Source organism: Enterobacter sp. MGH85, assembly GCF_001037655.1.
In the GTDB taxonomy this organism is placed as follows: domain Bacteria; phylum Pseudomonadota; class Gammaproteobacteria; order Enterobacterales; family Enterobacteriaceae; genus Enterobacter; species Enterobacter intestinihominis.
Genome location: NZ_KQ089925.1, coordinates 3,258,267 through 3,364,351 on the forward strand (window position 1 = coordinate 3,258,267; position 106,085 = coordinate 3,364,351).

At 55.0% G+C, this 106,085-nt stretch carries 99 protein-coding genes (1 of these 99 only partly in view); 38 read left to right on the forward strand and 61 right to left on the reverse strand.

The annotated features are described in order from the left end of the window. Together treY and glgX are read left to right on the forward strand one after the other, a co-directional pair. A protein-coding gene (gene treY, locus SK51_RS15325) for a malto-oligosyltrehalose synthase (RefSeq protein WP_023306224.1) crosses the window boundary here: on the forward strand, positions 1-567 show its end. It extends 1,902 nt beyond the left edge of the window; only the last 567 of its 2,469 coding nucleotides appear in the window; its start codon lies beyond the left edge, outside the window; the stop codon is at positions 565-567. A 15-nt stretch (positions 568-582) separates the two neighbouring features. Beyond that, entirely contained in the window at positions 583-2,658 is a 2,076-nt protein-coding gene (gene glgX, locus SK51_RS15330; protein ID WP_023306223.1) for a glycogen debranching protein GlgX, read from the forward strand. Here the strand turns inward: glgX and SK51_RS15335 are convergent. Further along, positions 2,655-3,203, reverse strand: coding sequence for a winged helix DNA-binding protein (locus tag SK51_RS15335; protein ID WP_048206791.1), 549 nt, complete (start codon positions 3,201-3,203; stop codon positions 2,655-2,657). The genes glgX and SK51_RS15335 overlap by 4 nt on opposite strands. 224 nt (positions 3,204-3,427) lie before the next feature. Here SK51_RS15335 and SK51_RS15340 point away from each other — a divergent pair, with 224 nt between their 5' ends. Genes SK51_RS15340 through SK51_RS15350 form a run of 3 tightly spaced genes read left to right on the forward strand, consistent with a single transcriptional unit; the run spans position 3,428 to position 6,138 of the window. After that, complete coding sequence (locus SK51_RS15340; RefSeq protein ID WP_023306222.1) at positions 3,428-4,150, forward strand: DUF969 domain-containing protein; 723 nt, start codon at positions 3,428-3,430, stop codon at positions 4,148-4,150. Further along, entirely contained in the window at positions 4,147-5,133 is a 987-nt protein-coding gene (locus SK51_RS15345) for a DUF979 domain-containing protein (RefSeq protein WP_023306221.1), read from the forward strand. The genes SK51_RS15340 and SK51_RS15345 overlap by 4 nt, the downstream gene beginning before the upstream one ends. A gap of 9 nt (positions 5,134-5,142) precedes the next feature. Beyond that, entirely contained in the window at positions 5,143-6,138 is a 996-nt protein-coding gene (locus SK51_RS15350) for a DUF2891 domain-containing protein (protein WP_023306220.1), read from the forward strand. Positions 6,139-6,141: 3 nt separating this feature from the next. On the opposite strand, the gene SK51_RS15355 is transcribed toward SK51_RS15350, so the two are convergent. The 4 genes from SK51_RS15355 to SK51_RS15370 are packed head-to-tail and all read right to left on the reverse strand — an operon-like array spanning position 6,142 to position 11,119. Continuing rightward, positions 6,142-7,215, reverse strand: a complete 1,074-nt coding sequence (locus SK51_RS15355) for a fimbrial protein (RefSeq protein WP_023306219.1) — start codon at positions 7,213-7,215, stop codon at positions 6,142-6,144. 15 nt (positions 7,216-7,230) lie between these two features. Next, on the reverse strand, positions 7,231-9,735 hold the full coding sequence (locus tag SK51_RS15360) for a fimbria/pilus outer membrane usher protein (RefSeq protein WP_226876789.1): 2,505 nt from the start codon (positions 9,733-9,735) through the stop codon (positions 7,231-7,233). A gap of 44 nt (positions 9,736-9,779) precedes the next feature. Beyond that, a complete protein-coding gene (locus tag SK51_RS15365) occupies positions 9,780-10,448 on the reverse strand; it encodes a fimbrial biogenesis chaperone (RefSeq protein ID WP_032676230.1) in 669 nt (222 codons plus the stop codon). Between the two features lie 59 nt (positions 10,449-10,507). After that, positions 10,508-11,119: a fimbrial protein gene (locus SK51_RS15370; RefSeq protein ID WP_022648150.1), complete on the reverse strand. Its 612-nt coding sequence runs from the start codon at positions 11,117-11,119 to the stop codon at positions 10,508-10,510. A 367-nt stretch (positions 11,120-11,486) separates the two neighbouring features. Here SK51_RS15370 and SK51_RS15375 point away from each other — a divergent pair, with 367 nt between their 5' ends. From SK51_RS15375 to SK51_RS15400, 6 genes are all read left to right on the forward strand, one after another. Further along, entirely contained in the window at positions 11,487-12,014 is a 528-nt protein-coding gene (locus tag SK51_RS15375; RefSeq protein WP_022648149.1) for a fimbrial protein, read from the forward strand. Positions 12,015-12,058: 44 nt separating this feature from the next. After that, complete coding sequence (locus SK51_RS15380; RefSeq protein ID WP_022648148.1) at positions 12,059-12,742, forward strand: fimbria/pilus periplasmic chaperone; 684 nt, start codon at positions 12,059-12,061, stop codon at positions 12,740-12,742. A gap of 38 nt (positions 12,743-12,780) precedes the next feature. After that, positions 12,781-15,363, forward strand: a complete 2,583-nt coding sequence (locus SK51_RS15385) for a fimbria/pilus outer membrane usher protein (RefSeq protein ID WP_023306216.1) — start codon at positions 12,781-12,783, stop codon at positions 15,361-15,363. Next, positions 15,363-15,941 (forward strand): fimbrial protein, encoded by a 579-nt coding sequence (locus SK51_RS15390; RefSeq protein WP_022648146.1) that lies wholly within the window; start codon positions 15,363-15,365, stop codon positions 15,939-15,941. Before SK51_RS15385 ends, SK51_RS15390 begins: the two co-directional genes overlap by 1 nt. A 23-nt stretch (positions 15,942-15,964) precedes the next feature. Then, positions 15,965-17,101: a type 1 fimbrial protein gene (locus SK51_RS15395; RefSeq protein ID WP_048206792.1), complete on the forward strand. Its 1,137-nt coding sequence runs from the start codon at positions 15,965-15,967 to the stop codon at positions 17,099-17,101. A 120-nt stretch (positions 17,102-17,221) separates the two neighbouring features. Then, positions 17,222-17,779: an OmpH family outer membrane protein gene (locus SK51_RS15400; RefSeq protein WP_023300131.1), complete on the forward strand. Its 558-nt coding sequence runs from the start codon at positions 17,222-17,224 to the stop codon at positions 17,777-17,779. Here the strand turns inward: SK51_RS15400 and SK51_RS15405 are convergent. Continuing rightward, the gene (locus SK51_RS15405; protein WP_032676233.1) at positions 17,758-19,146 is read right to left on the reverse strand and encodes an MFS transporter; all 1,389 of its coding nucleotides are present in this window, start codon (positions 19,144-19,146) and stop codon (positions 17,758-17,760) included. The two genes, SK51_RS15400 and SK51_RS15405, sit on opposite strands and share 22 nt — an antisense overlap. A 129-nt stretch (positions 19,147-19,275) precedes the next feature. Here SK51_RS15405 and SK51_RS15410 point away from each other — a divergent pair, with 129 nt between their 5' ends. The 3 genes from SK51_RS15410 to SK51_RS15420 all read left to right on the forward strand — a co-directional run bounded on the left by SK51_RS15410 (position 19,276) and on the right by SK51_RS15420 (position 21,008). Further along, a complete protein-coding gene (locus SK51_RS15410; RefSeq protein WP_032676234.1) occupies positions 19,276-20,205 on the forward strand; it encodes a LysR family transcriptional regulator in 930 nt (309 codons plus the stop codon). Positions 20,206-20,268: 63 nt separating this feature from the next. Beyond that, positions 20,269-20,535: a type II toxin-antitoxin system TacA family antitoxin gene (locus SK51_RS15415; protein ID WP_003857131.1), complete on the forward strand. Its 267-nt coding sequence runs from the start codon at positions 20,269-20,271 to the stop codon at positions 20,533-20,535. Next, a complete protein-coding gene (locus SK51_RS15420; protein ID WP_032624244.1) occupies positions 20,523-21,008 on the forward strand; it encodes a GNAT family N-acetyltransferase in 486 nt (161 codons plus the stop codon). The genes SK51_RS15415 and SK51_RS15420 overlap by 13 nt, the downstream gene beginning before the upstream one ends. Positions 21,009-21,033: 25 nt before the next feature. Here SK51_RS15420 and SK51_RS15425 read toward each other — a convergent pair whose 3' ends face one another. After that, complete coding sequence (locus SK51_RS15425) at positions 21,034-21,603, reverse strand: hypothetical protein (protein WP_023306211.1); 570 nt, start codon at positions 21,601-21,603, stop codon at positions 21,034-21,036. A gap of 132 nt (positions 21,604-21,735) precedes the next feature. On the opposite strand from SK51_RS15425, the gene SK51_RS15430 reads away from it, so the two are divergent. Further along, positions 21,736-22,065 carry a hypothetical protein gene (locus tag SK51_RS15430; protein ID WP_023306210.1) on the forward strand — a complete coding sequence of 110 codons (330 nt, stop codon included), beginning with the start codon at positions 21,736-21,738 and terminating at the stop codon, positions 22,063-22,065. Here the strand turns inward: SK51_RS15430 and SK51_RS15435 are convergent. From SK51_RS15435 to SK51_RS15445, 3 genes are all read right to left on the reverse strand, one after another. Then, positions 22,040-22,303, reverse strand: a complete 264-nt coding sequence (locus SK51_RS15435; RefSeq protein ID WP_022648138.1) for a DUF4225 domain-containing protein — start codon at positions 22,301-22,303, stop codon at positions 22,040-22,042. The two genes, SK51_RS15430 and SK51_RS15435, sit on opposite strands and share 26 nt — an antisense overlap. A 317-nt stretch (positions 22,304-22,620) precedes the next feature. Further along, positions 22,621-23,913 carry a glycoside hydrolase family 28 protein gene (locus SK51_RS15440; RefSeq protein ID WP_023306209.1) on the reverse strand — a complete coding sequence of 431 codons (1,293 nt, stop codon included), beginning with the start codon at positions 23,911-23,913 and terminating at the stop codon, positions 22,621-22,623. Between the two features lie 104 nt (positions 23,914-24,017). Next, positions 24,018-24,776: a DeoR/GlpR family DNA-binding transcription regulator gene (locus SK51_RS15445; RefSeq protein WP_023306208.1), complete on the reverse strand. Its 759-nt coding sequence runs from the start codon at positions 24,774-24,776 to the stop codon at positions 24,018-24,020. A gap of 86 nt (positions 24,777-24,862) precedes the next feature. On the opposite strand from SK51_RS15445, the gene SK51_RS15450 reads away from it, so the two are divergent. Then, the gene (locus tag SK51_RS15450; protein WP_048206793.1) at positions 24,863-25,447 is read left to right on the forward strand and encodes an NUDIX hydrolase; all 585 of its coding nucleotides are present in this window, start codon (positions 24,863-24,865) and stop codon (positions 25,445-25,447) included. 84 nt (positions 25,448-25,531) lie between these two features. Then, positions 25,532-26,290 (forward strand): trans-aconitate 2-methyltransferase, encoded by a 759-nt coding sequence (gene tam, locus SK51_RS15455; protein ID WP_023306206.1) that lies wholly within the window; start codon positions 25,532-25,534, stop codon positions 26,288-26,290. Positions 26,291-26,296: 6 nt separating this feature from the next. Here the strand turns inward: tam and SK51_RS15460 are convergent, their stop codons facing one another. The 9 genes from SK51_RS15460 to SK51_RS25305 form a co-directional block, all read right to left on the reverse strand. Next, entirely contained in the window at positions 26,297-27,487 is a 1,191-nt protein-coding gene (locus SK51_RS15460) for a cytochrome c biogenesis protein/redoxin (protein ID WP_023306205.1), read from the reverse strand. Positions 27,488-27,622: 135 nt separating this feature from the next. After that, the gene (locus tag SK51_RS15465; RefSeq protein WP_023306204.1) at positions 27,623-28,918 is read right to left on the reverse strand and encodes an ATP-binding protein; all 1,296 of its coding nucleotides are present in this window, start codon (positions 28,916-28,918) and stop codon (positions 27,623-27,625) included. Further along, positions 28,915-29,655 (reverse strand): response regulator, encoded by a 741-nt coding sequence (locus SK51_RS15470; protein WP_023300109.1) that lies wholly within the window; start codon positions 29,653-29,655, stop codon positions 28,915-28,917. The genes SK51_RS15465 and SK51_RS15470 overlap by 4 nt, the downstream gene beginning before the upstream one ends. Before the next feature lie 44 nt (positions 29,656-29,699). Next, the gene (locus SK51_RS15475; RefSeq protein WP_023306202.1) at positions 29,700-30,695 is read right to left on the reverse strand and encodes an alpha/beta hydrolase; all 996 of its coding nucleotides are present in this window, start codon (positions 30,693-30,695) and stop codon (positions 29,700-29,702) included. Positions 30,696-30,829: 134 nt separating this feature from the next. Next, positions 30,830-31,057, reverse strand: coding sequence for a GNAT family N-acetyltransferase (locus SK51_RS15480; RefSeq protein ID WP_256145899.1), 228 nt, complete (start codon positions 31,055-31,057; stop codon positions 30,830-30,832). An 11-nt stretch (positions 31,058-31,068) separates the two neighbouring features. After that, positions 31,069-33,276 carry a peptidase domain-containing ABC transporter gene (locus tag SK51_RS15485; protein WP_048206794.1) on the reverse strand — a complete coding sequence of 736 codons (2,208 nt, stop codon included), beginning with the start codon at positions 33,274-33,276 and terminating at the stop codon, positions 31,069-31,071. Continuing rightward, entirely contained in the window at positions 33,276-34,529 is a 1,254-nt protein-coding gene (locus SK51_RS15490) for an HlyD family secretion protein (RefSeq protein WP_032671190.1), read from the reverse strand. The genes SK51_RS15485 and SK51_RS15490 overlap by 1 nt, the downstream gene beginning before the upstream one ends. Before the next feature lie 14 nt (positions 34,530-34,543). Further along, positions 34,544-35,188, reverse strand: a complete 645-nt coding sequence (locus SK51_RS24345; protein ID WP_023300106.1) for a CPBP family intramembrane glutamic endopeptidase — start codon at positions 35,186-35,188, stop codon at positions 34,544-34,546. Between the two features lie 497 nt (positions 35,189-35,685). Next, positions 35,686-36,018 carry a hypothetical protein gene (locus SK51_RS25305; protein ID WP_023300105.1) on the reverse strand — a complete coding sequence of 111 codons (333 nt, stop codon included), beginning with the start codon at positions 36,016-36,018 and terminating at the stop codon, positions 35,686-35,688. A gap of 444 nt (positions 36,019-36,462) precedes the next feature. On the opposite strand from SK51_RS25305, the gene SK51_RS15495 reads away from it, so the two are divergent. Beyond that, positions 36,463-37,011 (forward strand): GNAT family N-acetyltransferase, encoded by a 549-nt coding sequence (locus SK51_RS15495; protein WP_023300104.1) that lies wholly within the window; start codon positions 36,463-36,465, stop codon positions 37,009-37,011. On the opposite strand, the gene SK51_RS15500 is transcribed toward SK51_RS15495, so the two are convergent. The 8 genes from SK51_RS15500 to sad all read right to left on the reverse strand — a co-directional run bounded on the left by SK51_RS15500 (position 36,999) and on the right by sad (position 45,767). Next, positions 36,999-37,913 carry a bestrophin family protein gene (locus SK51_RS15500; RefSeq protein ID WP_003857155.1) on the reverse strand — a complete coding sequence of 305 codons (915 nt, stop codon included), beginning with the start codon at positions 37,911-37,913 and terminating at the stop codon, positions 36,999-37,001. The two genes, SK51_RS15495 and SK51_RS15500, sit on opposite strands and share 13 nt — an antisense overlap. A gap of 201 nt (positions 37,914-38,114) precedes the next feature. Continuing rightward, on the reverse strand, positions 38,115-39,566 hold the full coding sequence (locus SK51_RS15505) for a tagaturonate reductase (RefSeq protein WP_048206795.1): 1,452 nt from the start codon (positions 39,564-39,566) through the stop codon (positions 38,115-38,117). Between the two features lie 116 nt (positions 39,567-39,682). Beyond that, positions 39,683-40,210, reverse strand: a complete 528-nt coding sequence (locus SK51_RS15510; protein ID WP_023306197.1) for a GNAT family N-acetyltransferase — start codon at positions 40,208-40,210, stop codon at positions 39,683-39,685. Positions 40,211-40,292: 82 nt separating this feature from the next. Beyond that, on the reverse strand, positions 40,293-41,258 hold the full coding sequence (locus SK51_RS15515) for a sensor domain-containing diguanylate cyclase (protein ID WP_032676235.1): 966 nt from the start codon (positions 41,256-41,258) through the stop codon (positions 40,293-40,295). A gap of 58 nt (positions 41,259-41,316) precedes the next feature. Further along, positions 41,317-41,679 carry a DUF4186 domain-containing protein gene (locus tag SK51_RS15520; RefSeq protein WP_022648114.1) on the reverse strand — a complete coding sequence of 121 codons (363 nt, stop codon included), beginning with the start codon at positions 41,677-41,679 and terminating at the stop codon, positions 41,317-41,319. Then, positions 41,679-42,605 (reverse strand): glutaminase B, encoded by a 927-nt coding sequence (gene glsB, locus SK51_RS15525; RefSeq protein ID WP_003857165.1) that lies wholly within the window; start codon positions 42,603-42,605, stop codon positions 41,679-41,681. Before glsB ends, SK51_RS15520 begins: the two co-directional genes overlap by 1 nt. 62 nt (positions 42,606-42,667) lie before the next feature. Next, on the reverse strand, positions 42,668-44,257 hold the full coding sequence (locus SK51_RS15530) for a methyl-accepting chemotaxis protein (RefSeq protein ID WP_023300101.1): 1,590 nt from the start codon (positions 44,255-44,257) through the stop codon (positions 42,668-42,670). A gap of 127 nt (positions 44,258-44,384) precedes the next feature. Then, positions 44,385-45,767, reverse strand: coding sequence for a succinate-semialdehyde dehydrogenase (gene sad / locus SK51_RS15535; RefSeq protein ID WP_023306194.1), 1,383 nt, complete (start codon positions 45,765-45,767; stop codon positions 44,385-44,387). A gap of 99 nt (positions 45,768-45,866) precedes the next feature. Between sad and ptrR the strand changes: the two genes are divergently transcribed. Beyond that, positions 45,867-46,745, forward strand: coding sequence for a putrescine utilization regulator PtrR (gene ptrR, locus SK51_RS15540; RefSeq protein ID WP_022648110.1), 879 nt, complete (start codon positions 45,867-45,869; stop codon positions 46,743-46,745). Here ptrR and SK51_RS15545 read toward each other — a convergent pair. The 3 genes from SK51_RS15545 to SK51_RS15555 form a co-directional block, all read right to left on the reverse strand. Beyond that, positions 46,699-47,181, reverse strand: coding sequence for a GNAT family N-acetyltransferase (locus SK51_RS15545; RefSeq protein WP_032671186.1), 483 nt, complete (start codon positions 47,179-47,181; stop codon positions 46,699-46,701). The genes ptrR and SK51_RS15545 overlap by 47 nt on opposite strands. 62 nt (positions 47,182-47,243) lie before the next feature. Then, the gene (locus SK51_RS15550; protein ID WP_048206796.1) at positions 47,244-48,056 is read right to left on the reverse strand and encodes a PhzF family phenazine biosynthesis protein; all 813 of its coding nucleotides are present in this window, start codon (positions 48,054-48,056) and stop codon (positions 47,244-47,246) included. A gap of 22 nt (positions 48,057-48,078) precedes the next feature. Continuing rightward, positions 48,079-48,867: a PhzF family phenazine biosynthesis protein gene (locus SK51_RS15555; protein ID WP_023306191.1), complete on the reverse strand. Its 789-nt coding sequence runs from the start codon at positions 48,865-48,867 to the stop codon at positions 48,079-48,081. A 176-nt stretch (positions 48,868-49,043) separates the two neighbouring features. Between SK51_RS15555 and SK51_RS15560 the strand changes: the two genes are divergently transcribed. After that, positions 49,044-50,240, forward strand: coding sequence for a sugar transporter (locus SK51_RS15560; RefSeq protein WP_023306190.1), 1,197 nt, complete (start codon positions 49,044-49,046; stop codon positions 50,238-50,240). A gap of 93 nt (positions 50,241-50,333) precedes the next feature. Here the strand turns inward: SK51_RS15560 and SK51_RS15565 are convergent, their stop codons facing one another. Beyond that, on the reverse strand, positions 50,334-50,999 hold the full coding sequence (locus SK51_RS15565) for a MarC family NAAT transporter (RefSeq protein WP_022648105.1): 666 nt from the start codon (positions 50,997-50,999) through the stop codon (positions 50,334-50,336). A 256-nt stretch (positions 51,000-51,255) separates the two neighbouring features. Between SK51_RS15565 and marR the strand changes: the two genes are divergently transcribed. Genes marR through marB form a run of 3 tightly spaced genes read left to right on the forward strand, consistent with a single transcriptional unit; the run spans position 51,256 to position 52,339 of the window. Next, on the forward strand, positions 51,256-51,690 hold the full coding sequence (marR, locus tag SK51_RS15570) for a multiple antibiotic resistance transcriptional regulator MarR (protein WP_020884159.1): 435 nt from the start codon (positions 51,256-51,258) through the stop codon (positions 51,688-51,690). Between the two features lie 20 nt (positions 51,691-51,710). Next, positions 51,711-52,091 carry an MDR efflux pump AcrAB transcriptional activator MarA gene (gene marA, locus SK51_RS15575; RefSeq protein WP_001303241.1) on the forward strand — a complete coding sequence of 127 codons (381 nt, stop codon included), beginning with the start codon at positions 51,711-51,713 and terminating at the stop codon, positions 52,089-52,091. Between the two features lie 32 nt (positions 52,092-52,123). Then, positions 52,124-52,339 (forward strand): multiple antibiotic resistance protein MarB, encoded by a 216-nt coding sequence (gene marB / locus SK51_RS15580; RefSeq protein WP_023300098.1) that lies wholly within the window; start codon positions 52,124-52,126, stop codon positions 52,337-52,339. Positions 52,340-52,377: 38 nt separating this feature from the next. On the opposite strand, the gene eamA is transcribed toward marB, so the two are convergent. Beyond that, entirely contained in the window at positions 52,378-53,277 is a 900-nt protein-coding gene (eamA, locus tag SK51_RS15585) for an O-acetylserine/cysteine exporter (protein WP_023306189.1), read from the reverse strand. A 194-nt stretch (positions 53,278-53,471) separates the two neighbouring features. Here eamA and ydeE point away from each other — a divergent pair, with 194 nt between their 5' ends. Next, complete coding sequence (ydeE, locus tag SK51_RS15590; protein ID WP_023306188.1) at positions 53,472-54,689, forward strand: efflux MFS transporter YdeE; 1,218 nt, start codon at positions 53,472-53,474, stop codon at positions 54,687-54,689. 46 nt (positions 54,690-54,735) lie between these two features. Here the strand turns inward: ydeE and zinT are convergent, their stop codons facing one another. The 8 genes from zinT to SK51_RS15630 form a co-directional block, all read right to left on the reverse strand. Further along, positions 54,736-55,374: a metal-binding protein ZinT gene (gene zinT / locus SK51_RS15595; RefSeq protein WP_023306187.1), complete on the reverse strand. Its 639-nt coding sequence runs from the start codon at positions 55,372-55,374 to the stop codon at positions 54,736-54,738. 52 nt (positions 55,375-55,426) lie between these two features. Next, the gene (urtE, locus tag SK51_RS15600) at positions 55,427-56,125 is read right to left on the reverse strand and encodes an urea ABC transporter ATP-binding subunit UrtE (protein WP_023300094.1); all 699 of its coding nucleotides are present in this window, start codon (positions 56,123-56,125) and stop codon (positions 55,427-55,429) included. A gap of 9 nt (positions 56,126-56,134) precedes the next feature. Then, the gene (urtD, locus tag SK51_RS15605; RefSeq protein ID WP_023300093.1) at positions 56,135-56,932 is read right to left on the reverse strand and encodes an urea ABC transporter ATP-binding protein UrtD; all 798 of its coding nucleotides are present in this window, start codon (positions 56,930-56,932) and stop codon (positions 56,135-56,137) included. Continuing rightward, entirely contained in the window at positions 56,932-58,005 is a 1,074-nt protein-coding gene (gene urtC / locus SK51_RS15610; RefSeq protein ID WP_023306186.1) for an urea ABC transporter permease subunit UrtC, read from the reverse strand. The genes urtD and urtC overlap by 1 nt, the downstream gene beginning before the upstream one ends. Further along, the gene (urtB, locus tag SK51_RS15615) at positions 58,005-59,579 is read right to left on the reverse strand and encodes an urea ABC transporter permease subunit UrtB (RefSeq protein WP_023306185.1); all 1,575 of its coding nucleotides are present in this window, start codon (positions 59,577-59,579) and stop codon (positions 58,005-58,007) included. The genes urtC and urtB overlap by 1 nt, the downstream gene beginning before the upstream one ends. Positions 59,580-59,601: 22 nt before the next feature. Then, entirely contained in the window at positions 59,602-60,873 is a 1,272-nt protein-coding gene (gene urtA, locus SK51_RS15620) for an urea ABC transporter substrate-binding protein (protein ID WP_023306184.1), read from the reverse strand. Between the two features lie 199 nt (positions 60,874-61,072). Then, positions 61,073-62,176, reverse strand: coding sequence for a cobalamin-independent methionine synthase II family protein (locus tag SK51_RS15625; RefSeq protein WP_023306183.1), 1,104 nt, complete (start codon positions 62,174-62,176; stop codon positions 61,073-61,075). A gap of 156 nt (positions 62,177-62,332) precedes the next feature. Beyond that, entirely contained in the window at positions 62,333-62,743 is a 411-nt protein-coding gene (locus SK51_RS15630) for a rhodanese-like domain-containing protein (RefSeq protein WP_023306182.1), read from the reverse strand. A gap of 73 nt (positions 62,744-62,816) precedes the next feature. Between SK51_RS15630 and ftrA the strand changes: the two genes are divergently transcribed. Next, entirely contained in the window at positions 62,817-63,815 is a 999-nt protein-coding gene (ftrA, locus tag SK51_RS15635; RefSeq protein ID WP_032676236.1) for a transcriptional regulator FtrA, read from the forward strand. Between the two features lie 148 nt (positions 63,816-63,963). Here ftrA and SK51_RS15640 read toward each other — a convergent pair whose 3' ends face one another. Beyond that, positions 63,964-64,326 carry a hypothetical protein gene (locus SK51_RS15640; protein WP_015570547.1) on the reverse strand — a complete coding sequence of 121 codons (363 nt, stop codon included), beginning with the start codon at positions 64,324-64,326 and terminating at the stop codon, positions 63,964-63,966. 242 nt (positions 64,327-64,568) lie between these two features. Between SK51_RS15640 and SK51_RS15645 the strand changes: the two genes are divergently transcribed. Next, positions 64,569-64,802, forward strand: a complete 234-nt coding sequence (locus SK51_RS15645; protein ID WP_023306180.1) for a DUF2554 family protein — start codon at positions 64,569-64,571, stop codon at positions 64,800-64,802. Here the strand turns inward: SK51_RS15645 and SK51_RS15650 are convergent. Then, positions 64,799-66,763 carry a peptidase U32 family protein gene (locus SK51_RS15650; RefSeq protein WP_022648091.1) on the reverse strand — a complete coding sequence of 655 codons (1,965 nt, stop codon included), beginning with the start codon at positions 66,761-66,763 and terminating at the stop codon, positions 64,799-64,801. The genes SK51_RS15645 and SK51_RS15650 overlap by 4 nt on opposite strands. 80 nt (positions 66,764-66,843) lie before the next feature. After that, the gene (locus SK51_RS15655) at positions 66,844-67,371 is read right to left on the reverse strand and encodes a helix-turn-helix domain-containing protein (RefSeq protein WP_048206797.1); all 528 of its coding nucleotides are present in this window, start codon (positions 67,369-67,371) and stop codon (positions 66,844-66,846) included. Between the two features lie 92 nt (positions 67,372-67,463). Between SK51_RS15655 and SK51_RS15660 the strand changes: the two genes are divergently transcribed. Continuing rightward, positions 67,464-68,630 (forward strand): benzoate/H(+) symporter BenE family transporter, encoded by a 1,167-nt coding sequence (locus tag SK51_RS15660; RefSeq protein ID WP_023300083.1) that lies wholly within the window; start codon positions 67,464-67,466, stop codon positions 68,628-68,630. Here SK51_RS15660 and SK51_RS15665 read toward each other — a convergent pair. Continuing rightward, complete coding sequence (locus tag SK51_RS15665; RefSeq protein WP_022648088.1) at positions 68,610-69,482, reverse strand: helix-turn-helix domain-containing protein; 873 nt, start codon at positions 69,480-69,482, stop codon at positions 68,610-68,612. The genes SK51_RS15660 and SK51_RS15665 overlap by 21 nt on opposite strands. 174 nt (positions 69,483-69,656) lie before the next feature. Between SK51_RS15665 and SK51_RS15670 the strand changes: the two genes are divergently transcribed. Further along, complete coding sequence (locus tag SK51_RS15670) at positions 69,657-70,553, forward strand: DMT family transporter (protein ID WP_023306178.1); 897 nt, start codon at positions 69,657-69,659, stop codon at positions 70,551-70,553. A gap of 34 nt (positions 70,554-70,587) precedes the next feature. On the opposite strand, the gene SK51_RS15675 is transcribed toward SK51_RS15670, so the two are convergent. Then, the gene (locus SK51_RS15675; protein WP_022648086.1) at positions 70,588-71,262 is read right to left on the reverse strand and encodes a DUF3313 domain-containing protein; all 675 of its coding nucleotides are present in this window, start codon (positions 71,260-71,262) and stop codon (positions 70,588-70,590) included. Between the two features lie 135 nt (positions 71,263-71,397). After that, entirely contained in the window at positions 71,398-72,993 is a 1,596-nt protein-coding gene (locus tag SK51_RS15680; RefSeq protein WP_023306177.1) for an ABC transporter substrate-binding protein, read from the reverse strand. A gap of 111 nt (positions 72,994-73,104) precedes the next feature. On the opposite strand from SK51_RS15680, the gene pepT reads away from it, so the two are divergent. Continuing rightward, entirely contained in the window at positions 73,105-74,334 is a 1,230-nt protein-coding gene (pepT, locus tag SK51_RS15685) for a peptidase T (RefSeq protein ID WP_023306176.1), read from the forward strand. Here pepT and tehB read toward each other — a convergent pair. Both tehB and tehA read right to left on the reverse strand, forming a co-directional pair. Further along, positions 74,331-74,924 carry a tellurite resistance methyltransferase TehB gene (gene tehB, locus SK51_RS15690; protein WP_023306175.1) on the reverse strand — a complete coding sequence of 198 codons (594 nt, stop codon included), beginning with the start codon at positions 74,922-74,924 and terminating at the stop codon, positions 74,331-74,333. The two genes, pepT and tehB, sit on opposite strands and share 4 nt — an antisense overlap. Continuing rightward, complete coding sequence (gene tehA, locus SK51_RS15695) at positions 74,924-75,919, reverse strand: dicarboxylate transporter/tellurite-resistance protein TehA (RefSeq protein WP_023306174.1); 996 nt, start codon at positions 75,917-75,919, stop codon at positions 74,924-74,926. The genes tehB and tehA overlap by 1 nt, the downstream gene beginning before the upstream one ends. Positions 75,920-76,040: 121 nt before the next feature. On the opposite strand from tehA, the gene ydcK reads away from it, so the two are divergent. Continuing rightward, entirely contained in the window at positions 76,041-77,021 is a 981-nt protein-coding gene (gene ydcK / locus SK51_RS15700; protein ID WP_023306173.1) for a YdcK family protein, read from the forward strand. Here the strand turns inward: ydcK and rimL are convergent. From rimL to SK51_RS15720, 4 genes are all read right to left on the reverse strand, one after another. After that, on the reverse strand, positions 77,016-77,555 hold the full coding sequence (gene rimL / locus SK51_RS15705) for a 50S ribosomal protein L7/L12-serine acetyltransferase (protein ID WP_022648080.1): 540 nt from the start codon (positions 77,553-77,555) through the stop codon (positions 77,016-77,018). The genes ydcK and rimL overlap by 6 nt on opposite strands. A 104-nt stretch (positions 77,556-77,659) precedes the next feature. Beyond that, positions 77,660-79,315: a glucan biosynthesis protein D gene (locus SK51_RS15710; protein ID WP_032671181.1), complete on the reverse strand. Its 1,656-nt coding sequence runs from the start codon at positions 79,313-79,315 to the stop codon at positions 77,660-77,662. Between the two features lie 230 nt (positions 79,316-79,545). After that, positions 79,546-80,319, reverse strand: a complete 774-nt coding sequence (locus tag SK51_RS15715) for an ABC transporter substrate-binding protein (RefSeq protein WP_023300074.1) — start codon at positions 80,317-80,319, stop codon at positions 79,546-79,548. 10 nt (positions 80,320-80,329) lie between these two features. Next, positions 80,330-81,499 carry a pyridoxal phosphate-dependent aminotransferase gene (locus SK51_RS15720; RefSeq protein ID WP_048206798.1) on the reverse strand — a complete coding sequence of 390 codons (1,170 nt, stop codon included), beginning with the start codon at positions 81,497-81,499 and terminating at the stop codon, positions 80,330-80,332. A 113-nt stretch (positions 81,500-81,612) separates the two neighbouring features. Between SK51_RS15720 and SK51_RS15725 the strand changes: the two genes are divergently transcribed. Then, positions 81,613-82,455 (forward strand): LysR family transcriptional regulator, encoded by an 843-nt coding sequence (locus SK51_RS15725; protein ID WP_023306170.1) that lies wholly within the window; start codon positions 81,613-81,615, stop codon positions 82,453-82,455. On the opposite strand, the gene SK51_RS15730 is transcribed toward SK51_RS15725, so the two are convergent. Then, the gene (locus SK51_RS15730; RefSeq protein ID WP_023306169.1) at positions 82,442-83,947 is read right to left on the reverse strand and encodes a carboxylesterase/lipase family protein; all 1,506 of its coding nucleotides are present in this window, start codon (positions 83,945-83,947) and stop codon (positions 82,442-82,444) included. The two genes, SK51_RS15725 and SK51_RS15730, sit on opposite strands and share 14 nt — an antisense overlap. A gap of 42 nt (positions 83,948-83,989) precedes the next feature. After that, positions 83,990-85,333, reverse strand: a complete 1,344-nt coding sequence (gene hglS / locus SK51_RS15735; protein WP_023306168.1) for a 2-oxoadipate dioxygenase/decarboxylase HglS — start codon at positions 85,331-85,333, stop codon at positions 83,990-83,992. A gap of 227 nt (positions 85,334-85,560) precedes the next feature. Between hglS and SK51_RS15740 the strand changes: the two genes are divergently transcribed. Further along, the gene (locus SK51_RS15740; protein WP_022648073.1) at positions 85,561-86,484 is read left to right on the forward strand and encodes a LysR substrate-binding domain-containing protein; all 924 of its coding nucleotides are present in this window, start codon (positions 85,561-85,563) and stop codon (positions 86,482-86,484) included. Positions 86,485-86,525: 41 nt separating this feature from the next. On the opposite strand, the gene SK51_RS15745 is transcribed toward SK51_RS15740, so the two are convergent. The 3 genes from SK51_RS15745 to SK51_RS15755 form a co-directional block, all read right to left on the reverse strand. Continuing rightward, positions 86,526-88,217, reverse strand: a complete 1,692-nt coding sequence (locus SK51_RS15745) for a methyl-accepting chemotaxis protein (protein ID WP_023306167.1) — start codon at positions 88,215-88,217, stop codon at positions 86,526-86,528. Between the two features lie 159 nt (positions 88,218-88,376). Continuing rightward, entirely contained in the window at positions 88,377-89,495 is a 1,119-nt protein-coding gene (locus SK51_RS15750; protein ID WP_023306166.1) for an S-(hydroxymethyl)glutathione dehydrogenase/class III alcohol dehydrogenase, read from the reverse strand. Positions 89,496-89,527: 32 nt separating this feature from the next. Further along, positions 89,528-89,803: a metal/formaldehyde-sensitive transcriptional repressor gene (locus SK51_RS15755; protein WP_003857256.1), complete on the reverse strand. Its 276-nt coding sequence runs from the start codon at positions 89,801-89,803 to the stop codon at positions 89,528-89,530. A 243-nt stretch (positions 89,804-90,046) separates the two neighbouring features. On the opposite strand from SK51_RS15755, the gene SK51_RS15760 reads away from it, so the two are divergent. The 5 genes from SK51_RS15760 (at position 90,047) to SK51_RS15780 (ending at position 92,256) form a co-directional block, all read left to right on the forward strand. After that, a complete protein-coding gene (locus SK51_RS15760; RefSeq protein WP_023306165.1) occupies positions 90,047-90,652 on the forward strand; it encodes a hypothetical protein in 606 nt (201 codons plus the stop codon). Positions 90,653-90,838: 186 nt separating this feature from the next. Next, positions 90,839-91,111, forward strand: a complete 273-nt coding sequence (locus tag SK51_RS15765) for an ElaB/YgaM/YqjD family protein (RefSeq protein ID WP_003857263.1) — start codon at positions 90,839-90,841, stop codon at positions 91,109-91,111. A gap of 191 nt (positions 91,112-91,302) precedes the next feature. Further along, complete coding sequence (gene ycgZ / locus SK51_RS15770) at positions 91,303-91,542, forward strand: regulatory protein YcgZ (RefSeq protein ID WP_003857265.1); 240 nt, start codon at positions 91,303-91,305, stop codon at positions 91,540-91,542. A gap of 112 nt (positions 91,543-91,654) precedes the next feature. Continuing rightward, positions 91,655-91,954: a hypothetical protein gene (locus SK51_RS15775; protein ID WP_023306164.1), complete on the forward strand. Its 300-nt coding sequence runs from the start codon at positions 91,655-91,657 to the stop codon at positions 91,952-91,954. 23 nt (positions 91,955-91,977) lie between these two features. Continuing rightward, positions 91,978-92,256: a biofilm development regulator YmgB/AriR family protein gene (locus SK51_RS15780; RefSeq protein WP_075208094.1), complete on the forward strand. Its 279-nt coding sequence runs from the start codon at positions 91,978-91,980 to the stop codon at positions 92,254-92,256. 85 nt (positions 92,257-92,341) lie between these two features. On the opposite strand, the gene SK51_RS15785 is transcribed toward SK51_RS15780, so the two are convergent. Beyond that, positions 92,342-93,799 carry an EAL domain-containing protein gene (locus SK51_RS15785; RefSeq protein WP_047359877.1) on the reverse strand — a complete coding sequence of 486 codons (1,458 nt, stop codon included), beginning with the start codon at positions 93,797-93,799 and terminating at the stop codon, positions 92,342-92,344. A gap of 286 nt (positions 93,800-94,085) precedes the next feature. On the opposite strand from SK51_RS15785, the gene SK51_RS15790 reads away from it, so the two are divergent. Next, entirely contained in the window at positions 94,086-94,970 is an 885-nt protein-coding gene (locus SK51_RS15790; protein ID WP_023300064.1) for a hypothetical protein, read from the forward strand. Between the two features lie 33 nt (positions 94,971-95,003). On the opposite strand, the gene SK51_RS15795 is transcribed toward SK51_RS15790, so the two are convergent. The 3 genes from SK51_RS15795 to SK51_RS15805 all read right to left on the reverse strand — a co-directional run. Further along, on the reverse strand, positions 95,004-96,179 hold the full coding sequence (locus SK51_RS15795) for an HlyD family type I secretion periplasmic adaptor subunit (RefSeq protein WP_023306161.1): 1,176 nt from the start codon (positions 96,177-96,179) through the stop codon (positions 95,004-95,006). Beyond that, the gene (locus SK51_RS15800) at positions 96,176-98,341 is read right to left on the reverse strand and encodes a type I secretion system permease/ATPase (RefSeq protein ID WP_032676240.1); all 2,166 of its coding nucleotides are present in this window, start codon (positions 98,339-98,341) and stop codon (positions 96,176-96,178) included. Before SK51_RS15800 ends, SK51_RS15795 begins: the two co-directional genes overlap by 4 nt. Before the next feature lie 176 nt (positions 98,342-98,517). Then, a partial coding sequence (locus tag SK51_RS15805) for a beta strand repeat-containing protein (protein ID WP_048206799.1) occupies positions 98,518-106,085 on the reverse strand: 7,568 nt, incomplete at its 5' end.

The window sequence follows — 106,085 nt, forward strand, 5'->3', positions numbered from 1 at the left end:
CCGTTTATTCGGGCTGGGTTAATGAACAGCCTGAGCCAGACGGTGATCAAACTGACTGCGCCTGGCGTACCGGACATCTACCAGGGCAGCGAGGGGCTTAACTTCAGCCTCGTCGACCCGGATAACCGCCGCGAACCGGATTTCGCCGCACTGTCGGAAAACCTCAGCGTAGCGGATGGCACCGTTTTTAACGATGCGCAACGCTGGCGAGACGGCAGCGTGAAGCAGTACGTCACCGCCACGCTGTTACGGCTTCGGCCACATTACCCCGCGCTTTTCCGCTACGGCGACTGGCTGCCGCTGAAGGTAACCGGCGAGCGGGAGGAGAATCTGATCGTTTATGCCCGCATCAAAGATGACGAGGCGCTGATCGTCGCCGTGCCGCGCCTGGTGTTTGACGTCACCGATAATGCGATGCTGTGGGCCAATACTACCGTGGCCATACCCCAGGCGCTGGCCGGGAAGCACTACCGGGATCTGTTTACCGGTGAGCGTCGCCTTCTGCCAGAGACGCTGGATTTAACGTCTGAAAAGGGATGTTTGTTGGTTCTGCTTACCTGCGAATAATTGAGGAGAACAAAAATGCCAAAGGATACAACGTTTGAAATTCGGGCCGGTCATGGCCAACAGTTGGGCGCAAATTATGACGGAAAAGGGGTGAACTTCGCCCTGTTTTCCGCCCACGCGGAGCGGGTGGAGCTGTGTCTGTTTGATCCTTCGGGAAAAACAGAAATCGCCCGTCTGGAACTGCCGGAATATACCCATGAGGTCTGGCACGGCTATGTGCCGGACCTGAAACCGGGGGCGCTGTATGGCTACCGCGTTTACGGCCCCTACGATCCTGAGAAGGGTCACCGCTTCAACCCCAATAAGCTGCTTATTGACCCCTATGCCCGTGAACTGGTAGGTGAAATTGAGTGGAACGATGCCCACTTCGGCTATGAGCTGGGACACGACGAGCTGGATCTCAGTTTTGACACGCGAGACAGCGCGCCGTTTACGCCCAAATGTAAGGTCATCGACCCCAATGCCGTTGACTGGCAGGACTCACGCCCGCCCGATATCCCGTGGCCGCATACCGTGGTCTATGAAAGCCACGTAAAAGGCTTTACCCAGCTTAACCCGGCTATTCCGCCTGAACTGCGCGGTACGTTTGAGGGGATGGGGCATAAAGCCTCGGTGGAGTACATCAAAAGCCTCGGCATTACCTCGGTCGAGCTGCTACCGGTTCACTGGTTCCCTGACGATCAGCACCTGCTCGATCGCGGCCTGAAAAACTTCTGGGGCTATAACTCGCTCGGTTTCTTTGCGCCAGCGTCCCGCTATTACGGCCCGGCGGGGATCCAGGGTTTCCGCGACATGGTGCGTGCTTATCATGACGCGGGCATCGAGGTGATCCTCGACGTGGTCTATAACCACACGGCGGAGGGCAACGAGCTGGGACCAACCCTGTCGTTTAAGGGGATTGATAACTTCTGCTATTACCGCACCATGCCGGATCAGCACCGGTATTACATCAACGACACCGGCACCGGGAACACCGTTAACACCTCGCACCCGCGCGTGTTGCAGATGGTCATGGACTCCCTGCGTTACTGGGCGGAATCGATGCAGATTGACGGTTTCCGCTTTGACCTCGGAACCATTCTCGGACGCGAGCCGGAGGGATTCGACCCGCGCGGCGGCTTCTTTGATGCCGTGACCCAGGATCCGGTGCTGTCGAAGCTGAAGCTTATCGGTGAACCGTGGGATATCGGCCCAGGGGGGTATCAGGTGGGGGGCTTCCCGCCAGGCTGGGGCGAGTGGAACGACAAATACCGCGACACGGTACGTGAATACTGGAAGGGAGATAACGTTTCTAACGATTTTGCCGCCCGTCTGTTAGGGTCCGGTGATTTGTACGATCAGCGAGGACGTCGTCCGTGGGCCAGCGTCAATTTTATCACCGCGCATGACGGCTTTACGCTGAACGACCTGGTGTCCTACAACGAGAAGCATAACGCCGATAACGGGGAAGATAATAACGACGGACATAACGATAACCGATCGTATAACTACGGTGAAGAAGGGCCGACGGAGAACCCCGATATCATCGCCACCCGCGAGCGGCAAAAGCGCAACTTCCTCACCACGCTCTTCTTCTCCCACGGCACGCCGATGCTGCTGGCAGGTGATGAGTTTGGCCGGACGCAAAAGGGCAATAATAACGGCTATTGCCAGGACAGCGAGATCTCCTGGATAAACTGGGAAGGACTCTCTGAAAACGACGAGAAGCTGCGCGACTTTACCCGTCGGTTGATTGCTCTGCGCGCTGAGCAGCCGCTGCTGCGCCGTGCAAACTGGCGCGACGGGCTTGAGATCCGCTGGTTTAACGCCGGTGGCGGACCGCAGCAGTCTGAGCAGTGGGACGAGGGTTCCACCCTTGGTCTTGCCATCAGCCGTCCGGATCTTGAGCAGGAAGAGGGCATCTGGCACGACGTGCTGATGCTGTTTAACCCGTTTGAAGGCACGGTGCCATTCCAGATCCCGCAGTTTGGCGAAGGGGGCTGGGTGCTGGAGCTTTCGACGGCGGATGATGCCCCCACAGGGGAAATCATCACGGAATCCGTCGATTATGAACTGGCCGGGCGGAGCATAACGCTTTTCCGCCGTCCTTAAAGCGAGGCCGCCGCGCGTGCGGCGGTATCATACAGGGAGGAGATCGCGCGGAGTAATTGCGCGGTCTCGCCAATCGACGCGCCCGGAATGCCGCTTTCCGCATGAATGTTGTTCAGGCAGGCTTCCCGTACCTCCCGGTACTTCATGCACAGCGCTTTGCCTTCCTCCGTCGTCGAGAAAAAGAGTTCTTTCCCCGCTTTTTCACTGGTGACGTAACCCGCCTTTACCAGCTTTTTCAGCGCATACGTCACCACGTGGGTATCTTCCACGTTCAGCACAAAGCAGATGTCGGCCAGCTTTTTCTTGCGGTTGCGGTGGTTTACGTGGTGCAGAAGCGAGACGTCGAAAGCGCCCATATCCGGTTCACCTGCTGCGGTCATGCAGCGCACCATCCATTTGTTAAACGCATTGCTGGTCATGATCAGCGCATATTCCAGCTCCGACAGTTCGGCACATCGCTCTGAGACGAGATGGCGGGAGGAGACGATACGCCCGTCCGCAATATCGTCGTGGTTTAACGCTGTTTTCGTTTTCTTTGTCGTCATACCGATCCTTTCTCCAGAATGTAAACCCGTCGATAAAATAAGAACATTTTATTGATAAATTGTTTACATGTTTTTGACGTTCAGATATAGCTTTTTAGTGCAGGTTCTGTGGAGCCTCACGCAACACACAACATCGCGCGCCGTAATGCACCGGCTTCGCTCTGCTGCGAAGTATAAAAAATAGCCGTCGGCGCGCAACGCTCACTTTGGATAGGGTAACGTTTATGGACAGTTCTACACTGTTGCCACTTATCGGGATTCCGGTGGTGGTTATTGGTTTTGCACTGCGTTTCAACCCGCTGCTGGTTGTCGTGGTGGCGGGGCTGGCAACGGGCCTGCTGGTTGGCATGGATTTCGGTATGCTGCTGGAAACCTTTGGCGAAAAGTTCGTGAATAGCCGATCGCTCGCCACTTTCATTCTGATCCTGCCGGTGATTGGCCTGCTGGAGTATTACGGGCTGAAAGAGCGCGCTCAGGCCTGGGTCGCGAAGATCGCCAGCGCTACCTCGGCGCGTATCCTGATGCTCTACTTTGTTGCCCGCGAAGGGACGGCTGCGCTGGGCCTGATGTCGCTTGGCGGCCACGCACAAACGGTGCGTCCTCTGCTGGCGCCGATGGCCGAAGGGGCGGCCCTGAATGAATACGGCGAACTGCCGCAGACTATCCGCGACAAAATCAAAGCCCATGCCGCCGCCTGTGACAATATCGCGGTTTTCTTTGGGGAAGATATCTTTATCGCCTTTGGCGCGGTACTGCTGATTGATGCGTTCCTGAAAGAGAACGGGATCGAGGGGATCGAACCGCTGCATATCGGCCTGTGGGCCATTCCGACCGCTATTGCGGCACTGGTCATCCATATGACGCGTCTGCTGCGCCTCGACGCCAGCATTCGTCGCGACGTGATGGCCTGGAGAGCAGAGCAGGGTACGCAGGAGATCGCACCATGATGACCCTTATCACCATTAACCGCGTGTACTACCTGATCGGCTTTGTCGTGATGCTGCTGGTTGTGATGACCCTTCGCGATCGCGCTAACCCGAAACGCTATACCACCGCGCTGTTCTGGTATCTGTTTGGCGGGATCTTCCTGTTTGGCGATCTGATGGTGCAGGAGCTGGGTAAGTCGCTGGCGTATCGCATTATTGGCGGCGCCGTTATCGTGATTGCGCTACTGGCCGGTTTCGGGCTGGTCGGGAAGGGGCATTATAAAATGTCCACCGAGGAGGAGCGGGTTACCTCATCACACCGGCTGAAAAACTGGCTATTCTTGCCCGCGCTGATGATCCCGGTGGTGACGGTCATCGGGACGCTGTTTCTGAAAGGCGTGTCGATTGGCGGTGTCTATCTGCTCGACCAGAAGCAGCTTACGCTGGCGGCGCTGTGCGTGGCCTGTGTGGCAGCTATCCTCACCGGCTGGTGGCTGACAAAAGGTACGCCGCTGCATGCGGTTCGTCAGTCGCGTCGGCTGGTCGATACCATTGGCTGGGCGGTGATCCTGCCGCAGATGCTCGCCATGCTCGGCGGGGTGTTTGTGGTGGCTAATACCGGCGAATCGGTACAAAAGGTGGTCAGCCTGTTTGTGAACCCGGACAGCCGCTTCATGCTGGTGGTCATTTATTGCGTGGGGATGGCGCTGTTTACCATGATTATGGGCAACGCCTTCGCTGCCTTCCCGGTGTTAAGCGCCGGTATCGCTCTGCCATTCCTGATTAACGTCCATCACGGTAACCCGGCACCATTGCTGGCTATCGGCATGTACGCAGGCTATTGCGGCACGCTGATGACACCGATGGCCGCCAACTTCAACATCGTGCCCGCCGCGCTGCTGGAGCTAAAAGACAAATATCAGGTTATCAAGATCCAGATCCCGACCGCGTTAACCTTGCTGGTGGTGAACGTGTTCTTAATGTATTTCCTCGTGTTTCGCTAAGGAGCTGCAATGGAATTAACGCAACATCAGGCTGACGCCTTCGCCAGAATGCCGTTGACCTATTTACGTCAGGAATACCCGAACCACATTATGCATCTGCTCAACGATGACGGCGACGTTCTGCCGCCTCGCGAGCTGCACCCGATCTTTTACGGCTGTTTTGACTGGCACTCTGCGGTGCACGGCTACTGGCTGCTGCTGCGCTGCCTGCGTCTCTGGCCCGAACTGCCGTGTCGGGAAGAGATCATCACTCTCTTCGAAGAACACCTGACCGACGAGAAGGTGGCGAAGGAGTTGGCCTATTTTACCGCGCCGTTCCGCGCGTCGTTTGAGCGACCTTATGGCTACGGCTGGCTGCTGGCGCTGGCCCAGGAGCTGAAACAATCGTCACTGCCGCAGGCGGAGCGCTGGTACCAGACGCTGCAACCGTTAACGCGGGATATTCGCCAGCGGCTGGTGGATTACCTCAGCAAGCTTACCTATCCGATCCGCGTCGGGACGCACTACAACACGGCGTTTGCGCTCGCTCTGGGGCTGGATTATGCCCGGGCGGTGAACGATGACACGCTTGAGCGCGCCATCCTGGACGCGGCAACGCGGTTTTACCTCGCGGACACGCATTATCCTGCGCATTATGAGCCGGGTGGCGACGAGTATATCTCCGGAGCGCTGACCGAGGCCCTGCTGATGAGTAAGGTGGTGGAGGATTTCCCGGCCTGGTTCGATGCGTTTCTGCCTGAAGTGGGCGCCATTTCTGCGCTCATGAACCCGGCTGAGGTGAGCGATCGCACCGACCCGAAAATCGCGCATCTGGACGGTCTCAACCTCAGCCGTGCCTGGTGTATGAAGCACATTGCCCGCGCCCTACCGGAAAATCATCTCGCCCGGAAGCCATTACGCGATGCCGTTGCGCGCCATCTCTCGGCAAGCGTGGAGCATGTTGTCGGCAGTCACTACAGCGGCGGGCACTGGCTGGCGAGTTTTGCGCTGCTGGCACTGGAGTAGCGCTTAGTTGTATATCAGACTAAATGTCGCTAGGCTGTCTGCCAGCCCCGCGGTGGCCTGGGTTTCGGTGCGCACATATTGTGCGTCGTAATCCAGGGAAAACGCGGTCTGCCGGGCAGCGTTGGCAAAAGGTTCGACACCGGTGCTGTTGAGAGGAACGGTTGTACCTCTGGCGGCACCGTAGTTATCGCCATACAGAATGCGGATCCCCACGCCGGTAGCGGCGCTCTCCTGTTGACTTAGCGCCAGCACATCGTGATTCTGCGCGTCTTTTTCAGTCGGACCAAAGAACCCGATCTTCACCGCTGCCGTTTGGGATGCGTCACAGACCAGAGGGATGATGAAGCGGTGTTTATCCCCATCCATTCCTTTGTTGAGATCGCTTACGCTACTTTGTCCCATATTGACGGTGATGTTGTTATCCGAGATATAACAGCTCGATTTATGCACTTTCAGGTCGGCGGCAGCGACTTCCACCGTCACGCCAGCTTCAGATATCACCGCGCCGTTAGTATCCTCCAGAATCAGCGTTCCTGCGCGAATTTGCCCGCTGTTCGGCTGTTCATAGACAATCTCCTGCGCGGTTTTATAAAACACGACGAAGAACTGGGTCGCCATTTGCGAGGGATCGTTTGTGCTGCAAATCGCAACGCTGTCATCCCCCGAGGCGATGTAATGCACGGGTTCAGCTGCACAGTGCGTGGTTTCGCGAATGCCCACCGCAAACCCGACGCCGGGAATATCTGGCACGTCATAAACGGAGGCCGGGGCGCCCGTACCGTTCGGCGCCACGCCGCTGACGGGCGCTACGGTTAAGGCGTTATTGGCCACAAAGCGCATCGTTACCGGGCCGGTTCCCTCAGGACAGTTATAAAACGAGCGGTTTTCCTGGCCCAGGATAGCGCCTGAAAGCATCGACCCCGGAGGGATCGAGGGGTTATCAGTGATCGAGTAGTTTTGAAAGTTAATGACCGCATCGCCCATGGTCGGCGGGCAGGTCTGAGACGCCCTTGCCGTAGCGTGAATCAGCAAAAAAGCGAGCATCAGGAGATTGATTAAACGGTTGATATTGTTCACAGATATCTCAGTAAGTTATTGGCACTGAAGCTTCAGAAGCGTGACCGGAGTGCGGCCAGCGGTATCCGGAAGGCGTAATGGGGCGCTACAGCGCATATCCTGGCCTTTCTGCCGCCAGCTGGCATGCAAGGTCCCGCGTAGCGGCACGCCGCTGAGATAGACCTGTCCTGCTTCGCCAATGATGCCGACGCTTGATTTCGCAGACGTCCCGTTCGAGACATACGCGCTGGCGCCAAATGGAAGCGGGCGCCCGTGTGCCGTAAGGGTGATGAGCGTTCTGATGCCCACGTGGGTATGGTAATTCGCCAGGACGACCGCGCCGCTGGTCGGCACAATCGTTCTGCTGTTCTGGTCCAGATCGACATTTTCTGCCAGCGTTTCGGTATCCAGCGAAATGGTGTTTTTGTGATACGCCGATAAGGTTGGCATCACGGCATAACCTCGGGAGTCGGTGTGAACATTGGTCGCCCCTTCAACCTGAACGTCCGACGCCTCGTCAGCGCGGATCAGCGCCAGGGTATCCCCAAGGCTTTGGCTCAACGTCACCCCATACTGTGTTGCCACAATGCCGCCTGCCGCGCCGTAGTTCACGCGGTTGCTATAGCGATCGTGGCTGTACCCGAGACTGGCGCTGCCATAACCGCCGTGATAAGCCAGCGCAAGGTTGCTGTTCGCGGTTTTGGCCTGGTTGTCGAAGCCCTGCTGGAGGTTATAGTTCAGGCGATCGTGGGCCAGCGCCGTACCATACAGCGAAACCTGCCGGGTAGTATGGCCATCAAGGTTATTGTTGAGGCTGTAGCTGGTTGTTGCGCCGGGTAGCCAGCGGCTGAGTGGGACGCTGATGCTAAGGTTTATCGCCCGTTCGTTGTCGCTATCATCAGCGCTTGAGCGGGTGAGATAATACCCAACACTCAACGACACCCCTTTGTAGTTAGCGTAATAGCCAAGATGGACGGTTTGATCGACCGCCGAGGCGTTCCAGTAATCCTGACGGTAAAAGGATGCGCTGATATTGCCCAGCGCACCGAGATCCTGCGTCAAACTGAACTGTGTGCGGTTACGCCGGTTATGCATGTGCTGGTCTGGATCGCTGTCATCATTTGCTTCACTGAAACTGTAAAAGTCATGCGTCGTGTAATGGCTGGTCGAAAGGGTGAGCGACGTGTTCGTTTCAGCGAGATTTTTTTGGTACTGAGCGCGTATTTGCTGCCCGAGGGCCAGCCTGTCATCACTGAGGTGTGCTTTCGCCGCAACGGTGTCCACACCCAGTGCCCCAAACCGGCCAAAATCTTTACCTAATCCCAGCGCGAGAGCCTGATAGTGGCCGGAAAGCTCCGCTCCGCCGTACAGCGTCAGGCTTGAAGACAATCCGTAAAAGGCGGAGGCCTGAACAAACGGCGGGGTGTCGCCCTCGGCGTCAGGGCTGTTATACCGTCCGGCGCTGGCGCTGAATTTCAGTCGTTTCTCCCGTAGCATAAAGGCCACCGAGGAGTAGGGTTGGGTGAACGTGCGTTCGCTGCCATCACTTTCATGGACCGTGATCTCAAGATCGCCGCTTTGCGAAGTGGGGAAGAGATCGCTAATGACAAATGCGCCAGGCGCAACATAGGTTTCATAGATGGTGTAACCGTGCTGGCGAACGCTGACGCGGGCATTGCTGTGAGCGACCCCGCGGATCGTGGGCGCGAAACCGCGCTGGCTGTCCGGCAGCATATTCTCATCCGAGGCAAGCTGAAGCCCCGTAAACTGAAAACTGTCAAAAACCTCGCCAGACGTGTAGGCATTCCCTATTGTTAACGCGCTCTTCAGCGGCGTAATGGCCCGCTGGAGGGATGTTCCCTGAGACTGCCAGTGATGGGTATTACCATATTCAAACGTGGCGTAATTGCGTAAACGCCACGCCCCCAGGTTGATACCGGATCGCAGGCTCAGATAGCTGCTGTTGTCATGAATATTGTCGATGTTGGTTGTCGAGCCCGTAAGATTGTAATCGACAAAAGCAGCGGGGATGCCGTCGTCCCACTGTTCGGGAGGAATATAATCGGCACTTTTTTGCAACATGGCTGCCTGCGGAATGCTGAAAACCAGCCGATGATGGGTGAAGTCAAAATGCGTCGACGCATCGGGAATATATTTGCCGATGTCCGTAAATGTCTCCTCGTCATGCAGCGCATCGAACGAAGAGAAGGCCGCGATGTTTACCCCAAGTCTCTTGAGGTACGCCTGGTTGAGGACTGGTGAGAGCGTTCCCCCGGTATCAACGAATGCAATTTCGCGCTCATCCCGCTGCGTCTGGTTAACAACAACCGCGACACGATAACGTCCCGGCTGCTGACCGCCTTGTCGGGAAAAATAGCTTAAGTCGCTAGCCTGCTGCTGATCTGCTGTGATCTCCAGCGCCTGAGGATCGAAGTACTCATCGGCCTGTGCCCGGCGCACATGAATGCCAGACGTGACCGCACCCGCAAGCATCGCGAGCGTATAAATGCGGGGTAAATTGCGTGGGCCGAGAGAATGCATGTGCGGTCGTTGGCTACATTCGCCAAAGGCGTGTTGTCACAGCGTCAGGATTGCGTGGCGACTCTCGTCAGCCCGCCGTAATCGTTGATTGCCTGCCAGTGAATGGTCCCCGAGCAGGGAATGTGCCATTGACGATCGGAGAAGGGGTCAATCATTCCCGGCATTTCAACGTCGGTGTTCCCAACGCTGACCTTGTAAAACGATACAAACCAGGGCGAGGGGTTGTGTGCGCTAAGCGTATTATTACGACAGGTAAATTTTAATTTTTTGTAGGCAAGTTCGGCATTGCCTTTCAACCCTGCGGGACGGAAAAATAACTTGAATTTTGACTTCACGTTAATCTGCAATTTGTTGCTGTTTGCTTTTTTGCTCGGGGCAATATTTTTGATGTTAAGCCAAAAAACAGATTCCCGGTCGGTGGGTAATGGCGTTCCAAGATAATTGATGCGCAGCGAGTTTTTCTGTTCCGCATCTAAACGAAATAACGTAGGCGTCACGATAAAGGGCGGAGCGGTTTTATTCTTACTGTCAATATTTTCAATCCACGACTGAATAAGATAAGGGGTTTCTTTTTCCATATTGGTAATGGAAAATGCCACTTCTCTTTGCCGCTCAAGGTAAACAACACGCGTACCGCCCATCACAACCCCCGCGTGTGCTGACAGACTCATGCCGAGCGAATAAAAGAACAGGGCCGCGGTGAGTTTCTTCATTTTCAGATCCCCGTAGAGGAAAAAGATAAGCAGAGAAAGCTCTGCTTATCATCAGTCGATCAGTTATAAACCATCAGGAAATTGGCATCTGCGTCGGCTTCTCCGGTGCTGACGACATCGGTGGTGGCATTATAATTGGCGTAGAAATTGAGTGTTTTTGAATCTTCCCCTTCGGCAAGGTCGATACTCTGAGAAATATCACCAATTTTAATCTGCGTGTTACGGTCGCTTTCATAGAGTTTAACGGCAACGCCAGTCGCAGTATTACCATCGCTGTCCACGGAGGAATTTAAACCCAGCAGGGTATTATCATTCGCATCTTTGTTACCATCAAACAACACGGCAACGGTTTTAACGGAATCCGGGCAACCTTCAACTGAGATCTGGAAAGGCGTGCGCGTGGTCTCTTTTTGGGTGGCAAAGTAGCTTGCAGCCCAGGTGCCTAATTCAACGGTTTGCCCTGCTGAGTCGGTGGTGATATTACAGGATGCATCGGTAATCTTACCGGTAAAATGGACTACGCCGCCCGTGCCCTGAGTCCCCGCATCGTTCTCTGGGTTGGTATTAATATTATTGTCGCTGTCACCAGAAGGAAGGCCCGCCAGCGCACTGCCACTTGCCATCATCAGGCCACAAAGGGTTAATGCGATCATGTTTTTTTTGTTGATCATGCCTATTGTTCTCATTCGCTCAAATATGTCAGTCTGGATATGCTGCTAGCCACACTGCCGGTGGCGTTATTGCTCAGAAAAAACAGCGCGAATGCTAACAAAATGCCAATCCAGGCCATAACAAAAGGTTGTCTAAAATTAAATTACTTTATTTTACGAAACTCCGTAACTTTCTTGTAACCTTACTTCGGGTTTGCTGATGTCGTTTATTGATGTTGCGAATCTAATTCCTGCCTGAGGGTTTATATTTGCCTTGTCACAAACGGTGCATTATTCATTGTGAGCTCAGTGGAGCTACTTTGTTATTGTCTCGTCCTGGCAGGAATAAAAATGAAGATATTTATTATTTCTATTGGGATATCAACGAATGAAACTGACTAAAATTGGTGCGACGCTTATTCTGACTTTCTGTGGCGCGAGCGCGGCGACGGCTTCTAACACTATCACATTTAATGGAACGGTGCTCGATCAGGGTTGTGATATTGCCGTTGATGGCGGCACGGCAAATGCGACCGTTGATCTGGGCTCAACGGCGGCAACCGACCTCGCTACAAAAGGCGACCTTGGCGCGCCAAAACAGTTTGTGTTCGACCTGAATAACTGCCCAACCAGCACGACTGCAAATATTGTCTTCTCAGGCCCTGTTGATGCTGTTGCAGCCGATCCATCCTATTTTGCAAACACTGCTACGCTGGGTGCGGCAACCAACGTGGCCGTTCAGCTCAAGCAGGGCGGCTCAAATGGTACCATCGTCAAAAATAATGCAGATAACGATCCTATTACTTTCACCGATGGCACAGCGAGTCAAACCTATACCGCGCAGATGATTGCCACCGGGCAGGCCGTTGCCGGCGATGTTAACGCTGTTATTACCTACAACGTCCGTTATAACTGATTCCGCAGGAGGGGAAACCCTCCTTTTTAGTTTGTGAGTGCATTATGAAACCCATCGCCGCTGTTATTTTTTGCGTGGCCAGCGCCGCCAGCCTGAACGCGTCCGCCAGTATTGTTACCGGGAGTACGCGGGTTATTTTTGACGGCTCCCGCCAGGCCGCCTCTTTGTCCGTTGAAAACTCTGACAAGGTTACTAACCTGGTACAGTCGTGGATTAGCCCGGCTAAAGGCAGCCCGTTAAAAAAAGAAAATATGATTATTACGCCACCGCTATTCCGTCTGGAAGCCGGGAAAAAAGCGTCAATTCGTATTGTGCGTTCAGGTTTACCTGTTCCGGAAGATCGTGAATCGCTGTTATGGCTGAACGTGAAAGGGATCCCCGCTACCGACGGTAGTGAAGGTAAAAATACGATGCAAATTGCCATCAACTCAAAGATTAAGCTGATCTACCGTCCGGCAGCATTACAGGGGCAGACGCCAGAATCCAGTGCGGAAAAGCTTAAGTGGAACCTGACCGCGAAGGGTTTACAGGTCAATAACCCGACACCTTTTTATATGAACTTCTCACGAATTGAAATTAATCACCAGGCGTTAAGCGGACAGTATTTTGTCGCGCCATTCTCCACGTTGAGTATTTCTGAAGGTGTTATGTCACCTCACGGCAAAGTAACCTGGTCGCTTATTAATGATTATGGCGTGAAAGGCCCGGACAAAGTCACCTCATATTAATCGACACCGTAAGTCTCCCGCACGGATACAGGGTTACAATGGAAAAAGTGAAACAAACCTACGTCCTTTCTTTAGGGCTCGGGCTCAGTGTTGTCTTTAGTTCTTTCAGCGCACGTGCGCAGGAACATTTCAACCCTCATCTTTTGGAAACAGACAGCGCAGAAGTGCCAGCAATGGATCTCAGTCTGTTTGCCAAAGATGAGGTGCCGCCCGGGGACTATAACGTCGACATTTTTATCAACGGCAATCTGGTAGACAGTAAAACCCTCTCTTTTCGACGGTTGAAAAGTGCCCCTACGTCAGACCGCACAGGGGCATGCTTAAACGTCACTCAGCTGAAAGCCTGGAACGTTCGTGTCGATAACTATTTTGGCGAACAGGAAAAAGCCAGCGAATGTGTGGATCTGTTTACCATCCCCGGCGCGGACGAAAAAATCGATCTGGCGCAGCAGCGTTTCGACCTGATCCTGCCGCAGGTTGCTTTATTTAACACCGCAAGGGGTTATGTTTCACCGGAGCGCTGGGATGAAGGGATCACGGCGGGTTTACTTAATTACAGCGTCTCAGGTCAACAGGATCTGCATCAACGCAACGGCACCGACAGCAGTAATCAGTTTCTTAGCCTGCAACCGGGGCTGAACGTAGGCGCCTGGCGCTTTCGCAACTATTCCACCTATACCCATTCCGAATCCGAAAATGACTGGGATTCCGTGTATACCTACGCCTCACGGGATATTAAATCTCTTAAAAGCCAGCTGGTACTGGGACAAGGAACCACGCGCGGCGGCATTTTTGATAGCGTAGGTTTCACCGGGGTGCAGATGTACTCGGATAACGATATGAAGCCGGACAGCATGCAAGGCTTCGCCCCTGTAATACGCGGTATAGCCCGCAGCAATGCCGAAGTGACGGTATACCAGAACGGTCACAGCATTTATAAGGCTACCGTGCCGCCGGGGCCGTTTGAATTCAGCGATATGTATCCGACCGGCAGCTCCGGCGATCTGCAGGTGGTGATCAAAGAGTCCGACGGTACGCAAAGTAGCTTTATTGTGCCTTACGCCACGCTGCCGGTATTGCAACGTGAAGGTCAGGTGCAGTATGGCCTGGTGGCGGGCAAAACCCATCAGGACGGGTCGGGTTCACGTGCAGAGGATTTTAACTTTATTCAGGGATCAGCGGCCTGGGGCGTCGGAAAAGGGATCACGCTTTACGGCGGCTATATTCAGGCGGAAGACAATTATTCCAACTTGATTGCCGGAACCGGTTTTAATATGGGCAGCGCCGGAGCGCTCTCATTTGATATTTCCCAGTCGTGGGCGGATATCCCGCAGCCGGACAACATGCGACAACAGGAACACCATAGCGGCCAGTCGTATCGCGTGCGCTACAGTAAGACGCTTCAGCAGACCAACACCGATATTGCCGTCGCCGGTTATAAATTTTCAACCCGGGGTTATCTTTCGTTTCAGGACTTCCTCAATGACTGGGATCCGGGCAATAGCACTATTGATAATGGCCGCGAGCGAAACCGTTTTGATGTGACAATCTCACAGACGTTGCCTTTCGGCACCCTGTCACTGAGCATGTACGACGCCTCTTACTGGAACAGTGAACATGCGGACTCCATGAACCTGGGCTTCAGCAGCACGCTTGGACCGGTGTCGTACTCGCTGAACTATGCCCACTCTAAAAACGTCAATGGCGGTTACAATAACGATTCCGATAACTACGACGACGATAACGTCTTCTCGCTTAACCTGAGCGTACCGTTCAGCGCCTTCAGCCACAGTGAAGCGGCCCGGTCTGTTTCGGCTAACTATTCGATGAACAGTAGTAAAAACGGCGATACCACGCACAACATCGGAATTTCCGGTACCGCGATGCAGGAAAACCAGCTGAACTGGCAGGTTTCAGAAGGCTATAACGCCGATTCTGAAGCTACTAACGGCAATGTCACTGTGGGTTATCAAAGTACTTATGCCGATATGTCCGCAGGCTATAGCTACGACGATTACAGCCGACGAGTGAATTACAGCCTGCGCGGGGGCATGGTGCTGCATCGCGACGGTATCACCCTGGCGCGTCAGCTTAACGATAGCGTAGCGCTGGTTGAAACGCCGGGGGTTTCCGGTATGCCGATCAACGGGCAGACGAACGTTCATACCGATTATTTCGGTAACGCCATTGTGCCGTACGTTCGTCCGTATCACAGCAATTCGATCTCACTCAACACAGTGGATGCCAGCGATACTTCCGCGGCCATTGATAACATCGCCAAAACCGTGGTGCCGACCAAAGGGGCGGTAGTACGCGTGAAGTACAACACCTGGATTGGACAAAAGGCGATGATGACGCTGACCTACAACGGTAAACCGGTGCCGTTTGGCGCAGTAGTAACACAAACCAGCGGCGAGTCGGATGACACGCGCAGCAGTATTGTTGGCGACGGCGGGGAAGTGTATCTCGTCGGGCTCGCCGGGAAAGGGCGGTTAATTGTTAAGTGGGGGGAGACGGCGAACAAGCAGTGCGCCGTTGATTACACACTTGCCGGCGCTAAAACAGAGGCCGATATTTTATTCATCAACGGGGTTTGCCATCCCGTATCGGGAGCAAATTAATGTCACGCTTCATTATTCTCCGTTCCGGCCTTAAATCGCTCATCGGCCCGGGAATGGTATTCATGCTGAGCGTGTCGCCGGCAATGGCGTACACCGATCGCAATGATATTGAGTTCCATGTCACCGGAAACATTATTGATGGCTCATGTAACGTCACCAAACCGGAGGCAGTCGACCTCGGGAAATATTACTGGAAAGACTTTGCCGTAGCGGGGGGGAACACAGGAAATGTGCCAGTGACCATCGCGTTTGACAGCTGCACCGCAGGGTTAAGCCAGGCAACGGTTACCTTTACAGGCGCACCTTACGCTGAAGATCCGGCTTATGCCTCTGTCATTTACGCCAATCAGGTGGCGGCAGATGCAGGCGGCGCGACCGATGTCGGCCTTCAGTTGTTTATCCGTGACCACGAACATCCCATCAGCGGTGTCGCGCTGGCCAACGGCGTGAGCTACCCGGTTGCGCTCGAAAACCAAACCGGCGCGATGACTTTTACTGCCCGAATGTATACCCCACATGGGACCCCAACACCGGGTGCATTCAGCAGTGCGATTACATTGAATGTTGTTTATAACTGAGCTTAAGTGAGCAGACTAATTTCATGTCAAAATATTTATATTATCTGGTGTTATTGCTGGGGACAGTCCCACTATTAAGTCATGCAGCCTGTAACCGGGATAACGGCGATGATGTTACCGTCACGACGATCCCATTACCCTCGAAACTGTTGGTCAGTGCGAAAAATTATACCTTTGGCGAAGTGTTATACGATTCTGGATATATCAGCGGGACGGATGGGGATGTCACGATTAAAAACTGTAGCAGGGATTATTACGTAGGATTTCATTATAACCCGACTCATTTAGCGTCGGCGTCGCCGGTGGGAGATAATATCTACCCGACCACGATACCGGGTATCGGCATTAAGACCTACACGCTTAACCAGGCCGGTCCGTATGATTATGAACGTGCGGTTGATAACTCATGGCAGTCCGGCGATGGCGAGAGCAGCCATACGCTGGCGGGCTCGGCCTATCGTGTGCAGTTGATTGCGACGGGGGGTACAATCCCGAGCGGTAATCTGGCCCTCGAGAGCGGCAAACTGGCGACGGTGGAATTTCGTGAAGGGCAAAGCAGTTCGGATAACGGTGATAATGCGTCAGAAGTCTATTTGTCAAATACGCAGATAGAAGTCTATGCGATGGGATGCTCAGCATCCGTTTCTTCCCTGCTGTTTAATATGGGCGATGTGGATACCTCTGCGTTTGATAATTTTAAGATGGTGGAAGGACCCGAACAGGATGTTGGTCTGAGCTGTCAGCCAGGCACCAACGTGACCATGACCATCAACGGGCCGCTTGCCGAGGGCGACAATGATAATGGCTCAGTGATTGCCTTAGACCAGTCTGAATCGGGTACGACGGCGACCGGTGTGGGGGTCGTGATATCAGCCTATCAACCGGCGCTACGCAGTTTTACCTACTGGGCCATTGGTCAGGAGGTGCAAGCTTTTAATTCCAGTCGTGTAAAAGCCGCATCACAAGGCAGTGGGCTGGCTGCCGATGGTACCGCGATTGCTGATATCGGCTCCGCAACAACCTATAGCGATCCGGCAAATGCAGGCGGGGCCGGAGAGTCTGAAACCTTACGTTTCAAAGCGTGGTATTACAAAACCAGTGACGTTGTCACGCCAGGGCAAGCAAATGCCACCGGGACAATCACCCTTAAATATAATTGATACCTTTGATCATGACAGGGGGTAGCGCTGCGGTTTATTTTTGTACACCTCTGCGCTACCGTTATGTGTTTCTGTCGTGTACATTTCCTCTGCGACCCTATTTATTCGGTGGAACTGACAATGATTACTAAACGGTCTGAGCCACGCTTTTCATTCATTCTGTTAATTTTTGTGTGTCTTGTAGGATTATATTCTTTTAACGGTCACCTTAAGCCTCACGCCGGACAAAAAGGGGTTGCATGTATTTCTTACAAGCGGATCCTGCGTGAATCACCGTTACTGGCACAGGAAAAAAAGCAGAACGAAATACTTCTCGCATTAGCTAAAAAATCCGCGCTTGAAGTTGAGAAAAAATATTACGCTCTGCCAGAACCCTTGCGCCGTGAAATGAAAGCGATCGATGATATGAGTAAAAACACGCAACTGCGGGCAGAGCAGGGTCGCCTGCGGCATATAAGCCAGCGAGTCATATCTGATACCGTTGAAAAATACAGAATAGATCATCACTATTCGGTCGTTTTCAATAAAGATAGCGCCTCTACAGTGGATTATGGTCACGACATCAGTAATGAAATTATTAATGAATTACAGCATGTAAAAGTGGTGTACGGGCCGCGCCCTAATTTTGAAGATGCGACCCGGGAGCTTTTGCTCGCTCAACCTGTTTCCGCAGGATGAGTGATTTTACCCAGCCGGCTCGCGCTGACGATGACCGCTACCGCAGAAGCCGCCGCAGCGATCCACAGTGCAGCATGAATAGCTCTCTCATTTGTCGCCAGCAGTACGCCCACAGCGGCGGCCCCCAGACACTGCCCGAACGTGCGCATAATGGATAACACACCGGATGCATAGCTCGCATAGTCACGACTAACGTTTGAGAGCATTTCCCGGTTATTGGGACTCTGAAAGCAGCCAAATCCCATCCCGCAAACCAGGTTTCGCAGGCAGATATCCCACATCGAAGGGCTGGCGGGTAACGTTGCCAGCAGAATCAAACCGACGACAAAAATCATCAGCCCCAGAGTTGAAATCACCGGGGAGGAAATCGTGTCCGCCCACCGGCCTGCATGCGGCGCAATCAGCACGATCCCGAGCGGCCACGGCGTAAATAGCAGGGCAGAAATCACCGGACTGTAGCCGTATTCGCTCTGAAACAGGAAGGGTAGCGCAATAAAGGTGATACCCTGGCTGACAAAAGCAATCATCGACGTTAGGGCCGCGAGGGTAAAACGTTCATTTTTGAATATGGCTGGCGGCAGTAAGGGGTTATCCGTGCGGCGGATCTGCCAGATAAAAGCCATGCCGCTCAGCGCAGCGAGAACCGTCCAGCAAAGACTACCTGTGTGATAAGTAGCATCATGGAGGCTGTTCGCCGCCACGATCGTCGAACCCAATAGCAGCGCCGACAATATGGCGCCCAGGGAGTCAAAGGGCGCTTGCTTTCGAACCGCATCCCGCGGCAGCGCTTTGACCGCCAGCAGCAAGGCGAGGGTGCCGGGAAGAACGTTTATCGCAAAAAGCCATTGCCAGCTCAGGGTGTGAAGGATCGTACCGCCCAATACCGGGCCGATAGCGGAGCTGGAGGCGATGAGCAGGGCGTGCAAACCCAGAATGCGGCCAAGCAATCGTCCGGGAAATACGGACCGCAGTATCGCGGGAGCAATACTCAGCGTCGCTGCGCCGCCGATCCCCTGAAGCACGCGCATACCGATAAGCACTTCGGGCGTTTTCGCCAGCGCGCAACCCAGCGATGTCAGGGTAAAGGTCGTCAGGCCTGCCAGAAATACTGGGCGATAACCCAGGCGGGCCGCAAGCGCCGCGAATATCGCCAGCGTCATTGCAGCCGCCAGCAGATACCCGTTGGCGAACCAGACGGCATAACTGGCTGGCACCTGCATCTCCTGAGCCATGGAGGGCAGGGCAATGTTGATCATGGTGCCATCAAACACGCCCATTAACGTGGTGGTCATTATCGCGGCCATCACCCGTGCGCGCGTCGGGCCAGGCAGTCCATCGTCGCCGGGTTGGCTGGAAAAAAGCATCATCTTGTTGTCCTTAGAGAAGAGTGTGTGGATGACAAAACTATAAAGATGGCTTTTGCAGGGCGGAAGGCGCACCATTTACACTTTATCGTTGCATGAAACGCCTTATCTGAATCTACAGGGAGGAAGGAGATGTCCGAACCCGATTTTAATTTGCTGATAGCACTCGACATATTGCTGAGCGAAGCGAGCGTGGCAGGCGCGGCACGTCGTCTGAACCTCAGCACCTCGGCAATGAGCCGGACATTAAGCAGGTTACGCGACGTCACTGGCGATCCGATTCTGGTGCGCGCCGGACGTAACATGGTACTGACCCCGTGGGCCGAAGCGACCCGGGACCGTGCCAGGCGTGCAGTGCACGAGGCCAGGGCAGTATTACAGCCCTCAACTGATACGTTCAGCGCGCGAAGTCTGGCGCGACTTTTTACCATCAGGGCAAACGATGGTTTTGTGGTGGCGTTTGGGCCTGCGCTTATAGCGGCTGTGGCCGACGCCGCGCCGGACGTCTGTATACGCTTTGCGCCTAAGCCGGAAAAAACGTCGCGCTATCTTCGGGAAGGGCTGGTTGATCTGGAGATTGGCGTCCAGAGTAATATGGGGCCTGAAATACGGCTTCAACTACTGTTTGAGGATCGGTTTGTGGGCGTCGTGCGTAAGGGGCATCCGCTGGCTAAGCAGGCAGAAATAGGGGTGAAGGATTATGTCGCCTGGGGCCATGTGGTAGCGTCACCCGAGGGTGCACTGCACGGATCCGTTGACGATGCGCTGGCCGAACTCGGAACAAAACGTAAAATCGCGAGCGTCGTACCGGGATTTCCGACGGCGCTGTCCGTGGCGGTGGCATCGGATCTTATCGCCATGATACCCGCGCTCTATTTACTCAATCAGCAGGTAACGGACCAGGTACACGTTTTCGAGCTGCCGTTCAAAAGCCGTCAAATTACGGTATCACAGATGTGGCACCCAAGAATGGAACGCGATCCCGCGCACCGCTGGCTGAGAGAGCAAATTCTTGCGATATGCAGAGTGAAGAGGTCAGACATGATTAAGGGGTTTGTATAGCGATTGCTATACGCGCCGCTTATGCTATGCTTGTAAAGCAATTGCTATACAAGAGGTATACCCATGAAATCAGATGTTCAACTCAATCTTAGAGCCAAAGAATCCCAGCGGGCGCTTATCGATGCCGCCGCAGAGATCCTACATAAATCACGTACTGACTTCATTCTGGAGATGGCCTGTCAGGCAGCCGAAAATGTGATCCTCGATCGGCGTGTATTCAATTTTAACGATGAACAGTATGCAGAGTTCATTGATATGCTTGATGCCCCGGTCGCCGACGATCCTGCCATAGAAAAACTGCTGGCAAGGAAACCTCAGTGGGACGTGTAACCGCCCCAGAGCCCTTATCCAGCGTCCATCAACTGGCGGAGTTCGTCAGTGGAGAGGCCGTACTTGACGAATGGTTAAAACAAAGAGGTCTGAAAAACCAGGCGCTTGGCGCAGCCCGAACGTTTGTCGTTTGTAAAACGGGCACAAAGCAGGTCGCGGGATTTTACTCTCTGGCTACCGGCAGCGTTAACCATACGGAAGCGACAGGTAATTTGCGGCGTAACATGCCGGATCCCATTCCCGTGATTATTCTTGCCCGTCTGGCTGTCGATGTCTCAATACGCGGAAATGGGTTGGGAGCCGATTTACTCCAGGATGCGGTTTTACGCTGTTATCGGGTAGCAGAGAATATTGGGGTGCGGGCGATCATGGTTCATGCACTCACTGAAAAAGCCAAAGCGTTTTATATCCACCATGGTTTTAAAGCATCGCAGACTCAGGAACGGACACTGTTTCTCAGGCTTCCTCAGTAGCGGCGGGATTTTATGGAATGAATGTTCAGCCCGTCTGGCTGATAAGCTTGCGCCAGACTCTGTTATGCAAAGTAAATAGCAGCATCCTATAGAAAGCGGTAGAGAGGATACAGCTGCCGCTAAGCCCAAGCATGACAATAGTTACCAGCGCCGCGGTCAGGCTGACGCCCGGAGAAGAAGTACCGCTCAGCGCAGCCAGCAGATAGGCTGCCGTTAATACCAGGCTTAACACCGCCAGCGTAAGATGTAACCGCACGGCGCGCATGCTACCTTTGCCAATCATAAACATCGTCACTCCGTTGATGCCGGCAAAGAGTAGGGCGATCAGCACAACCCACACGAAAACGCGCTGTGCTGGCTGGCCGAGCGCGGTGAGTACGCCATACCCCAGCCACAGTTGCGGAATGGCGAAACTGACAATCACCCCGAGCTTACTAACCGCTGCCGGAATACCCATGGTATGAAGCCCCACGGGCTTAACCATATCATCAGCCAACTGCGTCTTCAGCTGCTGCAACTGTTTCGGGGCGGCATTTTTTATGCTGGCGGACACCTCATTACAATATTGCAGGCGACGGGTTAAAACTTTAAACATTTGAATACTCAGCGTTTATTTTCTATATCCAAACTGGCCCCCAGTACAACAATTCGGAAAGTTTAAAACAAAAGCAGCAAGGAACCGATCTTATAAATAGTGTATTATTTTTTCAGGTTAAAGGAGACGTGAATGACAGTGAAAAACCAGGAACTCATAGCGGCAGGATTCACCAGTAAGGATATCGAGCGAATCAAACGTCACCAGGCGACGGGGGAATCGCAGGAAAAGGTTCTGAAGGATCTGGCCGGTTATTTCCTGTCGGTAGCCTGGATCACCGGCGGGATGGCCATCATCACCTTGTTCACCGCGATCTTTGGCAGCGCCAGCCATGTTATCTCCTGTGTGGTTGCCGTCGTCTTTTTGCTAATTGTTCTGCTTCTGGTGATGCCGGTCAGACTTGGCTATAAATCATGGAAGCTGATGAGAACACAGATCAGCGACTCCGGTCATCACGGGTAAGGAGTTCCAGTACCACCTTCGCGCTCACCCCCCATCCCATAACCTTCATCGTCAGTTTGCCCGGAGACATGGTTTCCACCTTGCGGTAATAGTCTCCGGGAAGATAACGGAAAAGACGCCAGGCATCAGCTTTACCAGTCATACCAAACACCCCATAAACGCTGGCTGCAAGCGTGGTTGCGTTAAAGATCCCCAGGCCAACATCGCGACTGAACCCCATAAATTCCGCTATGGACATAGCGCCGTCCGCTATTAGAAACGCAGCGAACACAGAATGTTTTCTTGAATCCCCAGATGTTTCTTGCTCAGTTCATTCATTCCATAAATTGTGGCGAACATAACCGGTAGGGTAGTCACATCATCAACTATGAGATGATTTCTCTGATTCATCGGTAAGCTCCTGAAAGAGAGGAACTCATGAACTAAAGAATAAACTCACCGTATTTAACATAATATACATTATGCGCACTTAGATTGAATACGAGTAAATCCAGCCAGTTCAGACCCATCCTTGTTCTGCTCATTCCGCGCATCATGTCCCTCTGTTCTGTGCCATCAACGTTCATAACTGTCGTTACGGTCTAGCGTGATCTCCACGGCAGTCACCTGTACATCCTTAAAGCGCAGCTCATCCACACCAGAAATTTTCCCGAACTCTGACGCGTCAATCAAAATCCCCTCCAGCGTTAACCCGACCACAGGACGCTCCGGATATCCCTCGATGAAAAATGCCCGCGAAAAGCATTTGCTGTCTGATCGACGCGCCGTCATATTTTTAATCGTCAGTCCGCTGACCGCAGTAAGACCGGCTTCGCCCTCAACACCTTCAGCCAGTTTGCGCCAGTGTTCTGGTTTATCAGATAAATTGCTCTGGTCGCCATAGCTATACTGCGGAAACCAGTTCAACTGGATCAGCACCGGAAAACGCACGTCCGTAAGCCGTAGATTTTGTACGGTGATATCACGGATAAATCCGCCCCGGTTGCGAGCAGATTTAATGCGAAACCCGACGCCCGTTCCGTTAAACGCGTTATCTTCTATCAGGACGCGTTCAATGCCACCTGAAGTTTCACTCCCCAGTGTGATCCCGGATCCCTTATTCAGCGTACATCCTCGAATCACTATATCCCGCGCGGCACGAGCTTTTTGCGCCGCTTCGCGTCCTCGTCCTGATTTGATGCAGATATTGTCGTCATTGCAGGACACTATGCAGCGTTCAATCCGCACCTGCTCGCAGGAGTCGACGTCAATCCCGTCGGTGCTCGGCCCCGCAGAATTGCTGATTTGCACGCCCTCAACCGCGATATGGCGCGAATAACAGAGGTGCATGTTCCAGAATCCGGACTCCCGACTGGTAAAATCACGCAGCAGAATGCTCTGGCTTTCAAAGACCAGGATATTGCGCGGGCGCTGACAGTCATAATCAACAACCCAGCGCAATCCTCTTGCGCTGTAATCGCCAACCATGCCGCTGCGCTCGTCATCGCCCCAGTAGCGTTGCCACCAAATTGCACCCTGCCCGTCTATCGTGCCTGTACCGGTAATGCTGACGTTTTCACAATCGATGATATTAATAATGCCTGCCGGCCAGCGCATATCAATGCCGGCCACCCGGGTATTTATCAGGGGATAATCAGCCAGATCCTGGCTTCCAACGAGCTGTGCGCCAGCGTCCAGGCGAAGTGAAACACCGCTTTTCAGAAACAACGCTCCGGTTAGAAAACGGCCTTGCGGAATAACGATGACATCGTTCTGTTGAGCACTATTTATGGCCTGCTGAATGGCGGATGTTGCCAGGCGTTGCGCGGTTGGGTCCGCGCCATACGCCAGAATGGAGATCGCTTTCATGGCTTTTCCTTAAACAGATGAAAGCCTTAGTCTAGGAATCTGCGTGATGAATAACCTTTGTCTGTTTGACAGCCACGCAGTCAGGCTGGCAAAAAAGCGGATATTTACTGGCTGGCGATCACTGCAACGCCCTTTTCTTTCATAGCGTTGACCCAGCGTTCATCCGTTGTGTTTTCAACAACGAGCGTATTCACCTGCGACAAATCGCCAATCACAAACGCCGAGGCCGTGTTGATCTTTTCCGGTGAGGCCAATACCACCGTTTCCGCCGCTCTGCCGGAAAATGCACGTTTGATGCATGCTTCTTCATAATCTCCGGTGGTCAGCCCGGCCTCAGGATGCACGCCGGTGACACCCATGAAAAACAGATCCGCATGAATATTGTTGATGCCTTCAATAGCGGCCGCGCCGACCGTGACGATGGAGTGTTTATACAAACGACCGCCAATCAGGATCACCTCTATGCACGGATGGTTGACCAGCCCCAATGCAATACCCGGGCTGTGCGTCACCACGGTTACCCGCAAATCTGGCGGCAAGAAGGTAATAAGTTCTGAGGTGGTCGTCCCGCCATCAATGATCACCACCTGCCCCGGTGAAATGAGCTGCGCGCCCCGACGTGCCACGCGTTTTTTTGCATCCATTTTAACGGACTGACGCTCGGCAAAAGGCGCAATCGCTGAAGATGCCGGAAGCGCGCCGCCGTGGACACGCTGCAAACGCCCTTCTGCCGCCAGTTCACGTAGATCCCGGCGGATAGTGTCCTCAGACACCGAGAAAAAGAGGCTGAGCGCAGTTGACTGGACCTGGCCTTCCGCCTCCAGCTTTTCCAGAATCAACTGTTTACGCTGACTTGTGAGCATGAATTATTCCTGATGTTGCACGATAATTATTGTAATTACACGAAAATGCTGTTTATGATGCATACTCTACGAGAGGAGAGCCAAACGTGCAATCAAAACGTGCAGATATACGCATCATCAACAGCGAAACGTTGTCCGACAACTGGTATAACCTGAAAAAATACACTTTTGACCTCCAGCGCAGCGATGGTGACTGGCAGCGGCAAGAGCGTGAAGTGTATGACCGCGGGAATGGCGCGACGATCCTGCTCTATAATCGCGCCAGCAAAACAGTCATTCTTACACGTCAGTTTCGTTTCCCTGTGTTTATCAATGGTCACGAAGAGGATCTCATTGAGGCGGCTGCCGGGTTGCTCGATAACCTTGACCCGGAAAGCCGGATTAAGGCCGAAGCGGAAGAGGAAACCGGGTATAAGGTGACGCGCATAGAGAAAATTTTTGAGGCCTATATGAGCCCGGGCTCCGTTACCGAAAAACTCTACTTCTATCTGGCGGAATATCACCCGCAGGTTCGGACCAGCGCGGGCGGCGGCGTTAAAGCAGAGGGGGAAGATATCGACGTGCTGGAAATGACGCTGGACGACGCGCTTCGTGGCATCGAGAATGGCCAGATCGTCGACGGTAAAACCATCATGCTGCTTTATCACGTGGCCCTGAAAGGCATTTTATAATCTCACGTTTATCCGGATACCTGCCCCTGCGCAGGTATTTGCCTGTGCTATTCTTGCTGAACACCTCAACATGGAGATGCGAAAATGGCCGACTGGGATCCTTCTCTATATCTTCAATACAGCGCAGAACGCACACGTCCCGCCGCTGAGTTACTGGCCCGGGTGCCGCTTGCTGATATAATCTCTGCCGTGGATTTGGGCTGCGGGCCAGGCAACAGCACCGCGCTGCTGAAACAACGCTGGCCTTCAGCGCAGATAGCCGGTGTGGATAACTCCCCGGCGATGCTGGAGGAAGCCCGACAGGCCCTGCCAGACTGCCACTTTGTTGAATCGGATATCCGTCACTACAAACCTGACCAGCCTCTCAGCCTGATCTACGCCAATGCTTCCCTGCAATGGATCCCGGACCATTACCACCTTCTGCCGCATCTGGTTTCACTGCTCCAGTTAAACGGCGTGCTGGCGTTACAAATGCCTGACAACTGGCTTGAGCCGACGCACGCCCTGATGCGTGAAGTTGCCTGGGAACAGGGCTACCCCGATCGTGGCCGCGAGCAGCTGCCGGGTATTCATGCCTACTATGATATTCTGACGGACGCGAGATGCGACGTGGATATCTGGCGCACCACCTACTTTCATCAGATGAGCTCTCATCAGGCGATTATTGACTGGGTCAGCGCGACGGGGTTACGGCCGTGGCTACAGGATCTCAACGAGAGCGAGCAGCAAAACTTTCTGAAACGCTACCTCGAGCTGCTGGAAGAGCAGTATCCGCTCCAGGAGAACGGGCAGATACTGCTGGCTTTTCCGCGCCTGTTTATGGTTGCTCAGCGGGTTCCGTAAGCCGAATCAGGAACGCGCTTCCTTGAGCAAATGCTGAATTACAGCCTCCTGCTTGTCGTAGTTGCCTTCGCCAAACGAGGTGTAACGCAGTTGCCCTTTCGCATCGAAATAGTAATGTGCTGGCCAGTACTGATTACCGAACGCGCTCCAGATTTTGTAGTTATTATCCGTCACTACGCGGTACGGCAACTGCCATTCGTTGACCGCGTTTTTCACCGATGATAACGGCTTTTCCCAGGGGTATTCAGGGGTGTGGACGCCAATCACCACCAGACCTTGTGACTCATATTTCTTCGCCCAGTCTCGAACATGCGGAAGGGTATGCTGGCAGTTGATACAGTCCCAGGTCCAGAAATCGATAAGCACAACTTTCCCCCGCAAGGCCTTAGAGGTGACAGGGTCACCGTTTACCCAGCCCGTACCGCCGCTTAATGTCGGTAGCTGGCTGCTCGGCATTGCGTCAGCGATCGGTCGCAGTTTCACCTGCGTGGAGGTTGGTTGCGCAAGGCTCAAGAGAGCGTTTTCCAGCTGGTCGGTAATACCGCTGGCGCCTTTCAGGACCGACGTCATTCCTGAGGCGTTGAAAGCCACGGCGGCTATCATCATCACCCCTGCGCCCTGACGCAGACGCTCCATCAATGCGGATTTGGCTCTCAGAGGGGTTATCAGCTTACGGCCCCCCGCGACAAGCAGCCCCAGCATCAACGCGCACCCACTGCCGTAAGCGGCTAACAGCGCTCCGGTTGCGATGGCCGAGTGGCCAGTAATGTTAATGCCGAAGATCGCCCCGAGAATCGGTCCTGCACAGGGGGACCACAGAAGTCCAACGGCCAGCCCTGCCAGAAAAGCCGAAGACATGCCGTGTCGCTGAACGCTGTGGGTGTTAAGAACGTTCCCCGCGCTGACCGCCGGGCTGGCAATGCGCTGAGCGAACTGCGGGAAGATCAGGGCCAGGGCGGCAATGCTCAGTACCAGCAGCGCAATCCAGCGACCGATAACGGTGGCGTCAGCGATCCAGTCACTGGCAACCGTTACTACCATCGCCACAAACGTGAACATCACTATCATTCCCGCCAGAAGCGCCAGAATGTGTTTGCGCTGCCCCTGAAAGCCGGCGAACAGCAGAGGAATAACGGGAAGCGTGCACGGACTAAGCAGGCTAATCATGCCGCCTAAAAAAGCGATTATCAGAAACATAACGACCTCACGATACAGTTGCTGCGAAGGTGCAGTGAGGTCATTTCACCCTGCGAATGTGTTCAGGCCGTGTGCAAAAAACTGAATTTTGTCTGCCTTCGTATCCGCACGGCGCGCAGATACACAGGCGTACAATTAAACGCGCGGAAGAGTCACGCTTACGGCCAGCCCGCCCTCTGCCCGGTTTGCAAGATGCAATTTCCCGTCAAGCTGGGCGGTGAGCTGCGCGGCAATGGCGAGGCCTAACCCGGTGCCGCCCGTTTCGCGGTTGCGCGACGTTTCAACCCGGTAGAACGGCTGTAACACCGCCCCCAGTTCTGCCTCCGGGATGCCGGGGCCGTTATCCATAATGCGGATCGCTACCTGCCTTTCATCTTCATCAATCTCTATTACCGCGCTATGGCCAAACTTGAGCGCATTATCCAGCAGATTGGTCATTACCCGGCGCAATGCCTGGGGGCGGGTGACGATCGGCAGACGTGTACTGCGTGCATGAAACTGCACGTTTTTACCAATGTCCTGATAATCACTGGCGATGCTGTTAACCCACGCGTTCAGCTCCAGCTTAAGCGTGGTCTCTTTCAGTGATTCTGATGACCGGGCATAGGCAATACCTTCTCGTACCAGGCGCGACATATTATCCAGGTCGCTCAACAACTTATCGTGGAGTTCGGGCTGATCCGCCATTTCGACCCGTAGCTTCATACGCGTGATGGGCGTCTGAAGATCGTGAGAAATGGACGCCAGAATCTGCGCGCGTTCACGCAGATAAGTTTGTATCCGCGACTGCATCTCATTAAAAGCCTGCGCCGCCTGTCGCACCTCAACCGGACCTTTTTCAGTCATAGGAGAATGGGCCGCAGGATCGAGGGAATCAACCGCGCGCGTGAATTGCAGGAAAGGCCGGACAACCTGGCGCACGGCAATCCAGGAGCAGAGCGCGACAAGTAACAACTGAAGAACCAGCACCACGGGTAACCAGCTGGCGACTGGCGGCATGCGCGGGATCAGATCGATAGTGAGCGGTGCGCCGTCGCGGAGCGTCAGATGGGCCTGAATGTGGGAAACAGGCCCCGGCACTGCCGTAAACTGGAGCGGATATTGAACTGAAAGCGTCTCTTTCAGGGTGCGAATCGCATCCTGCGAGCGCTTGTCCGTTGGCGCAGCGCCTGCCTCGCCGGGACCAAGGATATAACGATAATTACCGCGACCGAGCCGTTCCAGCCACTCTGGCCGCTCTTTGGCCGGAAGCCGGTCGAGAATGGCCACGCTGGTCGCCACGTCATTCTCAAGATTGCCCAGCATAACCGTGCGCGCGCTGTGCATTCGCTCAACCATGACCAGCGTCAGGCTGAGCGCGTTAGCCAGCAAGAGTCCAAGCAGCACAATGATCAGCAGCCGGGCCAGTAAGGTGCGGGGCCACAGCGTCATTCATTGGCCTCGACGATGGTCACCGGCATAGTAAAAACGTAGCCTTCGCTGCGAACGGTTTTAATGTAGGCTGGCGAGCGGGCATCTTCATTCAGGCGCTGTCGCACGCGGCTCACCAGGAGATCAATCGAACGCTCAAACAGCTCGGCATCACGTCCCTGCGTCAGGTTCAGCAGTTGATCGCGGGTCAGCACCCGTTGAGGATGATCGAGAAATACACGCAGAAGGCGATATTCCGCCCCGCTGAGCGCCACAACCATCCCCTCGTTATCAATCAGATGACGCGCCACGGTATCCAGCTGCCATTCACCGAACACCACCAGGCGCCCTGCCTCGGTCACCTGAAGATTAGGCGGCATAGTACGAAAACGGCGCAGGATAGTTTTGATACGCGCCAGCAGTTCGCGGGCCACAAACGGTTTTACCACATAATCGTCGGCGCCCATCTCCAGTCCCAGGATCCGGTCCATGTCCTCGTTGCGCGCGGTGAGCATCAGGATCGGCAGATCCTTATGCCTGCTGCTGCGCAGCTGTCGACATACCGTCAGGCCATCATCACCGGGCATCATCACGTCCAGCACCACCAGGTCGATATGCTGTTTGTCGAGCACTACGCGCATCTCTTTCCCGTTCGCCGCGCCAGATGCGTGGTAGCCGGATTTCACGAGGTAATCGACAATCAGTTCACGAATATCCCTGTCGTCATCGACGACAAGGATGTGATCAATATGCTCCACCGCAGGCTCCTGATTAAGAGGTAACGGATTGAAAATAGCACATATCAGAGCTTATCCGCGTCGACAACGGCTTTAACAAAGTTCTGCGGATCTTCCTGCGGCGGGTTGTGGCCAACTGTTGCGCCGAAAGTACGGTGCTCATATTTTCCGGTAAATTTCCCGGCATAGGCCGCAGGTGCAGGGTGTGGCGCCCCGTTATTACCGCCTTCGATGGTGATGGTCGGCACCGTAATGTTCGGCAGCGTCGCCAGTTTTTGTTCATAGGCGTCATATTTAGGCTCCCCTTTTTCCAGACCCAGACGCCAGCGGTAATTACTGAGCGTGACGGCAACGTGGTCCGGGTTATCGAGGGATTTGGCGCTGGCATTGAAGGTGGCATCGCTGAATTTCCAGTCCGGCGAAGCCTGGGACCAAATCAACCGGGCAAAATCGTGCGTATTTTTAGCATAGCCTTCCGCCCCGCGCGGCGTGGCGAAATAGAACTGATACCACCACTGAACTTCTGCCTTCGGCGGTAAAGGCTGTTTGCCAATCGCCTGGCTGCTGATCAGGTAGCCACTTACCGAGACCAGCGATTTCACCCGTTCCGGCCAGAGCGCCGCAACGATATCCGCCGTACGTGCACCCCAGTCATAACCGGCAAACACCGCCTGTTTGATATCCAGGGCGTCCATCAGGTTGACGATGTCTTTCGCCATTGCCGAAGGCTGGCCGTTTCGCGGCGTTTTATCAGAAATAAAGCGCGTGGTGCCGTACCCGCGCAGGGACGGCACAATGACACGATACCCTTTCGCGGCCAGCGCGGGGGCCACTTCAGCGTAGCTGTGAATGTCGTACGGCCAGCCATGCAGCAGGATCACTGGTTGCCCGTCTTTCGGCCCGATATCGACATAACCGACGTTCAGATCGCCGGCGTTAATTTGTTTTACCTGGTTAAAAGCCGACGAGTAATCCTTACCCATCGCTTCTGCCTGACAGGACATTAAGGTGCCAAGCGAAACGGTCAATGCGACTGCTGAATATGCGAGTTTGTTAAACATGATGTTATCTCCGGGTAAGTTCAGTTGACGGAGATATAACACCATGGGTTTGTATAGGGGATGTGTGCGGAGGCGGTTTTATTGCATACCTGTGTATGTATCACAGAGGCAGATACAGTGTGATACAAATCCGGTTAAAGGGTGATTCGGTAACGGAGGTAATCGTCGGCTTCACCATAGTGGTCATACAGCTTACGCGCCGGATTGTGCATGCGGGTTACCCAGTAGAGTTTTGACCACCCTTCCCGCTTACCCTCATCGATCAGGGCGTCGATAAGCGCTTTACCCGCCCCTGCGCCACGTTCGGCAGCGTCAACAAATAGATCTTCCAGATAGGGGTAAGTTTGGATATCGAAAATTATGTACGTTAAGGTTAATTTTTTGCCATCACGTCATTAGTATATTCACAAACAGACTCGCCATTATTGACTGTATGCTGGAGATTCAGCTCCGTTAAGTAGCCGTCTGCCAGATACAAAACCCGGTCTGCAGAGGCTATGGTTTCCGGGCGATGGGCTATCAGCAGAACAGGAAGCCCCAGTTGACGTAAGGTCTGGCTTATCCGGATTTCACTCTCAACATCAAGGTGGCTGGTCGCTTCATCCAGTAACAGGAATCCCGGTTTCTTGTACAACGCCCTTGCCAGCAGAATGCGTTGTTTTTGTCCTCCGGAAAGCCCTCCGCCGGTTTCACCAATCAGCGTCTGATACCCCATCGGCATTGCCATAACATCGCTGTCGATAAGTGCCAGTCTTGCGCACTGGATCATTCGTTCATAATTTCGGTCATCACTGAAAAAAATAATGTTATCTGCTACAGAACCTTTGAAAAGATGGTCATCCTGCAGTACGGTACCGATACGCTGACGAACCTGAAAATAATCCGGATGCGTATGCAATATGCCAAATGCCCTGATCCTGCCCTCATCAGGGATGTGGATCCCAAGGATAAGCTTCACCAGTGTCGTTTTCCCGCATCCGGATTTACCTGTAATGGCAACGACTTCTCCGGGATTGAGTGTCAGCGACACCCCGCCGATTATCGGATTTTCCCCTCCCTTGTGGCTGAAGATGATGTGCTCAAGTACTAGAGGAGCATGAGCATATTCATCCATCTCCCTGCGGGATACAGAAGGAATGTGCGAAGCGTTGTTATGCTCACGAAAAGGCTGTTGCTGAAGGCCTTCTGTCGGGGTCAGTACAATATCAGCCAGTCGTTCGTTGTAAACATCGAGCATACGCCAGGAAAAAAACTTATCAGTCAGGCTACTGATACTGGAAGAAAAACGCGTCTGATAGGATAAATAAGCAACCAGCATGCCGACGGTGAAGGTACCATTCAATACCTCCCCGGCGCCTTTCCACAAAATGATTGCTGATACCACGCTGCCGGTAAGAGTGTGAGCAATGTCATAGCACATCAGCAGACGGCTCTGACGCAACTGCGTATTTCTGCGGGCAACGTTGAGATTCAGCCAGGCGGCCTCACGATGTGCCGTCACACCGTTAATTCTCAGGCTGAGGATCCCGTTGAGTGTTTCAAGAAAATGCCCGGACTCCTTGGCACCTGCATCCCAGGCATCTTCTGCCGACTGTCGAAGGGACGGATACCACAGTGCCCTCAACACACCATAGAAAATGGCTGCAAGTACGGCGATCAATGTCATTTCAGGACTGTACAGCAGCATCATGCAAAGCGCAGTCACCACGAGCAACACATCCAGAATACCTTCCAGCACTTGCGTAGTCAGCGCCTGCTGGATGGTATCTACCGCCTCAAAACGAGCATTAATACTCCCCTTACTGCGTGCATCAAACCAGGCCAGAGGAAGATGGACCAGATGATGGAAAACCCGTGCTGTCCACTGCATGTTAAAATTGACGGACAGTGTAATACTCGCCCACTGGCGGGCCAGTGACAGCAGCATCTGGGTCAGTGACATCAGCAGAAGCGCAATAATAATGACGGTCAACAAACTCTGGTCGGCAGCCACCAGGACTTCATCAATCACCAGCTGGTTGAGAAGCGGGCTTCCCAGTGTCAGGATTTCGAGTGCCACGGCAAAAACGATAATTCGCGACATTGCCGACAACAGACCCGGTGTTTTACCTGTCAGTTGGCGCAGATGGATTTTTTTCCTTTCATCCCGAGCGGTAAAATCACTGGCTGGCATCAGCTCCAGCGCGACGCCGGTGAAATGTTTTCCAGCATCCTGTAGGGAGAGCGTTACTTTTCCCTTTTCCGGATTATGAATAACCAGCCTGCTTCCGCGAACTTTATGTAGCACAACAAAATGATTCATGTTCCAGTGGAGAATACACGGGAGAGAAAGGGATCTTAGGTCCTCAAGCTCCAGCCGAACTGCCCGGCTGGATAATCCGATACCGGCCGCACATTCAGTCAGTCTCTGCAGGGTCATCCCTTGTGAGCTGATACTGAAACGTTCGCGCAGTGTGGGTAAGTCTGTTTGCAGACCATGCCAGCAGGCCATCATGACCAGGCATGCCAGACCACATTCCGCTGACTCTGTCTGTCGGGTGAGAGGAAGCTGTTTTCTCCCGGTCCATTTGAGTGTATCCATCACAGCTTTCCTTTCAGGCTCCAGAGCGGCTCAGTCAGCCACTCCCACAAATTGCGGGTATCCAGGCTGACATCCCCCTCAAGAACCATGCCGGGGCGCAGGGCTTCCTGTTTCCCATAAGCCAGAATAAAAGTATTTTCAGGTTCAACGATGACGCGGTAATGACCTTCATTCTCCTTCCAGGTCACAGGAGATACGGAGAGTAAATCAGAAGATGTCAGCGTTGTATGGCTTATTTCACGGATAGTCCCGTACTGCACACCAAACTTCTGATAGGGGAAGGCAGAGAACCGCAGGGCAACACGCTGCCCCGCCTGAATAAAGCCAGCATTCTGACTGGTAGCATAGAGTTCTATCTGCAAACGGGCATTGTCGGGAATGAGGGTCATGACAGGTTCAGATGCCCTGACAGACTGTCCCTGTCTGACCAGCACGGCAGCAACGGTTCCGGATACCGGTGAAGTCAGCGTGAAATTTTCCTTACCTGCCAGTTCGTCCTGCTGTTGCCTGATAACCTGCAACTGCCTGTCCATTTCAGCCTTCCGGCTTTCACCCTGAACGATGAGATGGTCAAGGTCGTCTTTAGCAGCCTCCATCGCGGTGTGCAGTTGCAGAAGCCCCTGACGCTGATCCTCAACGTTTTGCTGTGACGTTGAAACGTCAATCTGCTTCTGCTGGTATTCGATATCTGATACGTAATGCGTATCAGCAAGTTTCTTATAGCGCTCCATAACAGACACGGCCAGCGCAGCCTGATGCACGGCAAGTGACAGACGCTTTTCTGCACTTTCAACCTGAGGTTTCAGGGAAACTATTCGCTGTTGTATGGCATGCTGCTGCTGACTGTTGTCACGCAATTCCAGGGTCTGTTGAGAAGTCAGCATTGTAAACTGAGTTTGTAGGGAAAGTCTTATAGCAGCGAGTGTACCTGCCCCCTGTTCGTTGAAATGTTCACCGCTGATATGATAAAGAGTCTCACCGGCAATAATGTGTTGACCTTCTGAGGCGGTCAATTTGGTTACGTAGCCAGCATATTGAGGAGTGATTTTTACCAGCCCGGATGAGGGCATAACGATTCCGGAAAGGTGAGCCTTACGTGTATAGCTACCATAAAGAATAAAGAGTATCAGGCACAGAAATATGAATAACGTTGTGAGTGCGCTTACTGATAAACCGAATGACGCAGGTAAGACAATCTCACCATAATCAGAATCTGTTTGATGATTTAAAGCCTCTTCCCTGAAGATATTCATATCCCAAATACCCTTCAAAAATTTAACGACAAAACAAAAGCATTCATGCACGAATGAATTATAATAGGATAAAAAAGCCCTCTACTTCTTATTCTAACTATTAATAGCAATATTGACACCAAAAAAAGAATGGATTGATCTAAAATGTTATAATACTGTCCATGCATCAGACAAAAAGACAATGAAGTCAATATACATGGGATAATATACTTTTTATTAAAAATTGAGTGGAAAACACCGAAGATACAGCCCCTGTATATAATCTCCTCATAATATGGGACTACGAAGGTGGCTATTATAAATGCTATAAAACTAATATGGGAAGGTCCATAATGATATAAATTATCCCTGTAAAGATAAACATTATACTGAACCAGCAAAATGACAAACAACACAACAATAGAAAATTTTATTGAAGTTAAATCTCTACTTGGGCGTAATTTAAAACCATCCAACTTCCTTAAGTAAAAAATATACAAGAAAAATGCAATTGAAAATTCCGCAATAAACAATAAGAAAAATGACACATCGAGAGTAAGATAGCGGAGGGTTATGGATGGCGATAACGTAATTATTATTGAGATAACAGACGCAATAAAAAGAACAATTACGTTTTTCTTACTATAAATGAATGGATAGACATGCCTAAAGATTATCATGTTCAACCTATTATTAATTCATATTTTATATAAGAATCAACAAATATGGTTATGATATCGTAATCATTTTTTGATATCATGCACTTTAACTTCAGTGAACATTTGTAATGATTCCATTCTGCAACACAACAATTTTTATCGGAGTGTACTTTATTTACTTTTAAACCTATTCATCAAGTTAACGCCCCATCGAGTTACTGCTATTAATACAATCAACGCAATAAGAAACCTTGATATAATCCCTGGCCGTGATACTTCGTCAAACTCAAGAACTTCAGCGTATTTCAAAAGGGTAAATGCGATAATGAAAAAAAATAAGTAAATTAGGAAATTTAAAAATTGTTTCATGCTTAACCCGATACTTGTGATTACATTAACTTTATCAAAAATAATAGCTCACCATGACTACTTCGAATAATTATTAAATATCGAAACACCTAGAATAACATTCAGTTATAATGAGCTTTTAAATTATTATCACACACAACTCAAATTACTTACCAACGGCATTGTCCGGGGCCGTTGTAATTATTACTTTTATCTTTACTACCACGATCTGAAAAACTATCTTTTGTGCACTGGCCAGCTATAGCTCCACCAATTACCCCAGCGGTCATACCCACTGGCCCCCCAGGAGAGCCGGCGATTAGACCACCGATGATTCCTGCGCCGCATGAGTCAACGCCCTTGTAAATAGAGCCATTGTTTCCTTTTGAATTACCAGATTTAGAGCTGGTGTTACGACTACCGGCACCTTCATAATTACCGCTTCCATTGCCGCCACTTACTAATGCTATCTCATTAAGGCTTAATGCTCTTATATTCGACATAAATCATCTCCATTTAATTTAGTTTTGCATTTTGTGCTAAAAAAATATCTTACATTACTTAATGTAAAGAAAGTGTATTTATGTAATCAAATGTAAATAAGCTATTGAACTTCGTAAACCGTAGCTCCATTTGGGAGCAGTTCAGCTCCTGCATGGGCAGGCCAATAACACGAAATCGACCTGGAGGTACGGTAATGTTCAGGCATCTTTTCTGACGTCCAGCGCGCAATCACTTCTGCGTCGTAACAGATTTTACAGCCATGGCGCATCGCTTCGTTACGGACGTGCCAGAGTGTTTCGGCTTCTTCGGGCCTGGCTTTTCTTGGCATTACATACTCCTTTATGGATAAATCTGAATAACAAAAGCACGACCAACTGGAATGTGATATTGATGAAATATCAGAACCCAAACAAATGATAACGCTCAAATATGGAGATCACCGGATGACGATACCCACGCTTACGACAGAACGCTTATTACTTAAACCCCTTGTTGCCGCCGATGCCGTCCAGATCCAGCAACGCTATCCGCGCTGGGAAATTGTCCGCTATATGGTGGCTTCAGTCCCCTGGCCCTACCCGGAAAACGGTGCAGAAAATTATGTCAACAACGTTGCACTGCCCGACATGGCCAAAGGAATTGCGTGGTTCTGGACGATTCGCCGTCGCGAAGCGCCTGACGAACTGATGGGGTTGATTTGCCTGTATGACGTGGAGGACAACAACAGGGGGTTCTGGCTCGCGCCGGAATTTCAGGGCCAGGGATATATGCGTGAGGCGAGTATCGCGGCAACGGATTACTGGTTCAATACGCTTAACAAAGCGGTGTTACGCGCGCCGAAAGCGGCGGCCAACAGCCGCTCCCGACGTATTTCAGACAGCAGCGGCATGCGACTCATCAGGACAGAGAAGAAAGCCTATGTCAGCGGCCTGCTGGATTCGGAGCTGTGGGAAATCACCCGCGACGAGTGGAATGCCCGTCAGGTCAGCTGATAATGCTTATCCGGCATTAGCCTTTCAGGGATGTTCTCTTCATCGTTCATCTGCAACAGATCGCGCTCCATCATGTTGCAGATGGCGTCCAGCGGCAGATCGTTATCTTCCGTCCCAAACGGATCTTCCAGCTCTTCCGCCAGCGTATCAAGCGAGATAAAAGTGTAGGAAATCAGCGCAGAGACAAAGGGCGTCATGTAATGCAGATCAACAACCAGCGCAAACGGCAGCATGATGCAGAACAAATACACCGTTCGGTGCAGGATCAGCGTATAGGCAAACGGGACTGGCGTATTGGCGATACGCTCACAGCCTGCCAGCACGATGGACATATCGTTCAGGCGGTTGTTAAGGCTGTGAAACAGGATGTCTGAAAGGTGCCCGCTGCGCCGCCGTACGGCCAGCCACTCCCCCATGATCAGCAGGATACGGTTCGCCGGCGAGTTGGCATCCATCACTTTGCGTAAATCGTCTGGAGCCAGATAGCGGGACAGCTGATCGGCATTGGTTTCTCTGCGCAGTGTCATACGCAGACAGTTAGCAAACGCGATTTGCAGGCGGACAAACTCTCCAAGATGTTTATCATCCGGCAAGGTGTTTTTTACCTCGCGAAACAGCGAGCGCGCCGCTATCATCAACTGCCCCCAAAGCAGACGTGCCTCAACGTAGCGCGAATAACAGGCGTTATTGCGAAATCCCAGGAAGATGGCGATAGCCACGCCCAGAATGCTGAACGGCGCGACGGTAAAGCGGATACCCAGCGAGGTGTACCACGGCAGCATGACAATCACGGCGATGGAAAGCAGGAAGTTAAGCAGCAGTCGGGTATAAATTTTGGGAAGTACCGAACCATGCCAGACAAAAATCAGTTGCAGCCAGTGCTGTTGAGGACGAACAATCATAATCAGCTTCAGAAAAGTAAAGAGCGCGGCTATTAAACGTGATCCTCATCACGGTTGCAAGCATGTTAATAGTTCATTGCATTTTCTGACCTGTTAAGCCCTGACCGCACGGTGCTGCCTGTGCTTTTTAAAAAAAGGACGTATAGTATGTTGTAATTAATAATGGTCTGTAAAAAACCCGGCAAACGCCGGGCATTATGATTAGCAGAGCGGTTTCACCGCCTCGCGCATGCCTTTGCTTAAAATTGCTTCCAGATCCTGCGCAACCTGGTCTACCAGTCCGTTCACCAGAGTGAGATCCTGTTCCCAGTGCTCGCTCACGCTTAACACCGACGATACCAGTTCACGGGTAGTGACTTGTTTGTCGTGATGTTGCGTCCACAGCTGCTGGTAACGTTCAAGCCAGTGCGCATCGTCCTGCACCGGATAGCGCTCACCGTTGCGCTCGGCACGGTAAAATGCAATCAGCGCCGCCAGGGCAAAGGTCAGACGTGCTGGCAGTTCACCGGTCGCCTTCTGCCCTGCCAGCAGTTGCGGCAGAATGCGGGTGCGGTACTTGGTCATCCCGTTCAGTGCAATCGACAGCAGCTGATGCTTAATGTACGGATTACGAAAACGCCCCATTACGGCACTGGCGAAGGAGTGCAGCTCATCGCGCGGCAGATCCAGGACCGGAATAATCTCTTCATAAATAGCCTTCTCTACGAACGCGCAAATCTCCCCGTCGTTCATGGCTTCCCCTACCGTATCCAGCCCGGCCTGAAAAGCGACCGGAACCAGCGCCGTGTGTGCGCCGTTGAGGATCGCCACCTTACGCTCTTTATAAGGTTTGATATCGTCAACAATCAGGACGTTGAGCGGGTATTTATCCAGGCACAATTCAGCTGAAAGTGATTTTGGCCCCTGAATAACAAACAGGTAGAAATGTTCTGCCGTGTCGAGGAAGCTGTCGTGATAGCCCAGCCCGGCTTCCAGCTCTGCCACCTCATCACGCGGAAAGCCGGTAACAATGCGGTCAACCAGCGTCGAGCAGAAGGTGTTAGCGTTATTCAGCCACGCAATGAATGCCGCTGGCAGCGCCCACTCCTGTGCATAACGCAGCACCAGTTCACGCAGGGCATCGCCGTTATAGTCGATAAGCTCACAAGGAATGATGATCCAGCCTTTATCCGCAGCCCCGTTAAAGTGGGTAAAGCGTTCGAACAGCAGACGCGTCAGTTTGGCCGGATAGCTGACTGCTGGCGCATCGTCAAACTTATCGCCCGCGTGATAGCCGATCCCCGCCTCCGTGGTATTGGAGAAGACAAACCGCATCTCCGGGTTATGGGCGAGTTTCAGAAATTCATCGTACTGGCTGTAGACGCTGATTTCACGATTCACGGAACGAATAAGACGCGCATCGCTTACCGCATCCCCCTCCTCATTCAGACCACGAATAATCGTGGTATACAGACCATCCTGGGTGCTCAGCGACGGCGGAAAATCACTCTGGATCGGCCGCACAATCACCACACCTGCATTGAGATCGGTATGCTCGTTTAAGAGGTCGATTTGCCAGTCAACGAACGCGCGGAGGAAGTTACCTTCGCCAAACTGGATGATACGTTCAGGGTAGCGCGCACCGGGGAAATCACGACGGTTGAGTGTGTTCACAATGGAGGTCCTTTATGATTAGTCATACAGCCTGATAAGATTGGTGTGATAACTTATCAAAACTTCAGGACCAGAACCCCTGTCTGGATCAACTCAGGACGCGATGGTGAAAAATATCAAAGAAATTTATAGAACACCGAGGTCGCCGTCATGTCCCCGTTCGGCATCAGGGCGTAGCGTGGGATCTCCCCCGCCTTTTGCCAGCCCGCTCTCTGATAAAATGTCTCCGCGCCGCTGCCGGTCGAGGTATCAAGCACCAGCACCGTAAGCGCTTTTTCACGCGCAACCGCCTCCAGGACTTCCATCAGCGCCATTGCCGCACCTTTACGGCGCGCCTTCTCATGTACCAGAAGTTTCGCGACATCTGCGCGGTGCGGCTGGTTTTCCGGCTGGTCGGTGATCAGCTGGACCGTGCCAACCAGCCCCTGCTCTGCGTCAAAACAGCCCAGGACGGTACGCTCGTCGCGCCCGACGCTGTCTGCGACGCCGAGCCAGAAGGTTTGGGCTTTCTCGGGAGAAAAAGGCAGCATAAAGCTGACGGAGGCGCCGCCGTTTACACAGTTGACGAGGATATCGCTCAGGGCATCAATGTGGGTGAGGATGTCCTGTCGGGAGAGAGGTTTAATCAGCATGGGAGAGTTCATTGCGCGTCCTTAGGTTGAATCTCTCCACTTTGCTATTAACATTTTTGTTACGCAATAAGCGATGACATAGGATTTCGTTATGTCATTTTTCGCCGTGATGTTGCCGCTTCATGGCGTACATTTGCGCATCCGCGTGTTTTAACCATGCCTGCATATCGTTGCGGTGATGATCGAACTCGCTCAGCCCCCAGGAGAACTGTAACGACCAGGGATGCAGCTGACGCGCGTTATACTTCTCCGTTTGTTCGACAAGATACTGCATGGCGATCCAGGCGCCAGGCTCATCGGTATCCGCAAACAGCACCGCGAACTCATCTCCCCCGAAACGCACCAGCATATCGGCCTCGCGGAATGAGGAGCGCATCAGGGCGGCCATCGCTTTCAGGGCCTTGTCGCCCTCCTGATGCCCGAAGCGATCGTTAATGGTTTTGAAATGGTCCAGATCCAGCCAGCCAAGCGTTAACGGTTCTGCCCTACGCTGCGAAACCGACAGTGCAAACTGCGCAAACTGGTTAAACCCGCGTCGGTTAAACAGGCCCGTGAGTTCATCGGTCGTGGCGGCGCTAACGGCTGCAAATTCATCTTCTGCCAGCGCGCTGAGATCGGCCAGTACGGCGGAATCCGCCGCGGTAAACTCACGCGGTGCGTAATCAATGAGACACAACGATCCTACGCACGCCCCGTCACGTAAACGCAGCGGGAAACCGGCATAAAAGCGCACGCCCGGATCTCCCGCCACCTGCGGATTATCCGCAAAGCGTTCGTCCAGCAGCGTGTCAGCCACCACCAGCGGCGCGTCACCCAGGATCGTATGACCACAAAACGAGAGATCGCGAGGCTGGCTGGCGAGTGCCCGGCCGTCGGCAGATTTCACGATCGTAGCGTGGTCATCCACCAGCGTAATCATCGCCAGCGGCACCCTGAAAAAGCGTGTTGCCAGCCGCGTGAGACGATCAAACGCGGGATAATTGTCGATCTCAAGCAGACCGGACTCGCGCAGCGCATTCATGCGCTCCGTTTCATTCACGGGAATTAGAGGTGCTTTCATGACGTCTCCTGACGCTGAGCATTAGTAAAAGCGTAGCTTAAACAGAGACATTGTCAGTTCAGGAGGCACGATTTACCTCAATGACCAGCCAATGATGGATCACGTTGACGATATACTGTTGCTGCTGCGCACTCAGCGGCACGCCCTGCGGGATAGCATGCCACTTAGCCAGACAGCCCCGACAGCAGGTTGCCGTGGCATGCTGGGCGATAAAAACCGGATGGCCGCGCATCGGCGTCTGCTTACCGTCATTCACCGGGTGTGCAGGCGCCAGCCGCGCGGCGACAAAATCAGCGGCATGCTTATCGATAGTGTCCGCGCCCTTATCCCAGCAGTATTGTCGCTCTTTCATCCCTAAATGAAATCGTGAACGAAACGTGGAGCGAGCCAGGCGCGTGAACAGAGGATCTAACGTGGACATCAGTATACGGACCGTCCAAGGCGTTTGGTCAGCTGTTCCAGCGCCGCGACGCCCGCCAGTGAGTTGCCGGTCTCGTCCAGTTCCGGGCTCCAGACGGCAATCGCCATCTCGTGCGGAACAATGGCCACAACGCCGCCGCCAACGCCGGATTTAGCCGGCAGCCCCACGCGCCAGGCAAACTCCCCGGCGTTCTGATACATTCCGCTGGTTGCCATTAAGGCGTTGATCTGCCGGGCCTGCATCGGGGAGACAACGTCCTCCCCCAGATGCGGGGCATGGCCCTGATGCGCCAGAAACAGAAAAGTCTGCGCCAGTTCAACGCAGTTCATCTTCAGGGCGCAGTAATGAAAATAGTTTTGCAGAACCGTGGCGACATCATTATGAAAGTTGCCGAAGGACTTCATCAGCCAGGCGATGGCGGCGTTACGTGCAGAGTGTTCAAACTCAGAGCGCGCTACCACCGGATCGTAGGCGATGTCCTGCACGCCGGAAAGCTGCCGCACAATCTGGAGCATACGCTGGCGCGGCGCGCTCAGACGGCTTTGCAGCATATCGCACACCACCAGCGCCCCGGCGTTGATAAACGGGTTACGCGGCTTACCCTGTTCGATTTCAAGCTGGAGAAGGGAGTTGAAGGGCTGACCGGAGGGATCTTTGCCCACCCGCTGCCAGATCTCCTGCTCGTCATACTGGCGCATGGCGGCAACGAGGCTAAGCACTTTTGAGATCGACTGAATTGAAAAGCGCTCCAGTGCATCTCCCGCCTGAAAACGCTGCCCGTCGACAGTACAAATGGCGATGCCGAGCTTATTACCGCTGATCGAGGCCAGCGCGGGAATGTAATCGGCAACCTTACCCTGCCCCAGTAACGGACGAACCTGCGCCAGAATCTCGTCCAGCATCTCATTATGGATGACCGCAGCCACACTTTGCTCCTTGCCCTCAGGCTAAAACGGGCTGCGAGTATAACAGAGGCTTATACGTCACGTCAGGCAGGGAGACGAAAACGCGAGACGGCCTGCAACAAAAGATCTGACTCCCGATGCAGGCGCTCAGAGGCATTCGACGCTTCGCTAACCAGCACATCTGTCTGACGCGATACCTGATTCAGCGCCTGAAGTTGGCGCGTCATCTGATGAATGCTTTCCCCCTGATTTAGAGTGGCCAGCGAAATATCATTCAGCAGGCTACTCAGATTGGCCACCAACCCGGTGACCTGCTGGAGATTTTCTTCCAGACGGTTTACCACCTGAGAACCTTCTTCAATGCCCTGTAGCGAGTGGTTAATTAGCGACTGGATGGTTTGCGTAGAGTGACTGCTTTTTCTGGCCAGCAGCCCCACTTCACGTGCGACCACCGCGAACCCGCGCCCCTGTTCTCCCGCATGGGCGGCTTCAATGGCAGCGTTGAGGGCCAGAATATTGGTCTGAAACGCCACGCTGTCGATCATGGCGACGATCCCACGCATCTCTGAGGATCGGTCGACGATCGTCTGCATTGAGCCATTTACCGCTGTCATCATTTGCTCCCCGCCGACGGCAGCCTGTCGGGCTTCATCCGCGCGCGAGCGGGCGAGTTTTGCATAACCCGTGTTCCCCTCAACGTGGGTTTCGAGATCGGCGATATGCGCGGTAACTTCCTCCAGCTCTTTGGCCTGTCGCGTGGACTGCTGATAAAGCTTCTGGTTCCCCTGCGCAAGTGACCCGATATTTTCGACCATAGAGGTCGTGGCCTCGCTGACCTGAGTCACCAGCTGCTGGAGCCCGCGCTGCATGGCGGTAATACTGCCGCTGAGCTGGCTGATTTCACGGTTAAAACGCACAACGTCAGGGGGTATTCCCGACAAATCCCCTGCCGCAAGCTGGTTAATATGTACAATCAGACGGCGTAGAGGGGATATCACCCATTTCGCCATTGCAAACCAGACGGCAATGGCAATAGCCAGCAGCACCAGCGGCGCAAACAGGAACAGCCGTTGCAGGCCTGAGAGTTGTTCCATGAGCGACTGACGCCCCTGTATCGCCTGCTTCTCACTCCGTTGCTGATAACGTGCAAAGTTGTCATTAAAATCGGTCTGAAACGCCTGGGCGGGTACGGCGAAAAAGAGGTCGATGCTGTTGGTTTTCACCAGCCCTTCCGCCTGCTCGCTAATGGCACCGAAGAACAGCTGATAGCTATTAACAAGCCCCTCGTCCTGCGGAGGATTAAGCGCGAGCCAGGCTTGCCATGCCTGCTGAGACGCCGCCAGGGATTTTTGCGCCTCGTCCATCAGGCTATGCCAGCTCCCTTCCGAACCGGTCTCTTTATCCTGCATAAAGTACACCCCGGAGCGGTTGAGCAGATCGCTCGCCGCAAGCAGCGAAATACGCGCCTGATCCAGTCTGCTCTGTTGCTGCCAGGCCAGCTGATTGCGCTGTTCGTTACGCTGGGCTTGATTCAGGGAAGCGGTAAGCAGGAAGGAGGATGAAAGTTGCAGGGCGGAGAAAAGGCCGATAATACAAAAGATGCCGGTCAGCAGGCCAAACTGACGAGGAAAAAAGCGCTGCGCAAGACGACGAAAAATTTGCGTTAGGTTCATAATTTTCTTCTGTAACAATACGTTAGACGCGAGCGAGTCTACGAAACGAAAATGACAGAACCATTGCAATATAATGACAGGAAACGTGAATTGCCGGGTAGCGGCCTTGCCCTACCCGGCAACAACATTACACGCGATCCTTCCAGACCGTCTGAACGTTACAGAACTCATGCAGACCGAAATGTGAAAGCTCTCGCCCGAAGCCGCTCTTCTTCACTCCGCCAAACGCAACGCGCGCATCGCTTGCGCTGTAGCCATTGATAAAGACTCCGCCGCACTCCAGCTCGCGAGAGAAGGTTTCAGCCAGCGCATCGTTCGCGGTAAAGACCGTCGCTGATAAGCCAAAGTCGCTGTCGTTAGCCAGCTGCAACGCGTGCGACGCATCATTGGCGACGGTAATCGCAGCCACCGGGCCAAACAGCTCCTGACGGAAGGCCGTCATCTGTGGGGTGACGTCGCCGAGTACGGTTGGCGCATAAAAGTTACCGGTCCCGGCAAGCTTCTCGCCGCCGAGCAGCAGGGTCGCCCCTTCCGCCAGCGTAGCCTGTACCTGCTGATGCAGTTCATCGCGAAGATCAAATCGCGCCATCGGGCCAATATAGTTATCTTCCTCATCCGGTGCGCCCATTTTCAGCGCCTTGACCGCGTCAACAAAGCGTTGGGTAAAGGTGTCCGCCACGCCCGCTTCCACAATAAAGCGTTTCGCCGCCGCGCAAACTTGTCCGGTATTCTGATAACGCCCGGCCACGGCCGCGTTGACAGCCAGATCCAGATCGGCATCATTCAGAACGATAAACGGATCGGAGCCGCCCAGCTCCAGCACGCATTTCTTCAGCGCCGCGCCCGCCTGCGCGCCAATTGCCGCACCAGCCCGAACGCTGCCGGTTACGGTCACCGCCGCGATACGCCGATCGTTAATCGCATGGCTGACGCCGTCATTTGTCGCGTTCACCCAGCCAAAGATCCCCTCCGGGAAACCGGCATCCGCGAACACCTTCCCGATAAGCTCCGCCGAGCCGAGCACATTTGGCGCATGTTTAAGCAGATAGCTGTTCCCTGCCAGCAGGATCGGCACCGCACCGCGCAGCACCTGCCAGAGCGGGAAGTTCCACGGCATCACCGCCAGAATAGGCCCCAGCGGACGGTACTCAATCACCGCATTGTCGACCTGGGTAGATTCCGGGCGCAGCATTGCCGGGCCGTATTCAGCGTACCAGTCGCAAAGGCTGGCGGACTTAGCCACCTCCGCACGCGCCTGCCCAATGGGCTTGCCCATCTCCCGGGAGATAGTCTGCGCCATCTCTTCCGCACGGCTACGCAGCGCCGCACCCAGATCGCGGAGTTTTTGCGCCCGGTGCGCCACGCTTTCGTGTCGCCACTGACGAAAACCGGTATCCGCCTGCGCAATGGCACGTTCAACGTCACCGGACGTTGCCCACGGGTAAGCAGCCAGCGTTTCGCCGGTAGCCGGGTTGACAGAGTGGGCATGGGTAGCAGATGAATACGTCATGAAGTTCTCCATGTAATAACAGTTGATTGATTGTGGCCCACTCTGCTATTTCTTAAAAATGAATAATACTCACCACCTTGTTCACGAATCGAGAACGGTATGGACTTAACACAGCTTGAGATGTTTAACGCCGTCGCACTGACCGGCAGCATTACCCAGGCGGCGCAGAAGGTACACCGGGTGCCGTCAAACCTCACCACCCGCATCCGACAGCTTGAAGCGGATCTCGGTGTGGAGCTGTTTATTCGCGAGAATCAGCGCCTGCGGCTTTCCCCCGCCGGGCACAATTTTTTGCGCTACAGCAAGCAGATCCTGGCGCTGGTCGACGAAGCGCGAATGGTCGTCGCCGGGGATGAACCGCAGGGATTATTCTCGCTCGGCGCGCTGGAAAGTACCGCCGCCGTACGCATTCCGGAAAGTCTGGCGCGGTTTAATCAACGCTATCCGCGCATTCAGTTTGCGTTATCCACCGGGCCTTCCGGTACGATGATTGACGGCGTGCTTGAGGGGACGCTCAGCGCCGCCTTTGTCGACGGGCCGCTCTCACACCCCGAACTGGAAGGAATGCCGGTTTACCGGGAAGAGATGATGCTGGTCACCCCGGCGGGTCACGCGGAAGTGTCAAAAGCCACGCAGGTGAGCGGTAGCGAGGTTTATGCCTTTCGCGCCAACTGTTCCTACCGGCGTCATCTGGAAAGCTGGTTTCATGCTGACCGCGTAACGCCGGGAAGGATCCACGAGATGGAGTCCTACCACGGGATGCTCGCCTGCGTGATTGCCGGGGCAGGCATTGCGCTGATGCCCCGCTCCATGCTGGAGAGCATGCCGGGGCATCATCAGGTGGCGGCGTGGCCGCTGGCGGAAAACTGGCGCTGGCTCACCACCTGGCTGGTGTGGCGACGCGGGGCGATGACCCGCCAGCTTGAGGCGTTTATAGGGCTGCTAAACGAACGTCAGCCACCAGTGTCTTCTCCATAAACAGGCTCAGCGGATCCTCGTTGTAGGGGGCAAACGCGGGGCGCCGTTCGTATCCACACTGTTGATACAGACGAATGGCGGCATGTTGTTTGATCCCCGTCTCCAGCCGGACGGTGTGGCAGCAGCGGCTGAGGGCTTCATATTCCAGCGCCGCCAGTAATTTATCACCCAGCCGTTGCCCGCGATGGGTTGGATCAATATAGACCCGTTTCATTTCCCCGGTCCCGTCCCCGTTCAAAACAACAGCGCCACACCCGACAGCGTTAAGCTGAGTGTCACGAATAATCATCAGGATCAGCGAGTCGTCCGGCAGTTCGGTTAAATCCAGCAGATGATTACTTTCCGCGGGATAGAGAACGCTTTGATAACGGTCCAGCGCCGTAATCAGGGCGAGAATATCTGGATGATGGGCGGATTCAGCGGTAATAGAATACATGGCAGGCTCCTTGTCGTTTTCGTTCAACATACCGCCCGCCCTGTATACCGGCGTCATAGTTTTTAATGATGACCGTAATCCTGGAGACGAAGGAAAATTTTCCCCTTCATATACAGCGTGGCCTGCCCGCCAATCAGCACGCGGTCGCCTTTCAGCTCGCAGCGCAGATCCCCGCCGCGCAAGGAGACCTGGCGGGCCGACATCTGCGTTTTTCCAAGCTTTTCGCTCCAGTACGGGATCAGCATGGTGTGCGCTGATCCCGTCACCGGATCCTCCGGTACCCCTTCCCCCGGGCAGAAGAAACGGCTGACGAAATCATACTCATCCCCCGGCGCCGTAACGCAGACCATTTTCCCCAGCGGAAGCATGGCTGTGATATCCGGCGTCAGCGCCTCCACCTGCCGCTGGCTGTCGAGCACCACCATGTAATCGCGCCCTGCACGCACCTCTTTTGCCGCGTTAATGCCCAGCGAGCTGAACAGCACTGGGGGTGGAGTATCGACAACCTCGGTTGACCACGCCGGGAAATTAAGCGTCAGCCAGTCGCCGCTGCGTTGTACCGTCAGTTCGCCGACAAAGCGCGTGGTGAAGGTGATTTCCGTATGTGGATAATCCAGGTATTCGAAAATAACGTGAGAAGCCGCGAGGGTTGCGTGGCCGCAGAGGTTAATTTCATCCTGCGTGGTAAACCAGCGCAGTTCAAACCCGTTATCCGTTCGGACAAAGAACGCCGTCTCTGACTGATTATGCTGCTTCGCCATCTTCAGCAGCGTCTCATCCGGCAGCCACGCTTCCAGCGGACACACCGCCGCCGCATTGCCGCCGAACGCCCTGCCGCTGAAGGCATCCACCAGATAAAAATCAATTTCCTGCATCGTTGGTTCCTCTTAGATTTATTCAGCGCAGAAATACTGTGCCCTTCAGATACAGCGCCGCCTGCCCGCCCATCCGCACGCGGTCGCCTTCCAGTTCGCAGCGTACGTCGCCACCACGGGCAGAAACCTGACGGGCAAACATCTGTGTTTTGCCAAGCTGTTCACTCCAGTAAGGGATCAGCATGGTGTGCGCGGAGCCGGTGACAGGATCTTCCGGCACGGCCACGCCCGGCGAGAAGAAACGACTGACAAAGTCGTATTCCCCCTCGTCCCGGGCGGTGACGGCCACTTTATGCTCCCCCGGCGTCATGGCGGAGAAATCCGGATTAATGGCTTCCACTTGCTCGCGGCTCTCCAGTACCAGCACCCAGGCGCGGCCTTTTCGCGCCTCGACGTAGTGGCTGATACCGAGTGCGGCGAGCATCTCCGGTGGCGGCGTCTGTGCCTGCGTCGGGCAGGCCGGGAAGTCCAGCGTCATCCAGTCACCTTCACGGCTGACGGTCAGGCGACCAGAAGCGGTGTCAAAATGAAGGCGTGAGTCCGGATAATCCAGTTCGTTAAACAGAACATACGCCGCGGCAAGCGTCGCGTGACCACACAGATTAACCTCGGTGAGCGTGGTGAACCAGCGCAGCTCAATCCCCCCTTTGGTGCACACAAAAAACGCGGTTTCCGACTGGTTATGCTGTTGTGCCATCCGCAGTAACGTCTCATCCGGCAGCCACGCGTCGAGCGGGCACACCGCCGCCGGGTTGCCGCCAAAGGAGGACTCGCTGAACGCATCTACCAGATAAAAATCAATCTCCTGCATTGTGTTACCGCCTGTTTTTGTTGTGTTGTTCTTTATCTTCAATGAAAACAACCGCGTTCGCTACCGCTGCATGAAGGTAAATTTTGTGATTCACATCACATAACGGTTGAGTTTTCGCCGTTTAAGGCTTTAAGATCGTCTCCTCATCTTTCAGGCAACGAATCCCAGATATCCCTATGACAACACACACGGTTTCCCGCAGGGTCGCGTGGCTACGCGTGGTCACGCTCGCCATCGCAGCGTTTATTTTCAACACCACGGAATTTGTTCCGGTTGGGCTGCTGTCCGACATTGCAGCCAGCTTCCATATGGAAACGGCACAGGTTGGCATTATGCTGACCATCTATGCATGGGTGGTAGCGCTGATGTCGCTGCCGTTTATGCTGCTGACCAGCCAGATGGAACGTCGTAAGCTGCTGATTGGGCTGTTTGTGGTGTTCATAGCCAGCCATGTGCTGTCATTTATGGCATGGAACTTTACGGTGCTGGTGATCAGCCGCGTCGGCATCGCGTTTGCCCATGCCGTTTTCTGGTCGATCACCGCATCGCTCGCCATTCGTCTCGCCCCGGCGGGGAAACGCGCCCAGGCGTTGAGCCTGATTGCCACCGGAACGGCGCTGGCGATGGTGTTAGGCCTGCCGATCGGGCGCATTGTGGGTCAATACTTCGGCTGGCGCACCACCTTCTTTGCCATCGGCATGGGGGCGCTGATCACCCTGGTGTGTCTGATCAAACTGCTGCCAAAACTGCCCAGCGAACACTCCGGCTCGCTGAAAAGTCTGCCTCTGCTGATGCGTCGACCGGCGCTGATGAGCATCTATCTGCTGACCGTGATTGTGGTGACCGCCCATTACACGGCCTACAGCTATATTGAGCCGTTTGTTCAGGTTGTGGCGGGCTTTAGCGCTAACTTCGCCACCGTTCTGCTGCTGATCCTGGGCGGCGCGGGGATTATCGGCAGCATCCTGTTCGGGAAGCTGGGCAATAAGCACGCGTCTGCGCTTGTAAGCAGTGCGATTGGCCTGCTGCTGGCGTGCCTGCTGTTACTGATGCCTGCGGCAGGCAGCGAGAGTCATCTGGCGATCCTCAGTCTGTTCTGGGGCGTGGCGATCATGATTATTGGTCTGGGAATGCAGGTCAAAGTGCTGGCCCTGGCCCCGGACGCCACGGACGTGGCAATGTCGCTGTTCTCGGGAATTTTTAATCTGGGAATTGGGGCCGGTGCGCTGGTGGGAAATCAGATCAGCCTGTATGTATCGATGTCGGCCATTGGCTATCTCGGGGCGATTCCCGCGCTGATTGCGCTGATCTGGTCGGTGCTTATCTTCCGTAAATGGCCGGTCGCGATGGAAGAACAGACCAGCCACGGTTGACGTTAGTTGTGCCGGGTGGCGGCTTCGGCCTACCCGGCCTAGGTTATTACGGACTTGTAGGCCGGGTAAGCGCAGCGCCACCCGGCGATGTCCTCAGTGATACGTCTTAATGATCTCCAGCACGCCGTTAATAATAAACTGCACGCCCATACAGACCAGCAGGAAGCCCATCAGACGGGAGATAGCTTCAATCCCCCCCTTGCCCACCCAGCGCATAATCGCCCCGGAGCTGCGCAATGACCCCCAGACGATAATGGCGATAAGCGCAAAAATGATCGGCGGCGCAACGGTAATAACCCAGTGCGGAAAAGTAACACCATCACGCACCGTTGAGGCGGAACTGATGATCATCGCAATCGTTCCCGGCCCCGCCGTGCTCGGCATGGCTAACGGCACAAACGCGATATTGGCGCTCGGTTCGCTTTCAAGCTCCTCCGATTTGCTTTTGGCTTCCGGCGATTCATGCGCTTTATGCGCCGGGAACAGCATCCGGAAACCAATAAACGCCACAATCAGCCCACCGGCGATACGCAGACCGGGAATCGAAATACCAAAAGTATTCATCACCAGTTGTCCGGCGTAATAAGCCACCATCATAATCGCGAAGACGTAGACGGAGGCCATCCTCGACTGCTGGTTGCGCTCCGCGCTGTTCATGTTACCCGCCAGCCCCAGAAAGAGCGCCACGGTCGTTAACGGGTTCGCCAGCGGAAGCAACACCACCAGCCCAAGCCCCACTGCTTTAATCAAATCCAACATAATGCACCGCAGTCCTTATCCTTATTCATTACCGCAATTATAGGGGGAAAGTCTCGTCCTGAGCTATCCGCGCAACGTAACCATAATTGTCCGGCGTAACTAATAACCCCAGATTATCTATATGATTTAAAAGCGTACAGAAAAAGTTCCTGAAGCGTTTTAGCAATTCGTGGCATCAGCAGATCCATTCAGTTGACTTATACTTGCCTGAGCAATAATATCTGCCGTGACTAAACTACTTGCCAGGGCAACCATTGTGAAAAGCACCAGTGATCTCTTTAACGACATAATCCCACTGGGTCGTCTTATTCATATGGTTAACCAAAAAAAAGATCGCCTGCTCAATGACTACCTGTCACCGCTGGATATCACCGCAACACAGTTCAAAGTGCTGTGTTCCATTCGCTGCGAAGTGTGTATCACGCCGGTTGAGCTGAAAAAGGTGCTCTCTGTCGATCTGGGTGCGTTAACCCGCATGCTGGATCGTCTCGTCTGCAAAGGATGGATAGAACGAAGCCCTAACCCGAATGACAAACGTGGCGTACTGGTGAAACTGACCAGCGATGGCGCGGCCATGTGTGAGCAATGTCATCAATTAGTAGGACAAACACTGCACCAGGAACTGACAAAAAACTTAACGGCAGATGAAGTGGCAACGCTTGAGCTTTTACTCAAGAAAATCCTGCCGTAAACAGAAAAAGAGGTATGACGATGTCCAGACGCAATACTGACGCTATCACCATTCATAGCATTTTGGACTGGATCGAAGATAACCTGGAATCTCCACTTTCCCTTGAGAAAGTGTCTGAGCGTTCAGGTTACTCAAAATGGCACCTGCAACGGATGTTTAAAAAAGAGACTGGCCATTCATTAGGACAATATATTCGCAGCCGTAAGCTGACGGAGATTGCCCAAAAACTGAAAGAAAGCAATGAGCCGATCCTCTATCTGGCGGAACGCTACGGATTTGAATCGCAACAAACCCTGACGCGTACGTTCAAGAACTACTTTGACGTGCCGCCTCATAAGTACCGTATTACCAGTATGCCGGGTGAATCCCGTTATCTGTATCCGCTAAAACATTGCAGTTAATCATCGCCTGTTAAGACGTAACCGAGGAAATCATGAAATTTATCGTCTCCGCCGCCCTCACCTTGCTGGTGCTGGTTTCCGGCCAGAGCTTCGCGGAGCAAACCCCCAGTGCGGGGCAGCAAAATAATCGTGACACCATGATTATGCCGTCCACGCAAAACCAGTCGCCCTGGGACTTCAATCACATGGGCGCTGGCAGCGACAAATCCGACGAATTAGGCGTGCCGTATTATAATCACGACCTGTAATTCGTTTTTGCCCCGCTAATGCGGGGCTTTTTTCTGCCTTAACTCCGCACCCGCGTCGCCCGACGCACCCGCAAGCCAAAGACGTTGATATACAGCCCGGCCATAATCAGCCCTGCGCCACACAGTTGCAGCGCGCTGAGCGTTTCATCCAGCAACAGGGCGGCGCTGGCAAGCCCGACCACCGGTACCAGCAGCGATAACGGCGCCACGCGCCAGGTTTCATAGCGTCCGAGCAGCGATCCCCAGATGCCGTAGCCAATGATTGAGGCGACTAATGCCAGGTACATCAGCGACAAAATGGTCGTCAGGTCGATCTCCACCAGGCTTTTCAGCATCACCTGCGGTCCATCCAGAATAAACGACGCGGCCATAAACGGCACAATGGGGATCAACGCGCTCCAGACCACCAGCGACATGATCCCAGGACGCGACTCATGCTGCATTATCAGCTTGTTAAAGATGTTGCCGCACGCCCAGCTCAGCCCCGCCGCCAGGGTGAGCATAAAGCCCAGCAGCGCGACATGCTGACCGTTGAGGCTGCCTTCTATCAGCACCAGCACGCCAAAGACCGCAAGGCTAATGCCCGCCAGCTGTTTGCCCTGCAAACGTTCGCCAAAGACAAACGCGCCGAGAATAATGGTAAAGAAAGCCTGCACCTGAAGCACCAGCGAAGCCAGACCCGCAGGCATACCGAATTTGATGGCGCAAAAAAGAAACGCAAACTGACCAAAGCTGATGGTGAGGCCGTAGCCCAGCAGAAGCTTCAGGGGAATCTTTGGGCGGGCAACGAACAGCAGCGCCGGGAAGGCCACCAGCAGGAAGCGCAGACCCGCCAGCATGAGTGGAGGCATGTTATGCAACCCCATTTTGATGACCACAAAATTGAGTCCCCACACCACGACAACCAGTAACGCTAACAGCCCGTCTTTCCGCGTCATTTTCCGCCCCTGAATTATTAAATTTTTGTAAACACTTCAAGGTAACAGAAAAAATATCCCCGCGAGAAGATCATTAATTCTGGTACTGAGGAGAAGCACTTGCGGATAAATTGGGTGCTATACAAGCTGCCGATCCCATGATAATCCTGTAATAACACAACAAAAAAAAGCATAAGCATTTGTCGGGCAGGAAAATGAAACCATCAATCAGGCGCTCAACCGCAGCGCTGCTGGCATCGTCATTGTTATTAACAATTGGCCGCGGGGCAACGCTGCCCTTTATGACCATATATCTCACACGCGTGTACGATATGAGCGTGGAGAATATTGGCTATGCCCTTACCGTGGCGTTGACCATTGGCGTGGTGTTTAGCCTGGGGTTTGGCATCCTGGCGGACAAGTTCGACAAAAAACGCTATATGCTGGTCGCCATCGTGGCCTTTATCGCCGGGTTTGTGGCCATTCCGCTGGTGAATAACGTGACGCTGGTGGTGTTGTTCTTTGCCCTGATTAACTGCGCCTATTCCGTCTTCTCAACGGTGCTGAAAGCGTGGTTTGCCGACGTGCTGACCTCCAGCGAAAAGGCGCGCGTTTTCTCACTCAACTACAGTTTCCTGAACATCGGCTGGACGATTGGGCCGCCGGTTGGCACTCTACTGGTGATGTACAGCCTGCAACTGCCGTTCTGGCTGGCGGCCTTCTGCGCCGCACTGCCGCTCGGGTTTATCCATTTCTTTGTGCAGAAAAGCGTAGCGTCTGACAGCGTGGAGGAAAAAGCGCCGTGGCAGCCCTCGGTGCTGCTGAAGGACCGGGCGCTGTTCTGGTACACGCTCTCCGGCCTGCTGGCGTCCTACGTGGGCGGATCGTTCGCCAGCTGCATTTCCCAGTACGTCCTCGCCGCGTATGCGGACAGCGATTTCGCAGAAAAGGTGGTGGCCGTTGTGTTGCCCGTCAACGCGGTGGTGGTGGTCTCCCTGCAATACGCGCTTGGCCGCAAGATCTCCGCCAGCAACATCCGCCCGCTAATGACTGCCGCGACGCTCTTTTTCATCCTCGGGCTGGGCGGGTTTATGCTTTCCGGCGAGAACCTGCTTTACTGGGGGATTGCGGCGGCGATTTTCACCCTGGGTGAAATTATTTATGCTCCGGGTGAATACATGCTGATCGACAATATCGCCCCGCCGGGCATGAAGGCGAGCTACTTCTCCGCCCAGGCGCTGGGATGGCTGGGCGCGGCGGCGAACCCGATGATCACCGGGCTCATCCTGACCCATCTGCCGCACTGGTCGTTATTTATTATTATGATGGCCGCCATTATTGCGGCGTGGCTGATGGTTTTGCGCGGGATGCGCGTGAAAAGTGAAGATAGCGTGTCGGGTGGCGCTGCGCTTACCCGACCTGGAAAACCCTAATCCCACGCCGGGTAAGGCTAAGCCCCCACCCGGCAAAACCAACAGCCTAGTGGTGCAACATCTCCTCCACCACCTGCTCTTTATACATCTCGTTCGGGTAGTAGGTCGGCCAGTTATCCATCTCTTTCAGCAGCGCCTCGTGGGAGGTGTTGCCCATAAAGATATGGAAGTGTGAAGAGGCTTTCGGCCCGATGGTATGATCGCTGAACTGCACAAACTTAGGCGCCTGGCTTGCCTTATCCTTACATTCAAACAGGTAGCGCACGCCTTTTTTCCCCGACGCATAGGTCAGAATTTTATAACCGCTGTAGTCGTAGCGGCAGCTGCTCACCGTTTTGCCTCTGTGGAATTCCATCACGTTGTTTTCAATGCCGATGGCGTCCACGTCCGTCGCGTAGCCCTTACGGTAGTAGGCTTTCACCTCGGCAGCGGATTTTTCCCCCTTCTGCGCTTTCTTTTCGAAAACCGGATCCAGCGAACCATCAAGCAGGAACGGGTAAACAGACTGCCAGGTCCCGTCCCAGTCAGACAGCGTCCTGTCCCTGACGTCTTTATCCTCAAAGACGCCGTTTGCCGCCTTCTGTTCCGCCTCCGTCATCTGATGACCGTGCGAATGGGCAAAAAGCGAGCCGCTTACCAGCAGCGTTCCCAGAGTCAGCGCAATTTTTCCAAGTTGTGCAGCCACAGCAAAACCCTCATTCCGTGTTATAAGAATGAGGATGTTATAGTATAACATTTCAGATCGCAACCAGTCCGCGAACCCCCTCCTGCTCCATGTTCTCACCGCGCCCCTGCTGGACGATGCTGCCGCGCGACATCACCAGATAGCTGTCGGCCAGCTCCGCCGCAAAATCATAAAACTGCTCCACCAGCAGGATCGCCATATCCCCCCGGTTCGCCAGGCTGCGGATCACCTGCCCAATCTCTTTAATCACCGACGGCTGTATACCTTCCGTGGGTTCATCCAGGATCAGTAACCGTGGACGGCTCGCCAGCGCGCGACCAATCGCCAGCTGCTGCTGCTGACCACCGGAAAGATCGCCTCCGCGACGGTGTTTCATCTCCTTCAGCACCGGGAAAAGCTGCCAAATCTCCTCCGGCACGCTCCTTGCGTTTCCCGCGGAGAAGCGCGACAGTCCCATCAGCAGGTTTTCTTCTACGGTCAGACGCGGAAAAATCTCCCGCCCCTGCGGAACATACGCCACGCCGGACTGCACCCGCTGGTGCGGTTTACTGTGAGTGATGGTCTTTCCCTGCCAGACCACCTCCCCGGCTTTCACCGGGATCAGCCCCATCAGGCACCTCAGCAGCGTGGTTTTCCCCACCCCGTTGCGCCCCAGCAGGCAGGTAACTTCCCCGACCACCGCCTCAAAGCTCACCCCGCGCAGAATATGACTTCCGCCGTAGTACTGATTCAGCTCGTTAACCTGTAACATCCCCTCTCCTTAGCGTCCCAGATAGACGTCAATCACCTGCTCATTGGCCTGTACCTCGCGAAGCGAGCCTTCTGCCAGTACGCGCCCCTGATGCAGCACCGTAACGTGGTCGGCGATGGTCTCGACGAAGCCCATATCGTGCTCAACCACCATCAGCGAATGCTTGCCTGCCAGAGTTCGGAACAGCTCGGCTGTGTATTCCGTCTCTGCGTCGGTCATACCGGCGGCGGGTTCGTCCAGCAGCAACAGATGCGGATCCTGCACCAGCAGCATGCCGATCTCCAGAAACTGCTTCTGCCCGTGGGAAAGCAGCCCGGCGCGGCGATCGCGCTCGCTGCCAAGCCGCAGCAAAACCAACATCTCGTCAATGCGGTCGCGCTGCTCGCCGCTGAGTGTTGCCCGCAGGCTCGCCCAGACGGACCTGTCGGCTTTCATGGCGATTTCGAGGTTTTCCCCTACGGTCAGCGCTTCAAACACGGTCGGTTTCTGGAACTTACGGCCAATGCCCTGACGGGCAATGGCCGCCGGTTCAAGGGCTGTCAGATCGATGGACTGATCGTAAATAGCCTTCCCGCTTTTTGGCCGGGTTTTGCCGGTGATCACGTCCATCAGCGTAGTTTTACCGGCGCCGTTAGGGCCAATGATGCAGCGCAATTCTCCAATGCCGATATTAAGTGAGAGATCGGTCAACGCCTGAAAACCATCGAAACTGACGTTAATGGCCTCGAGCTGTAACACAGGATCGGTCTGCTCACGGTAACGATCGCCCGGTAGCTGGCGGGTAAAGAGTCCTTCAGAGGGCTGCATTAATTCTCTCCCTTACGAAACAGACCGAACACGCCGCGCGGTAAAAAGAGCGTCACGGCGATGAAAATCAGCCCAAGAAACAGTTGCCAGTACTCCGGCATCGCCACGGTGAAAAAGCTCTTCGCACCATTGACCAGCGCCGCACCAATCACCGGGCCTACCAGGGTGCCGCGCCCGCCCAGCGCCACCCAGATGGCCGCTTCAATCGAGTTGGTCGGCGACATTTCACCCGGGTTGATAATACCCACCTGCGGAACGTACAGCGCCCCCGCCAGACCACACAGTACGGCGGAAAGCGTCCAGACCAGCAGCTTGAAGCCGCGCGGATCGTAGCCGCAGAACGTCAGACGGTTTTCCGCATCGCGCACCGCCGTTAAAATGCGGCCAAACTTACTCTTCGCCAGCGCGTAGCCTGTGCCCAGGGCCAGAAGCAGCAGCATGACCGTTGCGAGAAACAGCGCGATCCGCGTGGTAGTCGCCGTAACGGAAAACCCGAGCAGCGTGGTAAAGCCGGTAAAGCCGTTATTGCCGCCAAAACCGGTTTCGTTGCGAAAGAACAGCAGCATGCCCGCATAGGTCAGCGCCTGGGTCATGATGGAAAAATAGACCCCTTTTATCTTCGAGCGGAAAGCAAACCAGCCGAAGACCAGCGCCAGCAGGCCGGGGATCGTCACGATTAACACCAGCGCCCAGGCGAAATGCTGCGTTCCCCACCAGAACCAGGGCAGTTCGCTCCACGAGAGAAACGACATAAACGCGGGCAGCCCGTCCCCGGCCGCCTGGCGCATCAGGTACATGCCCATCGCATAGCCGCCCAGGGCGAAGAATATGCCGTGCCCCAGCGAGAGCATACCGGCATAGCCCCAGACCAGATCGAGGGCCACGGCGACAACCGCGTAGCAGAGGATCTTGCCGATAAGCGTCAACATCCACGTCGAAACGGCCAGCGGATGGGTGGCGGGTAACAGCGCGAGAAAAGGCAGCACCAGCAGCGCCGCAACCAGCAGACTGCCGAAGATTTGCGCGGTGCGCGGTGCCCTGCGCGCCAGTGTTAAGGTCAATGGCTGGCTCATCAGTCTGTCACCCTCCCTTTAAGTGCGAATAACCCCTGCGGACGTTTCTGGATAAACAGAATGATCGCCACCAGAATCAGGATCTTGCCCAGCACGGCGCCCATCTGCGGTTCAAGAATTTTATTGAAGATCCCCAGACCAAAGGCCGCCGCGACGCTACCGGCCAGCTGGCCGACGCCGCCGAGCACCACCACCAGGAACGAATCGATGATGTATCCCTGGCCCAGCTCCGGCCCCACGTTCCCCAGCTGGGACAACGCCACGCCGCCCAACCCGGCAATGCCGGACCCGAGGCCAAACGCCAGCATATCTACCCGTCCGGTGGGAACGCCGCAGCAGGCCGCCATGCTGCGGTTTTGCGTCACCGCCCGCACGTTGAGACCCAGACGCGTTTTGTTCAGAATGAGCCAGGTGAAGAACAGCACCAGCAGTACAAAGCCGAGCACCACAATACGGTTCCAGGGCAGCGTCAGGTTGGCGAAAACCTGCACCCCGCCGGACAGCCATGCCGGGTTAGCGACCTCAAGGTTCTGAGCGCCAAAGGTCATGCGGACCAGCTGGATAAGCATCAGGCTTATCCCCCAGGTGGCGAGCAGGGTTTCCAGCGGGCGGCCATAAAGATGGCGTATCACCGTGCGCTCCAGCACCATTCCGATGCCTGCGGTCAGGCAAAACGCCACCGGCAGCGCCACCACCGGATAGAGCGCCAGCCACTGAGGCATCCACTGCGCCATTACCTGCTGCACCATCCAGGTGGCATACGCCCCGAGCATCAGCATTTCACCGTGAGCCATGTTAATCACCCCCAGCAGACCATAGGTGATAGCCAGCCCGAGCGCGGCCAGCAAGAGTACCGACCCCAACGACAGGCCCATGAAGGCCTGCCCCAGCAGTTCGCCCCACATCAGCCGGTGCTGAATACGCTCCAGGCTCTCAGCGGCGGCGGCACGTACCCGTGCGTCCGGCTCGGTTTGCGTTTGGGTGAACGGCGTCAGCGTGGCCTGCACGTCCGGATCGTCAGACTGTCCCAACAGCTCAACAGCCTTGAGCCGTACTTCAGCCTGTGGGCTCGTCAACTGGAGGTTTGCCAGCGCCAGCATCAGCGACTGTCGGGTGACGTCGTCCGTTTCGCTACTGGCCCGCTGTTGCAGAAAGCCGAGCATATCCGGCCGGGCGTCACGCTGAAGTTGCCGCGCGGCATGACGCCTTTCGGTGACACTGTCACTGACAAGCTGATGCGTCGCCAGCGCCGTGACGGTTAACACGCGCAGTCGGTTGGTCAGCCGCACGGCTTTGGTCGTGCCTTCAGCGCTTTTTGCCGCGCCCAGGGCAACCATTTCGCCGTCGATGCGGGTAAATGCCTTCTTCTGGCTGTCGGTATAAAGGTTCTCCTGTTGCAGCGCCTTAAGCAGCGGCAAACGTGCAGGTTCCGGCGTGGCTGCCCAGCGGGTCAGCATGGCGGTTTGCTGGCTGCGGCTAGCGGCAACGAAATCATCGGCATCCGATGCCTGCGCCATCCCTGGCAGCAGTCCGGTAAGCCACACAATCGCAATCATCATGCGTATGGCGTTCATGACGTCTCTCCCTGGTGGTGGCTTAGTTGCTGGCGGTTTTCATCGGCTGGTCAGGCTTTTTGTCATTCCCGGCGATAAACGGGCTCCACGGTTGAGCGCGTACCGGCTGTTCGGTTTGCCAGACGACGTTGAACTGGCCGTTGCCTTCAATTTCACCAATCATGACGGGCTTATGCAGGTGGTGGTTGGTGGCGTCCATGGTCAGCGTAAAGCCGGACGGCGCGTTGAACGACTGGCCCGCCATTGCCGCGCGCACTTTGTCCACGTCGGTTGTCCCCGCTTTTTCAACCGCCTGCGCCCACATATGCAGGCCAACGTAAGTCGCTTCCATCGGATCGTTGGTGACCACGGTATCGGCATTCGGCAGCTTATGGGCTTTCGCGTAGGCTTTGTAAGCCGCGACAAAGGTCTGGTTGGTCGGGTTGTCGACGGATTCAAAGTAGTTCCACGCCGCCAGGTTACCCACCAGCGGTTTGGTATCAATGCCGCGAAGTTCTTCCTCGCCCACCGAGAACGCCACCACCGGCACGTCCGTGGCTTTCAGCCCCTGGTTCGCCAGTTCTTTATAGAAAGGCACGTTGGAATCACCGTTGATGGTGGAGACCACTGCCGTTTTGCCGCCTGTGGAGAACTTTTTGATACTGGCGACGATGGTCTGGTAATCGCTATGTCCAAATGGGGTGTAGACCTCTTCAATATCTTTATCTTCAACGCCTTTCGAGTGCAGGAAGGCGCGCAGGATCTTGTTAGTAGTGCGCGGGTAAACGTAGTCCGTACCCAGCAGGAAGAAGCGCTTCGCGCTGCCGCCGTCCTCGCTCATCAGGTACTCCACCGCCGGGATCGCCTGCTGGTTAGGCGCCGCGCCGGTATAGAAGACGTTAGGTGACATCTCTTCACCTTCATACTGCACCGGATAGAACAGCAAACCGTTCAGCTCCTCAAAAACCGGCAGAACCGATTTACGCGATACGGAGGTCCAGCAGCCAAACACCACGGCGACCTTATCCTGGCTCAGAAGCTGGCGGGCCTTTTCGGCAAACAGCGGCCAGTTGGATGCCGGGTCAACCACCACCGGCTCCAGCTTTTTCCCGAGCACGCCGCCTTTAGCATTGATTTCATCGATGGTCATCAGGGCGACATCTTTCAGGGGCGTTTCTGAAATGGCCATCGTGCCGGAGAGAGAGTGCATAATCCCGACTTTAATGGTCTCTGCGGCCTGGACGCCAAAGCTCATTCCCATGGCGATGACGGAGGCGGACAAGGTGAACGCTTTAATAAAGGTACGACGGTGCATATTTTCACTCCTGAAAAGAAAGCTGTGCGAAGACGTCCGTTACCGCCGGACGCAGAAAAAAGTAACGCCAGTTTCAGGAGAGCAAAAACAGTGCCAGGTTGCAGAGACAGGATTTTAAAGGGATCGAAGAGAGGAGTGACGGGAAACGACTCAGAATGGTACAGCGCTGCACTGTAATAATGCAGCGCTGTAAACGGCGTTACCAGACGTCGCTGGCGATTTTCGTCACGAGGCGAACTTTATCCCACTGCTGGGCTTCGCTCAGGCTGTTACCCTCTTCCGTAGAAGCAAATCCGCACTGCGGGCTGAGGCAAATCTGCTCTTTCGCCACGTAGCGCGCAGCCTCTTCCAGACGCGCTTTCACCCCTTCCGGGTTCTCCAGTTCACCGTGTTTGGTGGTGATCAGCCCCAGAACCACCTGCTGTTTACCCGGGCGCACAAAACGCAGTGGCGCGAAGTCCCCGCTACGGTCGTTGTCGTACTCCAGGAAGAACGCGTCGACGTTCACCGTGCCGAACAGCACCTCCGCCACCGGCTCATAGCCGCCCTCGGAAATCCAGGTTGAGCGGAAGTTGCCGCGGCAGACGTGCAGCCCGACGGTCAGATCGTCCGGTTTGCCCTCCAGCGCCTTATTCAGCACCCGGGCATAGGTCCGGGCAAGTTCGTCTGCATCGTCACCGCGCTCGCGGATCTGGCGGCGCTGGTCCTCCGAACAAAGATAGGCCCAGACGGTGTCATCCAGCTGCAGATAGCGGCAGCCTGCATCGTAAAAGGCCCGAATGGCATCGCGCCAGGTGGTCGCCAGATCGTCAAAGTAATCCTTCAGATCCGGGTAGACCGTAGCATCAATATCCTTGCGGCCACCGCGGAAGTGCAGCACGCTCGGGCTCGGAATGGTCATCTTCGGCTGTGCATTACCGCTAATGCTTTTGAGGTAGCGGAAATCTTCCAGCATAGGATGATCGCCGAAGCCCAGTTTGCCCGTTACGCGCACGCCATGGGCTTTAGTCTGCACCCCGTTGAACTGAATGCCCTGCTGGGAATCATAACGCTCCACGCCCTGTAGCCCGTCAAAGAAGTCAAAGTGCCACCAGGCGCGGCGGAATTCACCGTCCGTTACCACATGCAGACCGCAGGCGCACTGCTGCTCGACAACATGACGAATGGCCTCGTCCTCAACCGCGCGAAGCTGCCCGGCATCGATTTCACCGCTGGCAAATTGCAGACGGGCCTGTTTAATAGCATCCGGGCGTAAAAAACTGCCGACTACATCGGCGCGGTACGGGGCATGGTGTCGCTGCATGGAAATCTCCTCTGTCTGTCGGCGTTAATTGCCCACAGTGATAATTCATCTCTTGAATCTTTAGACTTCTGGATGTCTAAACGTCCTGAAAAGATGTCATACCGGCTCGCCGCCGACAAACGAGAAAATTTCATCTGTGTTGAAATAAATTCATGTTCACAGAGCGGGTGATGAAGATCCTGCAAACGCGAACCGCTCATCTTCCCAGCCGGTCATGCCCCCGAGCATAATCTTAACCGGCAGACCCAGACGCGCCAGCTTTAGGGCCGCCCTGTCCGCCCCGTTGCAGTGCGGGCCTGCACAATAGACGACAAACAGCGTGCCCTCCGGCCACGCTTTCATCCGCTCTGCGGTGATCTGGCTCCAGGGTAAATGCAGCGCGCCGGGCAGATGCCGCCGGGCAAAATGTTCAGGCTTTCCGACAACGTGCAGCAGAACAAAGTCCTGCTCACCGCCGGATACCGCGTGATGGACATCGGCGCAGTCCGTCTCGACACTCAGACGACGCAGAAAATGTCCCACAGCTTCCTGCGGCTCAGCAGCCGGAAATTCAGTAACATAGCTCATGAATCTTCCTCATTTGTGGTGTTTGTGTTAACACTACTCTATCCCTTAATTCAGCCCATGAATGCGTCCGCCTATGCCAGAAAACAGCAAAAAGATGACAAACTTAAGACATCCCTCGCCGCGCGCGATCGTGCTGGCATATGACGGTTTATGTACCTTTGAGTTTGGCGTGGCGGTAGAAATCTTTGGCTTGCCGCGCCCGGAGATGGCCGATGACTGGTATCAGTTTGCCGTGGCGAGCGTGGATGATGGCGAACTCCGGGCAACGGGCGGGATCCGTATTCTGGCCGATGGCGATCTGGGTCTGCTGGAGACGGCGGATCTGGTTGTCGTTCCCGGCTGGCGAGGGCTGGACGAACCCGTACCCGAAGCGCTCTGCCAGGCGCTCCGCGCGGCGCATGCCCGCGGCTGCCAGCTACTCTCGATCTGTTCAGGCGTTTTCGTTCTGGCAGCCTCAGGCCTGCTTGACGGGCGGAAGGCAACCACCCACTGGCGCTACACGCAAGCGCTGAAAACACGCTATCCCGCCATTACCGTGGTCGAAGATGTGCTCTACCAGGACGAAGGCGATATTCTCACTTCCGCCGGAAGCGCCGCGGGGATTGATCTGTGCCTGCACGTGGTGCGCCGGAATTACGGTATGGAAGTGGCAAACCGCGTGGCGCGTCGGCTGGTGATCCCGCCCCATCGGGACGGCTCGCAAACCCAGCAGCTTAGCCGACCGGTGGCTCAGTTGCGGGAGAGCCAGCGCCTCGGCCAGTTGTTTGATTATCTTCACCAGCATCTGGCTGTTTCCCATACCGTCGAATCGCTGGCCCTGCGGGTGGGTATGAGTCAGCGCACCTTTCTGCGCCGTTTCCAGGACGCGACCGGAACAACGCCCGCGCGCTGGTTATTGACTGCGCGATTGCAGCGGGCAAAAGATTATCTCGAAAACAGTCGGCTCAGCATCGACAATATTGCGGAACAAACCGGATTTGGACAAAGCGCCACGCTGCGCCACCATTTCCGGCAGCAATTTGCGCTTTCACCCGCGCAATATCGCAAACAATTTTTACAGCCGGTACGATAAACGGGCAAAAAAAAACCGCCATAATCTGGCGGTAAATGCTTGCATGGATAGATTTGTATTTTGGTATCTACGCTCCGGTATTCCATACCGGGATGTGGATCACCTGCAATCTACCACTGTGAGCCTCAACGAAGCATAAACGAATCGATTAACCCGCTTTGGTATTAATTTGCAGATAACGCATCAGCCCCTGCTCTGCACTCTGGCGGGCATCATCATTAATCGCTTCGAGATAAAACGCACGAGAGACCCCATACGGCGCCTGCTCGGATGGGTAAACAGCGAACTGGAAGGTTTTGCCCCTCGCCTTATTGGTACAGCCCAGCTCCCAGCGATCTTCACTTACTTGGGTGCTATTACATTCGACACGTCCGTAATCGCTGGTTAAATACGATCCGACACGGCTTTTTGCTGACTGAATATATTCTGGTTCTTCATTTGAATAGATGCTGGCCGCAGCACCCACCGCAACCACTACGCCCAGAAGTGATAGCACGATTATTTTTTTCATTTATTCGATCCAATCCTTAGCCAGAAAAATCTTATTGTAAATGATTTCCCAATAAATCTAGCTTCTCTTTGCATACCAGAAATGGGAGTTTACAACGGCGATATTGCTTTTAAGAATAGTCTTAAGTGAGTTTTATGGCGACCACAATTTTTGACAGTCTATTTTCTCAAATTTAAAGAGTCGAATAATTACTCTATGAAATTATCCCTACGATGACCGTAGCGTATTTTCGGGGGTAAAAGATGTTCAGAAAAGGCTTTTCGCTACTGCTGCTGATTAGTGCACTGTTCTCGGGGCAGATTATGGCGGAGCACAAAGGGCATGAATTTGTGTATGTGAAAAACGCCGACCATCAGCTTCGTCATGAAGCTGACAGCGACGAGTTACGTAGCGCGGCAGAGGAGTCTGCGGAGGGGTTGCGCGAGCACCATGTATGGCAGAAATCGCGCAAACCGGATACCCATTCTGCGGGTTAGCTGCCTTTACGCTTCGGCAGGGTTTTCATCAAATCGTCAGGGCTGACGGAGGCCACAATGCTGCCCGGAGACGGCATTTTGAAGATGTGATTCTTCATCTTGCCGATAACGTGCATTTCACACGGACGGCAGTCAAACTTCAGCGTCAGTACTTCATCGCCATTCACCAGCTGCATCGGCGTCGCTTTCCAGCTTTTAATATTGCCTTTCGCCTGTTTCGGACAAAGGTTAAAGGCAAACCGCAGGCAGTGTTTGGTGATCATCACCGGCACATCGCCCTTCTCTTCATGCGCTTCATACGCGGCGTCAATCAGTTGCACGCCGTGACGATGGTAAAACGCACGCGCTTTGTGGTTGTAAACGTTCGCAAGGAAAGAGAGATGCGTGTCCGGGTAGACCGGCGCAGGCACCGCTTCGGCCTTACGACTGCCGCGCGGATAGTTTGCCAGGCGTGCTTCATCCAGCATCTCAGCCGTTTCACGGCGGAACTGGTTCAGCAGGCTGTTCGGCACGAACAGCGCATCCGGCAGATTCACCTCAATATTGCGCGCATAATAAATGGTCTGCCCGAGCTTCGCTACGCCATCCTTGAGGTTGCTGAGCGCTTTCTCCGCATTGTTCGCCACCTCGAACAGGCCGTCGAGCGTATGCGTCACGCTGATGCCGTCTTCGCAGGTCATGGTCAGGATCAGCTGCTCTTCCCAGCCACCCAGCGCGATATCCACCGCAATGCGACGCTCGCTGGAGGTCTTGAGCAAGGCCTGCTGCCAGTTGTGATCCAGGTTACGGTTCAGCGCCGCATTCGGGCGGGCTTTGTAAAGGTCGGCAGGCATTTCATTCGGCCAGACGCGATAACGATTTTCGCCGGTTTTCTCCACCGTATTGGCGCGAAAACCAACCACTTCACGTTTGATCATCACGTTGAGACCATCGCCGTTCGCCAGCGGCTCTGTAACCTGAACGTCAAGATGATCCTTCGCCACTTTCAGCACTTCACCTACCGGCAGACCAATAAACTTCGGTGAATCGAACGCGCCAATATCCCCTTTGCGCGCATTAACGAAATAATCCGTACTGCCGCGGTGGAACGTTTTGTCCGTCGATGGAATAAAGAAATGCTCTGTACGACCGGCGGACGCGCGCGCCAGGTCACCGCGATCCTCGATGATGGCATCCAGCATCTGACGATAATGGGCGGTGATATTTTTCACGTAGCTCATGTCCTTGTAGCGGCCTTCAATTTTGAAGGAGCGTACGCCGGCATCGATCAGCGCGCCGAGGTTTGCCGTCTGATCGTTATCTTTCATCGACAGCAGGTGTTTTTCGAATGCCACCACGCGGCCCTGATCGTCTTTCAGGGTATACGGCAGACGGCAGGCCTGAGAGCAGTCGCCGCGGTTAGCGCTGCGCCCCGTCTGGGCGTGAGAGATATTACACTGCCCGGAATAGGCCACGCAAAGCGCACCGTGGATAAAGAATTCAATGGTCGCGTCGGTGGTCTGGTGGATATCGCGGATCTGGTTAAGGTTCAGCTCGCGCGCCAGAACAATCTGCGTAAACCCGACGTCTGAAAGAAACTTCGCCTTCTCAACGGTGCGGATATCGCACTGGGTGCTGGCGTGCAGCTCAATTGGCGGGATATCCAGTTCCAGAACACCCATATCCTGAACGATCAGAGCGTCAACGCCGGTCTGGTAGAGATCGGTAATAAGACGCTGCGCGGGCTCCAGCTCATCATCATGAAGAATGGTGTTCAGGGTCACGAACACCTTCGCCCCGAAACGGTGGGCGAACGGTACCAGTTCGGCAATGTCGCGCAGGCTATTGCTGGCGTTATGACGGGCACCGAAGCCTGGGCCGCCAATGTAGACGGCATCCGCACCGTGAAGAATGGCTTCACGGGCAATGGCGGCGTCGCGGGCCGGGCTTAGCAGTTCAAGATGATGGGGGTGCAGGCGCATACTTCGTCGTTATCCGTTATGGTCAAAATGGCGGCTATTGTAGTCAGAAGTCTGAGCCAGTGAAACCGTTTTGCGACGCTTTAGCGGGGATAATGGATCAGAGAGTGAAAATGTACCGTCCGGGTGCTGCTGTTGCGGTACGCGTGCGGTTTATCGCCGGCAAAACGCACGCCTGAATCAGCGTATACAGTGCGCCAGACACCGTCGATATGCATATCCAGCTCACCGCTTATCACCACCACGTGTTCAATCACCCCGGCTTCGTGCGGCGTGGACTCACTCAGCGCGCCGGGCGACAGGGTGATGGAGAAATGGTCGAACTTAAGCTGTTCATCCCAGGGGAAAAGCGGTTTCACCACCATCGCCTGCTGCTGCGGATCGAACACCGCCTGCGGTTCGCTCTCTGGAGTGATAAACGCCGAAAAAGGTACGTTCAGCCCGGTGGCAATTTTCCACAAGGTTGAGACCGTCGGGCTGGACTCATTGCGTTCGATTTGCCCAAGCATCGCTTTCGACACGCCCGTCTCTTCCGCCAGTTTCGACAGGCTCCAGCTCCGCGCCTGACGCAGCGCTTTCAGTGTGGTTGCCAGATGTTGAGTGATATCCATGGTTCCTCCTGTTGGGGCAAAGCATACCACTTGTACGCTATAGCGCACAGTGATACCTTATCCCGGACGTTATAACGCACAACGGAGTTCACATGCGATCGACTGCCTCTCTCTTTCCTGCCGTGCTGGCTGGTTTTGTTGCCGTTCTGGTGGGCTACGCCAGCTCTGCCGCCATTATCTGGCAGGCGGCTGCGGCGGCGGGCGCCAGTACACAGCAAATCGCCGGATGGATGACCGCGCTGGGGCTCGGGATGGGGATCAGCACGCTTGCATTGTCGTGGTGGTATAAAGCCCCGGTGCTGACCGCCTGGTCGACTCCTGGCGCGGCGCTGCTCGCCACCAGCCTGCAAGGCGTGACGCTGGCGGAAACCATAGGGGTATTTATATTTGCGAATGCGCTGATTCTGCTGTGCGGCGTCACTGGCCTGTTTGCCCGGTTGATGAAACTGATCCCGCACTCGCTTGCCGCCGCTATGCTGGCAGGCGTGCTCTTACAGTTTGGCCTGAAGGCATTCAGCAATCTTGAGGGACACGTGCTTCTTTGCGGCAGTATGCTGGCCGCCTGGCTGGTGGCAAAAGCCGTGGCGCCCCGGTATGCCATTGTCGCCACGCTGCTGGTGGGGGTGTTCGTGGCCTGGGCTGGAGGTGACGTTGTCACGAATAAAATGACGTTATCGGTGATCATGCCGGAATTCATTGCCCCTGCGTTCACCTTCACCAGCCTGATCAGCATCGGCTTACCCTTCTTCCTGGTGACCATGGCGTCGCAGAATGCGCCCGGCTTCGCCACCATGCAGGCATCGGGCTATCCGCTGGCGGTCTCACCGCTGATCGTTGCCACCGGCGGGCTGGCGCTGCTGTTGTCCCCCTTCGGCGTCTATTCCATCTGCATCGCCGCCATCACCGCCGCCATCTGCCAGAGCCCGGACGCCCACCCGGATGCCAGTAAACGCTGGCTGGCAGCGGCGGCCGCAGGTGGGTTTTATCTGCTGGCGGGGGTGTTCGGCGGGTCGATTTCGGGGCTGATGGCCGCCCTGCCGCTGAGCGGCATCCAGACGCTGGCCGGGCTGGCCCTGCTCGGCACTATCAGCGGGAGCTTGTATCAGGCACTGAATCATGAAGCAGAGCGCGACGCGGCGATCGTCACCTTCCTGATGACCGCCAGCGGCGTCACGCTCCTGGGAATTGGCTCCGCTTTCTGGGGACTGGTGCTGGGTGGGATCTGTTACGCTGTCTTCTCACGCCTTCGCCGCGCGTAGCTGTGACGGCGTGATGCCGGTCATGCTGCGAAAACGGTTACTGAAATGGCTGGCGGAGTTAAATCCACAGGCCAGCGCGATGTCGGTGAGCGGCGTGGTCGTGTGCTGAATCAGCGCTTTGGCCTTCTCCATGCGGCGCTGCATGACGTACTGATGCGGCGCCAGCCCCATCGACTGGCGGAACATCCGCGCAAAGTGATACTCACTGAGTGCGGCCTGGCCCGCCAGTTCCGCCAGCGTTAAGGGTTGCGCCAGATTTTCCTCGATAAAGGCCAGCACGTTGCGCAGCACAAACGGCGATAGCCCGCCGGTGACCACCGGTAACTTCCACTGGACGCTGGAATAGTGCTGGACCAAATGCGTCAGTAATAAGGTCGACGCAGTGCTCAGGGTGAGCTGATTGGCGTTTTGCTGCCAGTCGCAGCCGAGCAAAAACTGGCGATAAAGGGCGGTGATTTTCGGATCGCTGCCGAAGATTTTTTCCTCCAGCGTCAGCGATAGCGGTCGTTTATCCCAGATTTTCTCCCCCACGTCCCGCAGGTGTTCATCGGTGCAGTAGAGGTGCACGAACGACAGGTCATCACGAATATCCCATGTGGATTCGCTCTCTTCCGGCATCAGACAAAAACGGTCCGGCCCACCGCCATTTTTCCAGCCACCCGGCGTTTTTTGATAGCTTTCATAGCCATCCGCCACGTACAGGCTAAGGGTGTGATGGTTGCTTTTCACCGTGATCGTATCGTGCTTGTTGTACCACGCCGCCAGTTGAATGCCAGTATTGAGCGCGACGGTTTCCCGCAGCACTGCATTTTTTTGGCGTAACGTTTCAAAGGTGTCGTAAACGAGAGACATGGCCGTAAACAGGTGATTAATCAGACTGTCAGTCTAAGAAGTGTTGCAGCCTGTTACCAGCCATTGTGCGAGAAAAAAGCGCAAGAATTTGCAAGTCCGGCGCAAGACGATGAAAGCCGGGGCCCCCTTCTTTCGCCACACTGTTGTTTTTCGCGGTATGAGAAGAGAGACACCATGAACGCATTACTCTATGGGCTGGTTGTTGTTATCTGGGGCACGACCTGGATCGCCATTTTTTTACAACAGGGGCCGGTTGCAGCGCCGGTCTCCATTTTCTGGCGCTTCGCCGTGGCCAGCGCCACGATGATGATCGTCCTGGTCGCCCTTCGTCGCCTGCGCAGGCTGGCGCTGCGGGATCATCTCTATTGCATGCTTCAGGGTTGCTGCGTTTTCTGTTTCAACTTCTGGTGCTTTTATACCGCCGCCGCCCATATCAATACCGGCCTTGAGTCGGTGATTTTCTCGATGGCCGTACTGTATAACGCCATCAACAGCTTTATCTTCTTCGGCCAGCGTCCACCCGCGCGCTTCTGGACGGCGGCAGCGCTGGGGCTTATCGGGATCATTACCCTGTTCTGGAACGATCTGCTCGCCAGCGGCTGGAACGCGTCATTGCTTACGGGCATCGGGCTTTCCGCCCTTGGCACCTACGGCTTCTCGCTGGGGAATATGATCAGCATGCGTCATCAGCGAAACGGGCTGGAAACCATGACCACCAACGCCTGGGCGATGCTGTATGGCACCGTCGTGATGGGCCTTATCGCTCTCTTCAGGGGCGATAACTTTATGCCGGAATGGACGGTGAGCTATATGGGGGCGCTGCTCTATCTTGCTCTGTTTGGCTCGGTGATTGCCTTCGGCGCCTACTTTACGCTGGTAGGCCGCATTGGTCCCGGTAAGGCCGCGTACAGCACCCTGCTGTTCCCGCTGGTGGCGCTGTCGATTTCAACGGTGTACGAGGGTTACGTGTGGCATATCAACGGGATCGTCGGCCTGCTGTTGATATTGGGGGGAAATATGGTGATGTTTACGAAACCGGAAACCTGGTTCCGCCGCCTGCTGACGGCATAAAATAACGGCCTGCGTAAATGCAGGCCGTTTTTTATTATTTTGCTGTCTGATGGACATCAAACATGGTGGCATCGGTCGCCATATCATCCACAACCTGTTTCAGTGTGGCGAATCCCAACGGCGTATTCTCGTTGGCAAGCTCTTTACCTTCACCTTTACGAACAACTTTTACTACCGGTTTGTTCGTGGCCGCATCAATCAGCTCACCTTCAAAGAAAAGATGCGTATCCATGGTGCGATGGCCAGTTGCCATCTGCGTACCCGCAACCAGCAGCGCGACGGGCACCACTTCATAGAACTGCAAACCTTCTTTCTCTGAGCTCACACCCGTGATGGCGCCGCGGAAGATCAGGCTGTGTTTGCCCGGCGTCGTCACAATTGGCTTACGCTGGCCAATCGCGTTTTTTAGTGTGTTATTGGTGTAACTCAACAATTCATCAAGCGTTTTTTGCCCAAGCTGTGTGGTTGGCTTTGGTGTCGGATAATAGGTTATCGGGGTCCAGATAATACTGTCGTAGTTCGCCGGATCATAGGAAGGATCGACCCAACGCAAGGTTGGTTTCCCGGTTGCTGATGTCATCTCCTGCAAGTCAGAGTAATCTTTTAAAAAGCCTGAATATTGATCGGGGGCTGCGACTTTTGACGCACAGCCAGAAAGGGCCAACAGGCCAGAAAGCACTGCAACTTTAAAAAAAGTGGAAGTACGCATGATGGAGTTCCGAGTTATCTGCAAGTATGCACTTGAAGTTATAACAAAAAACAGAGGGAAATGTTGTGGCAAAAAATGACGGGGAAGGCACAAATTGTAAAAATAGTGCCCGGACGGGATCCGGGCAGAAAAATATTACTGTTTTATATCTACCTGCCAGAACAGATGTTTGCCGAAGGGATCGATTTCATAGCCCGTGACCTCTTTTCTGACTGGCTCAAAAATGGTCGAGTGGGCAATCATAACCGCCGGCATTTGATCGTGCATCATCTGCTGCGCCTGCTTGTACAGCGCCACGCGTTTTTCGCGATCGGTTATCGATTTTGCTTCGGCAATCAGGTTATCAAACGGCTTATAGCACCATTTGGCCGAGTTCGACCCGCCGTTGGCGGACGTACAGGTAAACAGTGGTCCGAAGAAGTTATCCGGATCGCCCGTCGCCGTTGTCCAGCCCATCAGCGCAGCCTGATGCTCCCCGCCCTTCACGCGCTTCAGATATTCGCCCCATTCGTAGGTCACGATTTTGGTCTGCACGCCTACTTTCGCCCAGTCCGCCTGGATCATTTCAGCCATACGCTTCGCGTTCGGGTTATACGGCCGCTGCACGGGCATAGCCCACAGTTCGATGCTTACGCCGTTGGCAAATCCCGCCTCCTTTAACAGCGTTTTCGCTTTTTCTGGATCGTAATCGTAGTCTTTCAGCTCGCTGTCGGCACTCCAGACGCCGGGCGGCAGCAGGTTTTTCGCCGCCGTGCCGGTGCCGTGGAAGACCGCCTCAATGATGGCCGGTTTGTTAATCGCCATCGCCAGCGCCTGGCGCACTTTTACGTTATCCAGCGGCGGCTTTTGCGTGTTAAATGCCAGGAAACCGGTATTCAGACCGGCCTTGCTCATCAGGTTGATGTCTTTGTTAGCCTTCATACGCGGCAGATCCGCCGGGTTTGGGAACGGCATCACCTGGCACTCATTCTTCTCGACTTTGGCAAAACGCACCGAGGCGTCCGGCGTGATGGTGAACACCAGACGATCCAGCTTCGATTTTCCCTGCCAATAGTCCGGGAAGGCGGTAAAGAGGATGCGGGAATCCTTCTGATATTGCGCCAGCTTAAACGGCCCGGTGCCAATCGGCTGCATATCGACCTTTTCAGGCGTGCCCGCTTTCAGCATGGCATCGGCATACTCCGCCGACAGGATGGAGGCAAAATACCACGCCAGATCGGCAACAAACGGCGCTTCCGGGTGCGCCAGGGTGAAGCGCACGGTGCGATCGTCAATCTTATCAATGGCGGTAATCAGGCTGCCGAACTCCAGACTTTCGAAGTTGGAATAACTGCCGTTGGATACGTTATGGTAGGGATGATTCACATCCTTCTGGCGCATAAACGAGAAAATCACGTCATCCGCGTTGAAGTCGCGCGTCGGCGTGAACAGTTTATTACTGTGGAATTTCACCCCTTTGCGCAGGTGGAAGGTGTAGACCTTACCATCCTCGCTCACCTCCCAGCTTTCCGCCAGGCTCGGCACCAGTTCGGTAGTACCCGGTTTGAAATCGACCAGACGGTTATAAACCGGTACGGCGCTGGCGTCCACGCTGGTTCCCGACGTGTAGAGCTGAGGATTGAAGTTTTCCGGCGATCCTTCGGAGCAATACACCAGCGTTTTTGCCGCGACGGTGGAACTGACCGTCAGCGCAGCAAGCGCCAGCGTTATCATTGTGAATGTGCTTTTCATCATTTATTCCTGTCTTTTTAATTCGACGGCTAATTACTTCTTTTGCCATTTCATAAATAACATTAAAGTGATGGCGCAAACACATGAAAAATAAATACAGAAGGAAACACTATGGGCTCAGAACTCTCCAGACAATTAACCCAACGCTTTTTCCGCTATCTCGCCATCACCAGCCAGAGCGACCCGAAAGTCAAAACCCTGCCCTCCACCCCGGGCCAGCACGACATGGCGCGGGAGCTGGCGAAGGAGCTGGAAACGCTGGGGTTAGACGATATTGTGATTGATGAGTTCGCCACCGTTACCGCCGTGAAAAAAGGCAATATTCCCGGCGCGCCGCGGATTGGTTTTATTACCCATATCGATACCGTTGACGTCGGTTTATCCCCGGATATTCATCCACAAATATTAACCTTTACGGGAGATGATCTCTGCCTGAATAAAGAAAAAGATATTTGGTTGCGCGTAAATGAGCACCCGGAAATTCTGGCTTATCCTGATGAGGAGATTATTTTCAGCGACGGAACCAGCGTATTAGGCGCAGATAATAAAGCGGCCGTCACCGTGGTCATGACGGTGCTGGAAAACCTCACCGCTGAACATAAGCATGGCGATATTGTGGTGGCGTTTGTGCCCGATGAAGAGATTGGTCTCTGTGGCGCGAAAGCGCTGGATTTGAAGCGCTTCGACGTCGATTTTGCCTGGACCATCGACTGCTGCGAGCTGGGGGAAATTGTTTACGAGAACTTTAACGCGGCTGCGGCTGAAATTCGCTTTACCGGCGTCACGGCGCACCCGATGTCCGCCAAAGGGGTGCTGGTCAACCCGCTGCTGATGGCAACGGATTTCATCAGCCATTTCGATCGCCAGCAAACCCCGGAATGCACCGAGGGGCGCGAAGGTTATATCTGGTTTAACGGCATCCAGGCCGGGCAAAACGAAGCGGTGCTGAAAGCCAACATTCGTGATTTTGACAAAGAGGGTTTTGCCGCCCGCAAGCAGCAAATTGCCGATGTGGCAGCGCGGATTGCTGCGCAGCATCCCACGGCAAACGTGGAGTATCGCATTGAAGATACCTACAGCAATATCAGCAATGCGATTGGCGAAGACCGCCGCGCGATCGACCTGATGTTCGAGGCGATGGAATCGCTCGGTATCACCCCAAAACCGATCCCCATGCGCGGTGGCACGGACGGGGCGGCCCTGTCAGCCAAAGGCTTGCTCACCCCGAACTTCTTCACCGGCGCCCATAACTTCCACTCGAAGTTTGAGTTTTTACCGCTGTCGTCGTTCGAGGCCTCCTGTCGCACGGCCCTGCAACTCTGTCTGCTGGCCGCGCGTTAAGCGGGCTTGCGTGCGAGCATGGTGGCGAAGCGCAGCTTGATACGGTTGCCGTTGGCATCGGTACGGTGGAGTTCCCCCACCTCTTCGTTGTACTTGATCAGCTCCCAGCCTTCGTAGTAGTGGCTCAGTTCACCGGTCTTAAAGGCAAACGGGAAACCGACGGTACACGGATAATCCTCCGTATCCATGGCGGCAACGATCAGGTTATAGCCGCCTGGTTTAGTGCAACGCTGCATATTGGCGATAAGACCAGGGATGGTTTTTGCTTCGAGAAACATCAACACGACGGTGGAAAGAATAAAGTCGTATTCGCCGTCAAAGGTCAGGTTGTTCAGATCCTTTATCGCCGTTTGCAGATTCGCGATCCCTTCCGCCGCCTTAATGCGCTCGATGTTATCGATGCTCATCGGGTTTTTATCCCACGCCGTCACGTCATAGCCGTTGGCAGCGAGGTAGAGGCTGTTACGGCCATTTCCGCTACCGAGATCGAGCGTTTTTCCCGGCTTAACAATGTCCGCGCTGAGCAGGACCTCTGAGTGCGTGCGGGTCAGCCCATATTTCTCAGTAAAGTAGTTTTCATCGACAGTCATTATTTTTCCTCAGATTGCATTAGCAGTGCCTTATCAGCGCGCACCAGAAGTTTGCCCTGCATCAGCAAGATAAAAGTACGGACCAGCAGCATCGCGATGATGATGTTGGTGAAAATAAACAGGGGAACCGCGAGGGCATGAAAGAACCCTGACGGACTGCTCTGCCCCAGATGTAAACCGGTGGTCGCCAGCGCCGACACCCCGAACGAGAAGCTCCAGAACGACACGTTGAACGGCTGCGACAGATACCACGGCATCAGACGCAGCATAAACAGGAGTTGCAACAGACCATAGCCGAAAAGCATTTTGGCGAAGGTGTCCGCTTCGCCGCCGTTGACGCTAAACCAGGCGCTACAAGCCACCAGGGCAGGCGCAAGCTGGATCCCGAGCGAAGTACGAAGCGCCGCGGGCAGTTCGCCCGCGCTGCGCAGGCGTTGCAGAATGACTGGCTCGAGGCTCAGCCAGGAAAAGACCCCGGCACCAAGGAACACCAGCCCCGCATCGTGGAAACCCAGCGCACCGCAGGCCATGGCGCTGATAAAATTGTTCGCTACCGTCGGCAGATACAGTCCCGGCGTCGTGGCCTCTTCCGGATGCTTACCGCGCCACAGCCCGGCGCTTTGCCAGGCGGCATACGCAAGCTGGATCACCACGCCTACGCTAAACAGCACCAGCGACACTGGTCGGCACCACGGCACAAAGCCAATGGCCACCAGTAGCGTTGTGGCTGGAAACAGGCTGACAAAACTGCTCATTACCGGATGCCGCATCTCGGCCAGTACGCTATATGGAAACCGTACCGCACGGGTAAGAAACGCCACGCTCAGCAGGAACCAGATCGCCACCGCCAGCGCCACCAGGATCTCGCCCGGCCAGCGCGTCACCGGCCAGATAGTACCGGCATAACGCCAGGCGAACCCCATACCTATGGTACCCAGAACCATACCGAAATAACCGGCGGGCAAGTTAAGAACGCGTTGGTCTTGGTTATGCATTTTTTTTAAACTTTAAAATGTATTTTAAATGCCATTTTAAGGGGTTTACCGTGCAGACGCCAGCACTTCGAAACGCCAAAAGTTTGCTACGTTTAGTGAATGGCTTTTCAGGGAAAACACGATGACAAAATACAGGCTTAGCAATGAAACCCGTCTCTGGCGCTGGCAGGACGGATCAACGCCGTGCACAACCCTACTCAGACAGATAATTGCCGCAAAGGATTTTAACGATGTGACCAGCGGGACAAAAGGTGGTTGGGTTGAGGATGAACACGCGCTCGCCCAGGACGGGGATTGCTGGGTTTATGATGAAAACAGCGTGGTGTTTGCCGGGGCCAGGATATCCGGCAACGCCCGCCTCACCCAACCCTGCATCGTAAGCCACCGCGCACTCGTAGGCGGCAACAGCTGGCTTGACGCGGCAGAGGTGAGTCACGGCGCGGCAATAAGTGACAACGTCACTATCCAGCACTCCACCGTACGCGGGGAATGCCGTATCGCGGGTGACGCGCGGGTGCTGCATGACAGCATGGTGATTGCAGCCAAAGGGCTGACACCCGACCGTGAGCAGATCCTACAGATTTACGACAGAGCCACGGTCAGCCAGTCGCGTATTGTGCATCAGGCGCAAATCTACGGCGATGCCATGGTGACCTGGGCCTTTGTTGAGCACCGCGCGGAGGTGTTTGACCGCGCCATTCTTGAGGGCAACGCGCTTAATAACGTCTGGGTGTGCGACTGCGCCAAAGTGTACGGCAACGCCCGCCTGCTGGCCGGTTTAGAGGATGATGCGATCCCGACCGTGCGGTACAGTTCACAGGTCGCGGAAAACGCCCTCGTCGAAGGTAACTGCGTGATTAAACACCACGTATTGATTGGTGGCGAGGCGTGGTTACGCGGCGGGCCGATCCTGATTGATGACAAGGTCGTTATTCAGGGGCGCGCGCGTATCAGCGGCGATGTCCTGATTGAGCATCAGGTGGAGATGACAGACGATGCGGCGATCGAGGCGCTGGAGGGTGAAAGCATTCACGTCCGGGGAGCCAAAGTGATCAACGGTGACACGCGGATCACCCGGACGCCGCTGCTGGGGGCGCTATAGCGGGAATAACCTGGCGTACAGGTTTACGTCATCGAAGCGGCCGTTGAGCATTTCCGCTTCCCGCAAACAACCTTCCAGCGCAAAACCGTTGCGCTGCGCCACGCGATTACTGTTATGGTTAGCCACGCGACATTTGATCACAAAGCGGCGGATCTCGCCGCGCTCAACGTAATAGCGCATAAACGCCTGTAGCGCCTGAGAGAGAATGCCCTGCCCCTGATGCGCTTTGTCAAGCCAGTAGCCGATGTACCCGGCCTTATTCGCAGGCTCTATCGCGTTAAAAGAAAGCACGCCCACCAGCTCGTCCTTCATGAAAATCAGGAACATTTTGGCGTAGCCGCGCTGGTGCAGCATCTGGTTGCTCTGCACGTTACGGCGCGTGTCCTCTTCAGTGCCGACATGCTGCGCCCAGTCGAAGGCGGTTTGCAGCCAGGTTTTGTTTTTAATAACGAGGTTGTGCAGATCGGTGGTATAGCGCTCTTCGACGGCGCGAAGCTCGATTTCCTGGGTTACGGGGATAATTTCTGAAGACATAGTGCCTCTTAATTGCCGGGTGCGCTAACGCTTACCCGGCCTACAAATGCGTCCGAATCAGGCCGGGTAAGGCGAAGCCGCCACCCGGCACAAACCCATAAGGACTAACGCATGATCCGGTCATCAACGTAGTTACGTTTGTCCGGCGCGGGCGGGAAATACTGGTACAGCCAGGTCTCGCTGATGGCGTCGCCCTGACAGCGCAGGAACAGACGCATATCGACCGGCTCGGTGGAGTCAGAGGTTGGATACCAGTCAAACAGAATGCGATACCCGTCGAACGGCTCGACGTAGAGGATCTCCACCTGCTTCGCTTCACCGCTGGACAGGGTGATCACCGGCTCAATGCCCTTCGGTGCGGCGGCCTTCAAATCGCCCCCGACGAAGTCGATGGCAAAGCGACGGGCCCACACTTTCGGGTAATTTTCACCCGGCGCCCAGCCCTCCGGGAAGCCGCCCATACCGGTACGGGTAGCGTAGACGTTTGCCAGCGGTGAACGCACCGGCGGCTGCGCGCTCCAGTAGAGACGGTATTTGAAGTCCAGTTCATCACCCGCCTGCACCGGTTTCTCCGGCTGCCAGAAGCAGACCACGTTATCGAGCGTCTCGCCGGTTGTCGGGATCTCCATCAGGGCGATGGATCCTTTACCCCAGTTGTTGCGCGGCTCGACCCACAGGCTTGGTCGCTTGTTATACCAGCCCATGACGTCCTGGTAATGGGAGAAGTCCCGATCAAGCTGCAACAAACCAAAGCCTTTCGGGTTTTTATCCAGATAAGTGTTAAATTGCAGCTTTTGCGGGTTGTTCAGCGGTCGGCAGATCCACTCTCCGTTACCGCGCCACATTGCCAGGCGGTCTGAATCGTGGATCTGCGGATGAATGGTGTCGCACATGCGGCGTTCGTTGTTGCCGCAGCTGAACATGCTGGTCATCGGCGCGATGCCGAGCTGCTTGATGTCTTTGCGCGCATAGAGATGGTTCTCGACGTCCATGATCACCTGGCTCTTCTCACAGTGGATCACAAACTTATAGGCACCGGTAATGCTCGGGCTGTCCAGCAGCGCATAGACGGTAAAGGTGGTATCGCCCGGCTTAACGGTTTCAAACCAGAAGGAGGTGAAATCCGGGAACTCTTCCGGGGTGTCAGTAAAGGTATCCACCGCCAGCCCGCGCGCGGAAAGGCCGTACTGGTAGGTATCATCCACTGCGCGGAAGTAACTCGCGCCCAGGAACGAAACGATATCGCGTCGCGCCAGTTCGGGCGCTTTAAAGACGCGGAATCCGGCGAAGCCGAGGTCACTCTGACCTTCAAGCTGTTTGGTATCCACGCCCGTATCGCCGTAGCTGAACAGCTCTGGACGGAAGTGGATCTCACGCGCCTGAGAGGTGCTTTGATCCAGCGAGAACATGCGCACGCGGCGGCGGAATCCCATCCCCATATGGAAGAACTGGGCGTCCAGCTGGCGACCTTCAATGTTATTCCACAGCGACTGTTTCTCATCGTAACGGATGGCGTTGTACGCCTGCGGCGTCATGGTGGCCAGCGTTTCCGGCAGCGGACGCGGCGCACCACCCCACGGGGTTTTCGCCAGATCGTGCGCCATGGATTGCAGAACAGAGAAGTCAAAGCGACGGCTCTGACCGTCGGCAATGTCGGAGTCAGCAGCATACGCCGCCTGGGAAAACAGAGAAGCAAGGCCAGAAGTGCCGCTCAGGGCAGCCATTGCCAGGGAACCTTTGAGAAAACGTCTGCGATTCATGCCTGAGAAAACGTCCTTATGGTCGTGTGAATGAGTTTCGCGCGCAGCGAAATGACGGCAAGAAAGAACGCACAGCCTAAACAAAAACGGTTAAGAATCCAATTGTTGGCGGGTGATTATCTGAACAAACCGAGAAATATTTTCTGTCGACCAGAACGGCCTGAAAAAGGGGTAAAGTTATGTATAAAAGAGTCCCGGCTGGACATCAACAGCCGGGACCAACGAGGCGGTTATTTTACGCTGACATCGATACCCGGGAAGTACTTATCAGCCAGTTTAGCGATCGTGCCGTCGGCACGTACTTTATCAATTGCGGCATCAAGCTGCTTTTTGGTGGCCTCATCCCCCTTACGCAGCCCAAAGCCGATCCCACTGCCGAGGATGGTGTCGTCCGACACCGGTTTGCCGATAAAGCCAAACCCTTTACCCTGCGGCTTGCTGAGGAAACCTGCCTGCCCGGCCGCTGACATGACCAGCGAGGCATCGATGCGGCCATTCAGCAGATCTCCCCAGGCCATATTCTGATCTTTATAAGACACCACGGTGACACCGTGCTTTTCCCAGTGCTCTTTGGCGTAGGTTTCCTGAATTGAACCCTGGAGAACGCCGATGGTTTTGCCCTTCAGCCCTTCCGGCGTGGCCTCTACCGCAGAACCGGCTTTGCCCACCAGCTGGGAGGGAATACGGTAGATGGGCTGGGTAAAATCAATGCTCTTACGACGCTGTTCGGTGATGTTCATCGCCGAGTTTATGGCGTCGAACTTTTTCGCCAGCAGACCGGGAATCAACGCATCAAACGAGGTTTCTACCCAGCTGCACTTCAGCGCGGCGGCTTTACAGATGGCATTTCCCAGTTCTACGTCAAATCCTTCCAGCTCCCCTGAGGCATTGCGGCTTTCAAACGGCGGATATTCCGCTTCCAGCCCGTATCGCAACTCGGTAGCAGCAAACGACGAGAATGAACACAGCAGTCCTATGCCGACAACTAACGCGCGTAATTTCATCTCAAATTCCTTAACGTGGTGTAACCCGACAAAGGGTCTGGGCACCTGCCCGTAACGTCGCCTCATCTTTCGCAAAAGAGAGACGGATCAGTTTATTGTCCGTGCCATCGGCATAAAACGCTGACAGCGGAATGGTGGCAACCCCGTACTCGACAATCAGCCTTTTCACCATCTCGCTGTCGCGCTCGTCGCTAAAGCCGCTGTAATCCGCAAGCAGGAAAAACGAACCGGCACTCGGAAGCAGCCTGAACGGTGAGTCGGCGAGCAAACTTTGCAGCAGATCGCGCTTGCGCTGATAAAACGCCGCCAGCGACAGCCAGGTTTGCGGATCGGTCATGTGTTCGGCAAACGCGTACTGCATCGGCGTATCGGCCGAGAACATTAAAAATTGATGGACCTTACATATTTCATCCATCAGCTCCGCGGGCGCCACACAATAACCCACGCGCCAGCCGGTGACGTGATAGGTTTTTCCGAAAGAAGAAATAATCACGCTGCGCTCCGCCAGTTGCGGGTGCGTTGCCATCCCGTGATGCGGTTCGCCATCAAAAACGACGTGCTCGTACACTTCGTCAGACAAAATGATGATGTCGGTGTGGCGCGTCAGCGCTGCCAGCTGGTGCAGATCGGCGGCTGAAAACACCTGTCCGCTCGGGTTGTGCGGCGTATTGACGATGATCATCCGCGTGCGTGGGGTAATAGCCGCGCGTACTTCATCCCAGTTCACGGCAAAATCCGGTACCGTCAGCTTAATAGCGATCGGCGTCGCCCCCTGCAGACGGACAATCGGCGCATAGCTGTCAAAGGAGGGCTCGAAATAGATCACCTCATCGCCAGGATGAACCAGCCCGCTGATGGCTGAGTAAAGCCCTTCGCTGGCGCTGGCGGTCACCAGTACCTCACTCGCCGGGTCATAGCGGGTGCCATAGAGCGTGGCAATTTTGTCCGCGATGCGCTCTCTGAGCGGTTGCAGCCCGGTCATGGAGGCATACTGGTTATGCCCTGACTCCATGGCGCGAGTGACGCCGGAGATAAGTTTTGGGTCGCAGGAAAAATTCGGCGCACCCTGAGAAAGGTTGATGGCGTTATGCCGGGCTGAAAGCTGGCCGATAACGGTAAAAATGGTGGTTCCTACATCGGGCAATTTGGAGCGGGTCTGCACCGGCGTTTTCAAAGTCATCCTCTGTCCCTTCTCGTGGTGAATGCATAACTATTCAAACAATAACTTGATTGCCGGGACAATCGAATTGTTGTCATAATAGCCATGACAAAAATGCATAGCTAAGGTGAGATATGTCGCGTCGTTCATTTCCGCTTAATGCCGTAGAGACGTTTATCGTGACCGCGCGTCACCTGAATCTTACCCATGCCGCGAAGGAGCTTTGTCTGACGCAGGGGGCGGTAAGCCGCAAAATTGCCTCGCTGGAAAGCTGGTTCGGCTTCCCGCTGTTCGAACGCCATGCTCGCGGCCTGCGTCTTTCTTCACAGGGAAGCGCCCTGCTGCCGGAACTGCAATCTGCGTTTGAGCACCTGCTTAACGTTGCTGAACAGGCGCGGACGCACCAGACCGTAATTCGACTGAAAGCGCCTACCTGCGCGATGCGCTGGCTGGTACCGCGTCTGTTACAGGTCGAGCGCGAACAGCCGGAACTCCAGATTGCGCTGACCACTACCACCGATCATAACGTCAATTTCAAAACCGAATCCTATGACGCGGCGATTGTGTTTGGAACGCACATGAGCGCCGGCGATCTGCTGTTCGAAGAGGCCTTAACCCCGGTGATGAGCCCGCTGCGGGCCGGTTCTGCGCTGGAAACACTCACCTTCCTTCACCCCACGCGGGACAAAACGGACTGGACGCTGTGGCTGGCGAAACAGCCGCGTCCGGCGCCAGCTATGCTCAAAAATCAACACTTTGAAACCATGGATCTGGCCATTACCGCCGCCATTCAGGGGCTGGGCATCGCCATTGCGGATGAAACGCTGGTGGAGGAGGACGTGCGCGCCGGACGGCTGATACGGCCTTATGATACGAGCATAAAGACGGGGGCGAGCTACCGGCTGGTGTTACGCGACGCACCCGACCCGGAGAACGGGCTGGATGCGTTTCGTGCCTGTCTGCTCAGTCGAGGCTGACGTGGTGTTTCATTACCCGTTTGAAGAGGCTCATACGGGCACGCATAAAACGGTTTTCAAGCCGAAAACCTGCATGTTTATTCACACCAATGCGTAACAACACGTCCCGCCCTTTCCGGCAGGCGGGCCAGCGCGTGGGCCCCACCAGGCTATCGCGTGCTCCCGCATCCCGGGCGAAGCTCACCCAGTAGTCCGCCACCTGAGCGGCGAAGGCCAGATCGCGTTCATTTACATACTGCCGCGAGGGTTCCACCTGCCCAAGGGTATCGAACACGTAGGGCACTTCGTTACCGTGCCAGGCGCCGTTGGTATACGTCGCGTGCTCCGCTTCGGCCACATAATCAAACCAGTATCGCCAGCACAGGCCGCCTGCCCGCTGCTGCGCCTGCATCACCACGTATCCCATGGTGGTAAAGGCCATGTCGCGGCAAACCTGCCTGCCGAGTTCCTCATCGCCCTTCACGCCCGGATAAAGCAGCTTGATCAGCCCCAGGCCAAAGCGCCGCTCGCGACGGAGCTTCTGGATCTGCCCGGCAAGATCGACCCCGAACACCGACATCACGCTGGCTTCGTCGCTGTTTGACCCAATCATCACCGGTACTGAATGCTGACGGGCAGCGAAAAAGACATCGAGCATGGCCTCAGGCAAAACGCAGTCACCCACGATGGGCGCAGGGGCGATATTCAGTGGCGAGGTCAGCGGCCAGAACGCCTCAGGCGGGATCGCGCGAAGCTGTTCCGCGGTGGCATTTTGCAGGCCAAAATGGGCAGCAATCACTTCGCCTTTATGCATGGCCTGCTCGCGCGGGGTGTCGGGCAGCGTGTACCCGCTTTGCACAATGGCTTTATGGAACAGTCCTCCCGCAAGCGGAGAAGCCATCAGCGACAGCACGCTGCGCGCACCGGCCGACTCGCCAAATACGGTGATGTTCTCAGGATCGCCGCCGAACGCGGCAATGTTATCGCGCACCCATTCCAGGGCCTGGATCTGATCGAGCAGCGCAAAGTTATGCACCACGCGTTCTTCTTCCCCCTCAAGCGCCGGATGGGCAAAAAAGCCGAGGTGTCCGAGACGGTAATTAATTGTCACCACCACCGTGCCGCGCTTCGCCAGCGCCCTGCCGTTATACGGAGGCAGACCGCCAGCGCCGAGTGTAAATCCTCCGCCGTGCAGCCAGACCATCACCGGAAGCGGATCGGCGCGTACGACTGGCGACCAGACGTTAAGGTACAGGCAGTCTTCAGAGAACTGGCCAGGATCGCCGCCGCCCAGCTCCTGACAGCTTTCGCTGCTCTGCCAGCTGGAGGCGGAGAACGCCGTCGCCGGACGCACGCCATCCCAGCGTGCAGGGGGGCGTGGGGAGCGCCAGCGCCACGGGCCAACCGGCGGTGCCGCATAAGGAATGCCACACCACACATGGGTATCGCCTTCAGTAGAACCAATTAGTGCGCCCTGGCGCGTTTCAACCACAGGGGCGGAGGGATTTTCCATACCAACCTTCTTTTTCCATCACACTCCTGCAGAGTAACGGTTTCAGAGCAAACCGCAACGCTGTTTGCTGCGCGCTTCCGCCTCCTCGTAAAGCGTAAACTCGTCGTACACCGCACAGCCGAGCGCGGCTTCGAAGGCATTGCGGCTGGCATTGCCGTGGCTGCGCGCCTGCGTTTCATTGCCAAGATTCGACTGGAAAATCCCCGCCGCGCTGACGGGCAGAAAATCCTCATAGGTGATCGGCTGCGCCACAACCCAGCCGCGTTCGATCAGCGGCTGCGGATCGTCGCCGGGACGAAACGCGTGGCGATGCGCCTCACCTGTCGGAGTCAGACGGTAGCGGAAATAAGCCAGCCCCTGACGGCGCAGGAACATTTCGCTGTCCGGGAAGGTGCTGAAGATCTCGCGCAGGTGAAGCTGATGGGTCAGGTTGTCTTTGCCGGTCCCGGCCTGATTTAACAGACGGTCGTACAGCTCGCGCCCTTTCGGCGTAAGGGCCACGCCCCGCTGCTCAATCTCACCGAAACGCGCGGTATGCGTACCCTTGTGTTCTCCCGCGAAAAGCACCGGCTCTTCCAGCGCCTTAAAGCTGGTCTGGCGCAGGAGGATCGGCACCTCGCGGCGCGGCGGGCCTTCAATCAGAATTTTCGGCTCAATGCCGTACTTCGGCATTAGCTCCTGCACCCGGTCGATATCCAGCGTGCGCGGCGTGAGATGGTTTATATGACACCCCGGGAAACAGACCACGTCGGCAATCAGGCGATGTTCGTTGCTCAGCGCCAGATAGGTTTCCTGATCGACCGTCGCATGGCGATGCCAGCGGAAGGTTTCCAGGGCTTCCTGCACAAATTCGCGCGCCTGTGCCTCAGTAAAGTGTCCCTGCGCATCATGCAGGTCGATCAGGTCCAGACAGCGCGGCGTAAAGATGTTGCGCCGGGAGAGGATCTCCGCCGCCCTTTCGCGCAGCGCAACGTTTTCAATCAGCTCCAGGCGCAGCAGCGAGGTAAAAATGCGAAACGGATTACGGCAGAGCGCCGCATCGTCTGTCGGACGAAACGCCGTCGAGTGGACGGGCACGCCCGCCTGGGAGAGATCGTAATAGCTGACCGGGTACATGCCCATAATGGCGAAGATCCGGCGCAGGGTGGAAAGCTCCTGCGCGGTGCCAACGCGGATCGCACCGTGACGTTCAACATTCAGGCGCGCCAGTTCGTCTGCGTTCGCCAGTTGTTCATGTAAAAGTGGGTTATTTTCCAGAACCGCCAGGTTAACGTCCGCCACCAGTTCCAGCAAGGAGCCGTACTGCGGAACTTCCTGCTGGTACATCGCCGACATAGCCTGCGAAAAGTGTTCCCGAATATCATCAGCCGTGATGGTGTTCGCCATGATGTCATGCCTCCAGTGAATACTACCTGGAGTGTAGAGAAGCCCGTTCCTTTCGTTGGGAAGAATTTACGAATTGTGATCCAGGCAGACGAGTGCTCAAAGCGTGGGCATTTTCGAAAAACGGTTGTAACTCAAACAGGTCAAATGTTAAAAATATTTTGCTATCAGGTTATCAAATTCAAACATCTTAACTTGTCACCCGCGTCGCTCTGTTTTTAACATCGCCTATGGAAAAAAATGGTCTGTTCAGTCAGCGCATACGCTTGCGCCATTTGCATACTTTTGTGGCCGTCGCTCAACAGGGAACGCTGGGGCGAGCGGCTGAAACCCTTAACCTCAGTCAGCCTGCACTCTCCAAAACGCTGAACGAACTGGAACAGCTTACCGGAACCCGCCTGTTCGATCGCGGCCGTCTGGGCGCTCAGCTTACGCTCGTGGGCGAACAGTTCCTGACGCATGCCGTTAAAGTTCTCGATGCCCTCAATACCGCCGGTCAGGCCTTAAATCGTAAAGAAGAGCAGGCCAGCGACATCGTGCGCGTGGGGGCACTGCCAACGGCGGCGCTGGGCATACTGCCTGCGGCGATCGGCCAGTTCCACCGTCAGCAAAAGCACGCCACGCTTCAGGTCGCGACCATGAATAACACCATGCTGCTGGCGGGCCTGAAGTCAGGCGAGCTGGATCTGGGCATTGGGCGGATGTCCGATCCGGAACTGATGAGCGGCCTGAACTACGAGCTGCTGTTCCTGGAATCGCTGAAGCTGGTCGTGCGTCCGAATCATCCTCTGTTGCAGGATACCGTGACCCTGAGCCGTGTGATGGAGTGGCCGGTGGTGGTCTCACCAAAAGGAACCGTTCCGCGTCAGAATGCGGAAGCGTTGCTGCAAATGCAGGGCTGCACGCTGCCTTCCGGGTGTATTGAAACGCTCTCGGCGTCGCTGTCGCGCCAGCTTACGGTGGATTATGACTACGTATGGTTTGTGCCGTCCGGCGCGGTGAAGGACGATCTGCGACGCGGCGTGCTTACGGCGCTGCCGGTAACCTCACCCGGCGCGGGAGAACCGATTGGGATCCTGACGCGGGTAGATGCCCCGCTCTCTGAAGGTGCCCAAACGCTGTTAAGCGCCATTCGTAAATCAATGCCTCTCTGACCATAAACGCAGAACCCGCCGCGAGGGCGGGTCTGTCTTACTCAGAACGTTTCCCAGTTATCACCTGAGACAGCCGCCGCCGGGGTTAAAGGCGCGGGTTTTGCTGCGTTTGCAGCGGCTGTAGTCCGTCCTGCGTGCGCCCCGTTGAGACGAAACGCGCCAACGGCTTCCGTCAGACGTGCGCCCTGCTCCTCCAGCGAAGCCGCTGCCGCAGAAGCTTCTTCCACCAGCGAGGCATTCTGCTGCGTCACCTTATCCATCTCGGAAATCGCCTGGCTCACCTGAACAATGCCGCGGCTCTGCTCATCAGACGCGGCCGCAATCTCCAGCATAATATCGGTGACGCGTTTAACCGCCTCGACGATCTCATTCATGGTATTGCCCGCCGCAACCACCTCCCCGGAACCCTGATCGATAAGCGACACCGATTCATTAATCAGGCTTTCAATCTCTTTCGCCGCGTTCGCGCTGCGGCTTGCCAGGGTGCGGACTTCACTCGCTACGACCGCAAAGCCGCGTCCCTGTTCACCCGCACGCGCCGCCTCGACCGCCGCATTGAGCGCGAGAATATTGGTCTGGAACGCGATGCTGTTAATCACGGCGGTAATTTCAGAGATCTTCTTCGAGCTGGTGGAAATATTACCCATGGTTTTCACCACGCCGGAGACCATCTGCCCCCCGCGGCTGGCCTTACCGGAGGCATCTTCTGCAAGTTTACTCGCATGATGCGCGTTATCGGCGTTTTGCTTCACCGTCGCGGTGAGCTGCTCCATGCTGGCCGCCGTCTGTTCGATGGCCGCCGCCTGCTGTTCGGTTCGGGATGAGAGATCGGTATTACCCGCGGAGATCTCGCTGGTTCCACGGTAAATCTCCTCCGCCCCCTGCCGCACCGTGCCCACGGTTGCCACCAGCGCGTGCTGCATTGTTTGCAGATCGCGCGTCAGGCGGCCAATTTCGCTGCGCCCGGTCGGTTCGTCCGGCATGGTCAAATCGCCTTTCGCGATATTTTCGATACGCGTAGCGGCTCGCTGAAGCGGGTTTATCACCGTACGGCGCAGCACCACAAAGGTGATCACCGCCAGCGCCAGCGCCAGGCCAAACGCGCCGAACATAAACATCAGCCCCAGCCGGGTGCGGGTGTGAGCCTGCGCCGTCAGTGCGTTGGCGCGTTCGGTGCGGATTTTTATCGCCTTCAGCAGCACCGCGTTATAGGCATCGTCCAGCGGACGCGCGGTCTCATTTTCATGGTTGATAATGGCTTCAAACATGCCGTTTTTGGCATATTTCAGCATCGGCTGCATACCGGCGATGTAGGCGTCATAGCGGGCTTTCAGATCGCCATCCAGCGCTTCATCAGCCTGAGTGCGAACGGTGCGCTTCATATAGGCGGCAAATCCATCCTGCGACTGCCTGATGCGGGTCTCAGCCTCAGCGATGTTTTGCTTCATCGCCTCCATCTCCGCGATGCGGCTCGCCGCCCCCGCGTGGATCATGTTGATACGGGCGGTGCGTAAATGGTTGGAACTGTTTGACAGACCGGTGCGCACCTGGATTTCTGCTGTGACATCCTGCTGATCGTTATCGGCCTGGAGCAGGAAATAGCCTGCCAGACCCGAGCTCAAGGCAAACAGGAGAATAATGCCACCGAGAATGGAGGAAAACAGCGGAACCAGCCGGATGTGATGCAAGAAACTCAGCTTGTGCTGCGCCTGCATCGATGTTGTGTTGTCCATGACCGTCGACTCTCTTATAGGTAAGATGCGTAAAAACACGCCTGTAAAAGAGTCATCGGCACAGCGGGGAATTAGATTACGCCTAAAAGCGCCAGACAGGTCACACTTTAGAGAAGATCAGGGAAGAAATGCCAGCGGGAAAAACCGCTGGCAGAATAATCAGTTGTCGCCGAAATGGATGACGGTACGAATGGATTTTCCTTCGTGCATCAGATCGAAAGCTTCGTTGATCTGTTCCAGCGGCAGGCGGTGCGTAATGAACGGGTCGAGCTGAATTTTGCCGACCATCGCATCTTCAACCATGCCCGGCAGCTGTGTACGGCCTTTCACGCCGCCAAATGCCGACCCGCGCCATACGCGCCCTGTCACCAGCTGGAAGGGACGGGTTTTAATCTCCTGACCCGCGCCGGCCACACCGATAATGATGCTCTCACCCCAGCCTTTGTGGCAGCACTCCAGCGCTGAGCGCATTACGTTGACGTTGCCGATACATTCGAAGCTGAAATCCACGCCGCCGTCGGTCAGCTCAACGATCACGTCCTGAACCGGTTTGTCGTAGTCTTTCGGGTTGATGAAGTCGGTCGCACCCATCTCACCTGCGAGCTTAAATTTCTCCGGGTTGGTATCCACAGCAATGATACGCCCAGCTTTCGCCTGTACCGCGCCCTGGATGACCGCCAGACCGATCCCGCCCAGGCCGAACACCGCCACGGTGTCACCCTCTTTCACTTTCGCCGTGTTATGCACCGCGCCGATACCGGTGGTGACACCGCAGCCGAGCAGACAGACTTTATCCAGCGGTGCCTGCGGATTCACTTTCGCCAGTGAGATCTCGGCGCACACCGTGTACTCGCTGAAGGTGCTGGTCCCCATGTAGTGATAGATTGGCTCGCCGTTATAGGAGAAACGGGTGGTGCCGTCCGGCATAAGACCCTTGCCCTGCGTGGCGCGCACGGCCTGACAGAGGTTAGTTTTGCCGGATTTGCAGAACTTACACTCGCCGCACTCTGCGGTGTAGAGCGGGATCACATGGTCGCCGGGCTTCAGGCTGGTAACGCCTTCACCCACTTCCACCACTACACCGCCCCCTTCGTGGCCGAGCACCGCCGGGAATACGCCTTCCGGATCGTCACCGGAGAGGGTAAACGCATCGGTATGGCAGACGCCGGTGTGAGTAATTTTGATCAGCACTTCGCCTTTCTTCGGCGGAGCAACATCAATTTCAACGATTTTCAGCGGCTTGCCTGGGCCGAACGCGACAGCTGCGCGAGATTTCATGATGTCTTTCCCTTGTTGTGAGGTGTGTGGGTTTATTTTAGATAAGAGCGCAGCAAATGGCCGACTTCCGCCATCCGCACTGCCCGCTGATCCGGGGTGGTCTCCCCCGTCACCAGCTCATCTTTGAGGTGAATTTCAACCATTTCACCCATCAGGCCATTGGCAGCACCGCGCACGGCGGCTATTTGCTGCAGAATGGCGAGACAGGGATCGCCCGACTCCAGGGCGCGTTCAAGGGCATCAACCTGGCCTCGAATGCGGCGGACGCGGGTCAGAATACGTTTTTTATCTTCGGGTGAATGCGGCATACGCCCTCCTGATACTATAGGGGGGTATGGTACCTCGTATGTTATTGCCCTGTAAACCACAAGAAAGAGACGCTGCAATGAGCACATCGCCGGCAAGGAACAAAAGATATTTAGGGTTTATTCTGGCCGCTACGAATCCTATTTAGCTCGTAATGTTAAAATTCAGCACTTATATGGCACGATGTGAACAGAAATAACATTCTCGTCACCTAACATACTGCTACAAACAAAATGGTGGTGTTAATGATTGTACTAAAGAGCTTTTTATTCTTTGTTGGCGCGGCGGTCGCATGCGCGCTTATTATACTTTGTCTTTGGGTTGATATGCGGTTTGTCGGCCATGATATTCCGGAATTATCACTGACCGAAATCATGCAGGAAACGGTATTAGCGACTATCGTGTTTCTCCATTTTCGTCTGGCGAAAATGGATGAATCCATGCGTTACTGTAATATACTGGTTGGCGGTTTTTTCCTGACGATGTTAATTCGTGAACTGGACGCGCTTTTTGACCTCATTTCTCATGGGAGTTGGGTGTGGTTCGCGCTGATTACCGCTCTGCTGGCTTTAATTCGCCCCGTTATGCATTTTCGCGCTACCCTGGAACAGCTGGCAAAATACACGCAATCCCCCTGGTACGGTATTCTGTTGAGCGGCCTGCTGGCCGTACTGGTCTTCTCCCGTCTCTTTGGAATGCAGGTGCTGTGGCACGCCATTCTGGAACATGGCTATATGCGTGTCGTGAAAAACGCCGTGGAGGAAGGTTCGGAATCGTTCGGCTATATGCTGTGCCTGGCCGCATCCCTTGGCTATTACATTACCTTTCGCGCTAACGCACGAGAGAAATAGTCTCTTCCCGCTACGTAGACAGAGACGGCGAGGGAAATATTTATCCACTCCATCCTTAGGGCGTTATGGTGGACATGTAAGAAAGACATATCCTAAAAAGAGGTAATCAGGCGTTGATTTTAGCGAATTCTCTCTCACTCTTGCCATCAGCGTCTATCCTTAGACTATCAACAAAAGGAGGCTGGAATGTCTGATTTCGACACTGATAAAAATGCACAATACGCTGGCGATAAAGCCAAAAACAAACTTGATGAATTATCCGGCTCTGCGCAGCAGCAGTTTGGTGAATTCGTTGATTCCCCTAAACATCAGGTGAAAGGTGCAGCGAAAAAATATGCTGCCCAGGCCAGTGATGCCGTCTCGGATGTTACTGAAGCCGTCAGAAATAACCCGTTAACGGGCTTAATCGCTGCGGGTGCGGTAGGCATCGTTCTGGGACTTCTGCTGGGACGGAAATAATTTCAGGCCCTCCGGGGCCTTTTCTTTTCCCCACGTTTTTCTCCCTCTCTTCCCCCCTAATTTTGATAGTTCTTCTGACAAATCCCCGAACTGCACGAAAAACTTGTACAATTTAGATGTACAGATTTGACCGGATAGTATAAATTCGATGCCAGTGATGTTACAAAATTGTTTGTCAACGGTGGAAAATTATGCGTCGCAACCATGCTCCCTCTACAGCAGAAAGCGCTATAACCTTGTATTTCAACAAGGATAATGTCCCAACACAGCAGGAAACCCTTGGTGCCATCGTCAGTGAGATCATCAAAGAAAATGTACAACTGAGCAGAATGACAATTTGTACAAAGCTGTTGCGCAGAATTGAAGAATCAACGTCTGACGTTGAGAAAGCGCACTATAACGGTTTGATAGCCCTCTTCTTCGAGCGTTAACCTGAACACTGTTTTTAACTTACTAAGTTAGTCATGCTGAGTGAGAATAGAGCATCTGGATGCGATGACTAACCCCATGCTACAGCCGCGTGTAGCAGAGTGAGATTAAGCTATGCATAGAACTAAATTTGAACGACTTAAGGATGACCTTATCGGTGAGGCCGTATTATCCATACTGAAAGAGAACGGACCTATTACCTTTGCGTCTCTTGCTAATCGCCTGCTGGCGATGGCTAATGTTGAATCAAATGACGAGCGTAAAAATGCATTGATTGCCGCTGAAGATGAAGTGCGCCAGCGTGTAACCGGCGTATCGCACGACCGGGGAAGAGTGATGGGCGATTATGAAATTGGCCGCATGCGCTCTCTCTTTACTCACAACACGCTTCTGAGCCCAAATAAGAAACACTAATTTTAACCGAGACGGTGACCACCATGAGTAAAGCGACTATGCACCAGACGTATAATTTTGAAGCCCTGCACGATAAAGGACTGGCGGAACACTTTCTTAATGCTGGAAAGCATCTCAGTGGTGAAGTTGAAGTGTTAGGCTCGGCAATACGCTGTATTATGCTGACCGGTGACAACCTTTCGAATAAAGAGATCATCCTGCAACTGATTCACGCCCTTGAAATTACCGAGGAGCCTGAAGCCTGCGATGTCATTCGCAACACACTTGAAATTGTTGTCGGCTTTACGCGTGATGATATCTGAGAATACACTATTGCGACGGTGAGTGAGTGTTTTTTACTGGTGGTCGAATACTGTAGTCTGTCGTACCACCAGCATAGTGAAGCCGTTAACTAAATAGCCGTACCATTCGATCCAACTCTTCTTCTTTAACCGCGCGGGAAAGATAATAACCCTGGAATCGCTTAACCCCTAACGCGACAAGTTTTTCAAATTTTTCTTCGCTATCGACGCCTTCCGCAACGCATTCGGTCCCCGTCATGTCGCTGTAAACCTGTATCGCTTTAATAATGCTATAGTCTTTGTCGTTAGCTACAAAGTGCTCAACAATATCGCGATCAAGCTTTAGTCCATCAACATTAATCAGTCTGATGGGCAGCATAGCATGATATTTTGAAAAACAGTCATCCAGAAAAAGCCGACATCCCTCGGCGCGTAAACGCTGGAGTGTTTCGGGAATATTTTTATCCTTTGTTACGTCAATCGTTTCAGCTACTTCAAAGACCAGTTTCCCGGCCCACTGCGGTTTGAGTAACATTTCGACGGCCTTTTTGGCCATCCCCGGCAGCGCGTTTCCCGAAGCAAGTTGAGGAGGAATGTTAACTGAAAAATAATATTTTCCATTGTATTTATTGATACCTGATACGGCCGCATGGATGACTAACGCCGTTAGCTTGAGCCATATTTCACTATTTTTTATCCCTCCCAGAAAATAGGCTGGCTTCAGGATCTCACCTTTTTTATGCCAGCGCAGCAGGATTTCAAATCCAACTCCTTTTTTATCACTATCAGTGATAATTTGATAAGCCGCAAAGATTTCCCGTTTATGTAACGCTTGTAATATATCTATTTCTGTTTCCGAAAACACTTTTGTTTTATTTTTTCCTGCACAAACCTCATCTCTGAAAACGCGAGAGTCGCTAAACCATACTCTGATAATATATAATTTACCCAAACCCACCTTGCGATGGGTATAAATAGTTTTATCTGACAGCCCTAACCTCTTACTCTGCTCTTTTATGGAAATACCCCGATAGAAATTCAGTAGCACGGTTAACTCGCGATGTGTTAACCCATGCAAATTTTCTTTACCCTCCTTGTCCGGTACGTTACGCAACAAGCGTGAAGGGCCAGCACGCTCATCTGTCTCATTTTTTACAAAGCCCATTATTTCTGTAATATTCTCTACCCTGATCGTGGAAAGCTTTTTTGTATTATTAACGAGACTTCTCAACGTTGCATTAAGCCATCGCTCAGGTAGTGCACCATACAGGGTGACCCTGCAAATCACAGGCAGTGCATTCAGAACGGATACCAAGCGCTTCAGGCTTTCAAGAAAAGTAGCAACGTCACGACCAAGGAAAACCGAAACCTCGGGCGATTGATTTTCCATCATTTTTTCAACGTCAACGGAACATATTTCATCCTCTTCAAAATGGAGTCGCGTGGCGTGTACGCCTCGAGATTTCAGAAGCAGGCTATACCCTTCAAAGGTGAAACCGCAGGCTGAAATAACAAACCGTTGCTTGTAGCAAGTACCTTGCACAGAAGGTAAATTTTGAGACATAACCTGCTCCTGAGAATACAAACATCATTCCCATATGTAATTAAAGCCAATACTCCTTGTCGCATTGAATAATTTTACCGCACCCCATTTGGTTAATAAACCGTTATCAATGTTATGTACATGAACATCTTTGCGTTAATCAACCGACTCATCCATACGAAGCATAAATATCATTTTCTTTTCATATAACAACAGTAACCAGGACTTTCTCAAGGTATAATGAAAATTCCGAAAAAGAAGTCCGGACACTTCTTCTCATCGGCTCAGACAAAAAAGAGAAAATGCTATGGATAATCACATCTCATCCAGAGCTTTGCTACATCGACGGGATGTCATTAAAAACAACCCGCGATTTAGTGAAGCTATAATAGAACACTACAGAATCAATGACGCCATTTATAAAAAACAACCCCTGTTCTACAAAACGATGCTTCAGGAATCACGGTTCAATATAATACTCTCAATATGTTGTTTTGTTTTTGGCAATCAGGCTGAGTCGGTCTCGGAGATTAAGGCACTGTGCTCACGCTATAATATCGCCAGCCCTAACAGCGTTATTGCGATCATCACCATACTTAAAACCACCGGGCGAATTAAGACCTGGCGCTGTACCGAAGATCGGCGAAAAACAAAAATCGCGCCTACGGAAAAAGGACTGGATGAGCTTAAACGCTATATGTCCGGGGCGTTCACGCCTGTTAGCATTCTTTATCCGACATTCAACATTAATGTTAATCTTCTGGACAATGACACACTCAGGCACAACTTTTTCCGGCGCGCCGCAGAATACCTTTTCCGCGGATTAACATTCAGTAAAGTACTTCCGGAGGTGGGTTTATTTATTGATAAGGATGGTGGCCGAATGATTATGCTCTATCTCTATTTGCAGGCCATTAAAAACAAAACAGCATACGGTGCCATAATAGCGTATTCAGCCAGCACACTTGCAAAAGAATTTTTCGTCTCGCGTATTCACGTCAACCGCATTATCAAATCGGCACAGGAGGCTGGTTATCTTAAAGATCGCGGCGATGGCCGGATGTCCATTTACCCGGCATTTATCGAACTTGTCGAAAATTATGCCGGTTTATATTTTGCCTATGTCACACATTACATCAATGTGGTGCCAAAAGAACGACGCCATGCTGTCAACATGACGTCTACACTCTGATCTGACGGGCGTTCGGCTTGCTGAACGCCTTTTTTATCGCTCGCGCAGCGCCTCTTTTGCCTTATTTAACGGTTTCAGCAGATAATCAATGACGGATTTACTGCCGGTTTTGATATCAACCGTAGCTATCATGCCCGGAAACACCGGGAATTCCTTGCCCTGCCGGTTAGTCAGATGGTTACTGTCTGTACGGATATAAACGCGATAATAATAAACATCCCGTTTCACCTCGTCCTGAAGGGTATCCGGTGAAATCATCGTCACCTCCCCCTCCAGCCCGCCGTAAATGGAGTAGTCATAAGCGGTGATTTTCACCAGCGCTTTTTGCCCGGGATGGATAAACGCGACATCGCGCGGCGAGATTTTTGCTTCTATCACCATCTGGTCATCAAGCGGTACCAGGCTCATCAGTTTGCCGTTCGGCGGGATCACCCCGCCAACCGTCGTCACGTCAATGTCTTTCACGATGCCACGCACCGGCGCATTAAACGTTAAGCGGGTGAGTGAGTCTTCGCGCCCTTTCATCACCGAACGCTGCGCTTCGATTTCCGCGTTCGCTTTCGCCAGTTCTTCGCGGGCACGAACGTAGTACTGGTTTTTCATCTCGGTGATTTTGCTCTCCAGCTCATTTTTTTGGCGTTCAAGGCGTAAGACTTCGACCTTACTGGCCGCCCCCTGCGTCACCAGCGGGCGCGTTAATGCCAGTTCACGCTGCACGAGATCCGCTCCCTGGCGTAAACCCGCCAGCCCTTTTTCAAGGCTTTCGCGACGAGACTGGTAAAGCGCCGTTTCCTGTTTAACCAGCTCAACGTCGTCATCCAGCTCTGCCGGGAATGTCAGCCCGGTGTCGTTCACTTCAGCATTCAGACGCGCGGCTGTCGCCATCGCAGCATTTAATCGAGACTCGCTCTCAAGCACGCTGGACTCGGTTTTCGTCCGGTCCAGTTGGGCAAGCTGTTGACCACGCTCGACGATATCGCCTTCGCGCACCATCAGACTGTGGATAATCCCCCCTTCCAGGGACTGGATCACCTGCTCGTGGGAGGACGGGATCACCTTGCCACTGCCCGTAGTGACCTCATCCAGCTGGAACAGGCTGGCCCAGGTAATAAACATCACCAGCAGGGCAAACAGCGACCATGCCACCAGCGACGATCGCGGCAGGCGGGGCTCCTTCAGTCGGCTATTAAAGCGGGAGAAATCATTCATGCCACGCCCTCCGTTTTCAGTTTAACCGTGCGCTGCGCCGCCTGCTGCGGGGCCATTCCGTGCTGGCGTAAGATGGCATCACGAGGGCCATCCATCACCACTTTGCCGTTTTCCAGCACGATGATGCGGTCAACCAGGTCCAGAATCGGCAGACGATGCGTCGCCACCACCAGCGTCCGGCGCTTACCGAGCCACTGGTGGAGATGCTGGATAAACTGCTTCTCGCTGACCTCATCCAGCCAGGCGGTGGGTTCATCCAGCAGCAGAATATTCGGCGAGGTGATCAGCGCGCGGGCCAGCAACAGCGCCTGACGTTGCCCGCCGGAAAGCCCCATTCCGCCCTCGTTGATGATGGTGTTCAGCCCCATTTTCTGCTTGCGCACAAACTCCAGCGCGCCGCTATTGACCAGCGCCTGATGGATTTCCTCGTCTGTCGCCAGCGGATTACCCATCAGGATGTTGTCGCGTACGGAGCCGAAGAACAGCCTCGCCTGCTGACTGAGCAGCTGCATATCGCGGCGTACGTCAGCCGGGTCAAGATGATTGAGAGCAATATCGTCCAGCAAAATGCTGCCCTGCTGTGGCTCCTGCATTCCCGCCAGCAGGTGCAGCAAGGTGCTTTTCCCCGAACCATTCCGCCCGAGCACCGCCACGCGCTCCCCGGCGCGAATGCGCAGTTTGCTGACGTTCAGCACGGTGAGCTTCTCTTCTTCGTCGTAATAAAACCCGACGTCGTCCAGCTGATAATCACCGCGCAGGTGGGCTTTATGCACTTTTTTGCCGTGCTGGGGATCGTCAATCGGACGCTGCATCAGGTCATCCAGTCCCTTGCGGGCCACCTTTGCTGACTGCCAGCGGGAGAGCACGCCGGAAATCTGCGACAGCGGCGCAATGGTGCGGGACGCCAGAATCGAGGTGCCCACCAGCGCACCGGTGGTCATGTCGCCGCTGATGACCAGGTAACAGCCCACCAGCAGCACCACGGCGTAGACGATAGATTGCACCTCCTGGGTCCAGGTCAGCAGCAGCCCCGTCAGCCAGCGCTGTTTCATGCCGACGCTGGCGGCAACGTCATTGGTGTTATTCCACTGGTTCTGGAACCGCTGCTCGGCGCGCATCAGCTTGATGTCCTCAAGCCCCTGCACCGCTTCCACCAGCGTGGCGTTACGAATCGCCGATTCACGCATCCCTTCGCTGGAGAGTTTTCCCAGCGGGCGCTGCACCAGCAGGCCGGGAATGAGCAGCAGCGGCACGGCCAGCAGCACCACCAGCACCAGCGGGCCGCCAATCATCCACAGAATGAAGACGAACAGCAGGAAGAACGGCAGATCGGAGATGGCCGCAATGGTGGTGGAGGTGATCAGCTCCCGCACCGACTCCAGCTCGCGGATCTGGGCGATAAACGACCCGGTCGATTTCGACCGTGCGCCGTTTTTAATCCTCAGGGCGTGGGCAAACACGCGCTCGGAAATACGCAGGTCGGCGCGTTTCCCTACCACATCCGAAATATGCACCCGCAGCATGCGCATGATGAATTCAAACACGATAGCGATCATCACGCCCCCAAACAGCACCCACAGCGTGGCCTCCGACTGGGACGGCACCACCCTGTCATACACTTGCATGGAAAAGACCATGCCGGAGAGCGCCAGCACGTTGGCGACCAGCGCCACCAGCATAATGTCGCTGTAGCGACGCCAGTCTTTCAGCGCCAACTGCCAGAACCAGTTTTTCTCATAGGGTTTGATGTAATCATCCACGCGCGCATCCGGCGTGGACTCCAGGGGACGCAGCACCATCAGCCCTTTTAACCGCGAACCGAGTTCGTCACGCGTCAGCGTCGTCTCCAGGCCGCCGTCGCCGCTGAACTGCACGCTGATGTTCCCTTCGTTGTCCATACGGTTGATGACCGCGATTTGCCCGCCGGTGAACTCCGCCAGCAGCGGTAAGCGCCACGGGTCGAGCGATACGGCTTCCGCCGCTACCCAACGCATCCCCAGCCCAAGCTGGCGCGCCATCTCCTCCAGCACCAGCTGGCGCGAAGACTGGCTTTCATGGTTAATCGTGACCCGAACATGCTCCGCCGAAAAATCCAGCCGATAGTGCTTAGCGATGATGAGCATGCCCTGCAACCAGGGTTCGTACTGTGGATGTGTCTTCATAATGCTACGTCCTGTTCAGGGCGATGATTTCGCACTGAAATGATACCTTTGCGAGATGATTAGAAATCGAACGTTACCTAAACGAGCCCGCAAAATAATCTTGTGAAATAGAGGGTTATGGCTATTAATGTAAAGAAACGCAAAAAGCCGCGAGGATCGCTCCCCGCGGCGTTGTTTTACGCAATTAACAGTTGATGATTTGCCAGCAGCGTCGCCAGATCCGTCTGCACACCGTTCAGCGTCACCAGGGTGGTTGGCGAGAACTGGCCGCCCGTCCCGTCGAGGTCAACCTGGATCTCGGTGTTGCTGCCGTTCTGCACCACGCGGATGTAGTCAGCAATGTTGCCCGCGCTACTGTCCAGCGTCGCCACGCCGTTCACGTAGCTCGCCGAGCCGGTGCCGGTATAGCCGCTGTCGGAAAGCAGGTCGCGCAGATCGATGCGGTCCGTGTCTGCCGTCCCTTCCCAGGTACCGACGGTAAAGCCGTTCACCACATCGCTACCGTTGCCGCCCGTCGCGTCAGACGCGTTGATCAGCTTATAGAGCAGCGTGTCCTGACCGCCGCTGCCGATGTTGAAGGTGTCGTTACCGCCGCGGCCTTCGAACTGGTTATCACCGCTGTTGCCGGTGATCACGTCGTCATAGTCGGAGCCGTTAATCCCTTCAATATTCAACAACCGTGTGGTACCGAACCCGGTGTCCTGAGCCGTTGAGAGGCGCAAATCAACAGTTATCCCAGAGGTGGCATTGCGGTAATCCACCACGTCCATGCCGCCGGTATTGCTCCAGGTGTCGTAGTCGGAATGGGTATTCCAGCCGCCGGAGCCGTTATAGGTATAGGTCCCATCCTCTGCGATAAAGGTGTCGTTATACCCGGTTCCGGTAATGGTTCCGCTGTGGCCGCCGGTGGCCGCTTCGGCGGTGAGAACATAACCCTCTTTGCCGTTGCTCGCGTCCAGGCCGGTCCAGGTGACGTTATCCGACACGCCGTTGGTGATCTTCACGATCTCCGCCGAGTAGGTTTCGTTCGGATCCAGCCCGTAGAAACTTACCTGCGCAGAGGTATCATTCGAGCCAATGCCGGACTGGGCGTTGATGATCTGCGAGGCCACCAGCACGCCCGCAGCGTTATACAGATTGACCGTGTTGCCATAGTAGGCGTTGATGCCTTCGCTATCGACAATGTGCAGATGCATCGCGGTACCGTCAGCGATCTCCGCATTGTTCTGCACCAGCACCACCTTGCCATTCTGCTGAGACACCAGCAGATCCTGCGCACCATCCCAGTTGTAGTCCACCGCGGCGACGCCGGTGACGTTAGCAAGCCCTGACGCAAGCTGGCTTGAAGTCCAGGTTGAGCCGTAGCCGTTGTTGGTGAACAAGGTTGCCGTCTGCGAGCCGCCGTAGGTGCTGAGCTTGATGATGTCCATCTGCCCATCGCCGTTCCAGTCCACCGCCACCGACAAATAGCCCGCCGTGGCGTTAGAGGCTTCCACCGCGCTCCTGGTGGTGGATAGCTGCCCGGTACCGTCGTTGTAGTAAATCACCCCGCCGTTGCTGTTGTAGCTGCTGCCCAGGTACAGGTCCATGTAGCCATCGCCGTTAAAGTCCGCCCACGTCATGGACGCCGCCGTGGTGGTATTCGAGGCGTTGGCCACAAACACGTTGGTCAGGTTCTGGCCAATGGAGAGCGTACCGTTCCCGTTGTTGTTTATCACGGTGAGCGAGTACGCCCCGCTGCGGTTGGTGTGCTGCACGATGTCCACGGTGCCGTCGTTGTTCAGGTCGACGCCGGAGATTTCACGTCCGGAATCGAACTGGCCGTAGAATCCACCTTCCCCGCCGGTGCCGTCCGGCGACAGAACGCCGTTGGTATTAACCAGGTAGGTCAGGGAGTCCATACCGGCATCTCCGTAGGCCAGATCCAGATAGCCATCCCCGGTTTTATCGTAGGCAATTACGCCGCCGTACCAGATAGTGGTCCCCATTGCCAGCTGGCTGGCGGTGTAACTGCTGCCATCGTAGGTCCACATCACCTGCGTAGAACCCGCGTAGGTGTTCTCAGTTGCGAAAATATCCTGGGTGCCGTTACGGTCAAAGTCGGCGGCGGTCTGACTCACCACGTAATAGACACGGGTGTTGCTCAGCGTATTGCCGGCATAGGTCGAGCTATCGCTGCTGGAGTAAGACTGGCCGTTAGCAATGATATTCCACAGCCCGCTGCTATTGGTGCCCACCGTCATGGTCGAGTTGTTCGAGTTACCCGTCGTGGTCGCCCAGTCGGTATTCACCGAGGTGGTATCGATCACCAGGCTGCCGGTTGCCGTACCAGTGGTGTTACCGTTGCCCGCGCTACTCTTCACCTGCGCGGTTACGTCGTAGTTCGCCACGCTCAGGGCATCGCTGTCCGGGATCTGCAGATACCAGGTATTGTGATCCGGGTCGACTACCACCGCGCCGCCGGTCTGCGACGTATAGGTTTTCCCGTTCACCATCACCACCAGGTACTCCCCATTCACCAGGTCCGCAGACACCGTGCCATTAATAATCGGCGTGGTATCCGAGGTGGTCTGGGCAGTAATCGCCGCCGTGGTGGTCGGGATGCTGGTATCGACGTTCAGCACAAAGCCATCCGATTCCGTGTAGTTACCGGCTTTGTCGGTGACGCGCAGAATGTAAGTGTGATTCCCGTCGAGCAGGCCGTTGTCCTGATAGGACCAGCTTGCGCTGCCGTTCATTGTGACCTGACCCAGCAAGATCCCGTCCCGGTAAAGCTGCACGATTTCGCCGTCTTCCGGAGCACGGTTAAGCGTACCGTTGATCAGCGGTGAGGTATCGTCTGTCGCGACTGATGCGCCGTACGTGCCCGTACGTTCACCTTCCCCGTCGGTATAGCTGACCACCGTTCCCACCGTTTCAGGCGGCGTGGTATCAACCGTTACCACCTGCGACGAGGTTGAGCCGACGTTGCCCGCCTGGTCGATGATCCGCACCTGCCAGGTGTAATCCCCGTCCGCCAGATCGCGGGTATCCGTATAGCTCCAGCGCTGGTTAGTGACGGCAGTGTCAATCCAGGTATTGCCGCCGTCGAGGCTGATCTGTACGCGCTCGTCGCTGGCCAGCGCGCTGCCCAACGAGCCGTTGATCGTCAGCGAGGTGTCCATGGTGATGAAATCACTCCCGGACTGCCCGGTATCTTCGCTGATGCTGTCAATGGTGATGCCGTACTGCGGCGCCTGGGTATCCACCGTCACGTCCTGCGTGGTGGTGGCCCCGACGTTGCCCGCCTGATCGACAACCCGCACCTGATAGCGGTAGTCGCCGTCGGCCAGGGTGCGCGCGTCGTTATAACTCCACCGGGTGCCGCTTACCGTGGCGTAAACCCAGGTAGTGCCGCCATCCATGCTCACCTGCACATACTCACCCGCCCCGAGTTCGGCCCCGAGCGTCCCGTTGAGCGTGTACGAGGTCGAACTGGTCAGGAAGTCGTTATTGTCGAAGCCGGTATCGACGGTGATGTTATCCACGGTCACCGTAATCGCCGCATCCGGCGCGACCGTATCGACCATCACCTGCTGATGAGCGCTGGCACCCACGTTGCCCGCCGCATCCACTACGCGAACGTAGTAGTCATAGGTCTGGTTACCCAGCGTGCGGCCGTCCACGTAGTACCAACTGTTGCCGGTGACGATCACGTTCTGCCAGCTGACTCCGCCGTCGATGCTAATCTGGGCATATTCGCCGTCGGCCAGCGTTGCGCCGAGCGAGCCGTGCAGCGTCAGGGAGGTATCATTGGTGATAAAGTCGCTGCTGCTCAGGCCGGTATCGTCGCTGATGCTGTCGATAGCGATCGTTTTGCTGGCGTCCGGCGCGACGGTATCAATGGTCACCACCTGGCTGGTGGTGGCGCTGATATTCCCCGCGTCGTCAATCACCCGCAGCTGGTAGTTGTAGTCTCCGTCGGCCAGCGTGCGGCCATCAACGTAGGTCCAGCTCAGACCGCTGACGCTCACGTCAGTCCAGGTCGCGCCACCGTCCAGGCTGATCTGCGCGTGGTCGCCGCTGCCCAGGGCCGCGCCGAGCGTCCCTTTCAGGCTAATCTGGTTGTCGCTGGTAATGAAGTCGCTGTCGGACAGGCCGGTATCCTGCGAGACGGAATCCACGGTAATGCTCGTCGCCGCAGGCTTCGTCAGATCGATTACCACGTCCTGGCTGTCCGTTGCCCCAACGTTGCCCGCATTATCAATGACGCGCACCTGGTACGGGTACGTCCCGTCCGTCAGGGTACGCCCATCGGTGTAGCGCCAGGTGGTGCCGGTCACGGTCAGGTCAATCCAGGTTGAACCACCGTCCAGGCTGATCTGCGCCTTCTCGTTATTGCCGAGCTGCGCCGATAGCGAACCGTTCACCACCACCTGCTTATCGTTGGTGATGAAGTCACTCGCGCTCAGGCCGGTATCGTTTTGCAGGGAATCAATGCTGATCCCCATTGACGGTGCGGTGAGATCCACGGTGACGCTGTGGTTATCGCTGGCGCTGTTGCCGATGGCGTTGCTCACCTGCGCATTGATCACGTACGAACCGCCGTCCGCCAGCGCGGTCACGTCTGCGCTGCCGACCGTATAGCTCCAGGTGCCGTCATTTTGAACGGTAGCCGTGTAGGTTTTACCGTTAAGCGTAATGGTCACCGTCTGGCCCGCAGGCGCGTCGGTGGTGCCGCTGACAATTAGCGGCGTGCCGTGCTCGGCGGCGTTGACAATATCGTCCTGGGCAAAGGTGTTAATGACGATGGTCGGCACGTCGCCGTTCAGCGTCACGTCGTGTGTTGCGCTGCCCGGGTTACCCGCCTTATCGCTCACCGTAGCCGTAATGGTGTAATCCCCATCGCTCAGGCCGAGGAAGTCGCGGCCCGGCACGAAGACCGACCACGAACCGTCTGCTCCAACGGTCGCCTGATAGCTGTGCCCGTTGAAGGAGACGGTCACCGTCTGGCCCTGCTCCGCGGTGGTGGTCCCGCTAATAGTCTGCCCCGCCAACTGCTCGGCGTTGTTGACGATATCGTCATCGGCCACGGTGCTGATGGTGACGGCTGGTGCGACGGTATCGACCGTTAAGGTATGGGTATGGGTCGTCTGGCCGCTGTTACCGGCTTTATCGTTGACCACGGCGGTCACCGTCAGCGCACCCTGGCTCAGTGCGACCAGGTCTGCCGCCGGAACGTCCAGCGTCCAGGTGCCATCGCTGCCGACAAGCGCAGTGTAGGTTTTTCCGCCCAGCGTGACGGTCACCGTCTGGCCTGCTTCCGCGCTGGAAGAGCCGTGTACGGTGAGCGGCTGCTGAGCTTCCGCCGCATTCAGCACGTCGTCGCCCGACAACGTGTTCACGCTAATCACCGGCGCGGTGGTGTCCACGCTGATGGTATGCGTCGCCGAGGCGCTGTTCCCGGCGCTGTCCTGCGCCGAAGCAGAAACCTGGTAGCTCGCGCCGTCGGCCAGAGCGCCCACGTCGGCGGCTGGAACGGTGGTCTGCCAGGCGCCGTCGCTCTGAATGGTGGCCGTATAGCTCTTACCATTCAGGGTGATAGTGACCTGCGTACCGCTGGCGAACTGCGCACTGGAACCGTTGATAACCAGCGACGCGCCCGCTTCTGCCGCATTGATCACGTCATCACCGCTGAGGGTGTTGACGGTCAGCGCGACCGATGCGGTATTTACCACCACGTCATGGGTCTGAGTGCTGCTGTTGCCTGCGCTGTCGGTGATAGTCGCGCTGAGGGTTACGGTGCCGTCGGCCAGTGCGGAAATCACGCTGGCCGGAACGCCCACGCTCCATTTGCCGCTGGCGTCAACGGTGGTGGTGTACTGATTCGAACCGATGGTGATAATCAGCTTATCGCCGACGCTGGCGCCGGTTGCGGTGCCGCTGACGATCTGCGCCTGCCCGTGCTCCACGCTGTTGATGACGTCATCACCCGCCACGACGTTAAAGCTGACGGTCGGCGGCGTGGTATCAAGCGTAATCGCTTTACCCGCGCTGCCCGGGTTACCCGCGGCGTCACTCACGCTCACCTGCACGGTGTAGCCGTTATCCGCCAGGGCGGACAGGTCTGTGCCCGGCACGTTAACGCTCCAGACGCCGCCCTGCTGAACCTGCGCGGTGTAGCTGTTCCCGCCGAAGGTTACGGTTACCGTCTGACCGACTTCCGCCGTGGTGGTGCCGGAAATGGCCACGCCCGCAGCCGCTTCGCTGCCGTTGATCACGTTGTCGCCTGCGACCGTGTCAATCGTCACGGTTGGTGCGGTGGCATCTACACTGTATTCGCGGCCCGCCGAAGCGCTGTTGCCGTGCGCGTTGGTGATGCTCACCTGCACGCTGGCGTCGCCGTCTTTCAGACCCGCCAGATCCGAGGAAGGCACGCTCGCCGTCCAGTTGCCGTCGGCATCGACTTTGGCGGTGTAAGACCTGCCGCCAAAGGTGATGGTCACGGTCTGGTTCTCTTCCACATTGGATGTGCTGCCGGAAAGCACCAGATCCGCGCCTTTCTCCGCCGCATTAATCACGTCGTCGGTGGCGATGGCATCGATGCTGATTGCCACGGCTGCCAGATCGACGGTGACGTCGTGGCTGATGGAGACCGGATTGCCCGCCGCGCTCTGGCCCGCTACGGTGACGGTCATCGTGCCTGCGGCCAGAGCGCCCACGTCTGCCGCCGGGATCGCCGCGGTCCAGGAGCCGTCTGCCAGTACCGACGCGGCATAGGTCTTGCCATTCAGGGTCACGGTGAGCGTAGTGCCCGCCGCCAGCCCATCGCTTGAGCCAGTGACGATAAGATTCTGACCATGCTCAATGCTGTTGATCACGTCATCGCCCGCCACGGTATCCACGCGCAGCCCCGGCAGGCTGGCGTCGATAGTGATATCGCGCTCGCCCGTTCCCGAATTGCCATGGTCATTAGTGACGGTCGCTGACACCGTTAAATCGCCGTTGCCCAGCGCCGTCAGAACCGACTCAGGCACGTTCACGGACCAGGTCAGATCGCTCTGCACCGTCGCGGTGTAGCTGTTGCCGCCGATGGTCACCGTCACGGTGTTGCCCGCCTCAGCGTTCGTTACCCTGCCGCTGAGGGTCTGCCCCGCAGCCACTTCCGCCGCGTTAATCACGTTGTCGCCCGCCACTGTGTTGATGGTGACGGTTGGCAGCGCGGTGTCGACAAGCAGGTTCGCGGTATTGCTCACGCTGTTGCCCACGCCGTTGGTGGCGGTCGCGCTCAGGGTGTAGTTGGCTTCGCCCAGGCTCGCCAGATCCGCCGCCGGAACGGTCAGGCTCCAGGTGCCGTCTGCCGCAGTTGTCGCCGTGTAGTTTTTACCGTTCAGAATTACGGTCACCACGGTGCCTTCCGCCAGGTTGGCGCTGGTGCCGCTGACGCTCAGGTCCTGCCCTTTTTCTACCGCGTTCAGTACGTTGTCATCGCTGATGGCGTTAAAGCTGACCGACGGCAGACCGGTATCGACGGTCACATTATGCGTGCCGCTGCCGGTGTTGCCCGCCGCGTCGGTGACAGACGCAGTGACGGTCACGGTGCCGTCGCTGAGGACTGAAATCACATTTGCCGGAACGCCCACGCTCCAGTTACCCGCCGCGTCCAGCACGGTGGTGTAAGTCTGGCCGCCGATCGTGACGGTGACCTTATCGCCCGCCGCCGCGCCGGTGGCGGAGCCGCTGACGATCTGCGCCTGATTGTGTT

Bases quoted from the DNA above. Each gene is read 5' to 3' on its own strand.
- SK51_RS15465 (WP_023306204.1), bottom strand. From the start codon at position 28,918: ATGACGCTGTGGCCCCGCACCTTACTGGCCCGGCTGCTGATCATTGTG.
- SK51_RS15510 (WP_023306197.1), bottom strand. From the start codon at position 40,210: ATGAACTCTCCCATGCTGATTAAACCTCTCTCCCGACAGGACATCCTC.
- SK51_RS15710 (WP_032671181.1), bottom strand. From the start codon at position 79,315: ATGAATCGCAGACGTTTTCTCAAAGGTTCCCTGGCAATGGCTGCCCTG.
- SK51_RS15340 (WP_023306222.1), top strand. From the start codon at position 3,428: ATGGACAGTTCTACACTGTTGCCACTTATCGGGATTCCGGTGGTGGTT.
- SK51_RS15405 (WP_032676233.1), bottom strand. From the start codon at position 19,146: ATGATGCTTTTTTCCAGCCAACCCGGCGACGATGGACTGCCTGGCCCG.
- SK51_RS15790 (WP_023300064.1), top strand. From the start codon at position 94,086: ATGGATAATCACATCTCATCCAGAGCTTTGCTACATCGACGGGATGTC.
- SK51_RS15460 (WP_023306205.1), bottom strand. From the start codon at position 27,487: ATGTTTCTGATAATCGCTTTTTTAGGCGGCATGATTAGCCTGCTTAGT.
- eamA (WP_023306189.1), bottom strand. From the start codon at position 53,277: ATGACGCGGAAAGACGGGCTGTTAGCGTTACTGGTTGTCGTGGTGTGG.
- rimL (WP_022648080.1), bottom strand. From the start codon at position 77,555: ATGTCTTCAGAAATTATCCCCGTAACCCAGGAAATCGAGCTTCGCGCC.
- SK51_RS15490 (WP_032671190.1), bottom strand. From the start codon at position 34,529: ATGAATATCTTCAGGGAAGAGGCTTTAAATCATCAAACAGATTCTGAT.
- SK51_RS15365 (WP_032676230.1), bottom strand. From the start codon at position 10,448: ATGAAGAAACTCACCGCGGCCCTGTTCTTTTATTCGCTCGGCATGAGT.
- SK51_RS15425 (WP_023306211.1), bottom strand. From the start codon at position 21,603: ATGTTTAAAGTTTTAACCCGTCGCCTGCAATATTGTAATGAGGTGTCC.
- SK51_RS15715 (WP_023300074.1), bottom strand. From the start codon at position 80,319: ATGAAATTACGCGCGTTAGTTGTCGGCATAGGACTGCTGTGTTCATTC.
- SK51_RS15630 (WP_023306182.1), bottom strand. From the start codon at position 62,743: ATGAGCTATGTTACTGAATTTCCGGCTGCTGAGCCGCAGGAAGCTGTG.
- SK51_RS15445 (WP_023306208.1), bottom strand. From the start codon at position 24,776: ATGCTCACAAGTCAGCGTAAACAGTTGATTCTGGAAAAGCTGGAGGCG.
- SK51_RS15495 (WP_023300104.1), top strand. From the start codon at position 36,463: ATGACGATACCCACGCTTACGACAGAACGCTTATTACTTAAACCCCTT.
- SK51_RS25305 (WP_023300105.1), bottom strand. From the start codon at position 36,018: ATGTCGAATATAAGAGCATTAAGCCTTAATGAGATAGCATTAGTAAGT.
- SK51_RS15380 (WP_022648148.1), top strand. From the start codon at position 12,059: ATGAAACCCATCGCCGCTGTTATTTTTTGCGTGGCCAGCGCCGCCAGC.
- SK51_RS15725 (WP_023306170.1), top strand. From the start codon at position 81,613: ATGTCGCGTCGTTCATTTCCGCTTAATGCCGTAGAGACGTTTATCGTG.
- SK51_RS15515 (WP_032676235.1), bottom strand. From the start codon at position 41,258: ATGAAAGCACCTCTAATTCCCGTGAATGAAACGGAGCGCATGAATGCG.
- urtD (WP_023300093.1), bottom strand. From the start codon at position 56,932: ATGCAGCCCTCTGAAGGACTCTTTACCCGCCAGCTACCGGGCGATCGT.
- SK51_RS15670 (WP_023306178.1), top strand. From the start codon at position 69,657: ATGAACGCATTACTCTATGGGCTGGTTGTTGTTATCTGGGGCACGACC.
- SK51_RS15440 (WP_023306209.1), bottom strand. From the start codon at position 23,913: ATGAAAGCGATCTCCATTCTGGCGTATGGCGCGGACCCAACCGCGCAA.
- ftrA (WP_032676236.1), top strand. From the start codon at position 62,817: ATGCCAGAAAACAGCAAAAAGATGACAAACTTAAGACATCCCTCGCCG.
- SK51_RS15350 (WP_023306220.1), top strand. From the start codon at position 5,143: ATGGAATTAACGCAACATCAGGCTGACGCCTTCGCCAGAATGCCGTTG.
- SK51_RS15335 (WP_048206791.1), bottom strand. From the start codon at position 3,203: ATGACGACAAAGAAAACGAAAACAGCGTTAAACCACGACGATATTGCG.
- SK51_RS15385 (WP_023306216.1), top strand. From the start codon at position 12,781: ATGGAAAAAGTGAAACAAACCTACGTCCTTTCTTTAGGGCTCGGGCTC.
- SK51_RS15430 (WP_023306210.1), top strand. From the start codon at position 21,736: ATGACAGTGAAAAACCAGGAACTCATAGCGGCAGGATTCACCAGTAAG.
- SK51_RS15545 (WP_032671186.1), bottom strand. From the start codon at position 47,181: ATGTATTCTATTACCGCTGAATCCGCCCATCATCCAGATATTCTCGCC.
- SK51_RS15435 (WP_022648138.1), bottom strand. From the start codon at position 22,303: ATGTCCATAGCGGAATTTATGGGGTTCAGTCGCGATGTTGGCCTGGGG.
- SK51_RS15650 (WP_022648091.1), bottom strand. From the start codon at position 66,763: ATGCGCCTGCACCCCCATCATCTTGAACTGCTAAGCCCGGCCCGCGAC.
- SK51_RS15740 (WP_022648073.1), top strand. From the start codon at position 85,561: ATGGAAAAAAATGGTCTGTTCAGTCAGCGCATACGCTTGCGCCATTTG.
- SK51_RS15400 (WP_023300131.1), top strand. From the start codon at position 17,222: ATGATTACTAAACGGTCTGAGCCACGCTTTTCATTCATTCTGTTAATT.
- SK51_RS15625 (WP_023306183.1), bottom strand. From the start codon at position 62,176: ATGCAGCGACACCATGCCCCGTACCGCGCCGATGTAGTCGGCAGTTTT.
- SK51_RS15720 (WP_048206798.1), bottom strand. From the start codon at position 81,499: ATGACTTTGAAAACGCCGGTGCAGACCCGCTCCAAATTGCCCGATGTA.
- SK51_RS15410 (WP_032676234.1), top strand. From the start codon at position 19,276: ATGTCCGAACCCGATTTTAATTTGCTGATAGCACTCGACATATTGCTG.
- marA (WP_001303241.1), top strand. From the start codon at position 51,711: ATGTCCAGACGCAATACTGACGCTATCACCATTCATAGCATTTTGGAC.
- tam (WP_023306206.1), top strand. From the start codon at position 25,532: ATGGCCGACTGGGATCCTTCTCTATATCTTCAATACAGCGCAGAACGC.
- urtC (WP_023306186.1), bottom strand. From the start codon at position 58,005: ATGAGCCAGCCATTGACCTTAACACTGGCGCGCAGGGCACCGCGCACC.
- tehA (WP_023306174.1), bottom strand. From the start codon at position 75,919: ATGCATAACCAAGACCAACGCGTTCTTAACTTGCCCGCCGGTTATTTC.
- SK51_RS15675 (WP_022648086.1), bottom strand. From the start codon at position 71,262: ATGCGTACTTCCACTTTTTTTAAAGTTGCAGTGCTTTCTGGCCTGTTG.
- SK51_RS15785 (WP_047359877.1), bottom strand. From the start codon at position 93,799: ATGTCTCAAAATTTACCTTCTGTGCAAGGTACTTGCTACAAGCAACGG.
- SK51_RS15555 (WP_023306191.1), bottom strand. From the start codon at position 48,867: ATGCAGGAGATTGATTTTTATCTGGTAGATGCGTTCAGCGAGTCCTCC.
- SK51_RS15345 (WP_023306221.1), top strand. From the start codon at position 4,147: ATGATGACCCTTATCACCATTAACCGCGTGTACTACCTGATCGGCTTT.
- sad (WP_023306194.1), bottom strand. From the start codon at position 45,767: ATGACGTATTCATCTGCTACCCATGCCCACTCTGTCAACCCGGCTACC.
- SK51_RS15755 (WP_003857256.1), bottom strand. From the start codon at position 89,803: ATGCCGCATTCACCCGAAGATAAAAAACGTATTCTGACCCGCGTCCGC.
- SK51_RS24345 (WP_023300106.1), bottom strand. From the start codon at position 35,188: ATGATAATCTTTAGGCATGTCTATCCATTCATTTATAGTAAGAAAAAC.
- SK51_RS15640 (WP_015570547.1), bottom strand. From the start codon at position 64,326: ATGAAAAAAATAATCGTGCTATCACTTCTGGGCGTAGTGGTTGCGGTG.
- SK51_RS15370 (WP_022648150.1), bottom strand. From the start codon at position 11,119: ATGATCAACAAAAAAAACATGATCGCATTAACCCTTTGTGGCCTGATG.
- SK51_RS15775 (WP_023306164.1), top strand. From the start codon at position 91,655: ATGCATAGAACTAAATTTGAACGACTTAAGGATGACCTTATCGGTGAG.
- urtA (WP_023306184.1), bottom strand. From the start codon at position 60,873: ATGCACCGTCGTACCTTTATTAAAGCGTTCACCTTGTCCGCCTCCGTC.
- SK51_RS15550 (WP_048206796.1), bottom strand. From the start codon at position 48,056: ATGCAGGAAATTGATTTTTATCTGGTGGATGCCTTCAGCGGCAGGGCG.
- SK51_RS15485 (WP_048206794.1), bottom strand. From the start codon at position 33,276: ATGGATACACTCAAATGGACCGGGAGAAAACAGCTTCCTCTCACCCGA.
- SK51_RS15390 (WP_022648146.1), top strand. From the start codon at position 15,363: ATGTCACGCTTCATTATTCTCCGTTCCGGCCTTAAATCGCTCATCGGC.
- tehB (WP_023306175.1), bottom strand. From the start codon at position 74,924: ATGACTGTCGATGAAAACTACTTTACTGAGAAATATGGGCTGACCCGC.
- SK51_RS15665 (WP_022648088.1), bottom strand. From the start codon at position 69,482: ATGTCTCTCGTTTACGACACCTTTGAAACGTTACGCCAAAAAAATGCA.
- SK51_RS15795 (WP_023306161.1), bottom strand. From the start codon at position 96,179: ATGAATGATTTCTCCCGCTTTAATAGCCGACTGAAGGAGCCCCGCCTG.
- SK51_RS15530 (WP_023300101.1), bottom strand. From the start codon at position 44,257: ATGAACCTAACGCAAATTTTTCGTCGTCTTGCGCAGCGCTTTTTTCCT.
- SK51_RS15730 (WP_023306169.1), bottom strand. From the start codon at position 83,947: ATGGAAAATCCCTCCGCCCCTGTGGTTGAAACGCGCCAGGGCGCACTA.
- SK51_RS15500 (WP_003857155.1), bottom strand. From the start codon at position 37,913: ATGATTGTTCGTCCTCAACAGCACTGGCTGCAACTGATTTTTGTCTGG.
- SK51_RS15680 (WP_023306177.1), bottom strand. From the start codon at position 72,993: ATGAAAAGCACATTCACAATGATAACGCTGGCGCTTGCTGCGCTGACG.
- urtB (WP_023306185.1), bottom strand. From the start codon at position 59,579: ATGAACGCCATACGCATGATGATTGCGATTGTGTGGCTTACCGGACTG.
- ydcK (WP_023306173.1), top strand. From the start codon at position 76,041: ATGACAAAATACAGGCTTAGCAATGAAACCCGTCTCTGGCGCTGGCAG.
- pepT (WP_023306176.1), top strand. From the start codon at position 73,105: ATGGGCTCAGAACTCTCCAGACAATTAACCCAACGCTTTTTCCGCTAT.
- SK51_RS15375 (WP_022648149.1), top strand. From the start codon at position 11,487: ATGAAACTGACTAAAATTGGTGCGACGCTTATTCTGACTTTCTGTGGC.
- SK51_RS15750 (WP_023306166.1), bottom strand. From the start codon at position 89,495: ATGAAATCTCGCGCAGCTGTCGCGTTCGGCCCAGGCAAGCCGCTGAAA.
- SK51_RS15360 (WP_226876789.1), bottom strand. From the start codon at position 9,735: ATGCATTCTCTCGGCCCACGCAATTTACCCCGCATTTATACGCTCGCG.
- SK51_RS15645 (WP_023306180.1), top strand. From the start codon at position 64,569: ATGTTCAGAAAAGGCTTTTCGCTACTGCTGCTGATTAGTGCACTGTTC.
- SK51_RS15655 (WP_048206797.1), bottom strand. From the start codon at position 67,371: ATGGATATCACTCAACATCTGGCAACCACACTGAAAGCGCTGCGTCAG.
- ycgZ (WP_003857265.1), top strand. From the start codon at position 91,303: ATGCGTCGCAACCATGCTCCCTCTACAGCAGAAAGCGCTATAACCTTG.
- SK51_RS15800 (WP_032676240.1), bottom strand. From the start codon at position 98,341: ATGAAGACACATCCACAGTACGAACCCTGGTTGCAGGGCATGCTCATC.
- SK51_RS15560 (WP_023306190.1), top strand. From the start codon at position 49,044: ATGACAACACACACGGTTTCCCGCAGGGTCGCGTGGCTACGCGTGGTC.
- SK51_RS15395 (WP_048206792.1), top strand. From the start codon at position 15,965: ATGTCAAAATATTTATATTATCTGGTGTTATTGCTGGGGACAGTCCCA.
- marB (WP_023300098.1), top strand. From the start codon at position 52,124: ATGAAATTTATCGTCTCCGCCGCCCTCACCTTGCTGGTGCTGGTTTCC.
- SK51_RS15745 (WP_023306167.1), bottom strand. From the start codon at position 88,217: ATGGACAACACAACATCGATGCAGGCGCAGCACAAGCTGAGTTTCTTG.
- SK51_RS15765 (WP_003857263.1), top strand. From the start codon at position 90,839: ATGTCTGATTTCGACACTGATAAAAATGCACAATACGCTGGCGATAAA.
- SK51_RS15780 (WP_075208094.1), top strand. From the start codon at position 91,978: ATGAGTAAAGCGACTATGCACCAGACGTATAATTTTGAAGCCCTGCAC.
- urtE (WP_023300094.1), bottom strand. From the start codon at position 56,125: ATGTTACAGGTTAACGAGCTGAATCAGTACTACGGCGGAAGTCATATT.
- SK51_RS15415 (WP_003857131.1), top strand. From the start codon at position 20,269: ATGAAATCAGATGTTCAACTCAATCTTAGAGCCAAAGAATCCCAGCGG.
- SK51_RS15660 (WP_023300083.1), top strand. From the start codon at position 67,464: ATGCGATCGACTGCCTCTCTCTTTCCTGCCGTGCTGGCTGGTTTTGTT.
- ptrR (WP_022648110.1), top strand. From the start codon at position 45,867: ATGGACTTAACACAGCTTGAGATGTTTAACGCCGTCGCACTGACCGGC.
- ydeE (WP_023306188.1), top strand. From the start codon at position 53,472: ATGAAACCATCAATCAGGCGCTCAACCGCAGCGCTGCTGGCATCGTCA.
- glgX (WP_023306223.1), top strand. From the start codon at position 583: ATGCCAAAGGATACAACGTTTGAAATTCGGGCCGGTCATGGCCAACAG.
- SK51_RS15565 (WP_022648105.1), bottom strand. From the start codon at position 50,999: ATGTTGGATTTGATTAAAGCAGTGGGGCTTGGGCTGGTGGTGTTGCTT.
- SK51_RS15475 (WP_023306202.1), bottom strand. From the start codon at position 30,695: ATGTTTAACAAACTCGCATATTCAGCAGTCGCATTGACCGTTTCGCTT.
- SK51_RS15520 (WP_022648114.1), bottom strand. From the start codon at position 41,679: ATGTCCACGTTAGATCCTCTGTTCACGCGCCTGGCTCGCTCCACGTTT.
- SK51_RS15760 (WP_023306165.1), top strand. From the start codon at position 90,047: ATGATTGTACTAAAGAGCTTTTTATTCTTTGTTGGCGCGGCGGTCGCA.
- hglS (WP_023306168.1), bottom strand. From the start codon at position 85,333: ATGGCGAACACCATCACGGCTGATGATATTCGGGAACACTTTTCGCAG.